Origin of the sequence: Aliivibrio fischeri ATCC 7744 = JCM 18803 = DSM 507 (assembly GCF_023983475.1) — a bacterium.
GTDB classification, from domain to species: Bacteria; Pseudomonadota; Gammaproteobacteria; order Enterobacterales; family Vibrionaceae; genus Aliivibrio; species Aliivibrio fischeri.
Genome location: NZ_CP092712.1, coordinates 573,970 through 689,312 on the forward strand (window position 1 = coordinate 573,970; position 115,343 = coordinate 689,312).

The 115,343-nt window shown below is 39.0% G+C and carries 101 protein-coding genes, 10 tRNA genes and 3 rRNA genes (2 of these 114 only partly in view); 84 read left to right on the forward strand and 30 right to left on the reverse strand.

Annotated features, from left to right (window positions below; genetic code table 11):
* Nucleotides 1–1,875, reverse strand: partial view of a DNA mismatch repair protein MutS gene (gene mutS, locus AVFI_RS02695; RefSeq protein ID WP_188863938.1) — the 5' portion only. The gene continues 690 nt to the left of window position 1, outside the view; 1,875 of the gene's 2,565 nt are visible here — the first part of the coding sequence; it begins with the start codon at nucleotides 1,873–1,875; its stop codon lies beyond the left edge, outside the window.
* 107 nt (nucleotides 1,876–1,982) lie between these two features.
* Here mutS and AVFI_RS02700 point away from each other — a divergent pair, with 107 nt between their 5' ends.
* The 21 genes from AVFI_RS02700 to luxS all read left to right on the forward strand — a co-directional run bounded on the left by AVFI_RS02700 (nucleotide 1,983) and on the right by luxS (nucleotide 19,070).
* Nucleotides 1,983–2,480: a CinA family protein gene (locus tag AVFI_RS02700; protein ID WP_012533441.1), complete on the forward strand. Its 498-nt coding sequence runs from the start codon at nucleotides 1,983–1,985 to the stop codon at nucleotides 2,478–2,480.
* A 140-nt stretch (nucleotides 2,481–2,620) separates the two neighbouring features.
* Nucleotides 2,621–3,667, forward strand: coding sequence for a recombinase RecA (gene recA / locus AVFI_RS02705; RefSeq protein WP_005417772.1), 1,047 nt, complete (start codon nucleotides 2,621–2,623; stop codon nucleotides 3,665–3,667).
* A gap of 242 nt (nucleotides 3,668–3,909) precedes the next feature.
* Nucleotides 3,910–6,489 carry an alanine--tRNA ligase gene (gene alaS / locus AVFI_RS02710; RefSeq protein ID WP_188863937.1) on the forward strand — a complete coding sequence of 860 codons (2,580 nt, stop codon included), beginning with the start codon at nucleotides 3,910–3,912 and terminating at the stop codon, nucleotides 6,487–6,489.
* 12 nt (nucleotides 6,490–6,501) lie between these two features.
* Nucleotides 6,502–7,671: an aspartate kinase gene (locus AVFI_RS02715; protein ID WP_012533914.1), complete on the forward strand. Its 1,170-nt coding sequence runs from the start codon at nucleotides 6,502–6,504 to the stop codon at nucleotides 7,669–7,671.
* An 81-nt stretch (nucleotides 7,672–7,752) separates the two neighbouring features.
* Nucleotides 7,753–7,950, forward strand: a complete 198-nt coding sequence (gene csrA, locus AVFI_RS02720; RefSeq protein ID WP_005417777.1) for a carbon storage regulator CsrA — start codon at nucleotides 7,753–7,755, stop codon at nucleotides 7,948–7,950.
* 215 nt (nucleotides 7,951–8,165) lie between these two features.
* Nucleotides 8,166–8,257: transfer RNA gene (locus AVFI_RS02725), tRNA-Ser, on the forward strand.
* Nucleotides 8,258–8,310: 53 nt separating this feature from the next.
* Nucleotides 8,311–8,387 (forward strand) — tRNA-Arg (locus AVFI_RS02730).
* Between the two features lie 39 nt (nucleotides 8,388–8,426).
* Nucleotides 8,427–8,518: transfer RNA gene (locus AVFI_RS02735), tRNA-Ser, on the forward strand.
* A gap of 50 nt (nucleotides 8,519–8,568) precedes the next feature.
* Nucleotides 8,569–8,645: transfer RNA gene (locus AVFI_RS02740), tRNA-Arg, on the forward strand.
* Between the two features lie 67 nt (nucleotides 8,646–8,712).
* Nucleotides 8,713–8,789: transfer RNA gene (locus AVFI_RS02745), tRNA-Arg, on the forward strand.
* 67 nt (nucleotides 8,790–8,856) lie between these two features.
* Nucleotides 8,857–8,933: transfer RNA gene (locus AVFI_RS02750), tRNA-Arg, on the forward strand.
* Between the two features lie 67 nt (nucleotides 8,934–9,000).
* Nucleotides 9,001–9,077 (forward strand) — tRNA-Arg (locus tag AVFI_RS02755).
* Between the two features lie 67 nt (nucleotides 9,078–9,144).
* Nucleotides 9,145–9,221 (forward strand) — tRNA-Arg (locus AVFI_RS02760).
* 324 nt (nucleotides 9,222–9,545) lie between these two features.
* Nucleotides 9,546–9,797 (forward strand): oxaloacetate decarboxylase subunit gamma, encoded by a 252-nt coding sequence (locus AVFI_RS02765; RefSeq protein ID WP_005417778.1) that lies wholly within the window; start codon nucleotides 9,546–9,548, stop codon nucleotides 9,795–9,797.
* A 36-nt stretch (nucleotides 9,798–9,833) separates the two neighbouring features.
* The gene (oadA, locus tag AVFI_RS02770; RefSeq protein WP_054776040.1) at nucleotides 9,834–11,621 is read left to right on the forward strand and encodes a sodium-extruding oxaloacetate decarboxylase subunit alpha; all 1,788 of its coding nucleotides are present in this window, start codon (nucleotides 9,834–9,836) and stop codon (nucleotides 11,619–11,621) included.
* Between the two features lie 15 nt (nucleotides 11,622–11,636).
* Nucleotides 11,637–12,767, forward strand: coding sequence for a sodium ion-translocating decarboxylase subunit beta (locus tag AVFI_RS02775; protein WP_005417780.1), 1,131 nt, complete (start codon nucleotides 11,637–11,639; stop codon nucleotides 12,765–12,767).
* A 96-nt stretch (nucleotides 12,768–12,863) separates the two neighbouring features.
* The gene (locus AVFI_RS02780; protein ID WP_063644898.1) at nucleotides 12,864–13,295 is read left to right on the forward strand and encodes a YqaA family protein; all 432 of its coding nucleotides are present in this window, start codon (nucleotides 12,864–12,866) and stop codon (nucleotides 13,293–13,295) included.
* A gap of 9 nt (nucleotides 13,296–13,304) precedes the next feature.
* Nucleotides 13,305–16,157, forward strand: a complete 2,853-nt coding sequence (locus tag AVFI_RS02785) for a M16 family metallopeptidase (RefSeq protein ID WP_188863827.1) — start codon at nucleotides 13,305–13,307, stop codon at nucleotides 16,155–16,157.
* Nucleotides 16,158–16,288: 131 nt separating this feature from the next.
* Nucleotides 16,289–17,854, forward strand: a complete 1,566-nt coding sequence (gene gshA / locus AVFI_RS02790; protein WP_054776041.1) for a glutamate--cysteine ligase — start codon at nucleotides 16,289–16,291, stop codon at nucleotides 17,852–17,854.
* A gap of 66 nt (nucleotides 17,855–17,920) precedes the next feature.
* Nucleotides 17,921–18,520, forward strand: coding sequence for a transglycosylase SLT domain-containing protein (locus AVFI_RS02795; RefSeq protein ID WP_005417790.1), 600 nt, complete (start codon nucleotides 17,921–17,923; stop codon nucleotides 18,518–18,520).
* A 31-nt stretch (nucleotides 18,521–18,551) separates the two neighbouring features.
* Entirely contained in the window at nucleotides 18,552–19,070 is a 519-nt protein-coding gene (gene luxS / locus AVFI_RS02800; RefSeq protein WP_011261308.1) for an S-ribosylhomocysteine lyase, read from the forward strand.
* A 92-nt stretch (nucleotides 19,071–19,162) separates the two neighbouring features.
* On the opposite strand, the gene AVFI_RS02805 is transcribed toward luxS, so the two are convergent.
* Entirely contained in the window at nucleotides 19,163–20,437 is a 1,275-nt protein-coding gene (locus AVFI_RS02805; protein WP_188863826.1) for an HlyC/CorC family transporter, read from the reverse strand.
* Between the two features lie 133 nt (nucleotides 20,438–20,570).
* Nucleotides 20,571–21,365: a cytochrome C assembly family protein gene (locus tag AVFI_RS02810; RefSeq protein ID WP_012533107.1), complete on the reverse strand. Its 795-nt coding sequence runs from the start codon at nucleotides 21,363–21,365 to the stop codon at nucleotides 20,571–20,573.
* Between the two features lie 151 nt (nucleotides 21,366–21,516).
* Between AVFI_RS02810 and ffh the strand changes: the two genes are divergently transcribed.
* From ffh to tyrA, 7 genes are all read left to right on the forward strand, one after another.
* Nucleotides 21,517–22,890 carry a signal recognition particle protein gene (gene ffh, locus AVFI_RS02815; RefSeq protein WP_005417798.1) on the forward strand — a complete coding sequence of 458 codons (1,374 nt, stop codon included), beginning with the start codon at nucleotides 21,517–21,519 and terminating at the stop codon, nucleotides 22,888–22,890.
* A 258-nt stretch (nucleotides 22,891–23,148) separates the two neighbouring features.
* Entirely contained in the window at nucleotides 23,149–23,397 is a 249-nt protein-coding gene (gene rpsP / locus AVFI_RS02820) for a 30S ribosomal protein S16 (protein WP_005417799.1), read from the forward strand.
* Nucleotides 23,398–23,424: 27 nt separating this feature from the next.
* The gene (gene rimM / locus AVFI_RS02825) at nucleotides 23,425–23,952 is read left to right on the forward strand and encodes a ribosome maturation factor RimM (protein WP_011261312.1); all 528 of its coding nucleotides are present in this window, start codon (nucleotides 23,425–23,427) and stop codon (nucleotides 23,950–23,952) included.
* A 22-nt stretch (nucleotides 23,953–23,974) separates the two neighbouring features.
* A complete protein-coding gene (gene trmD / locus AVFI_RS02830; RefSeq protein WP_005417802.1) occupies nucleotides 23,975–24,724 on the forward strand; it encodes a tRNA (guanosine(37)-N1)-methyltransferase TrmD in 750 nt (249 codons plus the stop codon).
* A 41-nt stretch (nucleotides 24,725–24,765) separates the two neighbouring features.
* Complete coding sequence (gene rplS, locus AVFI_RS02835; RefSeq protein ID WP_005417803.1) at nucleotides 24,766–25,119, forward strand: 50S ribosomal protein L19; 354 nt, start codon at nucleotides 24,766–24,768, stop codon at nucleotides 25,117–25,119.
* Between the two features lie 215 nt (nucleotides 25,120–25,334).
* The gene (locus tag AVFI_RS02840; RefSeq protein ID WP_011261313.1) at nucleotides 25,335–26,408 is read left to right on the forward strand and encodes a 3-deoxy-7-phosphoheptulonate synthase; all 1,074 of its coding nucleotides are present in this window, start codon (nucleotides 25,335–25,337) and stop codon (nucleotides 26,406–26,408) included.
* A gap of 6 nt (nucleotides 26,409–26,414) precedes the next feature.
* On the forward strand, nucleotides 26,415–27,548 hold the full coding sequence (gene tyrA, locus AVFI_RS02845; protein ID WP_017020357.1) for a bifunctional chorismate mutase/prephenate dehydrogenase: 1,134 nt from the start codon (nucleotides 26,415–26,417) through the stop codon (nucleotides 27,546–27,548).
* 73 nt (nucleotides 27,549–27,621) lie between these two features.
* Here tyrA and AVFI_RS02850 read toward each other — a convergent pair whose 3' ends face one another.
* The 3 genes from AVFI_RS02850 to ettA form a co-directional block, all read right to left on the reverse strand.
* Nucleotides 27,622–28,635, reverse strand: a complete 1,014-nt coding sequence (locus AVFI_RS02850; RefSeq protein ID WP_188863825.1) for a M23 family metallopeptidase — start codon at nucleotides 28,633–28,635, stop codon at nucleotides 27,622–27,624.
* A gap of 24 nt (nucleotides 28,636–28,659) precedes the next feature.
* Nucleotides 28,660–29,022: a PilZ domain-containing protein gene (locus AVFI_RS02855; protein WP_054776042.1), complete on the reverse strand. Its 363-nt coding sequence runs from the start codon at nucleotides 29,020–29,022 to the stop codon at nucleotides 28,660–28,662.
* Nucleotides 29,023–29,136: 114 nt separating this feature from the next.
* Nucleotides 29,137–30,804, reverse strand: coding sequence for an energy-dependent translational throttle protein EttA (gene ettA, locus AVFI_RS02860; protein WP_005417813.1), 1,668 nt, complete (start codon nucleotides 30,802–30,804; stop codon nucleotides 29,137–29,139).
* A gap of 187 nt (nucleotides 30,805–30,991) precedes the next feature.
* Here ettA and AVFI_RS02865 point away from each other — a divergent pair, with 187 nt between their 5' ends.
* Nucleotides 30,992–32,926, forward strand: coding sequence for a transglycosylase SLT domain-containing protein (locus tag AVFI_RS02865; protein ID WP_155662217.1), 1,935 nt, complete (start codon nucleotides 30,992–30,994; stop codon nucleotides 32,924–32,926).
* A gap of 95 nt (nucleotides 32,927–33,021) precedes the next feature.
* A complete protein-coding gene (trpR, locus tag AVFI_RS02870; protein ID WP_012533782.1) occupies nucleotides 33,022–33,348 on the forward strand; it encodes a trp operon repressor in 327 nt (108 codons plus the stop codon).
* On the opposite strand, the gene yjjX is transcribed toward trpR, so the two are convergent.
* From yjjX to bamD, 4 genes are all read right to left on the reverse strand, one after another.
* Nucleotides 33,317–33,829 (reverse strand): inosine/xanthosine triphosphatase, encoded by a 513-nt coding sequence (gene yjjX, locus AVFI_RS02875; RefSeq protein WP_054776043.1) that lies wholly within the window; start codon nucleotides 33,827–33,829, stop codon nucleotides 33,317–33,319. The two genes, trpR and yjjX, sit on opposite strands and share 32 nt — an antisense overlap.
* Nucleotides 33,830–33,851: 22 nt before the next feature.
* Nucleotides 33,852–35,030, reverse strand: a complete 1,179-nt coding sequence (pheA, locus tag AVFI_RS02880; protein ID WP_012534012.1) for a prephenate dehydratase — start codon at nucleotides 35,028–35,030, stop codon at nucleotides 33,852–33,854.
* Nucleotides 35,031–35,145: 115 nt separating this feature from the next.
* Nucleotides 35,146–35,499, reverse strand: coding sequence for a ribosome hibernation-promoting factor, HPF/YfiA family (gene hpf, locus AVFI_RS02885; RefSeq protein ID WP_005417819.1), 354 nt, complete (start codon nucleotides 35,497–35,499; stop codon nucleotides 35,146–35,148).
* 440 nt (nucleotides 35,500–35,939) lie between these two features.
* Nucleotides 35,940–36,665: an outer membrane protein assembly factor BamD gene (gene bamD, locus AVFI_RS02890; RefSeq protein ID WP_005417820.1), complete on the reverse strand. Its 726-nt coding sequence runs from the start codon at nucleotides 36,663–36,665 to the stop codon at nucleotides 35,940–35,942.
* A gap of 161 nt (nucleotides 36,666–36,826) precedes the next feature.
* Between bamD and rluD the strand changes: the two genes are divergently transcribed.
* The 8 genes from rluD to AVFI_RS02930 all read left to right on the forward strand — a co-directional run bounded on the left by rluD (nucleotide 36,827) and on the right by AVFI_RS02930 (nucleotide 46,977).
* On the forward strand, nucleotides 36,827–37,801 hold the full coding sequence (gene rluD, locus AVFI_RS02895) for a 23S rRNA pseudouridine(1911/1915/1917) synthase RluD (RefSeq protein WP_005417821.1): 975 nt from the start codon (nucleotides 36,827–36,829) through the stop codon (nucleotides 37,799–37,801).
* A gap of 2 nt (nucleotides 37,802–37,803) precedes the next feature.
* Nucleotides 37,804–38,538, forward strand: coding sequence for a peptidoglycan editing factor PgeF (pgeF, locus tag AVFI_RS02900; RefSeq protein ID WP_188863824.1), 735 nt, complete (start codon nucleotides 37,804–37,806; stop codon nucleotides 38,536–38,538).
* Nucleotides 38,539–38,643: 105 nt separating this feature from the next.
* Nucleotides 38,644–41,229, forward strand: coding sequence for an ATP-dependent chaperone ClpB (clpB, locus tag AVFI_RS02905; protein WP_011261322.1), 2,586 nt, complete (start codon nucleotides 38,644–38,646; stop codon nucleotides 41,227–41,229).
* A 422-nt stretch (nucleotides 41,230–41,651) separates the two neighbouring features.
* A 16S ribosomal RNA gene (locus tag AVFI_RS02910) occupies nucleotides 41,652–43,204 on the forward strand.
* Nucleotides 43,205–43,606: 402 nt separating this feature from the next.
* Nucleotides 43,607–46,497, forward strand: a 23S ribosomal RNA gene (locus AVFI_RS02915).
* 94 nt (nucleotides 46,498–46,591) lie between these two features.
* Nucleotides 46,592–46,707, forward strand: a 5S ribosomal RNA gene (gene rrf, locus AVFI_RS02920).
* The 16S, 23S and 5S rRNA genes sit together here with 2 tRNA genes alongside, the layout of an rRNA operon.
* An 80-nt stretch (nucleotides 46,708–46,787) precedes the next feature.
* A tRNA-Asp gene (locus tag AVFI_RS02925) sits at nucleotides 46,788–46,864 on the forward strand.
* 36 nt (nucleotides 46,865–46,900) lie between these two features.
* Nucleotides 46,901–46,977 (forward strand) — tRNA-Trp (locus tag AVFI_RS02930).
* A gap of 813 nt (nucleotides 46,978–47,790) precedes the next feature.
* Here AVFI_RS02930 and AVFI_RS20445 read toward each other — a convergent pair.
* The gene (locus tag AVFI_RS20445) at nucleotides 47,791–48,264 is read right to left on the reverse strand and encodes a type IV pilin protein (protein WP_012534278.1); all 474 of its coding nucleotides are present in this window, start codon (nucleotides 48,262–48,264) and stop codon (nucleotides 47,791–47,793) included.
* Nucleotides 48,265–48,367: 103 nt separating this feature from the next.
* Between AVFI_RS20445 and AVFI_RS02945 the strand changes: the two genes are divergently transcribed.
* Genes AVFI_RS02945 through AVFI_RS02960 form a run of 4 tightly spaced genes read left to right on the forward strand, consistent with a single transcriptional unit; the run spans nucleotide 48,368 to nucleotide 51,128 of the window.
* Nucleotides 48,368–48,868, forward strand: coding sequence for a prepilin-type N-terminal cleavage/methylation domain-containing protein (locus tag AVFI_RS02945; RefSeq protein ID WP_188864004.1), 501 nt, complete (start codon nucleotides 48,368–48,370; stop codon nucleotides 48,866–48,868).
* Nucleotides 48,849–49,448 (forward strand): PilW family protein, encoded by a 600-nt coding sequence (locus tag AVFI_RS02950; RefSeq protein WP_188864003.1) that lies wholly within the window; start codon nucleotides 48,849–48,851, stop codon nucleotides 49,446–49,448. The genes AVFI_RS02945 and AVFI_RS02950 overlap by 20 nt, the downstream gene beginning before the upstream one ends.
* Entirely contained in the window at nucleotides 49,445–50,710 is a 1,266-nt protein-coding gene (locus AVFI_RS02955; RefSeq protein ID WP_199414903.1) for a hypothetical protein, read from the forward strand. Before AVFI_RS02950 ends, AVFI_RS02955 begins: the two co-directional genes overlap by 4 nt.
* A complete protein-coding gene (locus AVFI_RS02960; RefSeq protein ID WP_065622256.1) occupies nucleotides 50,700–51,128 on the forward strand; it encodes a type IV pilus modification PilV family protein in 429 nt (142 codons plus the stop codon). Before AVFI_RS02955 ends, AVFI_RS02960 begins: the two co-directional genes overlap by 11 nt.
* 35 nt (nucleotides 51,129–51,163) lie before the next feature.
* Here AVFI_RS02960 and AVFI_RS02965 read toward each other — a convergent pair whose 3' ends face one another.
* Both AVFI_RS02965 and chrA read right to left on the reverse strand, forming a co-directional pair.
* The gene (locus AVFI_RS02965) at nucleotides 51,164–52,033 is read right to left on the reverse strand and encodes an IS982 family transposase (protein ID WP_188863985.1); all 870 of its coding nucleotides are present in this window, start codon (nucleotides 52,031–52,033) and stop codon (nucleotides 51,164–51,166) included.
* A gap of 137 nt (nucleotides 52,034–52,170) precedes the next feature.
* Nucleotides 52,171–53,322 carry a chromate efflux transporter gene (gene chrA, locus AVFI_RS02970; RefSeq protein ID WP_188863984.1) on the reverse strand — a complete coding sequence of 384 codons (1,152 nt, stop codon included), beginning with the start codon at nucleotides 53,320–53,322 and terminating at the stop codon, nucleotides 52,171–52,173.
* A 49-nt stretch (nucleotides 53,323–53,371) separates the two neighbouring features.
* On the opposite strand from chrA, the gene AVFI_RS02975 reads away from it, so the two are divergent.
* Complete coding sequence (locus AVFI_RS02975) at nucleotides 53,372–54,364, forward strand: LysR family transcriptional regulator (protein WP_041941307.1); 993 nt, start codon at nucleotides 53,372–53,374, stop codon at nucleotides 54,362–54,364.
* A gap of 18 nt (nucleotides 54,365–54,382) precedes the next feature.
* Here the strand turns inward: AVFI_RS02975 and AVFI_RS02980 are convergent, their stop codons facing one another.
* From AVFI_RS02980 to AVFI_RS02990, 3 genes are all read right to left on the reverse strand, one after another.
* The gene (locus AVFI_RS02980) at nucleotides 54,383–54,571 is read right to left on the reverse strand and encodes a YqaE/Pmp3 family membrane protein (protein WP_005417846.1); all 189 of its coding nucleotides are present in this window, start codon (nucleotides 54,569–54,571) and stop codon (nucleotides 54,383–54,385) included.
* A 116-nt stretch (nucleotides 54,572–54,687) separates the two neighbouring features.
* Nucleotides 54,688–55,719 (reverse strand): 2,3,4,5-tetrahydropyridine-2,6-dicarboxylate N-succinyltransferase, encoded by a 1,032-nt coding sequence (dapD, locus tag AVFI_RS02985; protein ID WP_011261330.1) that lies wholly within the window; start codon nucleotides 55,717–55,719, stop codon nucleotides 54,688–54,690.
* Between the two features lie 217 nt (nucleotides 55,720–55,936).
* Complete coding sequence (locus AVFI_RS02990) at nucleotides 55,937–56,227, reverse strand: YebG family protein (protein WP_005417850.1); 291 nt, start codon at nucleotides 56,225–56,227, stop codon at nucleotides 55,937–55,939.
* Nucleotides 56,228–56,418: 191 nt separating this feature from the next.
* Here AVFI_RS02990 and AVFI_RS02995 point away from each other — a divergent pair, with 191 nt between their 5' ends.
* Nucleotides 56,419–57,054 (forward strand): alternative oxidase, encoded by a 636-nt coding sequence (locus AVFI_RS02995; protein WP_012533333.1) that lies wholly within the window; start codon nucleotides 56,419–56,421, stop codon nucleotides 57,052–57,054.
* Between the two features lie 31 nt (nucleotides 57,055–57,085).
* Here the strand turns inward: AVFI_RS02995 and AVFI_RS03000 are convergent, their stop codons facing one another.
* A complete protein-coding gene (locus tag AVFI_RS03000) occupies nucleotides 57,086–57,961 on the reverse strand; it encodes a LysR substrate-binding domain-containing protein (RefSeq protein ID WP_063669603.1) in 876 nt (291 codons plus the stop codon).
* A gap of 135 nt (nucleotides 57,962–58,096) precedes the next feature.
* On the opposite strand from AVFI_RS03000, the gene AVFI_RS03005 reads away from it, so the two are divergent.
* The 5 genes from AVFI_RS03005 (at nucleotide 58,097) to AVFI_RS03025 (ending at nucleotide 69,088) form a co-directional block, all read left to right on the forward strand.
* Complete coding sequence (locus AVFI_RS03005) at nucleotides 58,097–59,086, forward strand: TDT family transporter (RefSeq protein WP_188863766.1); 990 nt, start codon at nucleotides 58,097–58,099, stop codon at nucleotides 59,084–59,086.
* 81 nt (nucleotides 59,087–59,167) lie between these two features.
* Nucleotides 59,168–62,587 carry an exodeoxyribonuclease V subunit gamma gene (gene recC / locus AVFI_RS03010; protein WP_188863765.1) on the forward strand — a complete coding sequence of 1,140 codons (3,420 nt, stop codon included), beginning with the start codon at nucleotides 59,168–59,170 and terminating at the stop codon, nucleotides 62,585–62,587.
* Between the two features lie 299 nt (nucleotides 62,588–62,886).
* On the forward strand, nucleotides 62,887–66,513 hold the full coding sequence (gene recB, locus AVFI_RS03015) for an exodeoxyribonuclease V subunit beta (RefSeq protein WP_188863764.1): 3,627 nt from the start codon (nucleotides 62,887–62,889) through the stop codon (nucleotides 66,511–66,513).
* Complete coding sequence (gene recD, locus AVFI_RS03020; protein ID WP_054775845.1) at nucleotides 66,506–68,524, forward strand: exodeoxyribonuclease V subunit alpha; 2,019 nt, start codon at nucleotides 66,506–66,508, stop codon at nucleotides 68,522–68,524. Before recB ends, recD begins: the two co-directional genes overlap by 8 nt.
* Before the next feature lie 231 nt (nucleotides 68,525–68,755).
* Nucleotides 68,756–69,088, forward strand: a complete 333-nt coding sequence (locus AVFI_RS03025; protein WP_063644006.1) for a DMT family transporter — start codon at nucleotides 68,756–68,758, stop codon at nucleotides 69,086–69,088.
* Nucleotides 69,089–69,170: 82 nt separating this feature from the next.
* On the opposite strand, the gene argA is transcribed toward AVFI_RS03025, so the two are convergent.
* The gene (gene argA / locus AVFI_RS03030; RefSeq protein WP_012533582.1) at nucleotides 69,171–70,511 is read right to left on the reverse strand and encodes an amino-acid N-acetyltransferase; all 1,341 of its coding nucleotides are present in this window, start codon (nucleotides 70,509–70,511) and stop codon (nucleotides 69,171–69,173) included.
* Between the two features lie 152 nt (nucleotides 70,512–70,663).
* Between argA and AVFI_RS03035 the strand changes: the two genes are divergently transcribed.
* The 3 genes from AVFI_RS03035 to tcdA all read left to right on the forward strand — a co-directional run bounded on the left by AVFI_RS03035 (nucleotide 70,664) and on the right by tcdA (nucleotide 73,231).
* The gene (locus AVFI_RS03035; RefSeq protein WP_155663104.1) at nucleotides 70,664–71,047 is read left to right on the forward strand and encodes a DUF2850 domain-containing protein; all 384 of its coding nucleotides are present in this window, start codon (nucleotides 70,664–70,666) and stop codon (nucleotides 71,045–71,047) included.
* Between the two features lie 190 nt (nucleotides 71,048–71,237).
* The gene (gene mltA, locus AVFI_RS03040) at nucleotides 71,238–72,338 is read left to right on the forward strand and encodes a murein transglycosylase A (RefSeq protein ID WP_017019837.1); all 1,101 of its coding nucleotides are present in this window, start codon (nucleotides 71,238–71,240) and stop codon (nucleotides 72,336–72,338) included.
* An 83-nt stretch (nucleotides 72,339–72,421) separates the two neighbouring features.
* The gene (tcdA, locus tag AVFI_RS03045) at nucleotides 72,422–73,231 is read left to right on the forward strand and encodes a tRNA cyclic N6-threonylcarbamoyladenosine(37) synthase TcdA (RefSeq protein ID WP_005417869.1); all 810 of its coding nucleotides are present in this window, start codon (nucleotides 72,422–72,424) and stop codon (nucleotides 73,229–73,231) included.
* An 81-nt stretch (nucleotides 73,232–73,312) separates the two neighbouring features.
* Here the strand turns inward: tcdA and csdE are convergent, their stop codons facing one another.
* Both csdE and csdA read right to left on the reverse strand, forming a co-directional pair.
* Complete coding sequence (gene csdE, locus AVFI_RS03050) at nucleotides 73,313–73,738, reverse strand: cysteine desulfurase sulfur acceptor subunit CsdE (RefSeq protein ID WP_188863763.1); 426 nt, start codon at nucleotides 73,736–73,738, stop codon at nucleotides 73,313–73,315.
* A 203-nt stretch (nucleotides 73,739–73,941) separates the two neighbouring features.
* Nucleotides 73,942–75,159, reverse strand: coding sequence for a cysteine desulfurase CsdA (gene csdA / locus AVFI_RS03055; RefSeq protein ID WP_188863762.1), 1,218 nt, complete (start codon nucleotides 75,157–75,159; stop codon nucleotides 73,942–73,944).
* 369 nt (nucleotides 75,160–75,528) lie between these two features.
* On the opposite strand from csdA, the gene AVFI_RS03060 reads away from it, so the two are divergent.
* The 3 genes from AVFI_RS03060 to rlmM are packed head-to-tail and all read left to right on the forward strand — an operon-like array spanning nucleotide 75,529 to nucleotide 77,904.
* Nucleotides 75,529–76,437, forward strand: a complete 909-nt coding sequence (locus AVFI_RS03060; protein ID WP_005417875.1) for a transcriptional regulator GcvA — start codon at nucleotides 75,529–75,531, stop codon at nucleotides 76,435–76,437.
* A complete protein-coding gene (locus tag AVFI_RS03065) occupies nucleotides 76,430–76,816 on the forward strand; it encodes a DUF423 domain-containing protein (protein ID WP_012534127.1) in 387 nt (128 codons plus the stop codon). The genes AVFI_RS03060 and AVFI_RS03065 overlap by 8 nt, the downstream gene beginning before the upstream one ends.
* Entirely contained in the window at nucleotides 76,813–77,904 is a 1,092-nt protein-coding gene (gene rlmM / locus AVFI_RS03070; protein WP_054775844.1) for a 23S rRNA (cytidine(2498)-2'-O)-methyltransferase RlmM, read from the forward strand. The genes AVFI_RS03065 and rlmM overlap by 4 nt, the downstream gene beginning before the upstream one ends.
* Nucleotides 77,905–78,328: 424 nt before the next feature.
* Here rlmM and xni read toward each other — a convergent pair whose 3' ends face one another.
* From xni to queF, 5 genes are all read right to left on the reverse strand, one after another.
* The gene (xni, locus tag AVFI_RS03075) at nucleotides 78,329–79,108 is read right to left on the reverse strand and encodes a flap endonuclease Xni (RefSeq protein WP_005417881.1); all 780 of its coding nucleotides are present in this window, start codon (nucleotides 79,106–79,108) and stop codon (nucleotides 78,329–78,331) included.
* Nucleotides 79,109–79,201: 93 nt separating this feature from the next.
* Complete coding sequence (ppnN, locus tag AVFI_RS03080) at nucleotides 79,202–80,560, reverse strand: nucleotide 5'-monophosphate nucleosidase PpnN (RefSeq protein WP_012534000.1); 1,359 nt, start codon at nucleotides 80,558–80,560, stop codon at nucleotides 79,202–79,204.
* Nucleotides 80,561–80,711: 151 nt separating this feature from the next.
* Entirely contained in the window at nucleotides 80,712–82,274 is a 1,563-nt protein-coding gene (locus AVFI_RS03085) for a GGDEF domain-containing protein (protein ID WP_155663101.1), read from the reverse strand.
* 175 nt (nucleotides 82,275–82,449) lie between these two features.
* Nucleotides 82,450–84,669 carry a tetratricopeptide repeat protein gene (locus AVFI_RS03090; RefSeq protein ID WP_188863761.1) on the reverse strand — a complete coding sequence of 740 codons (2,220 nt, stop codon included), beginning with the start codon at nucleotides 84,667–84,669 and terminating at the stop codon, nucleotides 82,450–82,452.
* A gap of 98 nt (nucleotides 84,670–84,767) precedes the next feature.
* Complete coding sequence (queF, locus tag AVFI_RS03095; protein ID WP_155663099.1) at nucleotides 84,768–85,613, reverse strand: NADPH-dependent 7-cyano-7-deazaguanine reductase QueF; 846 nt, start codon at nucleotides 85,611–85,613, stop codon at nucleotides 84,768–84,770.
* A 104-nt stretch (nucleotides 85,614–85,717) separates the two neighbouring features.
* Between queF and syd the strand changes: the two genes are divergently transcribed.
* A complete protein-coding gene (syd, locus tag AVFI_RS03100; protein WP_005417891.1) occupies nucleotides 85,718–86,269 on the forward strand; it encodes a SecY-interacting protein in 552 nt (183 codons plus the stop codon).
* Between the two features lie 81 nt (nucleotides 86,270–86,350).
* Entirely contained in the window at nucleotides 86,351–87,124 is a 774-nt protein-coding gene (locus AVFI_RS03105) for a Zn-ribbon-containing protein (protein WP_005417893.1), read from the forward strand.
* 41 nt (nucleotides 87,125–87,165) lie between these two features.
* On the opposite strand, the gene AVFI_RS03110 is transcribed toward AVFI_RS03105, so the two are convergent.
* Nucleotides 87,166–87,615 carry a YaiI/YqxD family protein gene (locus AVFI_RS03110; protein WP_054775843.1) on the reverse strand — a complete coding sequence of 150 codons (450 nt, stop codon included), beginning with the start codon at nucleotides 87,613–87,615 and terminating at the stop codon, nucleotides 87,166–87,168.
* Entirely contained in the window at nucleotides 87,615–87,884 is a 270-nt protein-coding gene (locus AVFI_RS03115; RefSeq protein WP_155663097.1) for a hypothetical protein, read from the reverse strand. Before AVFI_RS03115 ends, AVFI_RS03110 begins: the two co-directional genes overlap by 1 nt.
* 963 nt (nucleotides 87,885–88,847) lie before the next feature.
* Here AVFI_RS03115 and AVFI_RS03120 point away from each other — a divergent pair.
* The 7 genes from AVFI_RS03120 (at nucleotide 88,848) to AVFI_RS03150 (ending at nucleotide 95,898) form a co-directional block, all read left to right on the forward strand.
* Nucleotides 88,848–90,203 (forward strand): PTS sugar transporter subunit IIC, encoded by a 1,356-nt coding sequence (locus tag AVFI_RS03120; protein ID WP_012533885.1) that lies wholly within the window; start codon nucleotides 88,848–88,850, stop codon nucleotides 90,201–90,203.
* 32 nt (nucleotides 90,204–90,235) lie between these two features.
* Complete coding sequence (locus AVFI_RS03125) at nucleotides 90,236–90,541, forward strand: PTS sugar transporter subunit IIB (protein WP_005417897.1); 306 nt, start codon at nucleotides 90,236–90,238, stop codon at nucleotides 90,539–90,541.
* 39 nt (nucleotides 90,542–90,580) lie between these two features.
* Entirely contained in the window at nucleotides 90,581–91,990 is a 1,410-nt protein-coding gene (locus AVFI_RS03130) for a glycoside hydrolase family 1 protein (RefSeq protein ID WP_012534166.1), read from the forward strand.
* A 26-nt stretch (nucleotides 91,991–92,016) separates the two neighbouring features.
* Nucleotides 92,017–92,952, forward strand: coding sequence for an ROK family protein (locus AVFI_RS03135; protein ID WP_188863760.1), 936 nt, complete (start codon nucleotides 92,017–92,019; stop codon nucleotides 92,950–92,952).
* An 11-nt stretch (nucleotides 92,953–92,963) separates the two neighbouring features.
* Nucleotides 92,964–93,287, forward strand: a complete 324-nt coding sequence (locus tag AVFI_RS03140; RefSeq protein ID WP_011261351.1) for a PTS lactose/cellobiose transporter subunit IIA — start codon at nucleotides 92,964–92,966, stop codon at nucleotides 93,285–93,287.
* A gap of 69 nt (nucleotides 93,288–93,356) precedes the next feature.
* Nucleotides 93,357–94,361, forward strand: coding sequence for a LacI family DNA-binding transcriptional regulator (locus tag AVFI_RS03145; protein WP_012533731.1), 1,005 nt, complete (start codon nucleotides 93,357–93,359; stop codon nucleotides 94,359–94,361).
* Nucleotides 94,362–94,620: 259 nt separating this feature from the next.
* Complete coding sequence (locus tag AVFI_RS03150) at nucleotides 94,621–95,898, forward strand: carbohydrate porin (protein ID WP_188863759.1); 1,278 nt, start codon at nucleotides 94,621–94,623, stop codon at nucleotides 95,896–95,898.
* A 66-nt stretch (nucleotides 95,899–95,964) separates the two neighbouring features.
* On the opposite strand, the gene AVFI_RS03155 is transcribed toward AVFI_RS03150, so the two are convergent.
* Nucleotides 95,965–96,273, reverse strand: coding sequence for a DUF3301 domain-containing protein (locus tag AVFI_RS03155; protein WP_011261354.1), 309 nt, complete (start codon nucleotides 96,271–96,273; stop codon nucleotides 95,965–95,967).
* 3 nt (nucleotides 96,274–96,276) lie between these two features.
* Entirely contained in the window at nucleotides 96,277–97,314 is a 1,038-nt protein-coding gene (locus AVFI_RS03160) for a DUF3549 family protein (protein ID WP_054775840.1), read from the reverse strand.
* A 102-nt stretch (nucleotides 97,315–97,416) separates the two neighbouring features.
* Here AVFI_RS03160 and AVFI_RS03165 point away from each other — a divergent pair, with 102 nt between their 5' ends.
* The 3 genes from AVFI_RS03165 to AVFI_RS03175 all read left to right on the forward strand — a co-directional run bounded on the left by AVFI_RS03165 (nucleotide 97,417) and on the right by AVFI_RS03175 (nucleotide 99,838).
* Nucleotides 97,417–97,731 (forward strand): YqcC family protein, encoded by a 315-nt coding sequence (locus AVFI_RS03165; RefSeq protein WP_054775847.1) that lies wholly within the window; start codon nucleotides 97,417–97,419, stop codon nucleotides 97,729–97,731.
* Between the two features lies 1 nt (nucleotide 97,732).
* Complete coding sequence (gene truC / locus AVFI_RS03170) at nucleotides 97,733–98,512, forward strand: tRNA pseudouridine(65) synthase TruC (protein ID WP_188863758.1); 780 nt, start codon at nucleotides 97,733–97,735, stop codon at nucleotides 98,510–98,512.
* 103 nt (nucleotides 98,513–98,615) lie between these two features.
* A protein-coding gene (locus AVFI_RS03175; protein ID WP_408580438.1) for an IS3 family transposase occupies nucleotides 98,616–99,838 on the forward strand; the annotation gives its coding sequence in 2 pieces (ribosomal slippage) (nucleotides 98,616–98,967 and nucleotides 98,967–99,838; 1,224 coding nt in all).
* A 52-nt stretch (nucleotides 99,839–99,890) separates the two neighbouring features.
* On the opposite strand, the gene suhB is transcribed toward AVFI_RS03175, so the two are convergent.
* The gene (gene suhB, locus AVFI_RS03180; protein ID WP_017018643.1) at nucleotides 99,891–100,694 is read right to left on the reverse strand and encodes an inositol-1-monophosphatase; all 804 of its coding nucleotides are present in this window, start codon (nucleotides 100,692–100,694) and stop codon (nucleotides 99,891–99,893) included.
* A 207-nt stretch (nucleotides 100,695–100,901) separates the two neighbouring features.
* Between suhB and trmJ the strand changes: the two genes are divergently transcribed.
* The 17 genes from trmJ to AVFI_RS03265 form a co-directional block, all read left to right on the forward strand.
* Complete coding sequence (gene trmJ, locus AVFI_RS03185) at nucleotides 100,902–101,627, forward strand: tRNA (cytosine(32)/uridine(32)-2'-O)-methyltransferase TrmJ (protein ID WP_005417908.1); 726 nt, start codon at nucleotides 100,902–100,904, stop codon at nucleotides 101,625–101,627.
* A gap of 107 nt (nucleotides 101,628–101,734) precedes the next feature.
* Nucleotides 101,735–102,241 carry a Fe-S cluster assembly transcriptional regulator IscR gene (iscR, locus tag AVFI_RS03190; RefSeq protein ID WP_054776010.1) on the forward strand — a complete coding sequence of 169 codons (507 nt, stop codon included), beginning with the start codon at nucleotides 101,735–101,737 and terminating at the stop codon, nucleotides 102,239–102,241.
* A 31-nt stretch (nucleotides 102,242–102,272) separates the two neighbouring features.
* On the forward strand, nucleotides 102,273–103,487 hold the full coding sequence (locus AVFI_RS03195; RefSeq protein ID WP_026029255.1) for an IscS subfamily cysteine desulfurase: 1,215 nt from the start codon (nucleotides 102,273–102,275) through the stop codon (nucleotides 103,485–103,487).
* A 34-nt stretch (nucleotides 103,488–103,521) separates the two neighbouring features.
* Entirely contained in the window at nucleotides 103,522–103,905 is a 384-nt protein-coding gene (gene iscU, locus AVFI_RS03200) for a Fe-S cluster assembly scaffold IscU (RefSeq protein ID WP_005417914.1), read from the forward strand.
* A 124-nt stretch (nucleotides 103,906–104,029) separates the two neighbouring features.
* The gene (gene iscA / locus AVFI_RS03205) at nucleotides 104,030–104,353 is read left to right on the forward strand and encodes an iron-sulfur cluster assembly protein IscA (protein ID WP_005417916.1); all 324 of its coding nucleotides are present in this window, start codon (nucleotides 104,030–104,032) and stop codon (nucleotides 104,351–104,353) included.
* Between the two features lie 15 nt (nucleotides 104,354–104,368).
* Nucleotides 104,369–104,884: a co-chaperone HscB gene (gene hscB / locus AVFI_RS03210; RefSeq protein WP_011261361.1), complete on the forward strand. Its 516-nt coding sequence runs from the start codon at nucleotides 104,369–104,371 to the stop codon at nucleotides 104,882–104,884.
* Between the two features lie 38 nt (nucleotides 104,885–104,922).
* A complete protein-coding gene (hscA, locus tag AVFI_RS03215) occupies nucleotides 104,923–106,773 on the forward strand; it encodes a Fe-S protein assembly chaperone HscA (protein WP_054776009.1) in 1,851 nt (616 codons plus the stop codon).
* Nucleotides 106,774–106,775: 2 nt separating this feature from the next.
* A complete protein-coding gene (fdx, locus tag AVFI_RS03220) occupies nucleotides 106,776–107,114 on the forward strand; it encodes an ISC system 2Fe-2S type ferredoxin (RefSeq protein WP_005417920.1) in 339 nt (112 codons plus the stop codon).
* 123 nt (nucleotides 107,115–107,237) lie between these two features.
* Complete coding sequence (gene iscX / locus AVFI_RS03225) at nucleotides 107,238–107,438, forward strand: Fe-S cluster assembly protein IscX (protein WP_005417922.1); 201 nt, start codon at nucleotides 107,238–107,240, stop codon at nucleotides 107,436–107,438.
* A gap of 230 nt (nucleotides 107,439–107,668) precedes the next feature.
* On the forward strand, nucleotides 107,669–108,955 hold the full coding sequence (gene pepB / locus AVFI_RS03230) for an aminopeptidase PepB (RefSeq protein WP_054776008.1): 1,287 nt from the start codon (nucleotides 107,669–107,671) through the stop codon (nucleotides 108,953–108,955).
* Nucleotides 108,956–109,238: 283 nt separating this feature from the next.
* Entirely contained in the window at nucleotides 109,239–109,673 is a 435-nt protein-coding gene (gene ndk / locus AVFI_RS03235; RefSeq protein WP_012534215.1) for a nucleoside-diphosphate kinase, read from the forward strand.
* A 218-nt stretch (nucleotides 109,674–109,891) separates the two neighbouring features.
* Nucleotides 109,892–111,010, forward strand: a complete 1,119-nt coding sequence (locus AVFI_RS03240) for a bifunctional tRNA (adenosine(37)-C2)-methyltransferase TrmG/ribosomal RNA large subunit methyltransferase RlmN (RefSeq protein ID WP_054776007.1) — start codon at nucleotides 109,892–109,894, stop codon at nucleotides 111,008–111,010.
* 30 nt (nucleotides 111,011–111,040) lie between these two features.
* Complete coding sequence (pilW, locus tag AVFI_RS03245; protein ID WP_188863804.1) at nucleotides 111,041–111,811, forward strand: type IV pilus biogenesis/stability protein PilW; 771 nt, start codon at nucleotides 111,041–111,043, stop codon at nucleotides 111,809–111,811.
* A complete protein-coding gene (locus AVFI_RS03250) occupies nucleotides 111,792–112,706 on the forward strand; it encodes a RodZ domain-containing protein (RefSeq protein WP_017018639.1) in 915 nt (304 codons plus the stop codon). The genes pilW and AVFI_RS03250 overlap by 20 nt, the downstream gene beginning before the upstream one ends.
* A 12-nt stretch (nucleotides 112,707–112,718) precedes the next feature.
* Nucleotides 112,719–113,837, forward strand: a complete 1,119-nt coding sequence (gene ispG / locus AVFI_RS03255; protein WP_005417930.1) for a flavodoxin-dependent (E)-4-hydroxy-3-methylbut-2-enyl-diphosphate synthase — start codon at nucleotides 112,719–112,721, stop codon at nucleotides 113,835–113,837.
* A 38-nt stretch (nucleotides 113,838–113,875) separates the two neighbouring features.
* Nucleotides 113,876–115,144: a histidine--tRNA ligase gene (gene hisS / locus AVFI_RS03260; RefSeq protein WP_188863805.1), complete on the forward strand. Its 1,269-nt coding sequence runs from the start codon at nucleotides 113,876–113,878 to the stop codon at nucleotides 115,142–115,144.
* 11 nt (nucleotides 115,145–115,155) lie between these two features.
* On the forward strand, nucleotides 115,156–115,343 hold the beginning of the coding sequence (locus AVFI_RS03265; protein ID WP_054776006.1) for a YfgM family protein. 424 nt of this gene lie beyond the right edge of the window; 188 of the gene's 612 nt are visible here — the first part of the coding sequence; it begins with the start codon at nucleotides 115,156–115,158; the stop codon falls past the right edge of the window.

Genomic DNA, 115,343 nt, shown 5'->3' on the forward strand with positions numbered 1-115,343 from the left:
CATATAAGTGGATTTACCACCCATATTTGGACCGGTAATGATCAACATCTTACGATCTGGATTCAGCTTTATTGGGTTAGCGATGAATGGGTCACTCATTACTTGTTCAACAACTGGATGACGACCGCCTTCAATATTAATGCCAGTTTCTTTAGTTAGTACTGGACGGCAGTAGTTTAAGGTATCGGCTCGCTCTGCAAGATTACTTAATACATCAAGCTCTGAAATTGCATTCGCCATTGATTGCAATTGTTCTAGGTGAGGAAGCAGTTGATCAAACAATTCTTCCCATAATCTCTTCTCAATTGCGAGTGCTTTTGATTTTGAGTTAAGTACTTTATCTTCATGCTCTTTTAGCTCAGGAATAATATAACGCTCTGCATTTTTAAGTGTTTGGCGGCGTACATAGTGAGCTGGTGCTTTGTGGCTTTGACCTTTACTGATTTGAATATAAAAACCGTGTACGTTGTTATAACCTACCTTTAAGGTATCAATGTCATGGCGCTCACGTTCTTCTTGTTCTAGTTTCTCTAAGTATTGCGTAGCACCATTAGCCAGATCACGCCATTGATCTAACTCTTCGTTATAACCATCAGCTAAAACCCCACCATCACGAATAACAACCGGTGGATTTTCTTTTATTGCTCGTTCTAATAGCTCACAAATAGAGTCAATAGGTTGAGCTGATGCAGCAAGTGTTAATAGGTGATTTTGTTGAAATTCTTGAGTGGTTTGAGATAGTTCTGGCAATTGTTGTAATGCATTACGCAGACGAGCAAGATCTCGCGGTCTTGCTGAGCGTAAAGCAAGACGGGCAAGAATACGTTCAACATCGCCAATGTTTTTAAGTTGAGGTGCTATGTCTGCAAATAGGCCACTCTCTTTTAACTCACCAATCGCATCAAGACGCTGGTTTAATACATCGTGGGTTCTTACTGGTTGATGTAGCCAGCGTTTAAGTAAGCGGCTGCCCATAGCCGTTGAAGTATGATCTAAGATCTCGGCTAAGGTATGGTTAAAACCACCTGCAAGGTTTTGAGTGATTTCTAGATTACGACGAGTCGCGGCATCTAAAATTACAGAGTCATCTTGATGATCCATAATAATAGAACGAATGTGCGGAAGGGTGGTTCTTTGCGTGTCTTTTACGTATTGAATCAAACAACCAGCAGCACAAAGACCAAACTCAGCTTTCTCTACACCAAAGCCAACTAAATCACGAGTACCAAATTGATTATTTAGCTGTTGTTTTGCAGTATCAAGTTCAAATTCCCATACTGGACGACGGCGATTGCCATTGCGTTTTTCAAGCAGATGAACAGGTTCAAAGTCTTCACTAAACAATAGTTCTGTCGGTGCAGTGCGTTGTAATTCAGCAAGCATTGCTTCTTCAGTATTTGGTTCAGATACCTTGAATCGGCCTGATGTGATATCTAGCGTAGCATAACCAAACTGCCCTTTATGATGATAAATAGCAGCGATAAGGTTATCAAATCTTTCTGGCAATAGAGCTTCATCTGTTACGGTGCCCGGAGTAACAATACGTACAACTTTACGTTCAACGGGACCTTTACTTGTCGCTGGATCTCCGATTTGCTCACAAATAGCAACGGATTCGCCTTGTTGAACCAATTTGGCTAAATAGCCTTCAACCGCATGATAAGGAATACCTGCCATTGGTATTGGTTCACCAGCAGAAGAACCGCGTTTGGTTAAGGATATTTCAAGAAGCTGTGAAGCACGCTTGGCATCATCATAGAAAAGTTCATAGAAATCGCCCATACGATAGAACAGTAAGATATCAGGGTTTTCAGATTTTAAACGCAAATACTGTTGCATCATTGGGGTATGTTTTTCAGTTGATTTTGTTGCCACAACGAGACCTAATAAGTGAAGAATATATTTGCAGCTAAGAATACGTGAATCGAGACGGCAATCAAAGATAGAATAGAGAAATTTCGAACTAAGATAGGAAGAATCTAATGGATATGACGCAAAATATACAGTTAGCACAAAAAGTGGGTGAATTATTAGTAGACCAAGGCAAAATGATGTCATGTTCAGAATCATGCACAGGTGGTGGCGTTGCGTTTTGTGCAACTGAAAACGCAGGAAGTTCAGCTTGGTTTGAACGTGGTTTTGTTACTTATAGCAATGAGGCAAAACAAGATTCATTAGGGGTAAAGGCAGATACCTTAATACGTTATGGAGCGGTTAGTGAAGAAGTCGTAAGAGAGATGGCAGACGGTGCATTATTAAACAGTAAGTCAGATATTACGGTATCAATTAGTGGTATTGCTGGTCCTGGTGGAGCGACGAAAGATAAACCGGTAGGTACGGTATGTTTTGGTTTTGCAGATAAAAGTGAGTGGACCAAAGAAACTACTGTATATTTTACTGGTGATCGCAGTGAAGTTAGAATGAAAGCGATAGAATTTGCATTTCTTACAATCAAGAATCGCCTAGAAGAGCTTAATTAATTCAAATAGTTAGTTTGTTGTGTCGTGATATTGCTCAGAAAAAATCAGAAAAAAAATAGTAAAGCTATAGACACTGTACAAATAGACAGTATACTACTGGTCATTAACTGATTTAGTGATCTAGAAATCTGGAGAATCAAATGGACGATAACAAGAAAAAAGCACTGGCCGCCGCATTAGGTCAAATTGAAAAACAATTTGGTAAAGGTTCAATCATGAAATTGGGCGACAACCGCACAATGGATGTTGAAACTGTGTCTACTGGTTCTTTATCTCTTGATATTGCTCTAGGCGCTGGTGGTTTACCAATGGGTCGTATCGTTGAGATTTTTGGCCCTGAGAGTTCGGGTAAAACAACACTGACTCTAGAATTGATTGCAGCTGCGCAACGTGAAGGTAAAACATGTGCCTTTATTGATGCTGAGCATGCTCTAGATCCTGTATACGCTAAAAAACTTGGCGTTAATATTGATGAATTATTAGTTTCTCAGCCTGATACGGGTGAGCAAGCTTTAGAAATCTGTGATGCGTTAGCACGTTCTGGCGCTGTTGATGTAATGGTAATTGACTCCGTTGCAGCACTAACACCAAAAGCTGAAATTGAAGGTGAAATGGGCGATAGCCACATGGGTCTTCAAGCTCGTATGCTTTCTCAAGCAATGCGTAAATTAACGGGTAACCTAAAGCAGTCAAACTGTATGGCAATCTTCATTAACCAAATTCGTATGAAGATTGGTGTAATGTTTGGTAACCCAGAAACAACAACTGGTGGTAATGCACTTAAGTTCTATGCATCAGTTCGCCTTGATATTCGCCGTACAGGCGCAGTAAAAGATGGTGATGAAGTTGTTGGTAATGAAACTCGTATTAAAGTGGTTAAAAACAAAATTGCAGCACCATTTAAACAAGCTGAAACTCAAATCATGTATGGCCAAGGTTTTAACCGTGAAGGCGAATTAATTGACTTAGGTGTTAAGCATAAGTTGGTTGATAAAGCTGGCGCATGGTACAGCTACAATGGTGATAAGATTGGTCAAGGTAAAGCAAACGCATCAAAATTCATGCGTGAGAATACTGAAGTAGCAGCAGAGCTAGATAAGAAATTACGTGAAATGCTACTGACTCCAGCAGAAGAAAAGCCAGAGACTGATGCCGCTCCAGAAATTGAAGAAAACGAAGAGTTTTAAGCTATAGTTTTCCAATAATATTTTTTAAAAGCCAAACCTTAGTGTTTGGCTTTTTTATATCTAGCTATTTGTATTCTTAAGACGTTTCTTTAAATCCTTCCTTATTCCTCATTTGATCGCTGTACTTATCTATATTTCACTCTCATTTGCGTATACAATGTGCGAAATTCTGTCTAAAAAACACTGCTTGTCCTAATGAGTACAAGAGTGAGTTAAACTACGATTCAATCAGGAATATCCACATGTATATGAGCACTGACGAGATCCGCCGTGCGTTCCTTGCTTTTTTTGAAAGCAAAGGACACCAAATTGTTGAGAGTTCTTCTCTAGTTCCAGCAAATGATCCAACTCTTCTGTTTACTAACGCCGGTATGAACCAATTTAAAGATTGTTTCTTAGGTTCAGAGAAGCGTAACTATACTCGTGCAACAACAGCTCAACGTTGTGTTCGTGCTGGTGGTAAGCACAACGATTTAGAAAATGTTGGTTTCACTGCTCGTCACCATACATTCTTTGAAATGTTAGGTAACTTCAGCTTTGGTGATTACTTTAAGCAAGATGCTATTAAATACGCATGGGAATTCTTAACAGAACGTCTAGAGCTACCTGCTGATCGTCTATTAGTTACTGTGTATGAAACTGATGATGAAGCATTTGAAATCTGGAATAAAGAAATGGGTATTCCAGCTGATCGCATCGTACGAATTGGTGACAATAAAGGCGCACCATATGCTTCAGATAACTTCTGGCAGATGGGTGATACAGGTCCTTGTGGTCCTTGTACAGAAATTTTTTACGATCACGGTGAGCACATTTGGGGTGGCCGTCCAGGTACACCTGAAGAAGATGGTGACCGTTTTATCGAGATCTGGAACAACGTATTTATGCAGTTTAACCGTCATGCTGATGGCACGATGGAACCTTTACCAAAACCTTCTGTTGATACTGGTATGGGTATTGAGCGTATTGCTGCAATTATGCAAGGTGTTCACTCAAACTACGAAATCGATATTTTCCAAACACTAATTAAAGAAGCGGCAAAAGTAATTGGTTACGATGATTTATCAAACCAATCTTTACGTGTAGTAGCTGACCATATTCGTTCTTGTTCATACCTAATCGTTGACGGCGTTATGCCATCGAATGAAGGTCGTGGTTATGTGCTACGTCGTATTATTCGTCGTGCAGTACGTCATGGTAACAAGTTAGGCGCGAAAGGTTCTTACTTCTATAAACTGGTTGGCCCATTAGCTGAAATTATGGGTACAGCAGGTGAAGAACTGAAAAAACAACAAGCGCTTGTTGAAAAAGTACTTAAGATTGAAGAAGAAAACTTTGGTCGTACTCTTGAGCGTGGTATGGCACTTCTAAATGAAGCATTAGATAACCTTGAAGGTACTGTGCTTGATGGTGAAACTGTATTTAAACTGTATGACACATACGGATTCCCAGCTGACTTAACCAACGATGTGGCACGTGAGCGTGATTTAACTATCGATGAAGATGGTTTTGAAAAGGCGATGGAAGAGCAACGTCAACGTGCTCGTGAAGCTGGCCAATTCGGTACTGATTACAATGCGGTAATTAAAGTAGAATCTGAAACCGTATTCCATGGTTATGACTCTACAGAAGCAAAAGCATCAGTTATTGCATTATTCCGTGAAGGCGAAGAAGTTGATGCCTTATCAGCAGGCGATGAAGCGATTCTTATCTTAGATCAAACGCCTTTCTATGCTGAGTCAGGTGGTCAATGTGGTGATGCTGGTATTATCACAGTTGAAACGGGTAAGTTTGTTGTTACAGATACACATAAGATCGGTAATGCAATCGGTCACCATGGTAAATTGGTTGAAGGTGTTCTATCTAAAGCAGATCATGCGATGGCTCAAGTTGATGAGACTCGTCGTGCTGCAATTATCTTGAACCACTCAGCAACGCACTTATTACACGCAGCACTTCGTCAAGTACTAGGCGAGCACGTAACGCAAAAAGGGTCGTTAGTTAAAGCTGAAAACCTACGTTTTGACTTTTCACACCTTGAAGCGGTTAAAGCTGAAGAATTGCGTCAGGTTGAACGTATTGTTAACCAACAAATTCGTTTAAACCACACCATTGAAACCGACCTAATGGATATCGATGCGGCGAAAGAAAAAGGCGCAATGGCTCTATTTGGTGAAAAATACGATGATGAAGTTCGTGTTCTTTCTATGGGAGAGTTCTCAACTGAATTATGTGGTGGTATTCACGCATCAAGCACTGGTGATATTGGTCTATTTAAGATCACATCAGAAGGTGGTATTGCTGCAGGTATCCGTCGTATTGAAGCGGTTACAGGTGAGGCTGCACTAGATGCAATCGAAGCTCAACAAAAAGCGGCAGATAAAAAGCTGAACGAAGCAGCATCAAAAGCAAAACAACTTGAAAAAGAAATTCAACAACTTAAAGATAAATTAGCGTCTCAAGAGAGTGCTAGTCTTATCAATAAAGTACAAGAAATTGCAGGAACAAAAGTGCTTGTTGCTCAATTAGATGATGCTGACAATAAAGCACTTCGTGGTATGGTTGATGAACTTAAGAACCAAATTGGTAGCGGTATTATCATGTTAGGTAATGTTAGCGAAGGTAAAGTTGGTTTAATTGCTGGTGTAACAAAAGATCTTATTGGCCAAGTTAAAGCGGGTGAATTAGTGAATATGGTTGCACAGCAAGTTGGTGGTAAAGGCGGCGGTCGTCCAGATATGGCTCAAGCTGGCGGTACTGATGCTGAAGCATTACCAAATGCACTTGCTTCTGTTGAAGCTTGGCTAACTGAGCGTCTGTAATAGGTCGTATCAGTGGCATTAATCGTACAAAAGTATGGTGGTACATCAGTTGGATCCGTTGAACGGATCCAATCTGTTTCCGAACGTATCATATCAACACTGCAACAAGGGCATGATGTCGTTGTTGCGGTTTCTGCCATGGCTGGAGAAACAAATCGACTACTGCATTTAGCAAATCAAATAAGTGAGGTACCTGAGCCTCGTGAATTGGATATGTTACTTTCAGCTGGTGAGCAAGTTTCTATTGCATTATTGGCAATGTCTTTAAATCAAAAGGGCATAAAAGCAATATCATTAACCGCCGACCAAGCAGGAATTCATACTAATAATTCATTCAATGATGCGACAATTAAGCATATTGAGACGAACCTTATCACTCAATGGGTTGATAAGGGGTATGTTGTTATTGTTGCGGGTTTCCAAGGTCGAGATGATCAAGGTAATATCACTACATTAGGTCGAGGTGGTTCTGATACCACAGCAGTAGCACTTGCCGCTGCACTAGATGCAGATGAGTGTCAGATTTTTACTGATGTTGATGGGGTATATACCTCAGATCCTCGTTTTGTATCTAATACGCGTCGTTTAGAAGAAGTCTCTTTTTCTGATATGCACGCATTAGCGAAATCTGGTGCCAAAGTTCTTCAAGAACATTCAGTAGCTCATGCTTGGAATTCATCGGTGGCATTGAGAGTATTGTCCTCGTTTGAGGATGGCGAAGGGACGCTAATTTGTGAGAATCCAAAACAGCCTTTAGCTGTAACTGGATTAGCACTAAAACAAGATTTATCTTTGGTTGAATGTGAGAATATTTCAACCGAAGAGCAAGCAGAACTCTATAAACAGTATAGGGTGTTAAATGAAAGATGTGATTGTTTTCAAATTGTTGTACCTAAAGCGACTTTTTTACAATTGAAGCTGGCATTTAATACTAAAATACGCAATATTAGTAGCTTATCAATTCTGACGTTAGTCGGAGATAATGTTGAAGGGATGGCAGAGTCTGCTTGCAATCAACTATTGGCAAATGATATTGATGTTCATCAATATGATATTGAGCCAAAAAGTGTGTCGGTTATCGTAAATCAAGCTGATTTACACCGAGCGGCCGAAATTTTACATAAAACGTTTGTTATTACAGAGCAATCACAAGATAATGATCTTTTGGTCGCTGTTTCTTGAGCAAAGACGTTTATGAAAATAAGCGATAACGGACGATACATACATTTATTATAATACTGAGATAACTCAAGGAGCATTCGAATGCTAATTTTGACTCGCCGTGTAGGTGAAACTCTGATGATTGGTGACGAAGTAACAGTTACTGTACTAGGCGTTAAAGGCAACCAAGTACGTATTGGTGTAAATGCACCTAAAGAAGTATCTGTTCACCGTGAAGAGATTTATATGCGCATTCAAGCGGAAAAAGGTACACCTGCGGCTTCGCAAGGCAACTTTTAATTTCGTATGAATATAGGCTGGCATTGTCAGCCTTGTTTGTTTTTGTCTTTTACTTATTGATAAAAATGAACAAAATAAGAGACACAAGTTCGGTATAACGTTTTATTTTTATCCATTTTGGTCGTTTCATAGACGGTTAAACGAAAAAGCGTTATTTTTTACTAAGAAGTGATTGACATATTTTTGGTAAACCGTAATATGTGCCTCCTCAAGACGGTGAGGTGGCCGAGAGGCTGAAGGCGCTCCCCTGCTAAGGGAGTATACGGTTTATCCCGTATCGAGGGTTCGAATCCCTCCTTCACCGCCATTATTTGTTTATGTTGATATTTATTATCAGCAAAAACACAAAAGAATTATTGTGCGCTAGTAGCTCAGCTGGATAGAGTACCTGGCTACGAACCAGGCGGTCAGAGGTTCGAATCCTCTCTGGCGCACCATTAATTTAATTGATAGAATTTCTATCAGAAAAACAAGACGGTGAGGTGGCCGAGAGGCTGAAGGCGCTCCCCTGCTAAGGGAGTATACGGTTTATCCCGTATCGAGGGTTCGAATCCCTCCTTCACCGCCATTATTTATTGTTGTTGATATTAATCAGCAGCGATACAAAAGATTTAGTGTGCGCTAGTAGCTCAGCTGGATAGAGTACCTGGCTACGAACCAGGCGGTCAGAGGTTCGAATCCTCTCTGGCGCACCATTATTTCTTTTTGTAGTCATTTTTTGGTGACAATAAAAGATTACAAAGACAATCAGAATTAAAGTGTGCGCTAGTAGCTCAGCTGGATAGAGTACCTGGCTACGAACCAGGCGGTCAGAGGTTCGAATCCTCTCTGGCGCACCATTATTTCTTTTTGTAGTCATTTATTGGCGACAATAAAAGATTACAAAGACAATCAGAATTAAAGTGTGCGCTAGTAGCTCAGCTGGATAGAGTACCTGGCTACGAACCAGGCGGTCAGAGGTTCGAATCCTCTCTGGCGCACCATTATTTCTTTTTGTAGTCATTTATTGGTGACAATAAAAGATTACAAAGACAATCAGAATTAAAGTGTGCGCTAGTAGCTCAGCTGGATAGAGTACCTGGCTACGAACCAGGCGGTCAGAGGTTCGAATCCTCTCTGGCGCACCATTATTTCTTTTTGTAGTCATTTGTTGGTGACAATAAAAGATTACAAAGACAATCAGAATTAAAGTGTGCGCTAGTAGCTCAGCTGGATAGAGTACCTGGCTACGAACCAGGCGGTCAGAGGTTCGAATCCTCTCTGGCGCACCATTCTTTAAAAGAACCCGATCATTTGATCGGGTTTTTTTATGTCTGAAAGATAAGTAGTTAATCAAATTGGTTGTTTTTAAATCGATTGATTTATTCGTTATTGTTAGGTAACTTGATTGTAATCAGGTTATTTTAAAGAGAAAAGTGGCAGTGTATGGATATAACTCGCCATGATCTTCTTTTTTAAAAAGATTTCGTTGATTCATATTTGACAAATATATTCATGACGAGATAATTGATCCTTCTTTTTAGAATAAAAGAACCATTTTTGTATAAATTTCATACTAAATTTTACATTGTCACTATCATCAAAAGGGAAGCAAGATGACAGACATTGGAAGTCTATTATGGGAAGCAGCTACGCTCATGCTTACAGGTATGTGCGTTGTGTTTGCGTTCCTAACCATCCTAGTTTATCTAGTTCAACTCATGTCAAAACTATTGCCTGTGGAGCTACCTCCAAAGCAAGCATTAGCTGTTCAAAAAGTTCAGAATCCCGATCAAACAACAGTGCAGCCTCAGATAATTGCTGCAATTTCTGCTGCGGTTAAATTACACCGCGAAAAGAATAAATAACTGTTTTAGGAAAATTATTACAAGGAGTTTGTAAGCATGTCTAAACCACTTTCTATCACTGATGTGGTACTTCGTGACGCCCATCAATCACTATTTGCAACACGTATGCGTGTTGAAGATATGTTACCGATTGCAGAACAGTTGGATAAAATTGGTTATTGGTCTCTAGAAACTTGGGGAGGCGCAACATTTGATTCTTGTATTCGTTATCTAGGAGAAGATCCGTGGGAGCGTTTACGACTATTAAAAAAAGCCATGCCAAATACACCAATGCAAATGCTTCTACGTGGTCAAAACTTATTAGGTTATCGTCACTATGCCGATGATGTGGTTGAGAAGTTTGTTGAACGAGCACATGCAAATGGAATGGATGTATTCCGTATTTTTGATGCAATGAACGATGTAAGAAACTTTCAAAAAGCGGTAAAAGCGACAATCGACGTGGGGGCTCATGCACAAGGTACGCTTTCATACACAACAAGCCCTGTTCATAATACTGATACTTGGGTCGATTTAGCCAAACGTCTAGAAGATTTAGGTTGTCACTCTCTATGTATAAAAGACATGTCAGGTTTGCTTAAGCCTTATGAGGCTGAAGAGTTAATCACTCGAATTAAGGCGTCTTGTGATGTCCCTCTAGCTCTGCATAGTCATGCAACAACTGGGCTTTCTACCGCAACAGCAATTAAAGCTGTAGAAGCTGGCATTGATATTCTTGATACGGCTATTTCTTCGATGAGTCAAACTTATGGGCATACACCAACAGAAACCGTTGTTGCTATGTTAGAAGAAACCGGACGTGATACTAATCTGAAATTAGATCAATTAGCACCTATTGCTAGTTATTTCCGAGAAGTTCGTAAGAAATATGCAAAATTTGAAGGTCAACTAAAAGGGGTTGATTCACGAATTCTTATTGCTCAAGTTCCGGGTGGCATGCTGACTAATATGGAAAGCCAACTTAAAGAGCAAGGTGCTGCTGATAAGATGGATGAAGTTTTAGCAGAAATCCCTAAAGTGCGTAAAGATCTTGGTTATATTCCACTAGTAACGCCAACTTCTCAAATTGTGGGAACACAAGCGGTGATTAATGTTCTTACCGGAGAGCGTTATAAGAGCATAACAAAAGAAACTGCTGGTGTACTGAAAGGGGAATACGGTGCAGCTCCTGCTGAGGTTAATGCTGAGTTACAAGCTCGAGTTCTTGATGGTAAAGAAGCGGTAACTTGTCGTCCTGCTGATCTTTTAAAAGCGGAACTTCATACATTAACTGATGAGTTACTGGAAAAAGCGAAAGAAGAGAATATTGAACTTGCTGAGCAACAGGTTGATGATGTTTTAACTTATGCATTATTCCCTCAAGTTGGATTGAAATTTCTTAAAAACCGTAATAACCCAGATGCATTTGAACCTGCTCCAGGTACTGAAAAAGAAGCAGAGAAGGAAGAGGTCAAAGTCTCTGCAGCTAAAGGCAGTGTTGAAGCCTATAGCGTAAAAGTGGACGGGCAAGTATATAACGTTGAAGTTGGCCCTCAAGGAGTTATCTCTTCTGTTGAACAAATTTCAGCGCAAGCTGCTCCAGTTCAATCACCTCAACTTTCTGCAATGGATGCTGAGTCTGTTGATGCACCATTGGCTGGTAATATCTTTAAGGTATTAGTGCAAGCAGGTGCAGAAGTTGTTGAAGGTGATGTATTACTTATTCTTGAAGCAATGAAAATGGAAACAGAAATCAAAGCTTCACGTAGTGGTACAGTGCAAGATATTTTAACTAAAGAGGGTGATGCAGTGACTGTTGGTACGCCATTACTTTCTTTAGCGTAGATGTAGGTATAAAACATGGATGGTTTATTAACATTATGGAATGAAACAGCCATTGCCAATTTTAAGTTTGAGCAACTTATTATGATGGCTGTTGGTTGTGGTCTACTCTTTTTAGCGATTAAAAAAGGGTTTGAGCCACTATTATTATTGCCTATTGGTTTTGGTGCAATTTTAGCAAATATCCCTAATGCCGGATTTACAGACCCAGGTGGATTGCTTTATTACGTTTATTACGTAGGGATTGAAACAGGAATATTCCCGTTACTTATCTTTATGGGCGTAGGAGCGATGACGGATTTTGGAGCTCTAATTGCTAACCCTAAAACACTATGGCTAGGTGCTGCTGCTCAAGTAGGTATTTTTGCTACGTTGTTTGGTGCAATTTTACTTAACTATGTGCCGGGAATGGAGTTTACGTTAGCGGATGCTTCTTCTATTGCTATTATCGGTGGTGCTGATGGTCCTACGGCAATCTTTTTGTCGAGTCAGTTATCACCAGACCTATTAGGTGCGATAGCGGTTGCTGCATATAGTTACATGGCATTAGTTCCTATTATTCAGCCACCAATTATGAAAGCACTCACTACGCCAGAAGAGCGCCAAATTAAAATGGCTCAACTGCGTCATGTTGGTAAAGCAGAGAAGATATTATTCCCATTAGCCGTATTACTAATGACTATTTTATTTTTGCCATCGGCGACGCCACTTGTCGGTATGTTTTGCTTAGGCAATTTAATGAAAGAGTCTGGTGTGGTTGATCGTTTATCAAGTACAGCTCAAAATGAATTAATTAATATTGTTACGATCTTCTTAGGGTTAGGTGTTGGATCTAAGCTAAAAGCGGATACCTTCTTAAATGTAGAAACATTAGGTATTTTAGCTCTTGGTGCTGTTGCTTTTAGTATTGGTACAGCAGGTGGTGTCATTATGGCTAAGGTTCTTAATAAGTTCTCGAAAGAAGATATTAACCCATTAATTGGTGCGGCAGGCGTATCAGCCGTTCCAATGGCCGCTCGTGTGGTTAATAAAGTTGGCCTTGAGGCTAATCCTCAAAACTTCTTGTTAATGCATGCTATGGGGCCAAACGTAGCTGGTGTGCTTGGTTCTGCTGTTGCCGCAGGTATACTTCTTGCGCTAGTTGGTTAATTTTGAACAAAACTTAACAATAAAAGGGTGCTGATGCGCCCTTTTTTATTTTATGCTTGCTGTTATCTTAGTATTTATAATGGAATAAATTCAATCATGTTTGATTGGTTTAATGCAGATTCTGCATTATGGGTATTATTTAGCTCTGGCTTTTTAAGTGCGACTTTATTACCAGGCGCTTCTGAAGCGAGTCTAATCGCAACATTGCAATTAAATAGCTTTTCTACATGGCTTGTTGTTTTTGTTGCAACGCTAGGCAATACATTAGGTGGAATAACAAACTATTGGCTTGGTTTATTACTTCCAGATAAAACTTCTTCGCAGAAACACGGTCATAAAGCCATTCAATGGATTAAAAAATATGGCTATTGGACATTATTATTTAGTTGGTTACCAATCATTGGCGATCCCCTTTGTTTAGCTGCCGGGTGGTTAAGGATGCGTTTTTGGCCATGTATTGTTTTAATTGGGATTGGTAAAGCGGTGCGATATGCCTTGCTATCGCTTGCAGTAAACGGGATTTTATAGGATATAAGAATGAAAAAAATATTAAGCCTTTCAATTGTTTTGGCGCTTGCAGGTTGCAGTAAATCTGAATTTGAAGCTCCGAAAACGACTGATTTACCAAAAGGGGTGACCCTTGTTGAGCAAGTTTTACCTAAAGAAGGCTCAACGGTTATCCCTTATCAAAAATACACGCTAGATAACGGTTTGACTGTCATTCTTAGTCCAGACCACTCTGATCCGCTTGTTCATGTTGATGTGACTTATCATGTTGGTTCTGCTCGAGAAGAAATCGGTAAATCAGGTTTTGCCCACTTCTTTGAACATATGATGTTCCAAGGTTCAGAGAATGTGGGTGATCAACAACACTTTAAAATTATTACTGAAGCGGGTGGTACATTAAACGGTACAACTAATCGTGATCGCACCAATTACTTTGAAACCGTGCCTGCAAATCAACTTGAAAAAATGTTGTGGCTAGAATCTGATCGTATGGGGTTCTTGATTGATGCTGTATCTCAAAAGAAATTTGAAATTCAGCGCAGTACGGTGAAAAACGAACGTGGACAAAATTACGATAATCGTCCATATGGCTTAATTTATGAAAAAATGGGCGAAGCATTATTCCCACAAGGTCATCCGTATTCATGGCAAACCATAGGTTATGTAGAGGACTTAGATCGCGTTGATGTTAATGACCTAAAAGCTTTTTTCTTACGTTGGTATGGTCCTAATAATGCCGTCATTACCATTGGTGGTGATTTAGATAGTAAGCAAACACTTGAATGGGTGAATAAATACTTTGGTTCGATCCCACGAGGACCAGAAGTTGAGAATGCACCTAAGCAACCAGTGACATTAAAAGAAAACCGTTACATCACATTAGAAGATCGTATTCAGCAACCAATGGTAATGATTGGTTGGCCAACAACGTATCGTGGTGAAGAAACCGAAGCTAGCCTTGATATGCTGGCAACATTACTAGGTGATGGTAAAACGAGTCTCTTATACCAAGAGTTAGTAAAAACAGGCAAAGTAGTAGATGCTGGCGCTTTCCATGATTGTGCCGAGTTATCTTGTACTATGTATGTGTACGCCATGACCGATTCTGGTAAAAATAATGACCTATCTACCGCATATAAAGAGGTCATGGATGTACTTGAAAAATTTGATAAAGAAGGGGTATCCAAGGCAGACCTAGAAGAAGTTCAAGGTAGTGCTGAAGCTGGAGCCATCTTTGGCTTACAATCGGTTTCAGGAAAAGTATCTCAACTTGCTTCTAATGAAACCTTTTATGGCAACCCAAATCAGTTAGAAAAACAATTAGCTGAATTAAAAGCGGTTACACCAGAGAAAGTATCCCAAGCATTTGACACTTATATGGCTAACAAATATAAGGTTACTTTAAGTGTTGTACCTAAAGGAAAAACACAGCTAGAAGTTCAAAAGCCAAATTTTGTAACGCCAAAGCGAGATCTTCCTGAATACAAAAAAATTGATGAAAATAGTTTAGATGTTCGTAGAGCAGTTGATGATTTTGATCGCTCAATTATGCCTCAACCATCAAAAGGCGTAACCGCTAAAGCTCCTGATATTTACCGTGCTAATTTAAGCAATGGTATTGAAGTTCTGGGAACTGAAGCGATTGAAACACCTACAATTCAATTACAAATAGCAATTCCAGCAGGTAATCGCTACGTACCGAAAGGGAAAGAAGGGTTAGCGTCGTTAACCGCTGCAATGATGGAAGAAGGTACAATGAAATCTTCCTCTGAAGAGTTACAAAAGAAATTGGATAAATTAGGTAGTTCTGTATCGTTTAATTCGGGTAGCTACACAACGACGATCTCAGTGGCGTCGTTAACAAAAAATATCGATCAGACCTTAGCGATCGTAAATGAAATGTTGTTTGACCCCGCGTTTGAGCAAGCTGATTTTGACCGTTTACAAAAGCAAGCTGTTGAAGGGCTTGTATATGAACATCAAAGACCATCTTGGTTAGCATCACAAGCGACTCGTGAAATTTTGTTCAAAGGGACGATTTTTGATCGCTCGCCAGATGGTTCATTAGCATCAGTTCAAGCTCTGACGTTAGATGATGTTAAAGCTTTCTATAAGCAAACCTACACGCCGATTGGTACTCAAATTGTGTCAGTTGGTGATATTAATAAATCAGATTTGATAAACAAATTAGCGTTTTTATCTGATTGGAAAGGAGCAACACCTGAAATTTTAGCACCGCAACGCTTACCAACATTAAACGAGCAAAAAATTTATTTGGTCAATAAACCAAATGCACCTCAAAGCGTGGTTCGTTTTGTTCGACAAGGTATACCGTTTGATGCAACAGGTGAACTGTATCAAACACAGCTAGCTAATTTTAATTTAGGTGGAAACTTTAATAGCCGAATTAATCAGAACCTACGTGAAGATAAAGGCTACACTTATGGAGCTGGTAGCTACTTAATGGGCAATAAAGAGATCGGAATGTCGATTTTTTATGCGCAAGTAAGAGCCGATGTGACTGTTGAATCAATTAAAGAATTTATTTCTGAAATGGATAAATTCAAAAAAGATGGAATGACAGTTGATGAACTGAATTTTATGCGCTTAGCCGTAGGGCAACAAGATGCATTAAAGTATGAAACTCCGGGCCAGAAAGCACGCTTACTTGGCAAAATACTGACGTATTCATTGGATGATGATTTCATTGATGAACAGAATGAACTTATTGAGACGCTAGGTCGAGATAAGTTGAACTCATTAGCGGCTAAATGGTTCGATCCTGCACAGTATCAAATTGTTGTGGTTGGTGATGAAAAAGAATTATTACCTAAATTGAAATCACTAGGTATTCCTGTTGAAGTGATGACAGTGAAAAAGTAATAACACTTAGAAAGACGGCAATAAGTAGTATTTATTGCCGTTTTTTCGTATCCAACTATCGATAAAATTTGTTAGTATCCATGACATAAATCAACATAATAATGTTGTTACCTCAATAGCGAGATTGTATTTTGACCGAATTTATCAACCGATTACAGAAAGTCGCTTCCAATCCTAACGCCTTTAAAAAAACAGGCCGAGGAATTGAAAGAGAAACGCTTCGATTCACTCCAGGAGCGTCACTTTCAACTAAGCCACACCCAGAAGGCGTAGGTTCAGCATTAACACATAAATACATCACAACAGATTTTGCAGAATCATTATTAGAGTTTATTACTCCAGTATCAAATGATGTTGATACCGTATTAAAGCAACTAGAAGATGTACACCACTATACGGTTTCTCACATGGGAGACGAAAAACTATGGCCACTTTCAATGCCATGTTTTGTTACTCATGATGACGATATTACGTTAGCTCAGTACGGTGAATCGAACGTAGGTAAACTGAAAACAACTTATCGTGAAGGCCTAAAGCGTCGTTACGGTAGCGTGATGCAAGTGATTTCTGGCGTACATTTTAATTTTTCATTTTCAACAGAGTTTTGGGATGAATTATTTGGTGAACAATCAGAAGACCAAAGAAAAGAATCAGTATCAGATGCTTATTTTGCATTAATTCGAAACTACTACCGTTTTGGTTGGTTAATTCCTTATTTCTTTGGTGCTTCACCGGCATTATGTAGCTCATTTATTCAAGGTCGTGAAACCTCTATGGACTTTGAATCCTTAGGTAAGACTTATTACTTACCTTATGCTACATCATTACGTCTGAGTGATTTGGGCTATACCAATGATGCTCAAAGTAATCTAAAAATTAGCCTGAACAGCGTTAATGAATATGTTGATGGTTTAAATAAAGCCATTCGAACACCATCAGAAGAGTTCGCTAAAATAGGTTTAAAAGAAGGTGATAAACATATTCAGTTGAACTCAAATGTTCTTCAAATTGAAAATGAACTTTATGCTCCAATTCGCCCAAAACGAGTGACAAAAAGTGGCGAAAGACCTTCTGAAGCACTAGAAAGAGACGGGGTTGAGTACATTGAAGTTCGTTCTTTAGATGTAAACCCGTACAGTCCAATTGGTGTTAATGAAGATCAAGTTCGCTTCTTAGATATGTTCTTAACTTGGACTGTTCTGAGTGACTCTGCACCAATGAATGACAGTGAAATGGCTTGTTGGAAAGACAACTGGAATAAGATCATTGAAAAAGGTCGTAAACCGGGGTTAGAACTAAAAATTGGTTGCCAAGGTGAACGATTAACTCAAAAAGCATGGGCTGAAAGAGTATTTGAAGATTTGCTGGTTATCGCAAAAGAAATGGATCGCGTTAACGGTGATGACGCTTATCAACAGACTCATAAACGCCTAAGTGCAATGATTGATGATCCTGAGTTAACGATTTCAGGTCAATTATTAGCAGAAACAAAAGCTGCTGGCGGTATCGGTGTGATTGGTTGTAAATTGGCGGTAGAGCATCGTGAAACACACTTAGCTCATCAATATCGCTTTTATACTAAGCAAGAGTTAGATGCTGAAGTTGAACGTTCAGTTCAGGCACAAAAAGAAATTGAAGCGAATGATAAGCTTTCTTTTTCTGAATATTTAGAAGAATACTTCAGTTATTTGAAGTGATACTTACGAAGAAATATCTAGCACTGTTATTCTATGGGTAGCAGTGCTTTTTTTTGAGAAAAATTGATGAAATATAAACTTCCACTTACCGCTATAGCATTATTAGGATTATCTGGGTGTGCGACGGCACCACCAACCAAACAGGATAATCTATGTGATATTTTCCGTGAAAAAAGCGGATGGTATGACGATGCTAAAGATATGACTGAAGAGTATGGTACGCCGATAAATGTAGCTATGGCTATTATGAAACAAGAAAGTAGCTTCAGAGCAACGGTGCGTCCACCTAGAACCAAACTACTTGGTTTTATACCATGGAGTCGACCAAGTTCAGCTTATGGTTACGCACAAGCTCAGGACCCTGTATGGGGAGAATATGAAGATGAAACGGGTGGTGGTTCTCGTAGTAGCTTTGATGATGCAATCATGTTCATCGGTTGGTACACTGACGGTTCCCAAAAGCAGTTAGGGATCTCTAAGTGGGATCCATATAACCAATATTTGGCGTACCATGAAGGTCGCGGTGGTTTTAAACGCAAAAGCTACAAAAATAAACCACAATTGATTAAGATAGCTCGTAAGGTTGAATCTCAAGCCAAAACTTATGGTTGGCAATTAAAGCAATGTAAGGCTGAGCTAGAGAGACAAAGCAGTTGGTGGTGGTAAGCCATCATTTATAACTTTAAAGGATTAAAATATGCCATTGTTAGATAGTTTTACTGTAGATCATACTCGTATGGAAGCACCGGCGGTTCGTGTTGCGAAAACAATGCAAACACCTAAAGGCGATACAATTACTGTATTTGATTTACGCTTTACGGCACCAAATAAAGATATTCTGTCAGAGAAAGGCATTCATACATTAGAGCACTTATACGCAGGTTTTATGCGTAACCACCTTAATGGCAGCGGTGTTGAAATTATTGATATCTCGCCAATGGGGTGTCGTACTGGCTTCTATATGAGTTTGATCGGTACACCAGCTGAGCAAGCAGTTGCAGATGCATGGGTGTCATCAATGGAAGATGTGCTGAAAGTAGAAGCTCAAAATAAAATTCCTGAACTGAATGAGTATCAATGTGGTACTTATGAAATGCATTCACTTGATGAAGCAAAAGCAATCGCAAGCACAGTGCTTGCATCAGGTATCAGCGTAAATAAAAATGATGAACTTGCACTATCTGATTCAATGCTAAAAGAATTATCTAATCATTAATTGACGTTTTAATTTGAAAAAAAAGCCCGCATTTAGCGGGCTTTTTTTTAGCTGAATATCAGTTTTAACCATTGATAGTATTGGCATACAAATTATTTATCATCTTCAGTACTTGGGAATACTTTTACAAGGTTAATTTTGTTTTCTTCTACAGCGACAATTTCCATATTATGCTGTTCAATTTCGAGGCTAATTTCCGTTTCAGGGATCTCTTCTAAATGCTCAAGGATTAAGCCATTAAGTGTTCTTGGTCCATCTGTTGGTAAGTCCCATTTTAAGCCTTTATTAATGTCTCGAATATTGGCACTACCTTCAATCATAAAGCTGCCATCAGGCTGAGGTGTAATTTCTTCAGCTAAACTTGGAGCCATTGAGGTAGTGAATTCACCAACAATTTCTTCCAAAATATCTTCTAATGTTATTAAACCCTGGATATCACCGTATTCATCAACAACTAAGCCAATGCGTTCTTTATTACGCTGAAACTTTAATAGCTGTGAATTAAGTGGGGTCGCTTCAGGTATGAAATAAATTTCATCCGCGGCTCTTAATAGTGTTTCTTTGGTAAATTCATTTTTTTCAAGCATCAAGCGGTAAGATTCACGTAAACGAAGCATCCCAACTACTTCATCTATTTGATCTCGATATAAAACAATACGTCCGTGAGGGGAGTGAGTTAATTGACGTGAAATCGATTTCCAATCATCGTTAATATCAATCCCTGTAATTTCACTGCGAGGCACCATAATATCGTTAACGGTAACGTGCTCTAAATCCAGTATTGAAATCAGCATATCTTGGTGACGACGAGGAATTAATCCTCCGGCTTCATGAACAACGGTTCTTAACTCTTCCGAGCTTAATTTATCTTTATCGTTATGCCCTGAACCAAGGCCGAGTATTTTTAAGAAACCGTTAGTGATTAGGTTAACTAAAATAACCAGTGGAGAAAGCACCTTCATTAATACATTAAGGACTAAACTACTGCTATAAGAAACACGTTCAGGATACATTGCCGCGAGGGTTTTAGGGGTTACTTCTGCAAAGACAAGAATCACAAGGGTTAATACACCGGTAGCGATGGCTACGCCTAGATCACCATAAAGTCGCATACCAAGGATGGTGGCTATTGCAGAAGCTAGAATGTTAACAAGATTATTGCCGATAAGGATAAGGCCAATGAGGCGATCTGGGCGACTGAGTAGTTTTTCAACACGTTTTGCACCTTTATGCCCCTGATTTGACAGGTGCTTTAGGCGGTAGCGGTTTAACGACATCATGCCCGTTTCTGAGCTTGAGAAGTAACCGGAGATAACAATGAGTATAGCTAATAACGTAAATAGGGCACCGGTTGATATATCGTCCAAGTGTCTTGTTCCTCATTTTAAAGGGAGAATATCAATCTAAGCGCTTACTTAGATTGATATAATGAAAAGGTATTTATCTAATCTGATAATCCGTCTGTCAAGTTTGAATACAAAAAATGAGCGATTGTCGCAATTAAGTTAACACAATCTCTTGAACAAAACGGCTACCAAAGTAAGCAAGGGTAAGTAAGAAAGCGCCTGATAAACTGAACCATAATGCTTTTTGACCGCGCCACCCACGTTGATAATGGCCCCAAGTTAATGTCGCGTAGATAATCCAAGCAATGAAGGAAAGTATTGCTTTGTGAGCTTTACCTTGGGCAAACATATCTTGAAGAAATGTGAAGCCAGTCATTAATGTAAGAGTCAATAATAATAAACCAACAAGAATGATCTTGAAAAGTTGGCGTTCGACCATCATTAATGGAGGAAGGTTTGGATTTAACATTAATGATTTTTTGCTTTTGAGTTTATGGTCAAGCCAAGCGAGTTGAAGAGCATAAAGTGTCGCGATCATTAATGTTGAATAAGCAAACAAAGCTAAAGATATATGAATTAATAAGCTAGGATGAGTCTCAAGGTGGGTGATAAACGCCCCTGATAAGAACGTCGCGGCTAATAAGTTAATTGCAGAAAAACTATAAACTACGGGTAAAATAAACCATACTCGAAACTTAAGCATAGAAGCACTCATTACTAGCGATATAATAAAGCTAATAAGAGAGGCTACATTAAGAATACTCAGGTTTTGTCCCGCAGTATTTAAAATAAGCTCTTTAAGCTGCCATGCATGCAATAGCAGTGCAAGGGATGCAAAAATGAACACCACCTTGGTCTGAATTTTATTTTTACTTGCTAAGCCAGGAATAACAAAGCCTAATGCAAAAAAGTAAGATAGAGCAGCACCGATTGCTGTAATGGTATCCATAATTTACTGATCACCTAGTTTATCAACATCTTGATTATACCCTCTACAGGACAATCTCGGTAGGTGTGATTCAGTTTGGTTAAAAAATTTTCATTATTACGCCCAAGATTTAGGTATAATCGTTTAATGGTCGCAAAGTAGGCGCAGGAATATGTTTGATAATTTAACGGATAGACTATCCAGAACACTGAAAAATATCAGTGGTAAAGGTCGATTAACAGAAGACAACATTAAAGAAACGCTACGTGAAGTTCGTATGGCGTTACTGGAAGCTGACGTAGCTTTACCAGTGGTTCGTGATTTTGTAAAACGCGTAAAAGAAGGTGCGGTTGGTGTTGAAGTATCAAAAAGCTTAACGCCAGGCCAAGAGTTCATAAAAATTGTTCAAGCTGAACTAGAAGCGGTTATGGGGGATTCTAACGAAGCCCTAAACTTAGCTTGTCAGCCACCTGCTGTTATTTTAATGGCTGGTTTACAAGGTGCAGGTAAAACGACCAGTACGGGTAAATTAGCTAAATTATTAAAAGAGCGCGATAAGAAAAAAGTATTAGTTGTTTCTGCCGATGTTTATCGTCCTGCGGCGATCAAACAATTAGAAACCTTAGCTACAGATGTGGATGTTGATTTCTTCCCATCTAGTGCAGATCAAAAGCCTATTGATATTGTTGATGCGGCGATTAGCCACGCAAAACTGAAGTTCTTTGATGTTGTTATTGTCGATACAGCAGGCCGTTTGGCTGTTGATACCGAAATGATGGATGAGATCAAACAGCTTCATGCGCATGTAAATCCGATTGAGACTCTGTTTGTTGTTGATGCAATGACAGGTCAAGATGCAGCAAATACAGCAAAAGCGTTTGGTGATGCTTTACCTCTAACCGGTGTTATCTTAACAAAGGTTGATGGTGATGCTCGTGGTGGTGCTGCATTATCAGTTCGTCATATTACAGGTAAACCAGTTAAATTTTTAGGTGTTGGTGAAAAAACTGACGCACTAGAACCGTTCCACCCAGAACGTATTGCTTCTCGAATTTTAGGTATGGGTGATGTTCTTTCTTTAATTGAAGATCTTGAAAAGAACGTAGATAAAGAAAAAGCAGAGAAACTGGCGAAAAAATTCAAAGAGAAAAAAGGCTTTGATTTAGAAGATTTCCGTGAGCAGCTTGGTCAGATGAAAAACATGGGCGGCATGATGGGCATGATGGATAAGCTTCCAGGAATGTCTCAGCTACCAAGTGATGTGAAAGATAAAGTTGATGATAAAATGTTCAATCAAATGGAAGCGATTATTAATTCCATGACAATGAAAGAGCGTCAACGTCCTGAAATCATCAAAGGCTCACGTAAAAAACGTATTGCTGCTGGTTCTGGTGTACAAGTTCAAGATGTAAACCGTATGCTAAAACAATTCACCCAAATGCAGAAGATGATGAAGAAAATGCAGAAGGGTGGCATGAAAGGCATGATGCGTAATATGCAAGGTATGATGGGTGGTATGGGCGGAATGGGTGGCTTCGGTCGCTAAAAATCCAATACAATCAGTAGTATCTAAAAAGATATATAATTAAGGGCGGCAAGTTAATTTGTTGAAAAACTTAACCTGGCGCACTTTTTTAAACCAATTTTTTCATCAATTACAAAAATAATTGGTGAAAAAGTAACTAAATCCCTTGCATTGAAACTCTATAAGAGTAAAATTCCGGGGCTTTATTTTGGCACGAGGGCTCAAAAAATAATTTTTTTTGGGCCAATTTAATTTTTATACAAAGCAAAAGAGGACGATATGGTTACCATTCGTTTGGCACGTCACGGCGCTAAGAAGCGTCCATTCTATCAAATCGTTGTAGCGGACAGCCGTTTCAAAGCAACTGGTCGTTACATTGAGAAAGTAGGTTTCTTTAACCCTACAGCACAAGGTCAAGAAGAAGGTCTTCGTTTAGATCTAGACCGTGTTGGCCACTGGGTTGAGCAAGGCGCTGGTCTTTCTGATCGTGTAGCTAAGCTAGTTAAAGACGCTAAAAAAGCGGCTTAATATTAGTTGGTTAAAGGTAAAGAATTTATGAGTAAGCAAGACGAAGTTATTGTTGTAGGTAAGTTTGGTGCTTCCTATGGTATTCGTGGATGGTTGAAAGTAGTTTCTTTTACAGATCAACCTGAAAGTATTTTCGATTACAAACCTTGGCTTATCCAAGTTAAAGGTGAATGGGTCGAGTTTTCAGTTGAAAGCTGGAAACGTCATAAAGGTTTGGTGTGCAAACTGAAAGGGTTAGATGTTCGAGAAGAAGCTCAAACATATACTAACCTAGAAATTGCAGTTAAAGCAGACGCACTACCTGAGCTGTCAGAAGATGAATTCTACTGGCGTGAATTGTTTGGTATGGAAGTGGTTACAACTAAAGGCTATGCGCTTGGCGTTGTTGACGACATTTTTGAAACCGGATCAAACGATGTTCTTGTAGTCAAAGCCAACCTGAAAGATGCTTTTGGTAAAAAGGAACGATTGATTCCTTTTATTGATGAGCAAGTGATCAAATTAATTGATCGTGAAGCTCAACGGATCGAAGTTGACTGGGATCCTGGGTTTTAACCCCTAGGTAAAGCGAGGGCACATGTGGGTTGGCGTTATTAGCCTATTTCCTGAAATGTTCCGTTCGGTTACCGATTTTGGGGTAACTAGCCAAGCAATAAAAAAAGGTCTTTTATCTATTGAGACATGGAATCCTAGAGATTTCACTCATGATAAGCATCGCACTGTTGATGACCGACCTTATGGTGGTGGTCCTGGAATGTTAATGATGGTACAGCCTTTGCGCGATGCCATTACTGCAGCCAGAGAAGCGTCACCCGGCAAAACGAAAGTGATTTACCTTTCACCTCAAGGCAGAACGCTGAATCAAGCTGGTGTTGAGGAATTAGCGACAAACGAGAATTTAATTCTAATTTGTGGCCGATACGAAGGTGTAGATGAGCGCATAATACAATCTGAAGTTGACGAAGAATGGTCAATTGGGGATTTTGTGCTTACAGGTGGGGAACTCCCTGCTATGACGTTGATTGATTCTGTATCTCGGTTTGTTCCGGGTGTATTAGGTGATTTCGCGTCCGCTGAAGAAGATTCTTTTGCAGACGGTTTGTTAGATTGTCCGCACTATACAAGACCTGAGGTTTTGGATGGTAAGGAAGTACCTAGTGTACTGAAATCTGGAAACCATAAAGATATCGCTCGTTGGCGAATGAAACAATCGTTAGGCCGTACTTGGCTAAGAAGACCAGAGCTCCTGGGAAATCTAGCTCTGACTGACGAACAGGAATTATTACTGGCTGAGTTTGTTCGTGAAGAACGCCAGAACAGTAAGTAATTAAGTAAATTTAGTATCAGTTTATTCTAGGATATACAGAAATGAGCAACATCATTAAAGCTCTTGAAGATGAGCAACTAAAACAAGACCTACCTAAATTCGCTCCAGGTGACACTGTAGTAGTTCAGGTTAAAGTTAAAGAAGGTGACCGTGAGCGTCTACAGGCATTCGAAGGCGTTGTAATCGCTATTCGTAACCGTGGTCTACACTCTGCGTTCACTGTACGTAAGATTTCTAACGGTGAAGGTGTTGAGCGTACGTTCCAAACACACTCTCCAGTTGTAAACAGCATCGAAGTTAAACGTCGCGGTGCAGTACGTCGTGCCAAGTTGTACTACCTACGTGAGCGTTCTGGTAAATCAGCTCGTATCAAAGAGAAGCTGGCTAAAAAGTAACGCACACGAGAACGTTCTCAAATGTGCTATGAAGGTGCGCTGTTATCAGCGCACCTTTTTTTATACCTAGACTATTTATGTAAACATAAGTTTACAATGTAAAATAAATTGTATTATATTAATTACAACGGTTGATTTATATGCTGTACCTGTTAAATTATTTGTATTCGTCTTAATTGACAGTTTATGGAAATAAAAGTTTACAGGTGTAGGATATGAGAAAAAGTGAATTAAGTAATATCAATATTATCGATGAGCAGGTGCTGATCACCCCACAAGAACTTAAAAATAAGATCCCTTTAAGTGAAAATGCTCGTCAGTTTATCCAACAATCCCGTCAAACTATTTCTAATATCATTCATAAAAAAGATCACCGTCTATTGATTGTTTGTGGTCCATGTTCAATTCATGATATTGATGCAGCAAAAGAATACGCAAAACGGTTAAAAGTGATCGCAGAAGATCTAAAAGATCAACTGTACATTGTTATGCGTGTTTACTTTGAAAAACCACGAACTACGGTAGGTTGGAAAGGATTAATTAATGATCCACACCTTGATGGTTCATTTGATATTGAACAAGGTCTACATTCTGCACGACAACTATTAGTTGATTTAGCTGAGATGGAAATCCCTTTAGCAACAGAAGCTCTAGATCCAATTAGTCCGCAATACATTGGTGATACATTTAGTTGGGCTGCGATTGGGGCTCGAACAACTGAATCTCAAACTCACCGTGAAATGGCAAGTGGTTTATCTGTTCCTGTAGGCTTTAAAAACGGCACTGATGGCAGTTTATCGACATCGATTAATGCAATGCAGGCGGCGGCTTCTGGACACCGTTTCATGGGGATTAATAGTGAAGGCCAGGTTGCTTTACTTACAACCCAAGGTAATCCTAATGGTCATGTTATCTTACGTGGTGGTAAACAAACTAATTATGATTCAGTTTCAGTAACAGAATGCGAAGAAGAATTAGCAAACTCGAATTTAGATGCGGCTTTAATGATTGATTGTAGCCACGCAAATTCACGTAAAGATTATCGTCGTCAGCCTTTAGTTGCTGAAGATGTTATCCACCAAATTCGTGAAGGTAATAAATCGATTATTGGATTGATGATTGAGAGCCATTTAAATGAAGGGAATCAACCATCAGATATACCATTGTCTGAGATGAAATATGGCGTATCTATTACAGATGCCTGTATCAATTGGGAATCAACTGAGGCACTATTACGTCATACTCACAAAGAATTAACTCCGATATTGGAAGAGCGTTTAAAAGGATAGATTGAGATGGCGGTAGAACTAAGTCATTTGCGCGATCAAATTGATGCGGTAGATAAACAGATGTTGGATCTTCTAGCTCAACGTTTGCATTTAGTTGAGCAGGTTGGTGAAGTAAAAAGTGCACATGGATTGCCTATTTATGATCCAAGCCGAGAAGCGGCAATGTTAGCATCAAGACGTTCTGAGGCTGAAAAGAAAGGCGTACCGCCCTCATTAATTGAAGATATTCTTCGCAGAACAATGCGTGAATCTTATAGCAGCGAAAATGATTCTGGTTTTAAGTGTTTAAAGCCAGAGTTAAGGCCTATCGTTGTTGTTGGTGGTAATGGGCAACTTGGTGGTTTATTCGCAAAAATGTTTAAATTATCTGGTTATCAAGTTCGAATTCTCGGTAGTAAAGATTGGGGTAATTCTGATGAGATCCTAGATAATGCCGGTATGGTTGTTGTTACGGTTCCTATCAACTTAACTATTGATGTCATTAATAAACTCTCCAATTTACCTGAAGATTGCATTCTTTGTGATTTAACCTCAATCAAGCAAAAACCTCTTGCAGCAATGATGGCAGCTCATAAAGGCCCCGTTGTAGGATTACACCCAATGTTTGGTCCTGATGTACCTAGCCTTGCAAAGCAAGTTATAGTGATGTGTGATGGTCGAGGTAAAGAGCACTATAGTTGGCTGAAAAACCAATTTGAGATTTGGGGAGCAATCGTACGTGATATTTCTGCGAATGAGCATGATCATGGTATGACTCTAATTCAAGCATTACGTCACTTTACCTCGTTTGCTTATGGACAGCATTTAGCAAAAGAGAATCCTGATATTGAACAGTTGCTTAACTTAAGCTCTCCAATTTATCGTTTGGAGTTATTGATGGTTGGTCGATTGTTTGCTCAAGACCCAAATTTATACGCAGATATTATTCTTTCTTCGGATGAGAATATTGAAATGATAAAGCGATTCCATCAACGTTTTGGTGATGCCATATCATTGCTAGAAGAACATAACCGTTCAGGATTTATTAAAAACTTTAAAGAAGTAGAATCTTGGTTTGGTGATTATGCTGAGCAGTTTTTAGTTGAAAGTAAAAGTTTACTTAGACAAGCAAATGATTCGATTCACCGTGAACGTAATTAGTGTAGGTAAGAAGGCATAGAATGTAAAAAGAGTGAGCCATGAGCTCACCCTTTTTGTATTGATTAAACGGTGTTTATTGTGTCAATTGTTGGCTATTTTCGTTTTCAGCTTTCGCTGTGTTAATCGCCTCAACTTGTTCAACCGTTGGTTTTTGTGTCAATTTTAATTGCAGTTTTACTACATTATTAATAACGTCCACCAAAGGTGTCCATTTTACGCTTCGCTCTTTTTCAAAGAGACTATCAAATTTTTCAGGAGTCCAATCCATAAACGACCTTGGATTTAAAACTCGCCCTAAGAAACGTACTTCATAATGTAAGTGTGGCCCTGTTGAATTACCAGAGTTACCACAAGTAGCGATAAGTTCGCCTTTTTTAACGAACTGTCCTGAGCGAACTTTAAATTTCTGTAGGTGTGCATACATGGTCATAAAACCGAATGAATGCTGAACTTTTAATAGATTACCGTAACCTTTATTACTGGCTCTTGCTAGCTCAACAACTCCATCAGCTGGAGCATAAATTTCGGTTCCACGCTTACAGGTTAAATCAACTCCTAAGTGGCGTTGGCGTTTACCTGAAATAGGATTGGTTCGGCGACCAAAACTGGATGATTCTCTCGTGTAATGTAGTGGCGTATCATTTGGAATTAAGCGAAACATAGTTGCTCTAACTGCCGAATCAATGGCTGCAACATCAAGTCGTTGCTCTAGTGTTTTTTCAGCTAATGATGAATCTTCTTCTGATATTTCTTGTAAGCCAAGTACAGATTCAACATCATCTACACGTTGGCTAATAACAAGCAATTCATTTTCTTTTGCTTCTAGTTGTTGAGTAAGTTCATGATTACTATTGTTATTATCAACAATCAATTGGTTTAGTTCATTATTTTTATTTTGCAGTTCAGCGATAGCAATTTTGGCAACTTCTTGCTGCTGGTAGAAATAATGTAGACCAAAGCCACTTAATGCAAATGAGCTAACCCCAAGTACTAAAGATAAAATGACCAGCTTTTTTCGTCTTTGGGAGATCGCGAAAAGACGCGTTCCTTTGTTGTGGGAGACGGAAATTCGAATTTTATCAGGCATAAGGGTAACAACTATTTATAAAGGTTAATGTGTTTCGGTGAGTTCTGATAACTGACGTAATAATAGTTCGCTATTACCAACGTTAAGTTCAACTAAGCGTTTAAGGTGGCTAATACTATCAATATCTATATGGCGAATACAGAGCCTCAGCATATTATTTGTATTATTCACAATTTCACATTCAGCAATAATATTGATATCACTGTCGTTTAGAGCAAAATGTACAATTAATTTACCCGCTGAGTTAAGAGCATTATCATCATTAAGTTTTATTAATAAGCCATGTAAAGACAAATCAATCAATGAGCCGCTGTATTGCTGAGCGCCTTGGATTAGTGCTACATCTGCTTGATAAATTACACGAGAAAACTTGCGTCTTTCAATCATAAGGCTACTCCTTCTTCTTAAGAGGAATTGAGTATGGTGTTTTGTTTGTTCTATGTCCAATAAAAAGGCCGCTTGAGTGCGGCCCTTATGATAAACATCAAATAAAGTAAATTATTACTTAGTCATACGCTTGTACTTGATGCGATGAGGTTCAGCAGCTTGTGCACCTAGGGTCTTCTTCAACCATTCACTGTATTCAGTGTAGTTACCTTCAAAGAAGTTTACTTGGCCTTCATCACGGTAGTCTAGAATGTGTGTAGCGATACGGTCTAGGAACCAACGGTCGTGCGAGATAACCATTGCACAACCAGGGAACTCAAGTAATGCTTCTTCTAGTGCACGTAATGTTTCAACATCAAGGTCATTGGTAGGTTCATCGAGTAACAGTACGTTACCGCCAGTTTTTAGCAGTTTAGCTAAGTGAACACGGTTACGCTCACCACCAGATAACTCACCAATAATTTTTTGTTGGTCGTTGCCTTTGAAGTTAAAGCGAGAACAGTAAGCACGAGCTGGGATTTCGAAATTGTTGATCTTAATGATATCAGCGCCTTCAGAGATCTCTTGGAAAACTGTTTTTGTGTCATCCATTGAATCACGGAATTGATCAACAGAAGCAAGTTTTACAGTTTCACCTAATTCAATCGTACCTGAATCCGGTGTTTCAGCACCACTTAGCATCTTAAATAGGGTAGACTTACCCGCACCATTGGCACCGATAATACCCACGATAGCACCTTTTGGCATGCTGAATGATAGGTCATCAATCAGTACACGATCACCAAATGATTTAGTTAGGTTGTTCACTTCAAGAACTTTGTCACCTAGACGTTCACCTGGCGGAATGAACAGTTCGTTTGTTTCATTACGTTTTTGGTGATCAGAGCTTTGTAGTTCTTCAAAACGAGCCATACGAGCTTTAGATTTAGCTTGGCGGCCTTTAGGGTTTTGACGAACCCACTCAAGTTCTTTTTCAATCGTTTTCTGACGAGCATTTTCTTTTGCCGCTTCTTGTTTTAAACGGTCATCTTTTTGCTCAAGCCAAGAGGTATAGTTACCTTCCCATGGAATACCTTCACCACGGTCAAGCTCTAGAATCCAACCCGCAGCGTTATCAAGGAAATAACGGTCGTGGGTAATTGCCACAACAGTACCTGAATAATCAACAAGGAAGTGCTCAAGCCATGCAACTGATTCAGCATCAAGGTGGTTGGTTGGTTCATCAAGTAGCAGCATATCTGGTTTTTCTAGAAGAAGACGACAGATAGCAACACGGCGACGTTCACCACCAGATAAGTGTTCAATTTTAGCATCCCACTCAGGTAGACGTAGTGCGTCAGCTGCGCGCTCTAAAGCGTTATCTAGATTATGACCATCTTTTGCTTGAATTAATGCTTCAAGTTCACCTTGCTCTTTAGCTAGAGCATCGAAATCAGCACCTTCTTCAGCGTAAGCTGCATAAACCGCATCAAGGCGAGTTAGTGCACCTGCTACATCAGAAACAGCCTCTTCAACAATTTCACGAACTGTTTTTGATTCATCAAGTACAGGTTCTTGTGGAAGATAGCCAACATTTAATCCCGCTTGTGGACGAGCTTCACCATCAATATCAGTATCAAGACCTGCCATAATGCGAAGTAGTGTTGATTTACCTGAGCCATTTAGACCCAAAACACCAATTTTTGCACCAGGGAAGAAGCTAAGAGAAATGTCTTTCAGGATTTGTCTTTTAGGAGGAACAATTTTGCTCACTCGTGACATTGTATATACGTATTCAGCCATAATCACTTATTAGAGTTGGTTAACGAAAATATTAATTTACTATTTATGATACATAGTTTAACACTCATTTTTGTAGTTACTAGGGTAATATAAGTAAACTAAGGTAAGAATTCGGTAGATGTATAAGTGAGTCTCAGATCACTACGCCGCAGTCAAAGGTTGGAAAGTTTAGGTGTTAAAGAAATCAATGAAATATACACAATATAAGTTAGGGATGATGACGGCATTGTGCATAGGTATGAATGTACAAGTTGTTGATGCGTCACCTGTTGATACATGGCGAGCACAATACCAAGAAGCAAAAACGCTACTTAATGAAAAAAAATACGATGAATATAAAAAAGTAAGGGCAGAACTTGATGGTTATTCATTAGCGCCTTATTTGGATTACCGTGAATTACGAATGGATTTAAGCTCTAAAACGCCAGATGATATTCGTTTATTTAAACATAATCATAAGTCATTACCTATTGGTAACTCTCTTTCATACCAATACTTAGTCATTCTTGGTTTAAACGAGCGTTGGGCTGAGTTTATTGATTATTTCCCCAACGAACCAAGTAGCAAAAATCTACAGTGTTATTACTATCAAGCAAAAAATAAACTGGGTGATAAGGTCACCGCTTGGAAAGGTGCGGAGCAGTTATGGTTAACTGGTAGCTCTGTTACTTATGAATGTGATGATTTATTTCAAGATTGGGCTGAAGCTGAGAAACTCAGTGATGATTTAATTATTGAGCGTATGCTTTTAGTTTATAAAGCTCGTAATAATAATTTGTTTTCTTATTTAGAAAAAATGTTGAAAACAGATACCGCAAAAGAAAAAGCACAGCATATTGTCACTTTGTTTAATGATCCTGATTTGTTAGAAAGTTTTTCAAAGAGTAATAAAAAAACAGAGTTTTCTAAGCAATTAACGCTTATCTCAATGGAAAGAGAAGCTCGTAAAAACCCTAAAAAAGCGATAGAAATATTGCCTGAAATTGCTAAAAAGCAGCAGTTTACTCAAGAAGAGTTGGTTCAGGTTAAGCGACGTATTGTTAGTAGCATTATGTCAACAGAGTCAGCAGAACTTGCACAATGGAGAGATAAAGAGCTAGCTACTAACCCTGAAGATTCATTTATTGAGCGCCGAATTCGTGTTGCTATTCGTGCAGCTGATTGGGATGACGTAAGCAACTGGATTGGGTATTTAACACCAACAGCTAAAAATTCATTACGTTGGCAGTTCTGGATTGCTCAGATCGAAAGTAAGGAAGGTGAGCAAGATAAAGCTGATGCTCGTTTAAAAAGATTACTTGGTCAGCGTAATTTTTATAGTGTTGCTGCGGCAAATATTTTAGGTGAGCCTATTCAATATCCAATGAATACCGCTCCTAGAAATATTAAGCCGATTAAAGATAAATACAGTGTAGAGCTTGCACGTATTAAAGAATTAATTGCGATTGATGAGATCTCTACAGCCAAAAGTGAGTGGGAATATTTGCTAAATCGAGCATCAAAAACTGAAGTGAAAGAATTAGCAAGTTATGCTGCTCAGCATCGTTGGCATCACTTTACTGTTCTGGCGACCATCAAAGGAAGAATGTGGGGATATTTGAGCTTACGTTTTCCTATAGCACATCAGTGGTGGTTTAATCATTACAGCAAGGAACTTGGTTTAGATAAAGTGACGTTAATGTCGTTATCTCGACAAGAAAGTGCACTGTATGCAGAAGCTCAATCACCGGTAGGTGCTCGTGGTTTGATGCAAATTATGCCAGCAACAGCGAAATATACCGCGAAGAAGATTGATTACGATAAATACGAAGGTGTTGATAGTTTGAATGATGTTGATGTGAATATTCACATTGGTTCAAATTACCTTAAGGGTTTATTAGATGATTATGATGGTAACCGTATTTTTGCTCTTGCAGGTTATAATGCAGGCCCTCATCGTGTTAAGCGTTGGAGAGCGGTTTCTGATGAAAAACTAGATGCTTATGCTTTCATTGAAGCCATTCCATTCAAGGAAACTCGAGGGTATGTACAAAATATTTTAATGTTTGAAACTTACTATCGTAGCTTATTGGGTGAAAAAGGTGCTTTTTTATCCGAGAAAGAGCTGAATTTAAAGTATTGATAAGTTTAAATTCTAATAGCAATTGGTATTAAGCTTAAATAAATATAAAGTAGGGGACTTAATTGTCCCCTTTTTTACAATTGTATGAGGATACTATGTCAGGTTCAGCAAAATATTCCGACTGGTCTCAAGTGATGACACTAATTGCAAATGCAGCAGAACAAGGAAATCATCAACCATTATTAACGATGTTGATGACGCCTGATGAACGTGAAGCATTGGTTGCTCGCGTAAATATTTTTCATGAGCTGTTACAGGGTGAATTGAGCCAGAGACAAATTAGTCAGCTATTAGGGGTGGGCGTTGCCACTATCACTAGAGGTTCAAATGAATTAAAAAGCCATACTGACGAAGAGAAAGTATGGCTTATGGATTTATTAGAAAAGAGTACTAAAAACGAGTTGGATGTAGAAAAGGAATAAGAGCAAGAATAAGTGCTTGTTGATATACCGATGTTCTTGTTAGTAGGTTATTGGTTAGTAAGCCAATAGCCCCTCCTTTCTGTTTAATGTTGTCGGTGTTAAATTGTTCATCCATGACATCGCCTAGCTCTTTACCTTTCTTCACCTCATCAATAACTTGTGGTGGGAGAGGTAAACTCGAAGAGCGTGACTCTCCTACCGTTAAACCATTATCAATAATCATCCAAGCAAAAGTAGAATTACCTTCAATTCCAGCTTCTAACCCAACATAATAATCACAGTTAGGTAGCTTGATCTTTGCGTTATTAACACGGTTCATTGCTCCTTGTTTTGTTTCTTCACAACTCATTGGTTGATCTGGAACACCGCTCTTTACTGATACCCCTTCAAATGAAAAAGTATCATTAGGAAACGCAAGATTAAATGCTGATTCAACAGCGGCAATTTTCGCTGGGTTTTGAGAAGTAATGATAACTTTCATGTTTACCTTTCATTCGATGTAATCAATTTGATAATGGAATAGCTGTTGGTTCTACATTTTCAATTGGATAGCAACCAAGTACTTTTAGATAGCGAGTAATAGCCGTTAATTCTTCGATAGCAGAAGTCATAGCATCGGATTTTAGATGCGCTTCTAGATCAACATAGAACATTTCTTCCCAAGGATTTCCCATAATAGGGCGAGATTCTAGCTTGCTCATATTGATGCCGTATTTTTGTAATACCAATAGAGATTCAACCAATGAACCAGCATCTTGAGCTGTGGACATTATTAATGTTGTTTTAGCAGGGATTTGCTCTGATACATCCACAGGCTTTCTTGCAACAACGATAAAACGTGTTTGGTTCTCTGTTTGATTCGAAATATTAGTGATTAGAGATTGCAGTCCATATAGCTTTCCACTATCTGAGTTACCAATTGCTGCAACTTCAGGTGAGTTTAACTCTTTTACCGTGATCATCGCATCAGCAGTGCTTGCACAAGAAATTAGTTCAACATTATTGAGTCGATTTAAAAATTCGCTACATTGTTCATGTGGCTGTGGGTGTGAATACAAGGTTTTAATGGACTCAAGAGAGGTTTCAGTCGTTGTTAATAAACAATGATCAATTTTTTGAGTTAATTCCCCAACAATGTATAGGCTAGTGTGTTGGAGTAAATCATAAACTTGGTTAATCGAACCTGAGCTTGTATTTTCAATTGGCAATACGCCGTAATCAGCATGACCAGCCTCAACGGTTTTAATTACTTCTTTAAAGTTTTCACAGCCTAACTCAGCTAATTCAATATTCTTTTTACTGAAATAACGACGGCTTGCTAGGTTTGAATATGATCCTTTTGAGCCAAGGTAAGCCACTCTTGCTACGGGTTTTCTACTTAAGTCAGGGTTTGCTAGATTTTGGAAGTATTCTTGCTGAAGTAAAACTGAATCTTCAATAATGGTATGAAATAACTGTGTAATGTAATAAGCATCAAGATTGAAGTCTTTACCATTCTCAATGAGTTTAACAAGTAATTGTTGTTCTCGTTTAGGATCTCGAACAGGTTTCGCGGTTTTTACTTTACTTTTAGCAACATCAAGACTGAGTTTACGACGTTCTGAAAAGAGCTTTAATAATTCATTATCAAGTTCATTAAGGCGTAAACGAATATCATCAAGGGAGTAGTGAGTGTCAGTCATGAAATGCAAACCTAGTAAATTAAGAGTTAATTCACAATAAGGAATTGGTCAGTTTGCGTCAAGAAAAAACAGCGCTCAAATGAGCGCTGTTCTTAAGAATCTTTAGAGTTGAATATTATTCCTCTTCAAGTTCAACTTCTGGTTCTTCAACTCCAGGAGCTTGAGCATGAGTCGCTCGACGTGCTTCTCCTTTATGTTGTAGTTTGTCTAGTTGGCGTTCTAGTTTTTGATACATCTCTCTAATTGCACCAAATAGATCTTCTTGTTCTGCAGAGGCTACGACTTTGCCACCTGCGATAGTTGCGTACGCTTCTACCTTGTGTTTACCATTTGCGCGTTTTGTAACGCTAGCGTGACGTCCAATAATGTCTAGGTTTCTTTTTGCTTCTAGTTTTTTAAACTTCCCTTCAATACGTTCACGGATGCCTGGAGTGATGTCGATGTTGTTGCCAGTGATTTCTACTTTCATATGATTTTCCTCTCGCTTGCCCCGTTTGGCATGTACTCAGATTACGTATCCAGAGTTAAAAATAAAGTGATCAAGATCACTTTTTTGATGTGTTGTAGCGAGAAGGTGAATGAATGTGATCTTAGGCAAGGCCTTAAGTATTTTATTTAAAAAATACTTGATGAATTGTACAAAGTAGGTAGATTGAAAGGGTTGGTTACTAGAAATTATTGTTTTTAGGGATATCGTTCAACCTGTTGTTTTGGTTGATTAATTTTTAAACTTATCAATAGTGTGACCTATATACGAATTATAACTAACATTTCCAGACATAAAAAAAGCAGTGCTCGATTCTCGGCACTGCTTTTTTGTTTTTATAATGAATATTATGTCAATTGTAGTAAATAACGGCTCATCCTAGCTTGTTTAAATGCTTGCTCACTTATTTACTGTGATTGATATTATTGTGGATTCAACGCAATAAGTTCTTCGGTTCGCTTAATTGCATCTTCCAGTTTTAATTCTTTGTAAGCTGAAAGCATAATTGTTAGTGATTTTCTTGCAGCTTCTGTATCTGGATAAGTACGTTGTAATTCTTGACAACGATTAATGGCAGAGATCCAAGCTTCTCGTCGTAAATAAAAGTCAGCTGTTGCTAATTCATAATCCGCTAAGCGATTTTTAAGTGCGTACATACGAGTTTGTGCATCTTCAGCGTAAAGACTATTAGGGTATCTTTCTAATAATCGTTTAAAATCTTTAAAAGCTGAGCGAGCTGGTTCTGGATCTCGATCTGAACGATCAACTCTAAATAAATCATGCATGAAACTTCTATCTTGAGCCATATGCGTTAATCCACGCATGTAAAGGACCCAGTCAGCTTTTGGATGGGTTGGGTTTAAACGAGTGAATCTCTCGATAGTTGCAAGACCTAATGCAAGATCATCATTTTTATAATAAACATAAATAAGGTCTAACTGAACTTGTTCAGAATAAGCGCCAAAAGGGTATCGAGAATCTAAGGCTTCAAGACGCTCAATTGCGCTCGTCCAATTACCTGCTTGTAAAGATACTTGAGCTTGAGCGTATAATTCTGATGGTGGAATATCTGGAATTACATCATCACTACTTGAGCAACCAACCAGTAAAGATACAGCTAATAATGAAGAAATGGTTAAGCGTTTCATGCTTGAAAATGATCCTTGACTAAAAAAACTGAAGTTATCCATTACGAAATGCGCCGTTAACAGATACAATGGTACATAGTTTATTTCACTTACAGTGTTGATGATACCAAATATGACCTATTAGTTTGGTATTAGTACCACTATTTTAAAAAAAGTTCGATATGGCACAACAAATAGAGTTAACAAGTACAGTAAAAGAAAGTCAACTAGGGCAGCGTTTAGATCAAGCTGCTGCTGAGTTGTTTTCTGATTTTTCTCGTTCACGCATCAAAGAGTGGTTGCTTGCTGGCAACATGACAGTCAATGGTGAAGTGGTTACAAAAGCACGCCTTAAAGTTATGGGTGGTGAAGAGATCACGGTTAAAGCTGAATTAGAAGATGAAGAGCGTTGGTTAGCTCAAGATATTCCTCTTGATATTGTTTATGAAGATGATGATCTACTCGTTATCAATAAACCACGTGACTTCGTTGTTCACCCAGGAGCGGGTACACCTGATGGTACAGTGTTAAATGCATTGTTATTCCATTATCCAAATATTGCAGAAGTACCTCGTGCGGGTATCGTTCACCGTTTGGATAAAGACACTACTGGATTAATGGTTGTTGCGAAAACTGTACCGGCTCAAACACGTTTAGTTCGTGCGCTTCAAAAGCGTAAGATTACTCGTGAGTATGAAGCCGTTGTTGTCGGTCGTATGACTGCAGGTGGTATGATTGAGAAACCAATTGGTCGTCACCCAAACAAACGTACTCTAATGGCAGTTCATGAATTAGGTAAAGATGCTGTGACACATTATCGTGTTGCTGAACATTTCCGTATTCATACTCGTATCCGTTTACGTCTTGAAACCGGTCGTACTCACCAAATTCGTGTACATATGTCATATTTGCAGCATCCACTTGTGGGTGATACTGCTTATGGTGGTCGTGCTCGTATTCCAAAAGGCGCTTCTCAAGAGTTAATTGATATGATCCGCGGTTTTGATCGTCAGGCTCTGCATGCTGCGATGCTGCGTTTTGAACATCCAATCACAGGGGAAACAATGGAGTTCCATGCTCCAATTCCTGATGACATGATTGCTCTATCTCAGGCGCTACGTGATGATGAACGTCTAATGCATGAGGAAGAGTATTAATAATGTCATTGATTTCACCAAATTGGTCTGCACCTAAATCAGTTAAAGTATTCAGTACAACTCGTATTGGAGGAGTATCAAGTTCCCCATTTGATAGCTTTAATCTTGGAGACCATGTTGGTGATGATCACAAAGATGTTGTGCTCAATCGTGAAAAACTGATTACGTTGGGGCAGTTACCTACTGCACCAACGTGGTTAAACCAAATTCACTCAACAAGAGTTGTTCATTTACCGAGTCAAGAGTTTTTTGAAACACCACCAGCCGCTGATGCTGCATATACAAACCAAGTAAAACAAGTTTGTTGTGTTATGACTGCAGATTGCCTTCCGGTTGTAATATGCAATAAAGAAGGTACAGAGGTTGCTGCCGCACACGCAGGTTGGAGAGGTTTACTTGATGGAGTATTAGGAAATACTGTTGAGCAATTTGCCTCCGATGATCTTATTGCTTGGTGTGGACCTGCTATTGGTGAAGAAGCGTTTGAAGTAGGTAATGAAGTAAAAGAGCTATTTTGCGAAAAAGATCCGCAAGCAATTAATGCATTTATTCCGAGTTATAATGAAGGAAAATGGTTAGCTAATTTAGCCATGTTAGCCACACAACGTTTAAATAGTGTTGGTATAACTGATGTGCATTATTCAAACCTTTGCACTTATCAAAATACAGAAACGTTTTTCTCATACAGAAAAGAAGGAATTACAGGAAGACAAGCCACTCTTATTTGGTTTGAATAACTCATATTTCTCCCTCTTTATCCTTTCCTTAAGCATTGAACTTTCTGACCTTAGTCCCCATTTAGAAACTATATAGTTACTAGCTTTCTTCTTTTGGAGGGTGTTATGCGTTTAGATCGATTCACTAGTAAATTTCAAATGGCCATCTCTGATGCTCAATCATTAGCATTAGGTCAAGATCATCAATATATCGAACCAACCCATTTAATGGTTGCACTGTTAAATCAGGATGGAAGTACGATAAGGCCTTTACTTACTCTTCTAAATGTAGACGTAACACAATTACGTTCAAAACTAACTGAAATATTAGATAAGACACCAAAGGTAACGGGTATCGGTGGTGATGTTCAACTTTCATCTAATATGGGTGTTATTTTTAATCTTTGCGATAAAGTCGCTCAGAAACGCAAAGACGCTTATATCTCTTCTGAAATATTCATGCTTGCCGCAATCGAAGATAAAGGGCCTTTGGGTAATTTACTTCGAGAATTAGGATTAACTGAACCTAAAATATCTAAGTCAATCGATGAGATCCGTGGTGGCGAAAAAGTTAATGATCAAAATGCTGAAGAAAAACGTCAAGCATTAGAAAAGTTTACTGTTGATTTAACTGAGCGAGCAGAGCAAGGAAAACTAGATCCTGTTATTGGTCGTGATGATGAAATACGAAGAACAATTCAGGTATTGCAACGTCGAACTAAAAATAATCCAGTTATCATAGGTCAACCTGGTGTCGGCAAGACAGCTATTGTTGAAGGGTTAGCGCAACGTATTATAAATGGTGAAGTACCTGAAGGTTTAAAAAATAAACGAGTACTTTCTTTAGATATTGGTGCATTGGTAGCTGGTGCTAAATTCCGAGGTGAATTTGAAGAGCGTTTAAAAGCGGTTTTAAATGAGTTAGCGAAAGAAGAAGGTAGTGTCATCCTCTTTATTGATGAAGTACATACAATGGTAGGTGCTGGTAAAGGTGAAGGCTCTATGGATGCCGGCAACATGCTTAAACCTGCACTCGCACGTGGTGAACTACATTGTGTCGGAGCAACAACTCTTGATGAATATCGTCAGTATATTGAAAAAGATCCAGCATTAGAGCGTCGTTTTCAAAAAGTACTTGTTGACGAACCAACAGTTGAAGATACCGTTGCAATTTTGCGTGGTTTAAAAGAGCGCTATGAAATTCATCATCATGTTGAAATTACCGATCCTGCGATCGTAGCAGCAGCAAGCCTGTCACATCGTTATATTTCGGATCGTCAATTACCGGATAAAGCGATAGATTTAATTGATGAAGCAGCATCAAGCATTCGTATGGAAATTGATTCAAAACCAGAATCATTAGATAAGCTTGATCGTAAGATAATTCAATTAAAGATAGAACAGCAAGCACTAGTAAAAGAAAGCGATGATGCGAGCTTAAAGCGTCTTGACTCTTTAAATCTTGAATTAATGCAAAAAGAACGTGAATACGCAGAGCTTGAAGAAGTGTGGAAAGCTGAAAAAGCGGCTTTATCTGGCACTCAGCATATAAAAACAGAATTAGAAACAGCTCGAAGTAATATGGAAATTGCACGTCGTGCAGGTGATCTAAATAGAATGTCAGAGCTGCAATATGGACGTATTCCAGAATTAGAGAAACAACTAGATCTTGCCGCTCAAGCTGAAATGCAAGAAATGAGCTTATTAAAAAACAAAGTGACGGATGCAGAGATAGCAGAAGTGCTTTCACGTCAGACGGGCATTCCTGTAAATAAAATGCTTGAAGGTGAAAGAGATAAGCTATTAAAGATGGAAGAGGTATTACATCACCGAGTAATAGGCCAGGCTGAAGCTGTCGAAGCTGTCTCAAATGCAATTCGTCGTAGTCGTGCCGGTCTATCAGATCCAAATCGACCAATCGGTTCATTCTTGTTTTTAGGCCCAACAGGGGTTGGTAAAACGGAATTATGTAAATCACTCGCTAACTTTATGTTTGATAGTGAAGATGCGATGGTACGTATCGACATGTCAGAGTTTATGGAGAAACATTCCGTTGCTCGTTTAGTAGGTGCACCTCCTGGTTATGTTGGTTATGAAGAGGGGGGATACTTAACAGAAGCAGTAAGACGCAAACCTTATTCAGTTTTATTATTAGATGAAGTAGAGAAAGCACATCCAGATGTATTTAATATTCTACTTCAAGTTCTTGATGATGGCCGCTTAACTGATGGTCAGGGAAGAACGGTTGATTTTAAAAATACCGTTATCATTATGACATCGAACTTAGGTTCAGAAAAAATTCAGCAGCACTTTGGTGAGTTGAATTATGCTGGCATAAAAGAAGTCGTAATGGATGTTGTGAGTCAACATTTTAGACCAGAGTTTTTAAACCGTGTTGATGAAACCGTAGTATTCCATCCATTGGCACAAGAACACATTAAGAATATCGCTTCTATTCAATTACAACGCTTAGAAAAACGTTTGAATGAAAAAGATTACCAATTGCAAGTAACAGACGAAGCGTTAAACCTAATTGCTGAGGCAGGTTTTGACCCTGTTTATGGAGCAAGACCATTAAAACGAGCAATTCAGACATATATAGAGAACCCACTTGCTCAGGATATATTGAGTGGAAAGCTAAGGGTTGGAGAAGTAATTAAGTTGAAAGTTAAAAATGAACAGCTAATTGCGACTCAAAATGACGACTTTTGATGTAAAAATAAACGCTTTGAATTAAAAGTAAGCAAACAAACTCATTTTTCATATTTTTCTAGAAAAAGAGTTGCATAGATTCAAAGATTCTCTATAATGCCGCCTCACTGACACGGAGAACGAAGTTTATTAAAACTTAGCATCCAGTTGGTTTGGCGGTTAGAAATTTAGTTTCAAATAAGTGCTTGACACTGAAACTTAAATCGATAGAATAGCCGTCCTCTTCACTGAAAAGCAAAGCTTTGAAAGTAGAAGAAAAGCTCTTTAACAATTAGAAACCTATTAATCTGTGTGAGCACTTGTGAATTGATAATCAACAAATTATCAATGAACTGAGTGACTACACAAAATTACTTTTATGTAACAATCAGTATTAATCATTGAGTCGGTTTTGTTTCTGCTGAAACAAACCAAAAAAACTTTAATTGAAGAGTTTGATCATGGCTCAGATTGAACGCTGGCGGCAGGCCTAACACATGCAAGTCGAGCGGAAACGACTTAACTGAACCTTCGGGGAACGTTAAGGGCGTCGAGCGGCGGACGGGTGAGTAATGCCTGGGAATATGCCTTAGTGTGGGGGATAACTATTGGAAACGATAGCTAATACCGCATAATGTCTTCGGACCAAAGAGGGGGACCTTCGGGCCTCTCGCGCTAAGATTAGCCCAGGTGAGATTAGCTAGTTGGTGAGGTAAGAGCTCACCAAGGCGACGATCTCTAGCTGGTCTGAGAGGATGATCAGCCACACTGGAACTGAGACACGGTCCAGACTCCTACGGGAGGCAGCAGTGGGGAATATTGCACAATGGGCGAAAGCCTGATGCAGCCATGCCGCGTGTATGAAGAAGGCCTTCGGGTTGTAAAGTACTTTCAGTAGGGAGGAAGGTGTTGTAGTTAATAGCTGCAGCATTTGACGTTACCTACAGAAGAAGCACCGGCTAACTCCGTGCCAGCAGCCGCGGTAATACGGAGGGTGCGAGCGTTAATCGGAATTACTGGGCGTAAAGCGCATGCAGGTGGTTCATTAAGTCAGATGTGAAAGCCCGGGGCTCAACCTCGGAACCGCATTTGAAACTGGTGAACTAGAGTGCTGTAGAGGGGGGTAGAATTTCAGGTGTAGCGGTGAAATGCGTAGAGATCTGAAGGAATACCAGTGGCGAAGGCGGCCCCCTGGACAGACACTGACACTCAGATGCGAAAGCGTGGGGAGCAAACAGGATTAGATACCCTGGTAGTCCACGCCGTAAACGATGTCTACTTGGAGGTTGTTCCCTTGAGGAGTGGCTTTCGGAGCTAACGCGTTAAGTAGACCGCCTGGGGAGTACGGTCGCAAGATTAAAACTCAAATGAATTGACGGGGGCCCGCACAAGCGGTGGAGCATGTGGTTTAATTCGATGCAACGCGAAGAACCTTACCTACTCTTGACATCCAGAGAATTCGCTAGAGATAGCTTAGTGCCTTCGGGAACTCTGAGACAGGTGCTGCATGGCTGTCGTCAGCTCGTGTTGTGAAATGTTGGGTTAAGTCCCGCAACGAGCGCAACCCTTATCCTTGTTTGCCAGCACGTAATGGTGGGAACTCCAGGGAGACTGCCGGTGATAAACCGGAGGAAGGTGGGGACGACGTCAAGTCATCATGGCCCTTACGAGTAGGGCTACACACGTGCTACAATGGCGCATACAGAGGGCTGCAAGCTAGCGATAGTGAGCGAATCCCAAAAAGTGCGTCGTAGTCCGGATTGGAGTCTGCAACTCGACTCCATGAAGTCGGAATCGCTAGTAATCGTAGATCAGAATGCTACGGTGAATACGTTCCCGGGCCTTGTACACACCGCCCGTCACACCATGGGAGTGGGCTGCAAAAGAAGTGGGTAGTTTAACCTTCGGGAGGACGCTCACCACTTTGTGGTTCATGACTGGGGTGAAGTCGTAACAAGGTAGCCCTAGGGGAACCTGGGGCTGGATCACCTCCTTAAACGATAGATTGCGATTTATGAGTGTTCACACAGATTAATTAGGTTTTGAAAGTTGAAGTTGTAGAGCTTTAATTAATAATTCCGATTATTGATTAAAGCTTTTTGCTTTAAGCTCTTTAACAATTTGGAAAGCTGACTGATTTAGCTTAATTTGTTTTTACTTCTGAAAAAGTAAAACAAAACAGCTCAAGGCTGTAATTAAGTTAAATCAAAATTTAAAAGTTCTTAATATCCTTTGTTTTACTCTGTAAAACGAAGAACAACACATTCAAGTGTTCCTGTATTTTGAATCCGGCGAAAAACCAGAACTCGCAATGACGAGTTCAACCTTGGTTGCTGTTTTGTCTTCACTTTTAAAAAGTGAAAGCAAATGGTCCATACGAAACCTCTTGGGGTTGTATGGTTAAGTGACTAAGCGTACACGGTGGATGCCTTGGCAGTCAGAGGCGATGAAAGACGTATTAACTTGCGATAAGCCCAGATTAGGTAGTAAAAACCATTTGAGTCTGGGATTTCTGAATGGGGAAACCCACGTGCATAAGCACGTATCACTACATGAATACATAGTGTAGTGAGGCGAACCGGGAGAACTGAAACATCTAAGTACCCCGAGGAAGAGAAATCAACCGAGATCCCGAAAGTAGCGGCGAGCGAAATTGGGTTAGCCCTTAAGCTTTTAATGAGACAGGTGAAGGCTCTGGAAAGTGCCGCGATACAGGGTGATAGCCCCGTAACCGACATCTCATCATCAGTGAAAACGAGTAAGGCGGGACACGTGATATCCTGTCTGAATATGGGGGGACCATCCTCCAAGGCTAAATACTACTGACTGACCGATAGTGAACCAGTACCGTGAGGGAAAGGCGAAAAGAACCCCTGTGAGGGGAGTGAAATAGAACCTGAAACCGTGTACGTACAAGCAGTAGGAGCACCCTCGTGGTGTGACTGCGTACCTTTTGTATAATGGGTCAGCGACTTATATTCAGTGGCAAGGTTAACCGTTTAGGGGAGCCGTAGGGAAACCGAGTCTTAACTGGGCGTTCAGTCTCTGGATATAGACCCGAAACCAGGTGATCTAGCCATGGGCAGGTTGAAGATTGAGTAACATCAATTGGAGGACCGAACCGACTAATGTTGAAAAATTAGCGGATGACTTGTGGCTAGGGGTGAAAGGCCAATCAAACCTGGAGATAGCTGGTTCTCCCCGAAATCTATTTAGGTAGAGCCTCGGACGAATACTACTGGGGGTAGAGCACTGTTAAGGCTAGGGGGTCATCCCGACTTACCAACCCTTTGCAAACTCCGAATACCAGTAAGTACTATCCGGGAGACACACGGCGGGTGCTAACGTCCGTCGTGGAGAGGGAAACAACCCAGACCGCCAGCTAAGGTCCCAAAGTTATAGTTAAGTGGGAAACGATGTGGGAAGGCTCAGACAGCCAGGATGTTGGCTTAGAAGCAGCCATCATTTAAAGAAAGCGTAATAGCTCACTGGTCGAGTCGGCCTGCGCGGAAGATGTAACGGGGCTAAACTATACACCGAAGCTGCGGCAATACAGTTTACTGTATTGGGTAGGGGAGCGTTCTGTAAGCGGTTGAAGGTGCGTTGTAAAGCGTGCTGGACGTATCAGAAGTGCGAATGCTGACATGAGTAACGATAAAGCGGGTGAAAAACCCGCTCGCCGGAAGACCAAGGGTTCCTGTCCAACGTTAATCGGGGCAGGGTAAGTCGACCCCTAAGGCGAGGCCGAAAGGCGTAGTCGATGGGAAACGGGTTAATATTCCCGTACTTCTTACAATTGCGATGGGGGGACGGAGAAGGCTAGGTGGGCTTGGCGACGGTCGTCCAAGTTCAAGTATGTAGGCTGTATTCTTAGGCAAATCCGGGAATACACTAGGCTGAGATACGATGTCGAGCTACTACGGTAGTGAAGCCATTGATGCCATGCTTCCAGGAAAAGCCTCTAAGCTTCAGATTGTAAGGAATCGTACCCCAAACCGACACAGGTGGTCGAGTAGAGAATACTAAGGCGCTTGAGAGAACTCGGGTGAAGGAACTAGGCAAAATGGTACCGTAACTTCGGGAGAAGGTACGCTCCTAGCGGTGATGAGACTTGCTCTCTAAGCTGCCGGGAGTCGCAGATACCAGGTGGCTGCAACTGTTTATTAAAAACATAGCACTGTGCTAAATCGTAAGATGACGTATACGGTGTGACGCCTGCCCGGTGCTTGAAGGTTAATTGATGGGGTTAGACTTCGGTCGAAGCTCTTGATCGAAGCCCAAGTAAACGGCGGCCGTAACTATAACGGTCCTAAGGTAGCGAAATTCCTTGTCGGGTAAGTTCCGACCTGCACGAATGGCGTAATGATGGCCACGCTGTCTCCACCCGAGACTCAGTGAAATTGAAATCGCTGTGAAGATGCAGTGTACCCGCGGCTAGACGGAAAGACCCCGTGAACCTTTACTACAGCTTGGCACTGAACATTGACCCTACATGTGTAGGATAGGTGGGAGCCTTTGAAGCAAGTACGCCAGTATTTGTGGAGGCAATCTTGAAATACCACCCTTGTATGCTTGATGTTCTAACGTTGGCCCCTTATCGGGGTTGCGGACAGTGCCTGGTGGGTAGTTTGACTGGGGCGGTCTCCTCCCAAAGAGTAACGGAGGAGCACGAAGGTGGGCTAATCACGGTTGGACATCGTGAGGTTAGTGCAATGGCATAAGCCCGCTTGACTGCGAGAATGACAATTCGAGCAGGTGCGAAAGCAGGTCATAGTGATCCGGTGGTTCTGAATGGAAGGGCCATCGCTCAACGGATAAAAGGTACTCCGGGGATAACAGGCTGATACCGCCCAAGAGTTCATATCGACGGCGGTGTTTGGCACCTCGATGTCGGCTCATCACATCCTGGGGCTGAAGTCGGTCCCAAGGGTATGGCTGTTCGCCATTTAAAGTGGTACGCGAGCTGGGTTTAGAACGTCGTGAGACAGTTCGGTCCCTATCTGCCGTGGGCGTTGGATGATTGAAGGGGGCTGCTCCTAGTACGAGAGGACCGGAGTGGACGAACCTCTGGTGTTCGGGTTGTCACGCCAGTGGCATTGCCCGGTAGCTAAGTTCGGAATCGATAAACGCTGAAAGCATCTAAGCGTGAAGCGAGCCCTGAGATGAGTCATCCCTGATACTTTAAGTATCCTAAAGGGTTGTTGGAGACTACGACGTAGATAGGTCAGGTGTGTAAGTGCTGCGAGGCATTGAGCTAACTGATACTAATTGCCCGTGAGGCTTAACCATACAACACCCAAGGGGTTTTGAACGGATTTGAAGTTGCAAGAAACGAATTGAATGTGATTAAGAACACAATAAGTTTTCCGAATTAAAGAATTTGCTTGGCGACCATAGCATTATGGACCCACCTGATCCCATGCCGAACTCAGAAGTGAAACGTAATAGCGCCGATGGTAGTGTGGGGTTTCCCCATGTGAGAGTAGGACATCGCCAGGCTTCAAATTTATTTTCATTTTTTAAAAAGTGAAGAAAAAAGTGTTATGAACACTTGTCAGCGACGACAAGTAGTCCACTGCGGAGTGGTAGTTCAGTTGGTTAGAATACCGGCCTGTCACGCCGGGGGTCGCGGGTTCGAGTCCCGTCCACTCCGCCACTTATTTAGACAGAGTTAAGTCTTTAAAATAACTACAGGGGTGTAGCTCCAATTGGCAGAGCAGCGGATTCCAAATCCGCGTGTTGGGAGTTCGAATCTCTCCACCCCTGCCATACTTAAGAAGGCTCATATCGAAAGATATGAGCCTTTTTGCTATTTGCAGATTGAGAAAAGAGCAGCGGATTCCCCCACCATAAGAACGCGCGTGTTGGGAGTTCGAATCTCTCCACCCCTGCCATATTAAAGAAGGCTCATATCGAAAGATATGAGCCTTTTTGCTATTTGCAGTTTAGGAAAGAGCAGCGGATTCTCCCACTATAAGAACACGCGTGTTGGGAGTTCGAATCTCTCCACCCCTGCCATACTTAAGAAGGCTCATATCGAAAGATATGAGCCTTTTTGTTATTTGCGGTTTAGGAAAGAGCAGCGGATTCTCCCACCATAAGAACACGCGTGTAGGGAGTTCGAATCTCTCCACCCCTGCCATACTTAAGAAGGCTCATATCGAGAGATATGAGCCTTTTTGCTATTTGCAGTTTAGGAAAGAGCAGCGGATTCCCCAGCCATAAGAACACGCGTGTAGGGAGTTCGAATCTCTCCACCCCTGCCATACTTAAGAAGGTTCATATCGAAAGGTATGAGCCTTTTTGCTACTTGCAGTTTAGGAAATAACAGCGGATTCCCCCACCATAAGAACACGCGTGTAGGGAGTTCGAACCTCTCAACCTCTGTCATACTTAAGAAGGCTCATATCGAAAGATATGAGCCTTTTTGCTATTTGCAGTTTAGGAAAGAGCAGCGGATTCCCCGCCATAAGAACACGCGTGTAGGGAGTTCGAACCTCTCCATCCCTGCCATATTAAAGAAGGCTCATATCGGAAGATATGAGCTTTTTTGCTATTTGCGATTTAGAAAAGAGTTATGGATTACCAACAGGTTGGAAGTGCCCCTGTGCCGACACCTCCTGCATTTAAAGTTAAAGTACCGCAACTATCGCTATCTTGGCCTAAATCGCTTTGTGGGATTGCTGAAAGCTTATAAATATTCATTCCTGAGTTAGTCAAACTGTAAGATATTGAATATCGTTTATCATTAATTTTACACACACTATCATCTAAACAAGCTCCAGTATTTTTATCAATTGTAAGTTCTAAGAGTGCTTGATATTTTTCTTTTGCCGTGCTTTCCGTTCTTTCTGGATACTCACTCTCTATATGAAGTTGTATTTTTGTTAGTACTTCTAAGGCTTCAGCTCTGTGACTTTTTAAAACATATGATGTATAGCTTGGATAACTTATTGCACTTAGAATTGCAATGATTGCAAGAACGATTAGCAATTCGACTAATGTCACGCCTTTTTGAAATACACATGTGTTCTTACTATTAATTATTCGAATCATTTCGATAACTCATTGAAATTGAATATACCTACTTTTAATCGGTGTTACTCTCTCAAGCAAGATGAAATATCCATAATGAAAATGTTGCAAAGGAAATTGCGAAATGCCTCGCGGGTTTACTCTGTTCGAACTAGTTATCAGTATTGCTGTACTGTCTATTTTATTAATGGCGGCAGGGCCTAGTTTTACTCGTTTATTGGAAGATCAAAGTGTAAAACGATTTGCGGGAGAGATTGAAGGTTTTTTTATTCAAGCTAAATCTGAATCTGTTTTACAAAATAAAAAGTTAAATTTATTTTATATAGATGACTCAGTAAGTTGGATTATCTCTTTAAATCCTGAAGGTTCTTCTGTTGCAACTATTGCTGAAGCAAAAAATACATCATTAGCATTTATAAAATCACTTAATCACCCCAATATAACAATGTCATCTAGTATATCAGTTCTAACTTTTGATCCTGTTAGAGCAACGCCTAATCTATCGAGAAGTTTTTATTTTTATAAAGATAACAATAAAAAGTTAAAATTATCTGTTCATAATATTACAGGTCGAATTAAGTTATGTGGACTTGAGGGGGCTTTTTATGGTTATAAAAAATGTTAATCGTAAACAATATGGAGCGTCATTGATAGAACTTCTAATTGCCTCTTCTATTGGTTTGGTAGCTTTAATGTTGGTTGGGAATATTTACATTAAAGGACAGAAGATCTATGCAGAAAGAAGTCAAAATCTATTATTAGTTCAAGAGTTAAATGATGCTTTACGGTTTATAAAAGAAGAAAGTCAACGAGCAGGGTATCAAGGTGGTAGTTCTGACCTCGCAATATTATCGGGCGCAAATGATATTATTCATGTTTCAGGAGCTCAATTAAGTTTTATTTATCAGTTGGAGCCTGCAGCATCATCTGCGTGGCGTTTTGCTTCTTTTAAGTATGATTCAAATACAATAAAAATCTGCTCTAGAAAAAATATGAATCATATTCCTGATATTAACTATTTACCACAATGCTTATCATTAATTGATAATAACATCATAAATGTGTCGAGTTTCACTCTTAATTATACACACCTAGGTAATTCTGTGAGCTCGGGCTATTTAACTATTTCAACAACAGCCGAACTAAAAAATACAAATCATCAGTACTCTTCTGAAATCAAAATACAACAAAGGAACTGGAAATGAATAAAAAGCAAAGGGGGGCAATAACCTTACTCGTTTCTAGCTGTATTTTAATGGCTTCTTTAATTTTATCTTTAGGAAGCTATAAACATATTTTTTATCAAGTAAAACGAGCTCAAAATGAGGTCGAGGCAAGAAAAGGGTACTGGGCTGCTGAAGGTGGTGTTGAGTGCGTATTTTCAAAAGTATTTATATTAGGAACAGTTCCTAGTGGAGTGATCAGTGAGTGTGCTCCTTTAAATTTAGATTCTTTATCAATAGCATCGACTGCTCATTATCTTATTAATGCTCAAAAATCCTCTCAGATTGTAAAAAAAGAATTCATGCTAGGTGGAGATGGTGGTGATGGTGCAATTAAATCTGCTTCTAATTTATATTTTTATACAAGTGTGACTTTTACATCTCCTGATCCTGTAAAGCTAGGAGCAGATGGATGGGAATGTGTAGCGGTAAGATATAAGGATAAGATTGGTGCTTTTGGTGCAGTTAAAAATGCAGGAGTAAATCATAGCGTTAAACCTAGTAGTGATTTTGATAACCAAGGTAAAGATTGTAGTCCTGACCATAAAACAGATTCAGCTGCTGGTAGTTCTAATTTCAAGTCGGATTTTCTAAGAGATGGTAAGATTTCACCGTTTAAGGATTTATTTGGTATAGAACCAAGTGACCATAACGTGATTCGAGATAATGGAAAGTTTGATATTTTATATGGTTCAGGAAGTGGAAATGATAAACGTTTATCTGAATGTGGAACTAAATTAAAAGATAGGATTAATGCAGGTAAAGCATATATTTGGGTTGAGGGTAGTTGTGAGATTACTTCGGCTCAATATGAAGGTTTCTCAGAAGCTATGAATAAGAGTAAAAATGGTGCCTTTATTGTTATTCATGATGGCTCTTTGTCAATAATGGGAGCACCTTCAGGTACCACAGCCAAAGATATGAAAGGAGTTATTTTTCATTTTAATCATGATTATGCAGTTCCTACAGATGGAAGTAATTGGAATGGAACAGATGCATATAGTAAATTATACCCTCACGGAGGAAAGCCTAACTCATTATTCCCACCAGAATTTTTATCTACGGCCTCTTTTTATCAACATGGTGCATTTACACTGTTAGGTGGACAATTTTTTGATACAAAAAATCAATCGGCTATTTTTTATACGAGTTCAAATTTTAAATATAACAGTGATATTGTGAATGAATTAGTTTCTGGTCTTGCACAACCTCGATGGGTAAAAGGATCTTGGCATGATTTCTAAACAAAAAGGGTTTAGTTTACTTGAGGTTTTGATTTCATTTGTTTTATTAATTGTTGGTGTTTTAGGCTTAATAAAACTACAAGTCTTTGTAGATAAAAAATCAGAATATGCAGCGAATAGTATACAAGCGTTATATGCGGCAGAGTCTAAACTTGAATACTTTAGAACTCGCTCTATGGACGGTAGTGCTGATGGGACCATTGCATTTGATACCATCGTAACTCAGGCGACACCAGAGTTAATTAATGGATATAAAGTAAGTTGGGAAGTAAAAGATAGCATGCCCACAGTGATTTCTGGTGCAAATGTAGCGACGTTAAAAGAAGTGAGTATTAAAGCCGAGTGGCTTGACCGTTGGAATGAGACCAAAAATGTTACACTGCAAACCATGATATCCAGATATAGTGAATTTAATTAACCTGAATTCTGGATAAAAAATGCTTTAAGCGAGGATTAGTTCAAATTCACATTCTGATAGTTTAATGCGTGGCTTTTGTTTTTTAAACAATAAGCCACAACGCCTGAAATTACATTTAGCATGAAACCAGTCACGCTACGATGACGGCTATGTTCAATTTGAGAGATATTCTTCAATTGGTCATTTATCGTTTCGATAATGTATCTCTTTGATAACATAGCCTTATCAAAAGCACTTATCTCTTTTGCTTTCATGTTTTTTCGCGAGGTAGTCACTAAATCGACATCAGAGTTCTTTAAGCTCTCACTCAACTTTTTACCTATGTACCCTTTATCAGCGTACAATTTTCCCGAGAGTTCTTTGCATAAATCAGGTACAGGAGTCCTATCATTTACATTGCCAGCTGTGATTTTCAGCGAAATAATTTCTCCAAGATGGTTAATCAATAAATGAAGTTTGAAGCCGAAAAACCATCCCATGGTACCTTTTCCTCTTTTCGCAACACCATCAAAGACTTTATGGCGAGGAATTCGAATGTTATGGCATACTTTAAGACTCGTGGAGTCAACAAAAGCAATGCCAGTCGGCTTACCTTTGATAGATTGAAAATAGGCACACATTGGGGCGATTAGGCTAGGCATTTTGCTCACAAATCGAGTGTAGCTAAGTAAATTTGGAAAGTATCCTTTCCAATATTGATGAACTAACCCGATATAGAAGTTCTTGAAATCTCTATGATTTGATTGATGAAAAGCGATGACAATAGTCATACATTCACTAGTAGACATTACTGACTGACGCTTTCTTTTTCTCTCACTAGCCTCAACAAGGTATTTTTCCCATTGAGATAAGAATTGATAACAAAAATCATCGACATCACAAAATATATCAACTAATTTATTCATCTTGCCCACCTTTTAAAATACGTTCAAATAATTCTTGGTCGAAAGATCTGATCGTTAGGTGGGCAATTAGTTCAGCCTTATCCAGAATTCAGGTTAATTAGGTTCAAACATTATGCTTGAACCTAATTTTTCATCAATCACCCAACAAAAGGCAACACACCACCTGCAATAATAAAGAAGCTAACTAATCCAACGATTGGAAGTTTAGCCACTTTTAATAGCGCAAAGCCGATAAGCACTAACGCCATATCTAAGCCAGAATTAACAGCGCTTGTGAATACTGGATCATACAACGCAGAAATTAGTAATCCCACAACTGCTGCATTAATACCAATAATCGCTCCAGAAAGTGCTGGCTTTTTAGCAAGTACTTGCCAGTGGTTAAATACACCAAGAACCAATAAGAAACCCGGTAAGAAAATAGCAACTGTGGCAATGATAGCGCCAAGTACTGGTTGCTCACTCCATAGCTCGTAACCTAAGAAAGTTGCAAAAGTAAACATTGGTCCAGGTACAGCCTGTGCAGCTGCGTAGCCAGTTAAGAAGCTATCTGTGCTAACTTGGTCGCCAACAATATTTTGTAGTAACGGTAGAACAACGTGACCGCCACCAAACACCAAACTACCAGCTTGGAAAAAGTCTGAAAATAAACCAAGTAGCGGTGAGTAACTTACAACTGTAGGTAATACAAAAAAGCATAAAGCAAAGATAATTAAAGGAAGCCAATTGATGCCTTTTGAGTCTTGTTCAATTTGCTCTTTATCATCTGATTTTAAGTAAAAACGTCCAATCAGTGTCGCAATAAATAATGCGAGCAATTGAGTTGTGATAGACGGTAAAATCAGTAACAACGTTGCTGTCATTATACAAAGGAAGACGGTGAGCTTATCTTTACAGAAACTTTTATACATTCCCATAATAGCATCAGCAACGACGACGACAGCGAGTAATTTTAAGCCGTGAATAACACCTTCAAAAACGTCATTACCAAAAAATGAGTGACTGATATTCGCAAGTAATACCATGATAAGAATAGACGGTAATGTAAAGCTAATTGAAGCTAATAAAGCCCCCAGAAGGCCTTTGCGGTGGTAACCTAATGCAAAACCTACTTGGCTTGAGCCTGGTCCTGGTAAAAATTGGCTTAATGCGATTAATTGAGCATATTCTTCTTCACTAATCCATCCACGCTTTTGAACAAATTCATTTCTAAAGTAACCAATGTGGGCAGCTGGCCCACCAAAGCTTACCCAGCCTAACAAAAAAAATCGTTTAAATATTTCAAACATAATCTACTCAGCTTTTGATGTGTGATCCAATTTTGGATATTCAATTTTGATGAGTTCAAGATTACGAGTTACTATAAAATTATTCAAATCGATTGTATTGTTATTAACTATGAATGAAATTAATTGGAAGGCGGTAGACTTAAATTTATTAGTCGCTTTTAGCACTTTAATGGAAACCAAAAGCGTTTCACTCGCTGCAAATAAATTGTTTGTGGGTCAATCAGCGATGAGTCATAGCCTTTCTCGTCTGCGTGAGTTACTACATGATCCTTTGTTTGAAAGACAAGGGCATCAAATGATCCCTACAGCAAAAGCAATTCAATTATATCCTTTAGTTAATAAAGTATTACAAACGATCTCTGGTGATATTTTAAAGGTGGATACGTTTGAAGCGAGTGAGTTTACCGGTACTTTTAAAATAGGGATGACGGATTACGCAGAACTTCTTTTTGCTGCAGATATTTTTGATGCCATTCATCGATTAGCGCCCAATGCGCAACTTTGTTTTACTACGGTAGATAAAGCTAACTATCAAGATCGTTTTGATTCCGAACCATTAGATCTTGTTATTGGAAGCATGAAACCAGAATTAAAAGAATTTCAATATCAAACGTTATACACAGAAAAGCACGTATGTATGTGGGATGGACAGCGACATTCGTTTAGTTCGCCAATCACTCTTGATGATTATATTTCTTTGCCCCACGCATTAGTCAGCCCTGATGGTGCATTAAAAACAGGGGTAGATAAAGAGTTAAAAGCATTAGGAGTGAGTCGTTCTGTTAGTGTGGCCTCTAAGCATTTTTTAACCATAAGACATTTAATGAAAAAAAGAGATTTAATTTGTGTGGTTCCTGAGTTGATGGCTCAGTTAGATCTTTTTTCTGAAAAATTGGTGCATTCAGAGCCACCAATTAATGTTGGGGAATTTGATATTCAATTGATTTGGCAGACGAGAAATAAAGAAAATAAACGCTATCAATGGCTTAAAGAGTTACTTATTCAAACCATTGAGAAAAGCGTTGCCGTTTATAGGGCGTAGTATGAGTTTTTCTAATTTCTATCGCCCAAAAGCGTCTTTAATTTTTTCATCTGTTTTATATTGGCTTAGAGCATAAACAGACCAAATAGCAGCAGGGATCCAACCAATTAATGTGATTTGTAAGATAAGACAAATAATTCCGCTAAATGGACGTCCTATCGTAAAAAACTGTAACCAAGGCAGTAATAAAGCAAGTAGTAGTCTCATTTCGTTTCCTATATCAATAAAAAATGGCCAGTAACAATTACGCTACTGGCCATAAGATTACCTTGGTCTTTATGAATAGAGTGTGAATACCTTATTCATATAATCCAGTTAAAAAATTAGTTATTGCTGTGCAATTCGCTATTTAGTTCAACTGCAGATTTGTTCGTTAAACACTCGATTTGACCAGTGATAGAGTTACGACGGAATAGAAGATCGGTTTTACCAGCAAGATCACGAGCTTTTGCAATTTCAACTTCTTTGCCTTGATTATCTAGCATGCTTACTTTTGTACCAGCAGTAACATATAGGCCTGATTCAATCGTACAACGATCGCCCATTGGGAAACCAAGACCTGCATTAGCACCAAGTAGACAGTTCTCACCAATAGAGATAACCATTTTACCGCCGCCAGAAAGTGTACCCATGATAGAAGCACCACCGCCGATATCTGAACCATTGCCAACAACAACACCAGCAGAAATACGGCCTTCAACCATGCTAACACCCGTAGTACCAGCGTTAAAGTTGATGAAACCTTCGTGCATAACTGTTGTGCCTTCACCTACATGAGCACCTAGACGAACACGTGAAGTATCAGCAATACGAACACCAGTAGGAACCACGTAATCCACCATTTTAGGGAATTTATCAACGCAATCTACCGTTAGTGTTTCGCCAGCTAAACGAGCTTCGATTTGACGATCAGCAAGTTCAGGTAAATCGATTGGACCTTGGTTAGTCCAAGCAATGTTATGTAGAAGACCAAAGATACCATCTAGAACAGTACCGTGTGGTTTAACTAAACGGTTAGAGATAAGTTGAAGCTTTAAGAAACCTTCAGCAACAGATTGAGGTTGCTCATCAGTAGCTAAAACAACAAGAACTAATGGCTGTTTAGATTGAACTGCTTTTTCTGCAAATGCCGCGTTAGCAACATCACCGCTTGCTGCAAATGCGTTAGCAAGTTCAGTACAAACTTCAGAAGAAATTTCGATCGCTTGGTTGCCTTCAGCGTAACCACTTGCTTGTGCAATAGCTGAAACTAGTGCATCAGAAGGGTTAAGTACTGGGTGAGGGAAGAAAGCTTCAATAATTTTATTGTCGCGGTTTTTTGTCGCTGTACCAAAGGCAAGAGCAAAATGAGCCATGTAATGATTCTCCATTTCCATATAAATATTAGTATTTAAAAATAAATCTTACTTCACATCATAAAGAGAGTTGCTGTGATATAGAAGAGCGAAACCATAAAACTTTGGTTAAAAATAGAAAAAGTTAAAAAAGCAGAAAGTGAAGAGCGAGTAGATGTATAGAGTTTAAATAAAAATAGCAGCGATTAGGCTGCTATTTTGAAAGTATTTTTAGCAATTAAGCTGCGTCAGATTCTTCATCTTGAACGGCTTTTATCTTTGCTTTTTTTGGTGCAGGTTTACGTTTAGCACCTAGAGCAATTAATAGATCTTCTTTATGCTTAGCTAGGTATAAAGACATCTCTTCTTGCTTAGCTTCATCTTCAATTAGTTCACTTTCACCTAGAAAAGTAAAAAGCTCATCTGCGATATCAAGCATTTTGTCATAAGCATCGGCTTCCGATTTAGAGGTAAAAGTCATCTTCTCTTCTCCGTTGCGCTCAACTACATATTTGACGATAACAGCCATGGTCGTCTCTCCTATTTAATTAACTGGTGTTTTATACAGTAAGCGAGCTTATGTGTCCACTTGGAGAAACGAAAGTTAGATAAAGTTAACGTCTAACAGATAAGACAAATTTTTATTTGAAGAAAAAAGAGTTGAGCAAGAATAATTAAAGGTGTATTTTAAATGCAACTTTAATTAAAAAGGTGAACAGCATGTCAGATTTTGAATTGAAACATAAAGCAACGAATAAAATTTCAGAGAAGATCGCATATAAAATTACTCAATGTTTGAAGTTCCTTTTGAATATTTTTTATGGTTCAAAGTATGCTAAACGAGCTGTAATTTTAGAAACGATTGCAGCAGTGCCTGGAATGGTGGCTGGCATGTTCAATCATTTGAAAGCATTACGTAGAATGAAAGACGATCAAGGATGGATTCAAGAATTACTAAGCGAAGCTGAAAATGAAAGAATGCATTTAATGATATTTCTAGACATAGCCAAGCCTCGTTGGATTGAACGTCTTTTAGTTTTGCTAGGTCAAGCTGTCTTTATTGTTGTGTATAGCTTTATTTATTTACTCTCTTCGAAAATAGCTCATCGTGTGGTTGGGTATTTTGAAGAGGAAGCGTGTAAGAGTTATACGGAATATTTAGCTAAGATTGATGAGGGTGCTGTTGAAAATGAAGCCGCACCGCAAATAGCGATAGATTATTATCAATTGCCAAGTGATGCGATGTTACGTGATGTTATTCTTAAAATTCGAAACGATGAAGCAAAACATCGAGATCGTAACCATTCATTTGCTGATGCGTATGAAACTCACGATCTTCCTGCTCACCAGCGTTAGATATTTATTGAAATGAGGCTAAACAGCCTCATTATTGTTGAATAAAGTTCATAAAATATTGCAGTAATGGCGTTTGGTATTTTTCTTTATGTACTAATAACCAATATTGTCTTGCCAATGTTTTGTTGTAAGCCAATTTAACTAAGCGACCGTCATTTATTGCGTTTTGTGCTGCGAGTTGAGATAAACATGCTAATCCCATATTTTCAGCACAACAATTAATGATAGCCTCAGTGGTATGAAGTTGTAATGATTCATGCCAGTCATTTAAGTTGGCGGCGATATGATTAATAAAATATTCGCGACTGCCTGAACCTTCTTCACGTAGTAACCAAGTTGAATGCTCCAAATCATCTAATGTCACTTGAGCTTTAGTCGCTAAAGGATGGGAAGGCGAGCAGACTAAATACATGTCGTCTCGTCGCCATTCAATCATATTTAATTTTGGATGATGTGCTTTACCTTCAACTAATCCAATATCAAGCTGAAATTCTAATAATCTATTGATGATTTGTGCTGTGTTTGAAATAAATAACTGCTGAATATCACATGGGTATTGTTGTTGGAATTTACTCAATAATACTGGCGCAATATGATTACCAATCGTATCACTAGCTCCAATGTTTAATGAGCCTGTCAGCTGACTATCCGCTGCAAACTGGTGTTCAATCACTTCAGCTCGTTCTAATAACTCATCTGCTAGAGGAAGTAATTGACGACCTTCGCTATTTAATACTAAGCGGTTATTTACACGATCAAAGACTTTATAACCGAGATTTTTTTCTAATTCAGAGAGAGATAAACTGACGGCTGGTTTAGTTATATACAGTCGCTCAGCCGCTTTTGTCATGGTTTTTTCTTGTGCTATTACAGTAAAAACATTAAGTTGCTTGAGTGAAATTCTCATGACAGGAAGTCCTAAATTAATTAAAAGTCAAGTCGTTAATTTTATTTTAACGCTAGTTTTAATTTATACAAATTTTATTAATGGATTGTTCCGATTAAAATAGCTCTATCGTTAAATAGTACAGAGATTATTGTCATGCTTAATTATACAAAACAAAAAATAGCAGGAGCTCCGACTCCAATGGCGGGATTAGCTCTTGGCATCGCAAGTTTAGGTTGGTGTTGGGAAAACGCATTACCGTTAAATGGTTATGCACAGTGGCTCTCAGCGGCAATTGCGTCTGTTTTATTACTTGTATTAGCGGTTAAGTTTTTATTACATCCAGCTATTTTATGGAATGAGCTAGCACATCCTGTTGTTGGTAGTGTCGCTCCAACGTTTGCAATGGGTACTATGGTGGTATCAGCCTCTATCGGGCATTTTTATCGTGCTGCGGGAGATGTTTTATGGCTTGCTGCGGTAGCGGTTCATATTATTTTCTTAATCTCTTTTATTTATCATCGAGCAAAAGATTTTGAATTGCATCATATGGTGCCAAGTTGGTTTGTTCCACCGGTAGGCTTAATTGTTGCTGATGTTTCTTTCTCTGGTAGCGCATCATTAGCATCAGTAGCTCATTGGGTATTAATGTTTGGTTTAGTTAGCTACGCAATCATGCTACCAATCATGATCTACCGTTTGATTTTTAGTCATGAAGTACCAGATGCCGCAAAACCAACCATCGCAATCATGGCAGCGCCAGCAAGCTTATCATTAGCGGGTTATTTAACAGTGACATCTTCACCATCGCCTGTAATTATTGCGCTTCTATTTGGTATTGCAGTGTTAATGACGAGTGTTATCTACATGGCTTTCTTTAAATTAATGAGACTACCATTTAGTCCTGGTTATGCAGCGTTTACCTTCCCTATGGTCATTGGTGCAACCGCATTATTTAAAACAGCGAACTGGATGTTATCTCAAGGTGTAGCGGCAAATTATGTTTACCAAGTAAGAACGCTCGCTGTTGTTGAATTAGTGATAGCAACTTGTGTGGTGAGCTATGTTGCGATTCATTATTTAGCTCATTACCGTCCAATTACTCGAATGACAAATCGTTTGGCAAATATGAGTCATGCACATTAATTTATAAGCTTTTTTTCTCTTCAAACACATCCAGTTACGTTAAGCTATAGGAACTTTCATTTTCTTATAAGCGAGCTGGGTGTGTTTACTGTTTATCATTCAAATCAACTTGATGTTCTTAAATCACTTGTCGTTGAGTTAATTCGCCTTAACCCCCTTGATAACCCGTTCGAGCAAGAGCAAATACTTGTTCAAAGTCCCGGTATGTCGCAATGGCTCAAAATCGAACTCGCAAAAGAGTTAGGGATTGCCGCCAATCTTACTTTTCCACTTCCTGCTACTTTTATTTGGGATTTGTTTACTCAGGTGCTTGATGATGTGCCAAAGCGTAGTGCTTTTCACAAAGAAGCCATGACATGGAAGATCGTGACATTATTACCAGAGCTGTTAAAACAAGAGGAGTTTGCACCTCAGCAGCGCTATTTAGAAAATGATGAAAACCAACTTAAGTGTTATCAACTGGCTGCAAAAATTGCCGATATCTTTGACCAATATTTAGTATTTCGCCCAGAGTGGATTCAACTGTGGGAAGCCGGAGAAGAGGTTGTCGAATTAGAAGGAGAGCATCCTTGGCAACCTATTTTATGGCGAGCACTCTATGATCAAACACTTGCACTTGGTCATTCGCCTTATCATCGTGCCAATATGTTTGAGCACTTTATCGAAACGCTAGATAATTATTTGCAAACGGGCACTTTACCAAAAGGGATGCCTAAGCGTTTGTTTGTGGTGGGCATCACTTCACTGCCTCCTCGTTATTTGGATGCGCTTGCGGCGTTAGGTCAGCATATTGATGTGCACCTAATGTTTACTAATCCGTGTCGCTATTATTGGGGTGAAATTCGAGACAGAAAATACCTTGCTCGTTTAGAAGCCCGTAACCGTCTGCAAGTTAAATGGCTAGATGATCATAGTGAGCATATTGGTGATACAGAACAGCTAAAAGGCTCAATTGAGGCTAATTTTGAAGATGAATTACATACTTCTGAAGTGGGGAATTCCTTGCTTGCCTCATGGGGGAAATTAGGCCGAGATAATTTGTGCTTACTCTCTGAGATGGAAGCACAAGAGATTGATGCGTTTGTTGATGTTGGTAACGATAATCTACTGCATTCTATTCAGTCTGATATTTTAAATCTTGAAGAGCGCAGCCGTGATGATGTGCTTGATAATAGTCAGCATAAACAGTCAATCAGTTCTAATGATCGTTCCATTCTTTTGCATTCGTGCCATAGCCCAATGCGAGAGGTTGAGGTTTTACACGATCAGTTATTGGATATGTTTGCTAGTGACCCAGACTTAAAGCCACGCGACATTATCGTGATGGTGGCAGACATTAATGTTTACAGTGCAGCGATTCAAGCCGTCTTTGGTAATGCGGCTTTTGATCGTTATATTCCTTTTGCGATTTCCGATCAAAGTGCTGAGCAAGAAACCCCAGTGTTATTGGCTTTCATGACTTTGATGGCGCTGCCTGAGAATCGTTGTGGTCTTTCTGAATTGCTCACATTATTGGAAGTGCCTGCCGTAATGTCTCGTTTTAAATTCAATGCTGAGCAATTTGAAATTGTGAAACGCTGGGCTGAAGAAACCGGTATTCGCTGGGGATTAGATAACAGCACATCTGCACAGTTTGATCTTCCTGAACACAATCAAAACTCTTGGTTATTTGGTATTCAACGCATGTTGCTTGGTTATGCGATGGAGCAAGGTGCTGGGCTATTCGAAGGCATGGCGAGTTACGAACAAGTGCAGGGCATGAATGCGGAAATTGCCGGTAACTTAGCGCAGTTTATTGATCAGCTTTTGACTTATCAGATCATCCTAGGCCAACCGCATACCATTACGACATGGCGAACCACCATCAACCAATTAATGGATGATTTTTTAGATGTTGAATTAGAAGGTGAATTGGTCGTTAAAAGTATTCGAGATCAACTGCAAAAGCTAGAAGAGAACTTAGAAGATGCGGGTTTTGATGCACCAATTTCAGCGCCAATTATTAATAATTATCTGAAAAATAATTTATCTGGCGGTAAAGCGAGTCAACGATTCTTAGCCGGACAAGTTAACTTTTGTACTTTAATGCCAATGCGTTCTATTCCATTTGATGTGGTGTGTTTGCTTGGGATGACGGATGGGGCTTACCCGCGAACTATGCCTGTTGAAGGTTTCGATTTAATGCAAAAACGCATGAAACCGGGTGACCGTTCACGTCGAGATGATGATAGATATCTGTTCTTAGAAGCACTGCAATCGGCAAATAAAGCGTTTTATTTAAGTTATATTGGGCGTTCAATTCGCGATAACACAGAAAAAGCACCGTCAGTATTAATCAGTGAGTTACTTGAATATTGCCAGCAAGGTTATTGCCTAGAGGGTGATAGTGAGTTAAATCCTGAAGCATCCGCAAAACGCTTGGTTAAGCAATTAACCATAGAACACCCTCTGGTTCCTTATAGCCAACAAAGTTTTATTGGTGATAACACAAGCTATGCAAGTGAGTGGTTACCAACGGCTAAATTAGAAGGGGCAGCGGCACCTGAATTTCAGACTGCGCCATTAGTGTATACACCAGAAACAAAAGAATTGGAGCTTACTGAACTGCAACGTTTTTGGCGATTACCTGTTGCTTATTTCTTTAATCGTGGCTTAAAAGTCTTTTTTGAAACAGTAGAGAGTAGAGTTGAAGATGATGAGCCATTTACCATCGATGGTCGTACTGGCTATGGTATGAAATCGGATCTATTAGAGGACTTATTGGCCTATGATGATCCTAACCATATATCTCAAATCTCTCGTGATTTTTATCAGCAGCAAAAAGCCCAAGGTAAATTACCGATTGGTAGCTTTGGTGAAATAGCAGCAGATAAAGAAGTAAACACGATAAAAGATTTGGTTGCTCATATTCAACCATTAACGACATTACCATTAGACGATCAAGAAGTGCGTTTACGCTTTACCTTCCCTCATGGTGAAATGGAACTGCAAGGTTGGTTAAAACAGCGTTATCAGGCAGGAATGCTGCGTTATCGTGGCGGTAAAATTCGCTCACATGAAATTTTAGCAACCTGGATTGATCACCTGTGTCTATGTGCAATGGGCCAGCAGCAATTTACTCACCTATTTGGTACAGATGCGATTTATCACTTTGAAACCATCGAGAAAGAAAAAGCATACCAAGAACTAGAGACTATATTAAGCCTTTATATTTCGGGTAATTGCGCACCATTAGCTTATTTACCAAAAGCGGCATTAGCAGGGCTAGAAGCACACGTTGATAAAAAAGGTGTGTGGAATGATGACGAAGAAACACATCAAAAAGCCCTGAAAAAAATGGCAGATGAATACAATGGAACCCGCTTTGCTGGTGAAAATAGCAATGATTATGTGATACGCATGTGGCCAGAATGGAATGATGATTTTGGTCAGGCTATTTTTGATAATGCTCAAAAGGTATTACGTAATGCATTACTACATAGCGAGAAAGAAAAGTTATAAAGAGTAAAGGTGAGTCATCAGTAGAAAGTAGGGTGGCCGTCAGTAAATCATTTTTAGTGTAGGGCGTTCGCTGTACGGCCACAGGTCAGAGGTTGACCGAATCCTGATTACAAGTGCACATTTAATGAGCGCTTTGTAAGTGGCGCTGAGTGTAACAAAGCTCAAAAAGTGAACCGTGAGAAAGATCTCACATTGATAGCTTTATTATTTTTATTATCTTAGTTTCTGATGAACTACGATATGGATCACATAAATATCTTGTAAAAACAGGATGTTGATGTTTAAAACGGTGATGTTTGATGACGACAATCGCAGCTCCAAATCAATTGAATGCAATGACGTTTCCTCTGCACGGAACTCGTCTGATTGAAGCTTCTGCAGGTACAGGTAAAACCTTTACCATTGCTAGTTTGTATTTACGTTTATTACTTGGTCATGGTGATGAAGGCACTCGACATCAAGAAGAGTTAAGCGTAGATAGAATATTGGTAGTGACGTTTACAGAAGCGGCAACTGCCGAGTTAAGAGAGCGTATTCGAGCAAAAATACATGATGCTCGTTTAGCGTTTGCTCGTGCTGTTCATAATCATGATTATAAGAGTGGTGATCCGGTTATTGATCCACTGTTGGCATCCATTGGTGATCATAAGTCAGCGGCACAGATCCTGTTGAATGCCGAACGCAGCATGGATGAAGCCTCAATTTTTACCATTCATGGTTTTTGTCAACGTATGTTAACTCAAAATGCCTTTGAATCTGGTGCGCAATTTGAGAGTGAGTTTGTTACCGACCAAGCGAAATTAATGCATCAAGTGGCTGCGGATTTTTGGCGTCGCAGTTTTTATCATCTACCAAAAATGGTGGCTGAAAGTGTTTATGATTGTTGGTCAAGCCCATCGGCATTATTAGGTGATATGGGCAATAGCCTTACTGGTGTCCCAAAGCATTTAACCGTAGAGCCGTTAGAAAATTCATTAGAAGCGTTTTGTCAGCAAGGCATTGCTCGTATTGATGAATTAAAAAAACAGTGGTCAGAACATTGCTCCGATTTTGAGGCGTTAATTGCAGGCTCTGGTGTTGATAAACGCAGCTACACCAAAAAGAATTTACCGAATTGGTTAGAGCAAGTGTCATCGTGGGCCAATAACCCAACCACCTCATTGCAAGTGCACGATAAGCTAGAAAAGTTTTCTCAAGAATTATTGATTGAAAAAACCAAAAAAGGTGAAGCCCCAGAACACGCTGTATTTAAACTCATTGATGATTTTTTGGCTCAACCATTAGAGATCAAACAGCCACTACTCTCATTGGCGATTCATCAATGTCGTAAAACCTTACAGCAAGCGAAAGAGCAAAAAAATTGGTTATCGTTTGATGATTTGCTTACTCAATTATCTCAAGCGACAGAAAATCAAGATAACGCCTTATTGCTAGAAAAGATCCGTGAGCAATATCCTGTGGCGTTGATCGATGAATTCCAAGATACCGATCCGCTGCAATATTCGATTTTTAGCACGCTTTATCAAGATCAGCCACAGTGTGGTTTATTTATGATAGGCGATCCAAAACAAGCGATTTATGCTTTCCGTGGTGCGGATATTTTTACCTATATTCAAGCGCGTCGCCAAGTTGCGGATCATTACACCTTGGATACTAACTGGCGCTCAACGGCGGATATGGTGTCGTCAGTGAACCGTATTTTTGAACATGGCAAACAGCCTTTTTTGTACGATGATGATATTCCATTTTATCCGGTTAAATATAACCCTGTTAATGCTGAGCAAAAATCATGGGCGTTAGATAATCAAACTCAGCCAGCCATGACATTCTGGTTGCTAGAGAGTAAAGATGGCAATCCAGTAAATAAAACCAGTTATCAGCGTGTGATGGCAGAATCAACTGCCGCACAAATTCAAACTATTTTGACTGGGGCGCAACAAGGCTCGGCGTATTTACAAAACGGTGATAAAAAACAAGCCATCAAAGCGGGTGATATTGCAGTTCTAGTTCGTACTGGTAAAGAAGGTAAATTAGTTCGTGAAGCCTTATCAAAACAAGGCATCGCCAGTGTCTATTTATCTAACCGTGATAGCGTATTTTCTTCTCCATTAGCGAAAGATGTATTGCGTTTATTACAAGCGGCAATGACACCGACGGATGCGCGAGCGGTTCGTTCAGCATTGGCATCGTCATTATTTGCTTATACCGCGGATCAATTGCACCAGTTTAATGTCGATGAAATGCAGTGGGAGCAAGCAGTTAATGAGTTTCGTGCCTATCGTAAGCATTGGCAACAGCGTGGCATTATGCCTATGTTGCATCAAATCATTACCCAACAAGGTATTTCAGAGCGTTTATTAGCTGAAAATGGCGGTGAACGTCAACTGACTGATTTATTGCATATCGGCGAATTACTGCAACAAACCAGTCAAACGCTAGACAGTGATTATGGATTATTACGTTGGTTGTCTGACTCTATTTCTGAGCCTAATGGGGATTCAGAAGAGCAGACGGTACGTTTAGAATCAGAGCGTAACCTGGTGCAAATCGTTACTATTCATAAGTCCAAAGGCTTGGAATATGACTTAGTCTTTTTGCCTTTTGTTTGCTCATATCGTGCGATAGACAAAAAAGGTGAAGTCAGTTTTTATGATGAAGATAATCGTTACTCGGTGTTGGATTTATTAAAAGAAGACGATTCCGTTGAGAAGGCAGAGAAAGAGCGTTTAGCCGAAGATTTACGTTTGATTTATGTAGCGCTGACTCGTGCGGTTTATGCTTGTTATATCGGCATGGCTCCTATCACTAAAGGTATCTCTAAAAAACCACCAACGGGTGTGCATTTATCGGGGTTAGGTTATCTCATTCAACAGGCAGACGAATGTAATGTTGAAGAGCTGAAAGCGTGTCTTGAAAAGCTGATTGCAGGCAATTCGCCTATGGTGATCCAATCACCTCAAACCACGACCGATGAGCTGTATCAAGAGGTTCAAGATGAGCATATTGAACTGCACGCTAATAAGTTAATTGAACCTGTGAAAAGTAATTGGTGGATGACCAGTTATTCTGGATTGGTAAAGCAAGGCAATCACCATAATGATGCTTCATTAGAGCTTATTAATTTAGATATCGATTCAGCAGAAGATAAAGACGATAAAGAGTTGGATTTAGAGCCAGAGCGAACCATCTTTACCTTCCCGCGTGGAGCGAGAGCGGGTACTTTTTTACACTCATTGTTTGAAGAAGTGGAATTTACTCAGCCCATCACCAGTGAAGAAAATACGCAAATCATCATTAAGTTGCTAGAGAAAGAAAATTACGATGCAGAATGGTTAGAGGTCGTTCAAACCATGATGCAACGAGTGTTAGATTGTCCACTCGATGGTGAGAACTTACGTTTGGCAAGTAAAGGTCCAACTCAACGTTTGGTTGAAATGGAATTTTTACTTCCTATTGAATTACTGAACTCAAGTTTAGTGAATAAAACCATAGCAAAACATGATGAAGTATCAGCAAGAGCCGGGGAATTAGGTTTCTCTACCGTTAGCGGTATGCTCAAAGGGTTTATCGATTTAGTGTTTGAGCATGAAGGCAAATATTACGTTCTCGATTGGAAATCAAATCACCTGGGAGATTCTCCAGGATATTATGGTGGGGATGCCTTAGTTGAGGCGATGCGAGATCATCGTTACGATTTTCAGTACCAACTTTATGCATTGGCACTTCATCGATTTTTGAAGAGTCGTATTGCTGATTATGATTACGATACCCATTTTGGTGGTGCGTATTATATTTTCTTACGTGGTGTTGAAGAGACACATGAAGGGCATGATGCAAACTCTAACGGTGTATTTTATTCAAAACCGAGTAAAGCTTTGTTAGAAGAGTTAGAGAAATTGGTAGATGGAGAAACAGTCGATGCTTAAGCAATTACAACACTTAATGGATCATGGCGTGCTACGCTCTTTGGATCTTCAATTTGCCAAGTTTATCGCTCAGCAAGAAAAAAACAGTGATAGTAATTTACTTATGCTGCTATCAGCCATTACGAGTCATGAGCTAGGTCGTGGTCATGTATGTATTGATATTGAGCAGATAGAGCAAGGGGAGCTCTTTACTCTTCCCGCAAAATATCGTGATGCGTTATTAGAGTTAGTCCCAGAAAGAAGCGCTTGGGCAGAACAATTAATTAATGCATCAACCGTCTCAAATGGCACAGAGGCAACTCCTTTAGCTTTTGATGGTACTCGCTTGTATTTACAACGTTACTGGGCATTTGAGCAACGTGTGTCTAACCGTATTACTAAAGCTGCTCAAAGTGTTGCAGTAAACCCTCTGCTATCGAATACATTGAATGAGTTGTTTTCTCGTCAGTATCATTTTTTATTTTCAGCATTGAAAAAGTTGGAGAATAACAATCAAGTTTCTCGCCAACAATTAGTGTGCGATATGCTTGATGTTGTTCAATCAGATGATCTTGATTGGCAGGCGATTGATACGGTTTTATTAGCCGCGACCAAATCTTCAGAATTAGAAACGTTAGATCAATTAATTCCAAATAACCACTGTGTTAATTGGCAAAAAGTCGCGGCAGCTGTGGCGTTAACTCGTCGATTCTCCGTAATTTCTGGTGGTCCAGGTACGGGTAAAACAACCACAGTAACCAAGCTTTTGGCTTCCTTAGTGACACAAGCTCAGCAGGATAATAAAAACATAGCGATTAAACTGGTTGCGCCAACTGGTAAAGCCGCGGCGCGTTTGACTGAATCCATTGGTCAGGCGGTACAATCCATTGGTTTAGCACCTGAAGTGAAAGAAGCGATCCCAACGGATGCCAGTACGCTACATCGCTTACTTGGTTATATTCCCAATCAAGTGGATTTTCGCCATAACAAATCCAATCCGTTACACCTTGATGTGTTGGTGGTGGATGAAGCGTCTATGGTCGATTTGCCTATGATGGCTCGATTACTCGATGCGGTACCTGAACACGCTCGTGTTATTTTATTGGGCGATAAAGACCAACTCGCTTCGGTTGAAGCGGGAGCGGTGTTAGGTGATATTTGTCAGTTTACTAAAATGGGTTATAGCCAGAACCAAGCTCAGCAATTATCTCAACTAACTGGCTTTAATCTACCGGCACAATCACATAATAATGCGGTTGCAGATAGCTTATGTATGCTGCAAAAGAGTTACCGTTTTGATGCGCGCTCAGGCATAGGCCAGCTTGCCAAAGCCATTAATGAAGGCAGTAAATTTAAAGTAGAAGCCGTGTGGGATAAAGGGTTTTCAGATATTCGTTTTCATGATTTAAGTAATGATAGCTATAACGCAATGATTACTATGATGGTCAATGGTTATCGTAGTTATTTAGGTCATATTCACGCAGGCGATAAACCTGAAATCGTACTGAAAGCATTTAGCCAAATTCAATTATTATGTGCGATGCGTGAAGGGGATTTTGGTGTGGTTGGATTAAATCAACGTATTGAAAAAGCGTTGAAAAAGTCTGATTTAATCCCTCATGGTGATGAAATTTGGTATTCAGGTCGCCCTGTTATGGTGACGCAAAATGATTATGGTGTGGGTTTGTATAATGGTGATATTGGTATTGCTATGCCAGATCCTATTGATCAGCGTTTGCGTGTCTATTTTGATATGCCAGATGGCTCTATTCGTGGTGTGCTACCAAGTCAATTACCAGAGCATGAAACGGTTTATGCAATGACAATTCATAAGTCTCAGGGCTCTGAGTTTGAGCATACAGTATTGGCATTGCCTGCAGAGTTTAGCCCAATTTTAACCCGTGAGCTGATTTATACGGGGGTCACACGAGCGAAGAAAAAACTCGATTTATTTGCGACAGAAAAAGTGGTGGCTAGAGGGATTATGATTAAAACTCAGAGAAACAGTGGGTTAGTATCATTAATGAGTTAAATAATATGAGAGTGATTAACTTTTAGAAGTCGGTCACTCTATTATTTCATCTTTGTAATAGTTATTTACTGTTTTTGAGTCTAGCCAAAGAGTCAAAAATGCCTATAATTGCGGCTCTAAAATTCGGAAGGAATGTCGGATATTCTATTTTTACCAACCATGTTAATTAGATGATTAGTGGTTGGTTCTGATCTAGAGTTTTACTGTTATATGTTTAAATTACTTGTTTCAATGCCGCCTGCGATGGCTCTTATTATTGCGATTATTTCAGAAGTGATTGCAACCTCATTCATTCCTAAAACCGAGCAATTTACTAAATTAACACCAAGTTTAATTGTGGCTGTTGGCTATGGTATTGCTTTCTTTTTGCTGTCTGTAACCGTAAAAAGTATGCCTGTTGGCATTGTTTACGCAATCTGGAGTGGTGCCGGTATCGTCCTTGTTGCTGCTATTGGATATTTTGCTTACGGACAGAAGTTAGATCTTGCAGGGATCATTGGGATTGGCTTAATTTTGTCTGGTGTTCTTGTGGTTAATTTATTATCAAAAACTGCTGGTCATTAGTCGTTAACCTCAAGCTTGGATAGTTTTAAGTTATTCAGTAAGAACAAATAGGCCGCAAAGGGATTTCCTTCTGCGGCCTTTTTTATAACCCTTTTAAAACAAGAATTTTTGATTTTCTCTGAAAGTTATACAGTTTCTGTTTTTTCATCGGTAAGTGTGAAACATCTACCTCAATAAAACCTTGCTCTCTAAACCAATGAAGACTGCGAGTGGTGAGAACAAACAGCTGGGATAATTTGTATTGTTTTGCTTTTGCGCGTAAACGATTTAATAAAATAACACCGCGATCGCCATCTCGATAATCAGGATGAACAGCAACACAGCCCATTTCTGCCATGCCTTCTTCAGGGAAAGGGTATAAAGCGGCGCATGCTATGACCAACCCATCTTTTTCAATAATCGTAAATTGTGCAATTTCTTGTTCTAACTGTTCACGAGAGCGGCGAACTAAAATGCCTTCCTCTTCTAGTGGGCGGATTAAATCTAATATGCCACCAATGTCATCAATTTCAGCATCACGAACTTGTTCAGAGCTCGCCATTACTACTTGAGTACCAATACCATCAAAAGAAAATAACTCTTGAATTAATGCGCCATCTTCTTTGTAGCTAATTAAATGACTTCGAGGAACCCCTGCTTTACATGCAGATATCGCTCCTTTTAAAAAGCGCATTGTGCCCGTGAGTTTTCCGTTTTCTGGTGTTAATTCTTTTTCAAGACGTTGGAGGATCTCTTCAGCTTCACTTGGAAATAACTCCGCTAAAATCTGTCCTTTTTCATTAAGGACACCTTGCTCTGAACAGAAACCAATGAGCTTGTCGGCATTTAAGCGGATAGCTAACTGAGTGGCAACATCTTCTGATAAAAGATTAAAACATTCGCCAGTAACAGAACTCGCAACAGGACCAAGTAGAACAATAGATTGTTGATCTAACATTCGGTTGATCCCTTGGGTATCGATTCGACGAACACGTCCACTGTGGCAATAATCAATACCATCATCAACACCTAGAGGTTGAGCAATAACAAAATTGCCACTGATAACGTTAATTTGCGCTCCCGCCATTGGGGTATTATTTAAGCTCATTGAGAGGCGAGCGGTAATGTCGAGTTGTAACTGTCCCGCTATTTGCTTTACTAGCTCTAGTGTTTGCTCATCAGTAATGCGTATGCCTTTATGGAAAGGGGCGTGGTGTTCTGTCTGTTTTAGTAATGAACGCATCTGAGGGCGAGTGCCATATACAATGACAATTCGTAATCCTAATGAGTTGAGAAGGGCGATATCATTAACTATATTAGCGAAGTTAGGATCGGCAATCGCTTCTCCACCAAGCATGATGACAACGGTTTTATCTCTATGAGCGTTAACGTAAGGTGCAGATTGACGAAATCCCTTAACTAAAGCAGTACTACGAAACTTCACGATATATCTTCCATAATAAATATTTATTCACTTATCATGACTATTTATTTTAATTTGCGCAAGTCTTTAGTAGAAGGTCACATAACTTTTTCTTAATATTTTAAAAAAATGCCGATAAGCTTATATATCAATGGTTTTTATTAGGCGTAGTGATGAGTCAAGCCCAAGAAAAAGAGTTACAAAAAAGAAAAGTTCGATTATTGGTGTTAATTGGATTTGTTGCGGTTGGCCTTGTTGCTGGGACAATTGCAGCAATGTATCGAGCGGGCATGTTTGCGAAAATGCCATCAACTCAACTATATGGGAATTGGGTTGAGTTGGGTGTACCAAGCTATGCACAGGATAGTTTTACTATCAGTTCTGCTGGTATTTATACGCATGGCCGTTTAATTAATACACAATATGAGTTTGACGGCACAATACTGCGTTATATGCACGGTGATACTGAATACGTGTATCAAGTTGAAGATGAAGATGGCGAACAGCTTTTACGCATCAAGCCTGCTCATTATAAATCCAGTTTTCGTAAACAGTAATTATCTGCTGAAGTATTAATTTATCTGCTTATTTTCTATTCGAGATAGCCCTTTATCTCGAATAGCCTTTCTTTGTAATGTCAAAGTTTGTCAAAATTATCCTTTTCTTACATTTATTGCACTCTAAATAATTGCCCTCTCTGAATTTGTTTGTCATCCTTGCCGCATTATTTCTCAATAAGGCTTTATTGTGTTTCGTAAATTATCTTTTGTGTGTGTTCTTCTTGGATTAGCTGGGTGTGCTGATCAACCAACAGATCGTGCTCAGCAGTATCTGGATGGTGGGTTTAGTAGTAACTTGAATAAAGTTGGCGAAATTAATTCAGATAAGCCTTCAGATTTTAGTGCTTTCAAAAAACAGAGTGCAGAAGTTTTAGAGCGTTCTGAATCAATGTCATTACGTTATGAAGAACTCTATGTTCAATTACAAAAATGGATTGATGAAAGCTCAAACCCTGCAGAGTTGTCGAACTACGGTATTCAATTTGCTCAGATGGGTGGTGGTGATAAAAAAGGTAACGTGATGTTTACCGGTTACTTCTCTCCTGTCATTGAGATGCGTCATACGCCGAACGAAACCTTTAAATACCCAGTATATGATAAGCCTGATTGTGGTTCAGATTGTCCAACTCGTGCAGAAATTAATGCGGGAGCATTAGCTGGATTAGGTCTTGAATTAGGTTATTCCGACAACATGATTGATCCGTTTATTATGGAAGTGCAAGGCAGTGGTTTTGTTCATTTTGGGGATGATGACAAGCTTGAGTATTTTGCCTATGGTGGGAAAAATAATCATCCTTACGTAAGTATTGGCCGCATTCTGATAGAGCGTGGTGAAGTTGAGCGTAAAGATATGTCTTTAAAAGCAATCAAAGAATGGGTTGCAAAAAATGATGAAGCAACCGTTCGTGAATTGTTAGAGACAAACCCTTCGTATGTCTTTTTCTCACCAAAAGACGCACATCATGTTTTAGGTACAGCTGGTATACCATTGCATGCTGGTGCGGCTGTAGCAGCTGATCGCACTTTATTGCCTATGGGAACCCCAATCCTTGCTGAAGTCCCTCAATTAGATAAAGACGGTAAGTGGACGGGGAAACACGTACTTAAAGTGTTGCTTGCTTTAGATACTGGTGGTGCAGTGAAAGAAAACCATTTAGATCAATATTATGGAATGGGAACAGAAGCGGGTATTGCTGCGGGTCACTTTAAGCATTTTGGTCGAGTGTGGAAATTAGGTTTGCAAGATACTGAAACTGAAAATCCTTGGGAAATGCCTAAATCAAAATAATGTGTTATCGCTTAACACTTGATCTTCTAAAAAAGAGTGCGTATAAATCGTGCTCTTTTTTTGTTTTTGAGTAAGGTAACCCCATGCGCGAATTAACCACTCCTGCTTCTGAAAGTTATGACCAACGTTTTGGTGGCACTCGCCGTTTGTATGGTAATAGTGAAGTAGAAATTATGCGTGCAGCTCATGTATGTGTAGTTGGTATTGGTGGTGTGGGTTCTTGGGCTGTAGAGGCGCTAGTACGTACTGGATTAGGTGAAATTACGTTAATCGATATGGATGACGTATGTGTGACGAATATTAACCGTCAAATTCATGCGATGACAGGTACTATTGGTCAAAGCAAAATTGAAGTCATGGCTGAGCGCATTAAATTAATTAACCCTGAGTGTAAGATTAATTTAATCGATGATTTCATTACCCCTGAAAATCTATCTGAATACATTTCTAAAGAGTTTGATTACGTACTTGATGCTATCGATAGCATGAAACCTAAAGCGGCATTACTGGCTTATTGTAAGAGCAATAAGATTAAAGTCATTACAACTGGTGGTGCTGGTGGTCAAACGGATCCGACTCAAATTCAAATCACAGATTTAACTAAGACGATTCAAGATCCATTAGCTAAGAAGCTACGTGATACGCTGCGTCGTCACCATAATTTTACTAAGAATCCTAAACGTAAGTTTGGTATTGATTGTGTGTACTCAACTGAGCATTTGAAATACCCACAAGCAGATGGCTCGGTATGTGCGACTAAAGCAACTGCTGAAGGACCTAAGCGTATGGATTGTGCTAGTGGTTTTGGTGCTGCGACGGTGGTAACGGCGACGTTTGGATTTGTTGCTGTGTCGAGAATTGTAGAGAAGTTGATTGAGAAACACAGTAAGTAGGGACTAGGGATTAGAATTAAGGTACGAGTAAAAGCCTTTCACGTACCTAGCCCCTTGAAGGGAAGTATTCTCGTTCCTGCTTTAAATTAAGCCGTTGATCGTTTCAATGATCGCCTTAAGCCCATTACCACGTGATGGGCTTAAATGTTCAATTAACCCCAATTGAGCAAAATACTCATCCATATCGAAAGCCTTAATCTCTTCTGCGGTTTTATTATTAACTGCCGCCATGACTAATGCGATAAGCCCACGAACAATTCTTGCATCAGAGTCTGCGCAGAAAAAATAAACACCATCAACGATTTCATGTTGTAGCCATACTTTACTTTCACAACCTGAGATCGTCACGTTCTCCTGTTGTAGCTCTTCAGGCATGCTAGGTAGTTTTTTACCTAATTGAATTACGTTACGGTAGCGGTCTTCCCAACCTTTAGCGTTACTCATTAAATCAAGTACTGTCGAGTGAGTAATGTCAAAACCAAAAGGCGATGATGGGAAAGTGGACATAAATGAATACCTTAAATTAGAGCTTATACCAATCCGGATAAGTAGTTGATCAGATAATTGCGTAGGAAAAATTGATTAAAGCAAGGCATAAATTGCAGTAACTAGTAGCTCTAATTACACCTGATTTTTGCAATAAAAAAGTATAACGCAGCTATAATCGATTTTAACAAGCAAGAATGATCAAATATTTATGTGGATTGGTATTATAGCATATCTGCGGCTTTGTTTAGCGCGTCGATAAAACGTTGAACATCTTGTTTTGTATTATACAAGGCAAATGAAACACGTACAGTACCTGTAAGCCCTAGAGCATCTAGCATAGGGTGAGCACAGTGATTACCTGAGCGTACAGCGATGCCTTGTTGATCTAATAGCGTAGCGATATCTTGGTGATGGACGCCATCAATAACAAAAGAGAATAGGCTGGCGTTATCTTGTAATCCAATAAAGCGTAAGTCCTCAATATCTTTGATTCCATCAATAGCCATTTGACGAAGTTCATTAATATGAGCATTTAGATCATCATGGGCAAATTGCTTAACCCAGTTAATGGCTGTGGCAAAAGCAATCGCTCCGGCAACATTAGGTGTGCCTGCTTCAAATTTTCCTGGAAGTTCTGCAAATGTGGTTTTTTCAAACGACACTTTCTCAACCATTTTACCGCCCCCGTGCCATACAGGCATGGACTCAAGTAAGTGTTGTTTTCCATATAGAGCACCGATCCCTGCAGGTGCAAATAATTTATGACCAGAGCAAACATAGAAGTCGGCATTCATTGCTTGAACATCAATCGCATGATGAACAATCCCTTGAGCGCCATCAACAACAACAATCGCCCCAACGCTGTGTGCAATTTTAATGATCTCTTCAACAGGGTTTAGGGTTCCTGTCACGTTGGTTACTTGAGCAACGGCAACAATTTTGGTGTTTTTGGTTACCAATGACTCAAATGCCTCCATATCTAATGTGCAATTTGACTTCATTGGGATTTTAATGATTTTTGCTCCGGTTTGTTCTGCAACAATTTGCCAAGGAACAATATTCGCGTGGTGTTCTAATTCACTCACTAAAATTTCATCATTAACTTGTAATGTATTACGAGCATAAGTTTGAGCGATTAAATTAATGGCTTCTGTTGCACCACGAGTCCAAATAATCTCTTTACTGCTTTTCGCATTAATGAAGTGTTGGACCGTTTCTCTTGCTTGTTCAAATTGAAGCGTAGCAGAGGCAGTTAGGCTATGACTGCCGCGATGCACATTAGCGTTACTTTTTTGATAATAATCTTGAATTGCATTTAATACAGCTAATGGTTTTTGTGTGGTTGCCGCACTATCAAAATACGCAATAGGTTGCTCATTTACTTCTTGTAATAGAGCTGGGAATTGAGAACGAACAAGTTCAACATTAAATGCAGTCATAAGAATTTTCTTCATTGGGTTAGCAAACAGGAGAATGATGCGGATTTATGGTGCGTAAGTCAAAATTACAGGCAAAAAAAAGCACCGTATTAAACGGTGCTAACTAATCTTTTTTAACCATAGGTCAAAAACACAGGAAATATTGAGCATTGGTATCAATAAGTTGATATCAATGATCGGGCTCTAACAGTCGAGCCAATATGCAAACACAACATTGCAGTTTAGAGAGAGGGGAAAAATATTCAGGGAGGAATATATGTCTTACCTCTAAACTACGGGGCTAATATTAGGTTTTATCTGGTAGTTCGACAATGGACAAATTATAATACTTGGCATTAAAAAAACTAATGGTTCAAAATGTGAGTTCTTATGTCTCGAAGATTACCACCTTTAAATTCTTTACGTGTGTTTGAAGCGGCAGCCAGGCACTTAAGCTTCACGCGTGCAGCAGAAGAATTATTTGTTACACAAGCGGCAGTTAGCCACCAAATCAAAGCATTAGAAGAGTTTCTTGGTCTTAAACTTTTTCGACGCCGAAATCGCTCTTTGTTATTAACAGAAGAGGGACAGAGCTACTTTTTAGACATTAAAGAAATCTTCTCTTCTTTATCTGAAGCAACAGATAAAGTATTGGAAAGAAGTGCCAAAGGGGCACTAACTATTAGTTTACCGCCAAGTTTTGCTATTCAATGGTTGGTACCAAGATTATCGGATTTTAATAACCAAGAACCAGATATTGATGTTCGTATTAAAGCCGTTGATATGGATGAAGGTTCATTAACCGAAGATGTGGATGTTGCTATCTATTATGGTCGAGGTAATTGGCCAGGTCTTCGAGTTGAACTGTTATATCAAGAGCAGTTATTGCCATTATGCTCACCTCAAGTGCTACTGAATGAAAAGCCATTAGCGACCATTGATGATTTACGTTTCCATACGTTATTGCATGATACTTCTCGTAAAGACTGGAAGCAGTTTGTTAAGCATTACGAATTAGCAGGCATGAATGTAAACCAAGGGCCTATTTTTAGTCACTCGACTATGGTACTGCAAGCTGCTGCTCACGGACAAGGCATTGCGTTAGGTAATAACGTATTAGCTCAACCTGAATTAGATGCGGGTCGTTTGGTTGCCCCATTTGAAGAAGTATTAGTGAGTAAGAATGCTTTCTACCTTGTATGTAATGAAAAACAAGCTGATACAGGTCGTATTGCTACGTTTAGAGAGTGGATTTTAAGTAAAGCTCGTAGCGAACAAGAGATTGTGGATGATGAATAGTCGCTTATGTTTATTGATTGCGAGTATGAGTGGAGCATTAACTGTTGGACTAGGGGCATTTGGTGCTCATGGTTTAAAAGCGGTTTTATCTCCTTATCTACTTGATGTATATGAAACTGCAGTTCAATATCAAATGTGGCATACCCTTGCTTTATTTGGATGTGGAATTTTGTTGAGAAATTCATTTTCAAAAGGGGTATCATACGCGGCTTTGCTATTTACCATTGGGATGCTTTTCTTTAGTGGTAGTTTATATGCGTTAGTATTCACTGGTGTTAAATGGTTTGGACCAATAACGCCATTAGGTGGATTCTGTTTTATTATTGGCTGGTTAATACTGGCTATTTCAACTTATCGTTTGACTGAGGTTTCAAAGTGAAACAAGTAATGTTCTATTGTCGCTCTGGTTTTGAAAAAGAGTGTGCAGGTGAGATCCAAGATAAAGCCACTCAACTAGAAGTGTTTGGTTTCCCTCGCCTAAAAAATAATACGGGTTATGTGTTATTTGAATGCTATCAGGAAGGCGATGCAGACCGATTAATTCGTGAAATTAAATTTAATGAGCTAATTTTTGCTCGTCAAATGTTTGCGGTTGCAGTTGAAGTTAGTGATTTACCAAAAGATGATCGTATTTCTCCAATTTTAGATGCGCTATCTGAAGTTGAAGATGTGCCTTGTTGTGGTGATATTCGTATTGAAACGCCAGATACTAACGAAGCAAAAGAATTATTAAAATTCTGTCGTAAATTTACTGTACCAATGCGTCAGGCTTTACGTGGAAAGAAAATGCTAACAGAAAGAGATTCAAATCGAATCCCTGTTTTGCATATTTGCTTTATTGCTCCGGGTCACTGTTACGTAGGTTACTCTTACACAAATAATAACTCTCAGTTCTTTATGGGTATTCCTCGTTTGAAATTCCCTGCTGATGCGCCAAGTCGTTCAACATTGAAATTGGAAGAAGCGTTTCACGTATTTATTCCAAAAGAAGAGTGGGATACGCGTTTAGCATCAGGCATGTGGGGTGTTGATTTAGGTGCATGTCCTGGTGGTTGGACTTACCAATTGGTTAAGCGTTCTATGTTTGTTCATGCGATTGATAATGGCATGATGGCTCAAAGTTTAATGGATACAGGCCAAGTGAAACACCACATGGTTGATGGTTTTAAATTTGAACCACCAAGAAAGAACGTAACATGGTTAATTTGTGACATGGTTGAGAAACCTGCTCGTGTTGCACACCTTATGGGGGAATGGTTAATTAAAGGTTGGGCAAAAGAAGCGCTATTTAACCTTAAATTACCAATGAAAGGTCGTTATGATGAGGTTCTTCAAGATATTGAAAACCTAAAAGATTTCTTGAAGAAAAACGGTTTCCAATACAAGCTTCAAGCTAAGCATTTGTATCATGACCGCGAAGAAATCACTGTTCATATCCAAGCGATTTCAAACATTTCTCCACATTAATATTTTGTTATACAAATATTGATGTAATCCAAACTAGTGAGAAATAAAAAACGCCCGCTGATGTTAATAATCAGCGGGCGTTTTTATTTATCTTCAACAATGGTTATTCGGTGTTGAGGTTATACCAATCTACATAAGTATTTGATCATTCTTGCTTGTTAAAATTGATTATATCTGCGTTATAAATTTTGTAATTAGATCCACTAGTTACTGTAATTTATGCCTTGCTCTAATCAATTTTTCCTACGCAATTATCTGAACAACTACTTATCCAGAATGGTATTATTTAGATTCGATGTTGAATATGGTGTGCTTTGGCGCAAAAAAAACTGTTTGTCATCGTTTTGGTAACCACATCAAATATAGCCATCTTTCTTTTGCAGAAAAGCACACTATATTCATTATACTTGGTAGTCCCTAGTCCCTAGTCCCTAGTCCCTTTCTCATATCGTATATCTTGCAAATTAAACCCAAGCTCAATATCCGTTCTTAACCCCGCAACTTGACGACATAAAATAGCGGTTTCGTAATGTTCATCAAACTTCTTACGGTATTTTTTAGGAAGATCTTCAGACTCGTTCGCGGCCTCAATCGTTGGGAATTGAGTTAGAATTTCTAAGGCTGCTTTTGGACCGACTCCCGGAATCCCCGTAATTTTGCTTGAACTGATCCCAGCTAATCCCCAGTAATCAGCCAATTGTTCAGGCTTTAACCCAAACTCTTTTTCTACAAAAGGAGCATCTAACCAGCGATGTTGGAAATAATCTCGAATACGTAAAGTAGGAGAGAGCAACTGACAGTAGCCTTTATCGGTAGAAATAATCGTAACTTGTTCATTATGCACCGCTACTTTATTAGCTAGGGTTGCAACTAAGTCATCCGCTTCATCACCATCAGAAAGCAGTGAATCAATGCCTAGTTTCCACCATGCTTCTTGGATATCATCCATGCCTTTCTGTAATGCTTCAGGCATGGGTTTTCTGTCCTCTTTATACTGAGGAAGAATTTCTGCACGCCATCCTCGATCTTGAAGATGATGATCAAATACCGCAATGATATGAGTTGGCTCTGTTTCTTTTAATATTTTATTAATAGTACGAGTGGTGGTAGTGATAACCGCTTGGATATCATCTTGGTTAGGTTGAGCTGAGTGAACGCGACGAATAAGATTAAGAGCGTCAATAATAACCAGATGAATTGCCATAACGTATTCATACCTATCAATAAAAAAAGAAAAAGCCCATGCAATTCGCATAGGCTTATTATTGTACGTTAGTGAAGGTGAAAAATTCCAGCCTTAATCCATAACGATTTTATAGCAAGGTTCATATTTAGAACCGGGTAACTTCATTCGACCCTGTTTTACAAAGTCTTGAAGTAAACGATCCATCTTTTTCATCAAGTCAGGATCACCATGCAGTTTAAATACACCATGCTTTTCGATCTCAGCAATGCCTTCGGCTTTTACATTACCAGAGACAATTCCCGAGAATGCTTGACGTAAGTTGGCTGCTAATGTTTCTTTTGGTTGATTTAAATGTAAATCCAAAGAGGACATCGCTTCATGGGTTGGTTCAAATGGTAACTGAAATTCAGGTTCAATTTTCAGAGCCCAGTTAAAGCTATAAGAGTCATCCGTCGCTTTACGATATTCTTTTACTTTCTTAATACCATGATTAATGAAAACCGCCGCTTTAGCAGGGTCACCAATAACAATATCATAATAGTGGGTAGCTTCTTCACCTAAGGTATCGCGAATAAAGGTATCAATAGAGCGGAAATAAGCCTCACTCTCTTTTGGACCAGTAAGAACGATAGGCATAGGTTGCTGTCTATTGGCAGGGTTCATCATGATCCCTAAGATATAAAGCAACTCTTCTGCCGTTCCTGGGCCACCAGGAAAAATAACAATACCATGAGCCATACGTACAAACGCTTCTAGACGTTTTTCAATATCAGGCATAATGATAAGTTCATTGACGATAGGGTTTGGTGGCTCTGCCGCAATGATTGATGGCTCGGTTAGGCCAACAAATCGACTATCGTTATAGCGTTGTTTCGCATGACCAATAGCAGCTCCTTTCATTGGGCCTTCCATTGCTCCGGGACCACAGCCAGTACAAATATTTAATTCACGTAAACCAAGCTCATGACCGACTTCACGAGTGTATTGATATTCGACAGGATTAATTGAATGCCCGCCCCAACAGACGACTAAGTTAGGCTCAATACCCGTATGCAAGGCTTTTGCATTACGTAAGATACTAAATACCAAATTGGTTAGGTGAGTGGCTTTGGTGAGGTTTAGTCGATTGTGATCCGCGATTTGCATGTTCACGTAAACCATGTCACGTAAAACAGAAAATAGATGCTCTTGAATACCTTTGATGATAGTCCCATCAACGAATGCGTGCTCTGGTGGGTTATTTAATTCAAGTTTAATTCCGCGATCTCGGCGCGTAACAGCAACATCAAATGATTGATATTTATCTAATAATTCTTTTGAACTATCAGTATGACTTCCTGAATTTAATACCGCTAGTGTGCAGTTTCGATACATGCGATAAACTTCACTTGAAGCGGTTTTCTTTAACTGATCAACTTCTAATTGTGATAGCAAATCCATGCTACCTGCAGGGCTTATATGAGTAATCATATTGTGCCTCCCTTGCGTATTTTTATTATTGTTTGAATAATAAACTTACACAGCAAAAGAGACTTTTGCTAGGAAAATTGTAAAAAACTGAGAGGGTTATAATGCTATTTTGCATTTAATTATCAGTAAAAAAATGAAACTTTAATGATAACTACGCAGTAATGAGTTGCTCAATGCCTTTTGTTTTTTGCTTGTATAACGCTTGTATTGAACGTTCAATAACTTTCTCAGGTATATCACTGTTTGTGAACTCTGAGCTACAAATTGAAACCGTGATTTTTACATGATTATCTTTGAATTTAAATGGCAGTTTTGCAATCGCAGATTGAATATTGGTTAATACTTTATTTCTTTCATCTTCTGTGGTTTCAGTAAATAGAATTAAAAATTCTTCACCACTGAAGCGAGCAACAAAATCAGTATCTGACACTTGGTTTTCAATGGTTTTTGCAATAATACTAAGAGCCTTATCTCCAGCTAAATGACCGTAGTTTTTATTAATGCGTTTAAACTGATCGATGTCGATGATACTAAGCACTAAAGAGTGTTGATGGCGTACCCAGCGTTTATATTCTAAATCGAGACGTTCGTGCATTGCTGCTCGATTATAAACTTTGGTTAGTGGATCTTTGAAAATTCGTTGTTGCTGGTTATTTAGCTGACGGCGATACTCTAGAGTTTCTTCATAAAGCGTATTGAGCTTTTTGGTTGCGTATTCGTGTCGCTCAATTAATGCTGCTTCACGCTCTTGCATTGCTTTATTACGTTCAGATAAATCACTCATTTCACTGAGTAGCAGAGCCATTTGAGCTTTATGCTCTTGCATGCTTACTTTACTATTTAATAAGTTCTCAGCTTGCTTTACTAGCAGGGAGTATTCTTCATTTAATAGGGATCTTTGTTCTAAATAAGCTTGGCTTTTTTCTTGGTTTTGTTCACTTGTTTTGATTATTTGAGCAACTTGCGTATTCATTTCACCAACAAACGCTTGTGATGCTTTACGTTCATTGTTTGTGCCTTCTAATACCAACTTCAGAGTTTGAAGTGCAAGATCAATTAAAGATACAGCATCTACACCTGTCAGTAGTTTATTGCGGATCTCAAGTAAGTCTTTTCCTGACGTACTGTCAAAATCTAATTCAGAAATTAAATGTTGTAGTTCATTACTCAACTGCTCTTGGGTATCGACATCAATAATTTCATTGGAATTGATTTCAGATGATAACTGGCCTACTGAAATGAATTTGATCGCTCGTTCATAGAGCTCAATAAGTCGAACAATACGTTGAATGTGTTTACTGCCATCGTGAGAAGGGTGTTGTAATAAGTTACGAAGATCTCTTTTAAGTCCGGCAGGCAAGCCAATGACTCGTTGCAACGTTTCACCACAATAAGAAATATGATCTTCCATCATTGAATGCTCTTTTTGAACATTCTGCCTATATCTATTAATTAAACGCTCAAAAGTAGCAATACGGACAGTTAAATCTGATGTGTTTTCTACTTGCTCTATACTGGTAGCAAGTTCAACAATCTCTTTATCTAGTTCACTATCATGATGTTTACACGCAGCACAAAAACGCAAAATAATACGCTTTAATAGCATTATTTCACGACGTGATTTTAACGTAGTGTCTCGGTGTGATAGGCGTGTTTGATCTAGCTGTTGCTTAAGTTGGTTTAATTCAGAGGCAACAATGGATACTTCAATCATAATAACTTAGGTAAAAACTCACATTGGTAGATAGCGATAACCTATAAATAGGTCAATATTTTCATAGTAACAAAGATATTAGTAACTGACTAAAATAAAGTATCAAATTTGTTTAATTGATAATCATTACTATACCGTTAATGTTAATTTTGTGATGCATTATTCATTTTTGTTACTAATTCCTTGATGTTATTACCTTTATTAAACCTTGGCTAATTGCTTGTTCACAAGCTAAGCGTATATTATTACTTGCGAAACTTGCGGCTGGTGCATTATCTATCGCTCGATAATTTACCCATTGGCTGCTTGATAACTCTTCACTCAAATGTTGAGCAGCATTAGTCGCCATTAATAGAATATCAATTAATTCTCTATCATTAATTGCAGTGTAGGCCCGTGGTAAAAATGGGTATTCAACCATTCCTATATTAACAGTTTTATCAATTAAGATGTTTGAATCGAAATTATTAATCCAACGTTGAACGGTTTCAGCCATTTCTTGAACGCTACAGGTTGAGTCCGATTTATGCTCGATATAGAGAAAGCTTGCATCTGAAAAATGATAAATACGACTTGGAGAAGTCACAACAGAAGATAAGTAATCCCCAAAGGCTTTCTCAATTGATAAACCTTCCTGGTAGCCATGAGTTAGATATAGCTCTTGTAACATAGGAATATGGAATAGAGTGAACCGCAATCTATCACTTAGTGGTTCATTGATTAATTCACCTAAATGCCATTGCTCAATATTAGAACTACTTTGTTGTAGTGATGACGGTAACCTCTCTGTTAGCAAACGTAAGTTACGTAATCCACTGCGAGGATGGGTGTAATATTTATTTAGTAACAGATGGAGACGTTTTTTCAAGAAACGATTCACTTGTTGTTTTCTGAATGCATAAATGGAAATGATAGTTAGTAATGCAACTAAGAATCCTGCAATCTTTTGAATTTTAAGCGTTTGTAAATGATTTTCTTTTAATTGAGCTTCTAATCCTTGGTAATGCAGAGATTGTTCAATAATACTTTTTTGTTGTCTAAATACTTCTTCATTGATTTCGTTTTGAACCGCTTGAATAGACGAGTTCAATGTTTCGTATTCACGTTGAGCTTTTAATGCGGCTTCAAATAATCCCATTTTTTCATAGGTTTCAGAAAGCAATTTCTGAGATTGTAATTTTAGCGGTTTATCATTGTCTTTTTTGCTATACACAATCGCAGTCTGAATATCATTAATAGCCAGATCCGGTTTATTGTTTATTAGATTCAATTTTGCTTGTAGAAGAGCCGCTCTTGCCTTCTGCTTTGGCAGTTTTACGTATTCATTAAGGTTGTTGGCTTGTTTTAAGTAATGCTCACTTAATGCGTAGTTGTAGAGTAAGAAATAAGTATTTGCGATATCTAATCGTAATGAGATTAATTTATTAACGTTATTTTTTTCTTTCTCTTGATCCAGAGCGTTAAAGTACTGTACTAACGCCAAGTTGAATCGACCTTGTTTAAGGTGTATCTGAGCGATTAAGGTTAAAACGTTAGAAAGTTGCTCGCTGTTATTGTAACGGCCGTAAAATTCAGCCGATTGCGAGGCGTGCTCAAGCGCTTTATCCAGTACTTTTCTCTGGAAAAAAAGTTCACCTAATAAGAAGTTAGCCCGAGCTAGTTGACCACTTTGATCCGCTTCAATTGATTGCCAGTAAGCACTTAATAACTCTGTTAATGCCTGATCAAATTGTTTGTTCTGTAAAAAGTGTCGACCATAAGAAATATGATAGAAAATGAGGCTGCTTGGATCTTTTAGTTTTGCCCCATGAGTCATTGCTTGTTTGTAATATTGTTGTGCTTTGCTGTTGTTTCCTTGTTCGGATTCAACTTCAGCATGAATTAACGCAAAACCAAAATACAGTTTGTCGTGAATGCCAATGGTATTGCCTGATTCAAGTAACTCTTGCTCAATAGTCGCTAAAATACTATTTGTTTCATCTACGTCTTTGGTTAAGTTCCACCATAAATAAGCATAGATTAATTTAGATTCTAAATAGCCTGACTTTAATTGAAAGTCTTTAGCTAGGGATATCGCTTCTTTGATTGCTTCAATCGCTTCTCTATTTTTATTTAATCTTTTATTAGCGAGAGCTTTAATTTGAAACGCTTCAACAGTACTTATTGGTGTTCTAATGGTGCGTTCAGAATCATTGTTAATTGGAATTTGATTCGGATTTTGACCCGGCGAGATTTGTCTTTGTTCAAGATATTGATTAACGATTCTAAGTGATTGCGCAGGTTTGGTATCTAAAAGTTGGTAAGCATCATTCAGAATTGGAGCTGAGAAAAATTTAGCCCATGCAGAAAGTGGGAAAAACACAAAAATAAAAAGAAGACACTGACGGAAAGACATGTAAAGGATCCACAAAAAAACAACCATTACATACTATCGTTGTGAGGGGATTTGTCTACAAAGAAACGTTCTTTGTAGACAAAATTAATCAAAATGTCTTACTGGCGAGCTAAACGTAAATTGTCTTTAGGTGCCAATAGATGCGAGCTACGGAATGGATTGATATCAAGACCACCGCGTCGTGTGTAACGAGCAAATACGGTTAATGATTCTGGTGCGCAATATTTCATAATATCAGTGTAAATGCGTTCTACACATTGCTCATGAAACTCATTATGTTGACGGAAAGAGATTAAATAGCGTAGTAACTTCTCACGATCAATTTTTTTGCCTTTGTATTGAATCTCAACACTGCCCCAATCGGGTTGGTTTGTAATTAAGCAGTTAGATTTTAATAAATGACTGTGCAGTGTTTCTTCAATTTCTGCATCAGATGTACTCGATTCTAAATAAGCGGCATTGAACTCGTAATCATCAATAATAATATCTTGATCATCAATGCATTCGCCTTGCATATCAACAATAGGTTGTTGTGAATATCGTTGTACAGGGAATACATCTACTTTTATGGTTTCACCTGCACATGCACTTAAATCTTTTACCAATGTTTCTTTTACTTCATCCCAGGAGGTGAATTTTGTTTGGTTAAAACTGTTTAGATAAAGTTTAAACGATTTTGATTCAACAAGGTTTGGGCTCGTTGCAGGTAGTGCGACTTCACCAACAGCTACTTGTGGTAAACCATTTTGATTTAGCCACGACAGTTCATATAGCGTCCATACATCACAACCTACAAAAGGAAGTTCATCACCTAGTGCAAGATCATCACGATTAAGACTTCGAGGAACCGCTTGTAGTAATTCAGGCTCGTAAGTGTGTTTGTATTCTGTTTTTTGTCCAAGGGTCAGTGATTTTAGCTCATCTGCATTGGTGTATTTAGTCATATTGAAAATACCAAAAGTAGATTAGAATAAGGCGTACTAAGTAGACAGCCTTTCGTTTAATATTGGATAGTTTACTTGAAATTTTATCTTATGAGGAGAATCGAATGCCACTTTCGGTAGAGCAAGCGCTTGCTAACTTTAGCCAACGTTATGTAGAAGCATGGAAAGCACAACATGATTGCTTGCCAATTAATGAAGAGTTAGTGGGATTAGCTTCTCCTTGTATTGAAGAAACGCGAGATTTAGAAATATCTTGGCAACCTATTGTTAGAGATGAAGCGATTCGTTTGCATAATATCGAGCAAGGAATTGAATTGGATCTTCATGACGACTTCCATGCATTTTATGGCACTCAATATAGTGCGGATATGACAGCCAAGTTTGAAGATATGAATATTGAACTTCTTCAAGTGTGGAGCGATGAGGATCTGGAGCGTTTGCAAGGCAATATGCTAGGTCATTTAGTCATGCAGCGTCGTCTGAAACTAGTACCGACTTTATTTGTTGCTGTTACAGATGATGAAATGGAAGTCGTTTCTATTTGTAATCAATCTGGTGAAGTGATTTTAGATCGCGTTGGTACTAAAAATAGAACAGTATTAGCGGCGAATATGGCTGAGTTTTTAAATAAACTAGAGCCGGTTATTGCTGCATAGTTAATTGGTAAATGATTAAATCAATTCCGGTGTAATTACGTCGGAATTTTTATTTTTAAAGTGGTTAGGAAAAGAGCGTTAATGTTTGTTACTGAGTTAGATTTTGAAGTGTATTGTGATACTTCGATGGCAGCGGTAGAAAAGGCAATAAATTATTGTTTAGATTGCCTACGTTACAATGGACAAGTTATTGGCCGTGAATTACCTGTTGTGATGAAAGGAACGAACTTTGTTGCTCGTGTTGTTTGTCCTGAAGTAGATTCATTACATCCGGATAATCACAGCCCTCAGGTAAAGCTAGCTTTCAAACAACTGAGTGAGTTTGGATTATTACAACCTAAAGTTAAAGTGGTTGGCCAAGACATGAACTCAGATCCTAGTGATGAGAGTGAAACCGTTAGTTGGCAAATTCTTTATACTAGCCATTTACATACGTGTTCGCCGATTCGACATGGTGAGACATTCCAACCTATTCCATTATACCGTTTACCTGCGGTAGCCAATGGTGATCAAAAACAGCTTATTAAATGGCAAGAAGATTGGAGTGCATGTGATCAATTACAGATGAATGGCTCTGTTGTTGAGCATCCTTCATTACATGAGATCAGTTCAAGCAAAAGTCACCTATTTAAACGTGGTTGGGATTTGTGTCGTCGTATGGCGGTAGTAAGTGGCATTCCAACGTATTTATACATTTATCGTGTGGCTGGCGAGAGTAAAGAGAAAGAGCAAGCACGTCGTTGTCCTGTGTGTGATGGGGATTGGGCTTTAAAAGAGCCGCTTCATGAAGTATTTGATTTCAAATGTGATGAATGCTTATTAGTAAGTAATTTATCTTGGGACTTTAAAGACTAAGTTTGGTTGAATAAAAATGGGAGCCTAGATGCTCCCATTTTTTATATTTTGGTTTTGGCTAAAATGCGATCCAATTGATTCGCAAATTCTCGACGTTCTGTTTGAGAAAGTGGAGCTGGGCCACCAGTTTGAATGCCACTGGCACGCATTGTATCCATAAAATCACGAATATTTAATCGAGCTTTAATGGTTGCTTCGGTGTATAACTCACCACGAGGGTTTAATACTTGTACTTTCTTCTCAATGAGCTCTGCGGCTAATGGAATATCTGCACTGATCACCAAATCGCCCGCTTCAGAGCGCTTTACAATTTCATCATCAGCAACATCAAATCCAGATTCGACTTGCATTGAGCGAATATTGGCGGCACTTGGCACTGGAATATAATGGTTAGCGACTAAAGTTAGTTGAATTCCAGTTCGAGTTGCAGCGCGAAATAGCACTTCTTTTACTACTTTTGGACATGCGTCAGCATCAACCCAAATTTGCATTATTTATTCTCCAGAGCCATCAAGCGGTTGGTTAGCTCTTTGACTTGTTGTTCAAGTTGAGCAATACGCTCATCTGCGGTTAATGAGGTTTCTCGAACTTCTATTTTTGGTACATGAGAAGTCGATTTAAATGATTTTACCGCAGCAATAATAGCAGGCATAGGGACTGGAGTCGTTAAGCGAGCTCGTACCAATGCCGTGGTTGGTTTTTTGCCTTCACCGGTTAAATCTTGCAGAATTTTTTGCAGTTCATCCGTTACATTTTTCATTGTGACTTCCTATATTTCAGCTTTGTTTATAATAACGAATTCTCTATACCAATCCTAGAAGAATAAAAGTGTGATGAAAATCACGTGAAATAATGGGTATTAAATAGATGAAAATGGAAAAAAGAGAACATGCTTGTGCGATATCTCTCACGTGCAAGGTGAGAAATATCGTTTATTTTATCGTAAATTAGAATAAGAGTCTTATTAAGTTGTTGTTATTAATGGTGTTTTATTTTTTGATATGATTGTGGATGCAAAGAAAGATAAAAAATATGTCGCTAGACCATTGTTCAAAAAAGTCAAAAGCGTAATCTTATTGGTGTCGGAAGGATACTGACACGGAACAGGAACTAGCCAAGGATTTGGTAAGCTTCAGGATGAAGCATTCGGTTATTTAGGATGAATAATCGGCAAGGAAAGCAAAGGACATTGAACGGACGCAATAGTAACTTGGATGGTTGCTACTAAGGAAGACAATGGATACCTCTAGGATAGAGGAAGGACTGAACATCAGGATGATGTAAGGGACACCGCTCACGGAACAAGTGAAGAGAGTTAACGACGGACTGTTGACGGATCAGGATGAGATCAAGGACACCGCTAGGACGGCGACGAACGGAATAAGCTGAAGGAGTCAGCATACTATCATGGATTTGATGCATGGAGCACCACTTAGTAGCCGGACTGCTGCGAGTAGAGTTATAACCCCATTAAGCGAGAGCTTGATGGGGTTTTTCTTTTTTACGCAATCATTAGCACTTATACCCCCACCGAATACGCCCATTTCCTAGTTTAAAAAAACATCAATTTATCTAGATCACATTTTTAATCTGTAAATTATTAATATTCGTGAGTTGAATCATATTTGCTCAATTATGTTATGTAACCGGTTACTGAAACCGGTTACATTTCTCACCAGTGAATAAAAGTTAATAAATTTATAATTCTAATTAGGGGTGAACAATGAGTACTCAAGCGGTAAATTTGCAAAGTACTATCATGGAAAAGGTGAATAAATTCCTACCTAAAGTTTTAAAGGTTGTGAATTCAAAACCGATCGTAGCGATTAAAGAAGGCTTCATGTTAACAATGCCATTGACCATTATAGGTTCAGTGTTTTTGTTATTGGCGTTTGTACCTATTGATGGTTACAGCGAGTTTATGGCTGGAATTTTTGGAGCAGAGTGGTCAACACCATTGTTCCAAGTTGTAGGGGCAACATTTGATATTTTGGCACTAATTGGTGCTTTTGGTATTGCGTATACTTACGTTAAATATGAAGGACATAATGGTGTAAATGCGGGGGTATTAGCCATTGTTTCTCTTCTTATTGTAATGAATGCCTTTGTTGTCGCACCTGATGGTGTAACTCAAATTGGTGGCGTAATACCGAAAGCCTTTCTTGGTGGTAAAGGTATGATTGCAGCCATCGTGATTGGTTTAGTTGTTGGTATTATTTATTCAATGGCCTTTAATCGTAATTGGGTTATCAAACTGCCTGATAGTGTGCCTGAAGGGGTATCCAATGCTTTTAAATCGCTTATTCCTGGTTTTCTTATTATCACTCTTGCTTTCTTAACTTACATCTTCTTTGAAGTTGTATTTGAAAGAACCTTTATTGAAACCATCTATCATATTATTCAAACGCCACTACAAAGCATGTCTGATTCATTCTTTGGAGCGGTTGGTATTGCTTTACTTATCTCTCTACTTTGGTGGTGTGGTGTTCACGGTCCAGTTATTGTTATGGGCATTATGGGACCAATCGTGACAGCGAACGCACTTCATAATCAATCTATCGTGAATGCAGGCGAAGCATTGATTGCTGGCGAAAATGGCAAAGTAGTAACTAACCAGTTTGTTGACCAATTCATTACTGTTGGTGGGTCAGGTTTAACGTTTGGTTTAGTGTGCTGCATGGTGTTATTTGCCCGCTCTATTCAGTTCAAACAGCTTGGTCGCCTTTCTTTTATCCCAGGTATTTTCAATATCAATGAACCTGTGATTTTTGCAACTCCAATTATCTTTAACCCAATCATGTTTATTCCATTTGTAACAGCACCTGTGCTATCAGCAATTATGGTTTATACGTCAATTAATATGGGATTTGTTGGTCCATTTACCGCAGTTCAAGTGCCTTGGACAACGCCTATGGTGCTTAGCGGATTCATCGTTGGTGGTTGGAGTGCAGCATTACTACAAATAGCCGTGTTCTGTATGACAGTGTGCGTTTATTTCCCATTCTTTAAATATCAAGACAAGTTAGCTGCTCAAGATGAAGCAAAGGCAGCAGCGCCAACATCACAAGCAACAGCTTAATTAAAACAGATTAGATGAGTATCGAGGTTATTATGAAAAAGATTTTATTACTATGTGCAGCAGGTATGTCTACGTCAATGGTTGTAAAAAAAATGCGTGAATCAGCAGAACAAAAAGGATTAGATATTCATATCGAAGCCCACGGCGTTGAAACGATTCAAGACTATTTATCTGAATATGATTTATTCCTATTAGGGCCACAAATTCGCTTTAAAAAAGACGAACTTCAGAAATTGGCAGATGAAGTAAATAAGAAAGTCGAAGTCATCGACATGATGGATTACGGCATGATGAAAGGCGAGAAGATCCTAAATGATGCATTGGCTCTTTTAGACTAACCATATTCAGTTGGCTACAGTAATAGACAGGAATTTGAAATGAAATTTGCACATGATTTTTTATTTGGCGCAGCAACCGCTTCTTATCAAGTGGAAGGCGCGTGGGATCAAGATGGTAAAGGTCCAACAAACTGGGATGAGTTTACCAAAATACCAGGAAAAACGTTTGAAGGAACTAACGGTGATGTCGCTGTTGATCATTACAATCGTTATAAAGAAGACATCGCTTTAATGGCGGAAATGGGATTAGAGTCATACCGTTTCTCAATTTCTTGGGCTCGTATTTTCCCAAATGGAACGGGGGAAATTAATCAAAAAGGCATCGATTTTTATAATAATCTGATCGATGAATGTTTGAAATATGGCATTGTTCCTTTTGTTACTCTATATCACTGGGATCTGCCATTAGCACTAGAAAAAGAAGGTGCATGGTTAAATAAAGCAACGGGCGATGCGTATGTCGAGTTTGCTAAATTATGTTTCAACGAATTCGGTGACCGTGTTAAGCATTTTATAACGTTTAATGAAACGGTTGTGTTCTGTGCTCTAGGATACATGGCAGGCGCACACCCACCAGGCATTCAAAATGACCCGAAAAAATACTTCCAAGCAACACATAACGTATTTTACGCTCATGCTAAAGCGGTGATTGAATATAAAAAATTAAATCAATTTGGTGAGATTGGTTTGAGTCATGTATTTAGCCCTGCATTTGGGGTTGATGATTCTGAAGAGAGTCACTTTGCTGCAATGCATGCGAATCAATTTAGTATGAACTGGTTCTATGATCCTATTTTGCTTGGTAAATATCCAGAGTATGTAGTTAAGCAATTACAAGAAGAAGGTAACCTTCCTGATTGGACGGATGAAGAGCTACAAACTATTTTTGAAGCCGCACCTTTGAATGACTTTATGGGATTGAATTATTACCAGCCTCAGCGTGTAGAGAAAATTCAAGGGGATGTTGAAGCTCGTACGATTACACGAGAAAACTCAACGGGCTCACCTGGTAACCCTAGTTACGATAATGTGTACCGTACTGTGAAAATGGCAGATAAAAAGTACACGAAATGGGATTGGGAAATTTCACCCGAAGGGTTTGTTGGCGGATTAGAAATGCTGAAAGAGCACTATGGTCAAATTAAACTCTACATCACGGAAAATGGTTTAGGTGATGAAGATCCTATCATTGATGGTGAAGTGTGCGATATTCCACGTATTAATTTTATTAAAGAGCACTTAGGTGCGGTAAAAGAAGCGGTTCGTCGCGGTGTTCATATTAAAGGGTATTACGCTTGGTCTGCCATTGACTTATTAAGTTGGTTAAATGGTTATAAAAAGCAATATGGTTTTATTTATGTTGATCATCAAAATGGATTGGCTCGTAAGAAAAAAGCATCATTCCATTGGTTTAAAGATGTCATTGCCACTCGTGGTGAAGATATTTAACTGAAATAAAGGGAGAAGTTTGCATTATGGCAACGTACATTTCGTTTGATATTGGTGGTACAGACATAAAGTTTGGCGTGTTAAATGAACAAGGAAAAGTTCTTGAGCAAGGGAAAGTGAAAACTGAAACTTGCGGAGAAAAAATCATTGCCACTCTTGTGGATATAAAAGAGCAGTGGTCAAAAAAGTATACGTTCGATGGTGCAGCTTTCTCTCTTCCTGGATTTGTAGATGTAAACACAGGGTATTTAAAAACAGGTGGAGCAATTGATGATTTCTACGGTTTTCAATTTAAAGATGAATTAACTAAGAGATTATCGTTACCTGTTGAATTAGAGAATGATGTTAACTGTGTAGCGCTTGCTGAAAAATGGCGCGGTAAAGCACAACATGTTGAGAATTTTATCTGTATTACGATAGGCACAGGAATTGGTGGTGCTATCTATATTAATAATCAAATGGTTCGAGGTCATGGTTTTATGGCTGGCGAGTTTGGTTATATGTTTACAAAAAATGTATTTGATATTGAAGATAAAGCAACAGCAAGTATGAGTTTTACTGCATCAGTCAGAGAAGGGCTAAGACGTCGATATTCAAAATTAAAAAATATTAATAGTATTGATAATATATCAGGAAAAGATATTTTTGAACTCGCATCAACAGGTGATGAAGTAGCAATAAAAGTAATAGATGACTTTTATAATAATATTGCTATCGGATTATATAACCTTACGTTTATTTTAAATCCAGAAAAAATAATTATTGGTGGAGCGATAAGTAGTCGAGAAGATTTGATTTTTAATATTGAAGAGAAGTTTAATCAGATTATTAAAAGCCAAAGTTCAATTAATGAATTTAATGTTAAAGAGTTAGTTTCCATTGAGAAAAGTACATTTAATAATGACAGTGGATTAATTGGAGCGGTATATCACTTTTTAACAATGAAAAACAAATTTAAATAGGAATAAATAATATGCTAGTCGGTGAAGAGTTAGAAACTACAGTAATGGAACTTATTATTAATGCAGGTGAATCTAAATCATGTGCAATGGAAGCATTACGAGCAGCAAAATCTGGCGAGTGGGATAAAGTTGATGATCTTTTAAAGCAATCAGCTGAAGCTTCGAAAAGAGCGCATGATGTGCAAACACAGCTTATTGGCATGGATGAGGGAGAAGGAAAAGTGCCAGTAAATTTAATTATGGTGCACGCCCAAGATCATATTATGACTTCTATGCTTGCAAAAGAGATGATTCAAGAGCTAATTGAGATTCATCGCGCGTTGCAGAATAAATAATAAAGTGTATTTAGCGTAATAACTTAGCTATTATTACGCTAATTTCATCTACATATTTTTGAGGGCTCAATGGCAACAATCAATGACGTATGTAAGCTTGCAGGTGTTTCTAAGGCGACCGTTTCTCGAGTAATGAATGGAAAAGGTCCAGTAAAAGAAGAAACAAAAAAACTGATTTTTGATGCAATGGAAACATTAGACTATAAACCGAGCCTTGTCGCTCAAGCATTGGCAACAAATAGTTCTAATAGTATTGGCCTTATTGTGTCGTTCTTTGACGGTTATTATTTTGGTATTTTACTCAAAGAAGCGACAAGAATTGCAGAAGAATCAGGAAAGCAATTAATCGTCACTGACGGTCATAATCAAGTTGAAACTGAAATCGAAGCCATTAATTCACTAGTGGCAAGAAAGTGTGATGCTATTTTAATTTATAGCCGTACGATGACGGCTGATGATTATTGTGAAATTCAGAAAAAACTGCCAATCCCACTTGTGGTAATTAATCGAACCTTACCAGATGGGTTAGGGCACGCAGTTGCTTTTGATCAATATAATGCAAGTCAAATGGCTATTGAGCATCTTGTTGAATTAGGGCATAAAAACATTGCAATTATCACCCTTAATATGACATCAAGTACTGGCCAAATTCGTTTGAAAGGAGCGAAAGAAACGCTTGAAAAACATGGTATTACTTATGATGATAACTTAACTATAATAAAGAATGGTAAGTTAGAAGATGGGTATCAAGCATGTAAGGAATTGCTGAAGCGTTCACAAGATATTTCCGCTATTTTTTGTTTTAATGATCATTTAGCACTCGGTGCAATTAAAGCCTTAAAAGAGATGAATATTCGTGTTCCTGAAGATATTTCCATCGTTGGGATAGATAATGATGAGATCTCTGCATTTTTATCTCCAGCATTAACAACGATTAATATTCCTATTCAAAAAGTAACTCAGTTGGCAATGGATAAAGCATTAAGATTGATTTCTGATAAAGAAGTAAAAGCAACAACTGAAATATTAAAAGGTAATATAATTGTTCGTGAATCAACAAAGGATATTAATTAAACTATTTTATTTTCAATAAGCATCGATTAATTGGTGCTTTTTTGTTTTTATTGAATGGATATCTATTAAAAAGCTAAAAATAAAACATATATAAATATAAAACGTGCGTGATCAGGTTAATATTTAAAAATTATGATTGTTGAATATTAATAATATAACAGTAAATAATTTAATTAGTTCATGAATGAGTCGTAAATATAATTCGATAATGTTCATGATGATTTTAAATTGCTGTTTTAATATTTATTAAGGAATTATAATGAAATTATTACCTGTTGCTCTGGCTGTTACTGCGACCCTTTCTTCATTTTCTACTTTTGCTGAAACAGATCCATTAGATAATATTCAATTAGATGATCAACAACCTTTAGTTATTTCTCCTGAAACCAAAATCCCTGATGGGATCGTTTTTTCTGGTTATGCTCGTTATGGATTTCATTTTTCTGATGATACACAAAAATACGTCTCAGCTGATGGCCAATTAATTGGTAATGCTACTGGTCGTTTAGGTAATGAAGGCAATGGCGGTGAGTTTCAGTTTGCAAAAGGATTTGTTTCTGATAATGGCACCATTTGGGATGTAGTTGTCATGCTAGAGCATTGGGGGGATGAGGTTGGCTTGAAGAAATTCTATGCGGGGGCGACGAATGTCTTTGAATCTCAACCTAATGCTTATATTTGGGCTGGTCGAGATTTCCATAACCGACCACAGACAGGATTAAACGATTACTTCTGGATGATGAATGATTCTCAAGGTGCTGGTATTAAAAACCTTGAGTTTGGTAACGTGAAATTCGATATGGCTGCAGTTGCACAAGTTGTTGATGGTGGTGGTACTGGTGACAGTGGTAATTACGCAATTACATCTAAATTACATGGAATTAATTTAACGGACGCCTTAGATCTTTCTTTCTATGCGAACTATGGTTTTTCCTCTAAAAATACTGAGACTGACAAGGACACGCAAACTTGTACGGGAACCGGTGCAGATAAGCAGTGTTATGTCGATGATATTGACTCGTACCAATTGGCGCTTGAGTTAAATCATAGTGTTGGAATGCTGAGTAATAAGTTTGTGACTCGCTATGGTAATAACGTTGATAACAATATTTTTAATAAGACAGAAGATTTATCAACGTTGTTGATGCAGCTAGAAGGTAAGTTAGTGATGAGTAATCAAACTAATATTGAATATTTAGTTGGTTATCAATCATTAGAAGATAAAAATGCGAGTCAAGATGACCGAGCTAACTACAGTGCCATTGTGCGTCCCACTTATGCATGGAATAACATTCACTCTACATGGCTAGAAGCGGGTTATTCAGTGGTTGATTTTGATAATCAAAGCGGACAAAACGATGCTTGGAAAGTCACCTTATCTCAAAATATTAGCTTTGATATGGATTCAGGTGCAAGACCAATGTTGAGATTTTACGCAACCGTTGGTGACTCAAATACAGAAGTGGATTTAACTCGTGGAGAAACGGGTAAACAAGATACTTTTGCTGTTGGTGCTATGTGGGAAGCATGGTGGTAACCAAAAGGATATAAAATAAGGGGGGAATTGGGCTAGCAGCAATACTATGTGCTAGCCCAGTTTTCATTAGTATTCTTCAGCCATGCGATACGGAGGTAAATTAAACTTTGCTGCTTTAAAGCCTATCATGATCAATTTACCTGTGTAGTGGTCATCTCCCACGGAAGAAAACTCGAATTCATAAATAGTATGTAGGCGCTTTTTACCGTCAGGTAATTGAATACCGTAAGAACCTCTTGCGACACTAAGTAGCTGTAATTCCATTTTTTTACAATAATGTTGAATAGCTTGGTGAGCATATTCCGATTGTCTTCTTTGTTGCCAAAAAAGAAAGCAGAATAGGGTTAGTGCTAATATCGCAAGTAGATTATCCATATCTTAACTCTTGGTGGTTTGCTGCAATTTTAATAAAGCGTTAGCCAGTTTAGGATCTGCTTCTCCATGAAGGATCTGAAGCATGCACATACGAAGTTTCGGTTGCATTACTAAATCAGCAAACAACTGATTAAATAGCTGTTGATCACCCGTTTGAGCCAATCGTAATAAGAAAAGATTAGCAACAGACAGATCCTCTAATCCACTCCAGCAACGACCAGCAATAGCGACAAGAACTTCAGGGTGGCTTAGACGCTCACTCGATAAAATTAAAGTCAGTGCTTTAATTAAAGTATTCTTATCTGTCCCAGAAAGTGCACGAATATGTGCAGATAATAGAAACAGATCAGATTCTTTGTCGTTGCATAGCTCTTGGATTGTTTCTAATTGCTTTTGTGCTAATTTTTCAGGCAAATTGATGTGTTCTAAGCAGCCTAATGTGGCGTATAAAACCGTTGTCGGTAAATGAGACAGCGATTTGCGAAGTGCAGTACTGTTGTTGTCTTTATCTAGATTTGCACATACATCTGCTAACCCTTGCATTCCCACAAATTGCCAGTTATCCCAACCGTTTATACCCGAAAGATAAGTTTTCGCATGATCATAGTATTGACTCATAGGCTGTGCTAATTCCGCACGCAAGAAACTATGAAACATTGCCATCTTGTCATCTTTAGGCTTAAAGGTATAAGGGTTATTTGACAACTTTTGTTGTTGCTCTTCGCTTAAATCGCCGCTTAATGACACCCCAATCGCTTCGATAACGTACTTAATAAAATTACCTATATCAGCTTGTTGCAGTAGACTTCGTTCATCTAAAGGCAGTTTTAAAAACCAAATCCAAGGTTGTTTTGTATCATTCCAATAAGCGATAGCTAAATGAGCATGACGTTGTAATGGGTAAGGATAAGGTTGCTGTCCAGCTTCAATAGATTCAAATTGTTTATTTGAGATAGGTTGAACACGGCGACCTAAGTCATAAATCGTGTATTCACAATCTGATTGCTGTATCAGTTGGGTAAGCGTATAAATCTGATCCATGATATGTCTTATTTTATGGGTAATGTCGTGATTATACCCAAGCCTTGATAAGATGGTATCCTTTGTCATCAAAAGTATCAGAGAGTGCGAGTTTTATCGGATATGACGACATCGTTAGAATTATCAACATTATTAGAGCAGTTAGCTCAGCAATTAGAACATCATGGGCACTGGCAACGTATGTCACCATCGATAGCCGATTTATCAAGTACAGAGCCGTTTGCCATTGATACTCTATCTGCATCTGAGTGGTTGCAGTGGATTTTTATCCCTAAGATGAATTATCTAATTGAGAATAATAAACCGACGCCAAAAGGGTTCTCAATTGCTCCCTATATTGAAGAAGCATTAAAGGATATTGAAGGGTATAACGAGATTGTACGCTTATGTCATGCCATTGATGTATTAGGTAAATGAAGTGAATACAGAAGAAATTACAGCTGTGAATGATGAGTTATTAGAAGAACAAGTTGAGCCAATAGAGCTTGAGATTGTTTATCGTGATGAACATTTAATTGCGATTAATAAACCTGCAGGAATGTTAGTACACCGCTCATGGCTTGATAAGCACGAAACGGTATTTGCGATGCAAACGTTACGTGATCAAATTGGTCAGCATGTGTTTCCATTACATCGTTTAGACAGACCAACATCAGGAATCTTATTCTTTGCTTTATCAAGCGAGATTGCTGCACAAGTATCTCCACTTTTCGCAAGCAGAGAAATAAAGAAAACCTATCATGCGATTGTTCGTGGATGGATTGAAGAGGCGGACACGCTTGATTATCCATTAAAAAAAGAACTCGATAAAATTGCAGATAAAAAGGCATCACAAGAAGTCGAAGCTAAAGAAGCGATCACAGAGTACAAACCGTTAGCTAAAGTGGAGTTACCTTATTCAACTGGTAAGTTTCCAACCACGCGATATTGTTTGATGGAGTTAAAACCACATACAGGTAGAAAGCATCAACTTCGTCGTCATATGGCACATTTACGTCACCCAATTGTTGGTGATACAAGCCACGGCGATGGAAAGCATAATCGTTTATTTAAAGAAAAATTGGATAGCCACCGTTTGTTACTTCACGCATCTGAATTGAATTTTACTCATCCAATAACGGGGGAGGATATCGTGATTAAAGCGGATTTTGATGATACGTGGAAAAAACTATTTACTGAGTTTGGTTGGAATTTTTGATTTTTATAATAAAAAAGGGAAGACAGATAACCTGTCTTCCCTTTTTTTAAATCAATGTCTCGTCCTGAAATGTGTTTACACATTTAGGACTTTTATATGACAAATCAAGAAAAAAACAAAGAATAAGCGAACTCAACGCGATTATTCATTAGGCTTTAAATTGCAGCTTGTTGCCGCTATAGAAAAAGGCGATATGACCTATAAGCAAGCTCAAAACATTTATGGCATTCAAGGTCGATCTACCGTACTTACTTGGTTAAGAAAACACGGTAAGATGGACTGGTCTCAATCACCTAAGATTATTATGCCTAAATCCCCGAAAGCGAAAGAATCGCCTGCACAAAAAATTAAACGTTTAGAGCGAGAGCTTGATGATGAAAGAATGCGTAATTTATTACTTAATGAAGTAGTGAATATCATGGACGCAGAACATGGTGCAGGCCTTAGAAAAAAGTATATTGCCAAGGAGCAAGAAGTCTTCAAAAGCAGAAAATGATCAGCTTAGAGCGAGCTAGTCAGCTACTTGGCATTACAAGACAATGTATATACCAACAAGAACGTAGAGCTCTGAAACGTGCCGTTGAACTTTCACCGGTTAAAAATATGGTGCAAGAAATTCGTCGATATATGCCTCGTATTGGAGGTAAAAAATTATATTTTTTACTTAAGCCCAAATTCATCACTCATGGCATAAAGTTAGGCAGAGATAACTTTTTTTCCTATTTAAGAAATGAGTGCTTATTAGTAAAACCTAAACGAAGTTATACAAAAACTACCTATAGTAAGCATTGGATGAAAAAACATCCTAATTTACTTAAAGAAGTAACACCTCAAGCATCTGAAGAGGTTTTTGTTAGTGATATCACTTACGTTCAATCACAAAAAGGTATTCATTATTTATCTTTAGTAACAGATGCTTATAGTCGAAAGATAATGGGATATGAATTAAGTGATGAAATGAAAGCTACTGATGTAGTCAAAGCTCTTGATATGGCGATAGATAGCCGTCAATATCAAAGGAGTACGATTCATCATTCAGACCGAGGATTACAGTATTGTTCAAAGGTTTATCAGGAAAAATTGAATAAAAATGATATTAAGCCATCAATGACGGATGGTTATGATTGCTATCAAAATGCATTAGCAGAGCGAATAAATGGGATACTTAAACAAGAGTTTCTTTTGTATGACTGTAAAGATTTAGAGGAGTTAAGGCATTTAGTTGAAGAATCTATTTTTATTTATAATGAAATGCGGCCACATTTAAGCTTGGGAATGAGTACACCAAATCAAGTACACAAAAAAGCCAAGTGCGTACGCACTTAGCTTTCAATTAAAAATCGTCAACGTATTTTAGGACGAGACACAATAAATGAAATTACTTCATCATTGCTTCGTTGCCGTTTTCACGAACTTTTTTAAGCATCGCTTTAACAACACGTGGGCTACCAGCAACTAGGTTACCAGATTTAAGGTAATCAGTACCGCCAACGAAGTCAGTACAGATAACACCAGCTTCACGAGCAATTAAGTCAGCAGCAGACATTTCCCAAGGCTTAAGACCTAGTTCAACAAAACCATCCATACGAGCTGATGCTAAGTAACATAAGTCTAGAGATGCACAACCAGTACGGCGAACGTCAGAACCTTCGATGAATAGTGCACTAACCACTTTCATGAAGCTTTCAGAGTGTTGTTTGTGACGGTATGGGAAACCTGTAGAGATGATAGCTTCGCTAAGATCTTTTAACTCTTTAACGCGCATACGTTGGTTGTTGCGTTGAGCACCAGCACCACGTTGAGCAGTAAATAGTTCATTGCGAATTGGATCGTATACACAAGCGACTTCTGTACGGCCTTTGATGCGAACAGCAATAGAAACAGAGAAGTGTGGGATACCTTTAACGAAGTTAGTCGTGCCATCTAATGGGTCAATGATCCATTGAATGTCAGTGTCTTTACCTTCAATTAGGCCGGACTCTTCAGAAATGATGCTGTGATCAGGGTAAGATTTCTTGATCATGTCAACAAGAATGTATTGAGCATCGGCTTCGATGTTCGTAATAAATTCGTTGTTGCCTTTCTTTGTTGTTTCAATTTTGTCAGTTTGCTCAAAAGATTTAGCAACAAAGTCACCAGCTTTACGTGCAGCACGTACAGCAATGTTTAGCATTGGATGCATAGTAATATCCCAAAAGATGTTAAAGAACAGAAATCGGCGGCGAGTATACACAGACTTATTATAAAAAGGAAGTGTTTATTTTTTGTTCATTCATTCTCTTTATTAAAAAAAAAGCGATCCAAGGTTAAAATCTCAGCGAGATAAAGGAGAAAGCCGTATTGCTTTATGTTAGTATCCGGCGGCTCTTTTCATTAGATGGGAAATAACATGTTAGATAAAATTCGTATTGTTCTTGTAGGAACTAGCCATTCAGGAAATATTGGTTCAGCTGCTCGCGCGATGAAAGTGATGGGGTTAACTAATATGGTGCTTGTTGCACCTGAATGTGAAGTAGATGGTCAAGCCATTGCACTAGCTGCTGGAGCAAGTGATATTGCGAATAATGCACGTGTTGTTGATACATTAGATGAAGCCATTTCTGATTGTGGTTTAGTTATTGGTTCAAGTGCACGTTCAAGAACACTTGAATGGCCAATGCTAGAGCCACGAGAAGCTGGTATTAAAGCTATTGAAGAAGCGCCAACGCATCCAATTGCTTTTGTATTTGGTCGTGAAAGAGTCGGTTTGACAAATGAAGAGTTACAAAAGTGTCATTTCCATGTATGTATTCCTGCTAACCCTGAATACAGCTCTTTAAATTTAGCAATGGCAGTGCAAACTATTAGTTACGAAGCACGCGTTGCATGGTTAGACAGTCAAGCATATAAAGGCGAATCAAAAGAAGCGGATTACCCTTTAAACCATGAACTGGAATTATTCTACGAGCACCTTGAAAAAGTGATGACGAACACCGACTTTATAAATAAAGCACATCCAGGTCAGGTTATGAATAAAATGCGTCGTATGTTTAATCGTACACGTCCTGAAACTCAAGAATTACGCATTTTACGCGGTGTATTAACCGCCGTAGAACGCAGTATGAAAGACAAGTAATATCAAATAGTAAGTACTTGACTAAAATAGTAGGATAAATACTTGACCAAAATAGTCAGGTATGGGAAACTTCATTCCATACGAATAGTGTGGATATGAGGTAACTTATGAAATTAACTTCAAAGGGAAGGTATGCAGTAACAGCAATGTTAGACGTTGCACTTCATGCCCAAGAAGGACCAGTGCCGCTTGCTGATATATCAGAGCGCCAAGGGATTTCATTATCTTATCTTGAACAATTATTCTCTAGATTACGCAAAGCAGGTTTGGTTGCAAGCGTTCGAGGTCCTGGTGGTGGTTATCGCTTAGGATTAAGAGCTGAGCAAATTGCAGTTGGAATGGTTATTTCAGCTGTTGATGAATCAGTTGATGCAACCAAATGTCACGGAAAAGAAGGCTGCCAAGGTGGCACGCGTTGTTTAACGCACACATTGTGGCGTGATCTAAGTTCTCGAATCAGTACTTTCTTAGACGGTATTACGCTTGGTGAACTGATGCAAGATAATGAAGTTCAGCAAATATCTGATCGACAAAATGTTGATCTTGCCATAACAAATGGCTTAACTACGAATTCAAAATTAACAAATTCTGTGGGTGTTAATGTCCGTTCTTAACGGTCAAACGTCTGTATTTTTGGAGATGAAAATGAAACTGCCAATTTACTTTGATTATTCGGCTACGTGTCCTGTTGATAAACGTGTAGCGGATAAAATGGTTCAATACATGACAATGGATGGTTACTTTGGTAACCCTGCATCACGCTCACACCGTTACGGCTGGCAGGCTGAAGAAGCGGTTGATACTGCACGTGAAAATATTGCCGATCTATTGAATGCTGATCCTCGTGAAATCGTATTCACATCAGGCGCTACTGAGTCTGACAACTTAGCAATTAAAGGTGCTGCGCATTTCTATAATAAGAAAGGTAAGCACATCATTACTTGTAAAACAGAACATAAAGCGGTTCTTGACCCATGTCGTCAACTTGAGCGTGAAGGTTATGAGGTAACTTACCTTGAGCCTGAATCAAATGGTCTTATCGACCTAGCTAAGCTTGAAGCAGCGATGCGTGATGATACTGTTCTTGTTTCAATTATGCATGTAAATAACGAAATTGGTGTAATTCAAGACATTACTGCAATTGGCGAATTATGTCGTTCTCGTAAAATTATTTTCCATGTTGATGCGGCACAATCTGCGGGTAAAATCCCTCTAGATGTACAAGCAGTTAAAGTTGATTTAATTTCACTATCAGCACATAAGATTTATGGCCCTAAAGGCATCGGCGCATTATATGTTCGTCGTAAACCTCGCATTCGTTTAGAAGCACAAATGCACGGTGGTGGTCATGAGCGTGGTTTCCGTTCTGGTACTTTAGCAACACACCAAATCGTTGGTATGGGTGAAGCTTGCCGTATTGCAAAAGAAGAAATGCAAAAAGATTACGATCACTGCTTAGCAATGCGTGACCGTTTATTGGATGGCATTAAAGATATGGAAGCAGTACACATTAATGGTGATTTAGACCAACGTGTACCAAGCAATTTGAACATCAGTTTTGAATTTGTTGAAGGTGAGTCTCTATTAATGGCTCTTAAAGACCTTGCAGTATCTTCTGGTTCTGCATGTACTTCAGCAAGTCTTGAACCTTCATATGTACTACGTGCATTAGGTTTAAATGATGAGCTAGCACACAGTTCGATTCGTTTCTCTTTTGGTCGTTACACAACAGCAGAAGAGATCGACCACGCGGTTTCACAAATTAGCCAAGCAGTAAACAAACTGCGTGATATGTCACCACTGTGGGACATGTACAAAGAAGGCATCGACTTAAACACGGTTGAGTGGGCACACCACTAAAACACGGACGTTACAGAATTTAGAGGTATATATCATGGCTTATAGCGAAAAAGTAATCGACCATTACGAAAACCCTCGTAATGTTGGTTCATTTGAAAAAGACGACCCATCAGTGGGTAGCGGCATGGTTGGTGCTCCGGCTTGTGGTGATGTTATGAAACTACAAATCAAAGTATCTCCAGAAGGTGTTATCGAAGATGCAAAATTCAAAACATACGGTTGTGGTTCTGCAATTGCATCAAGCTCACTAGTTACTGAGTGGGTAAAAGGTAAAACACTAGACGAAGCTGCAGCACTTAAAAATGCTGAAATTGCAGAAGAGCTTGAGTTACCACCAGTGAAAGTTCACTGCTCAATTCTTGCAGAAGATGCAATCAAAGCAGCGGTATCTGATTACCGTAATAAACACCAAGATTAATTATTTTTGGTTAGATAAAGCACCTTTATTATTTGTTTTATTAATAAAAGGTGCTTTATTATTGAGTAATGTCGTTAATAATTAATGACTCCCATGACCACAAACAAAAAGTAAAGGTTGCAGTATGGCCATTTCAGTCACCGAAGCAGCGGCAAGCCGTGTACAAAAATTTCTTGAAAACCGAGGAAAAGGCGTTGGTTTACGTTTAGGCGTAAGAACCTCTGGTTGTTCGGGTATGGCTTATATTCTTGAATTTGTTGATGAGCTAAACGAAGAAGACCAAGTTTTCGAACAGTTTGGTGTGAAAATCATTATCGATCCAAAAAGCTTAGCTTATATGGATGGCACTGAATTAGACTTTGCAAAAGAAGGTCTAAATGAAGGCTTTAAATTCAACAACCCGAACGTAAAAAGTGAATGTGGGTGTGGTGAAAGCTTCAACGTATAGAGCAAAACATTACTTATGAATCATTTTGAATTATTTGGGCTACCGAACCAGTTTGAACTGGATGGTGGCCTTCTTTCTCTTCAATTTAGAGAGTTGCAAAAACGCTTTCATCCAGATAATTTTGCAACGTCTTCAGAGCGTGACCGTTTACTTTCCATTCAAAAAGCTGCGCAAATTAATGATGCGTATCAAACATTAAAAAATCCAGTATCACGAGCTGAATACATACTTTCAGAGCAAGGTCATGATATTCGTGGTGAACAAACCACAATGCAAGATCCTATGTTTTTAATGCAACAAATGGAACTGCGTGAAGAGTTAGAGTCATTACCATCAAGCTCAGATCCTGAAAGTGCTTTGTTTGATTTTGCTGAGAATGTAACAGCAATGCGTAAATCACAGTTAGTTCAACTGCAAGAACTATTGAAAAACGAAGCATGGATTGAAGCCGCTCAGAGCGTTCGAAAGCTCAAATTTATTGAAAAACTGAATCAAGAAGTTGAGCAGTTAGAAGAGAAATTATTAGGTTAACTCTTTTGGGGTTAATGAGATAAACGAAGGATACTTTCATGTTATTACAGATTGCTGAACCAGGACAAAGTGCTGTACCGCACCAACATAAACTGGCGGTAGGTATTGATTTAGGAACAACAAACTCTTTGGTTGCTTCAGTTCGAAGCGGTGAAGCTAAAACATTACCAGACATGAAAGGTAATGTTATTTTGCCATCTGTTGTTCAGTATCAAGAAGATAAAATTTGTGTAGGCATGAATGCATACCAATCTGCAGCAATGGATCCACAAAATACGATTATTTCTGTAAAACGTTTAATGGGACGTTCACTTAAAGATATCCAAGCTCGTTATCCTGAGCTTCCATATCAATTTTCAGAAAGTGAAAATGGATTACCAGTAATTCAAACCGCTCAAGGTGAAGTTAACCCTATTCAGGTATCATCTGAAATCTTAAAATCGTTATCACGTCGTGCTCAAGATACACTAGGTGGTGAGTTAGAAGGGGTAGTAATTACCGTTCCTGCTTATTTTGATGATGCGCAACGTGCAGGTACTAAGGATGCTGCGACATTAGCAGGCCTAAATGTTCTTCGTCTACTAAATGAACCGACTGCAGCGGCAATCGCATACGGCTTAGATTCCGGCCAAGAAGGTGTTATTGCCGTTTACGATTTAGGTGGTGGTACGTTTGATATTTCAATTTTACGCTTATCTAAAGGCGTATTTGAGGTACTTGCGACTGGCGGTGATTCTGCGTTAGGCGGTGATGATTTCGACCATGCTCTAGCTCAGTGGATTAAAGAACAAACAGGTATTACAAGTTCACTATCAAACCAAGAACAACGTGAATTATTGACATTAGCAACACAAACGAAAGTTGCATTGTCTGATAGTGATAACGTTAAGATCAGTTTTAAAGATTGGAGCGGTGAGATTAGCGTTGAGCTTTTCAATAGTCTAATTCAACCTTTGATTAAAAAGACCCTAATGGCATGTCGTCGTGCACTTAAAGATGCGGATATTACTTCAGAAGAAGTGATGGAAGTGGTTATGGTGGGTGGTTCAACACGAACGCCATTTGTACGTACTTCTGTTGGTGATTACTTTGGTCAAACGCCATTAACCAGCATCGACCCAGATCAAGTTGTTGCGATTGGTGCCGCGATTCAAGCGGATATCTTAGTGGGTAACAAACCTGATTCTGAAATGTTACTGCTTGATGTTATTCCACTTTCTCTCGGTATTGAAACCATGGGTGGACTTGTTGAAAAGATCATTCCACGCAATACCACGATCCCTGTAGCAAAAGCTCAAGAGTTCACCACATTTAAAGATGGGCAAACAGGTATGATGGTGCACGTTGTTCAAGGTGAACGAGAGATGGTTGAAGATGGTCGTTCTTTGGCTCGCTTCTCTTTAAAAGGGATCCCACCAATGGCGGCGGGTGCTGCACATATTCGTGTAACTTACCAAGTCGATGCTGATGGTTTACTTTCTGTTACTGCAATGGAAAAGAGCACTGGCGTTCAATCTCATATCCAAGTTAAACCGTCTTATGGTTTAAGTGATAATGAGGTAGCTAATATGCTTAAAGATTCAATGACGTATGCAAAAGAAGATATGCAAGCACGTGCATTAGCTGAACAGCAAGTAGAAGCGGATCGAGTTATTGAAGGATTAGTTGTTGCACTTAATAATGATGGTGATGCGTTACTGTCAAAAGAAGAGCAAGCAGAAATTTTACAAGCAATTGAAGCGTTAATCACATTACGTCAAGGTACTGATGCGCAGGCAATTGAAGATGGAATTAAAAAGGCTGATGAAGCAAGTCAAGAATTTGCAGCGCGTCGAATGGACGCCTCAATTCGAGCTGCATTGGCTGGTCAATCTATTGATGAGGTATAGAAATGCCAAAAATTATCGTTCTACCACATGAAGAATTATGTCCAGAAGGGGCGGTTCTTGAAGCAAACGAAGGCGACAGTGTTTTAGATGTTGCTTTAAAAAACGGCATTGGCATTGAGCATGCGTGTGAGAAATCATGTGCTTGTACAACATGTCACGTTATTATTCGTGAAGGCTTTGACTCACTAGAGGAAAGCGACGAATTAGAAGATGATATGTTAGATAAAGCATGGGGACTTGAACCTGAATCTCGCTTAGGTTGCCAAGCTTTAGTTGCACAAGAAGACCTTGTGGTAGAAATTCCAAAATATACTCTAAACTTAGCATCAGAAGATCATTAATCTTTCTTCTATTAAGTTAAAGTAGATAAGAGGGCAAGTATTGAGAAGTAAGTAATTACTCCCCTCAAGCTTGCCTTTTTTATTAGCTAACAAATAGCAAATCAAAATAATAAGGAGTTTATTATGAGTTTGAAATGGATTGATTCGAGAGATATTGCAATTGAATTACTAGATAAATACCCAGATACCGATCCAAAAACAGTGCGTTTTACTGATTTATACCAATGGGTATTAGAACTAGAAGATTTTGATGATGATCCTAAGCATTCTGGTGAAAAAGTGCTAGAAGCCATCGTATTATGTTGGATGGATGAATGGGATTAGTTTTTTACCATTTATGATTCGCTTTTAGAAAGTATAAAATCCCATCACCTGCTTGGATCTACCTCTTACATTTTAGTGAAATACCTTGTATCGCTAGTGTAAAGTAGGCAAATTGTATAAAAAGATGGATGTTTTATTCATTTATAACCGTTCGACATTCACGCAATATAAATAATCATATGCAATTAAATGATGTTATGGAGTTATTGCGTATTTAAAGGAGATACACCATGTCACAAAAGATGACTGTACAACTTTCATCAATCGCAGCCCCTGCTCATTGGGGAGACAAAGCAATATTGTCTTTTACTTCTGAAGCTGCCGTTATTCATTGTATTGAAAGTGACGTATACAGTCTTATCCAGCGAGCGGCTCGTAAATTAAATTCACAAGGCTTAACCGCTGTTGAACTTGAGGGTGCAGACTGGGATCTTGAATCTATTTGGTCATTTATTCAAGGTTTCCGTGACTCTAAAAATAGCGATGATGTGAGTTGGACTGCATTAAGTGAAAATGATGAAAAAGAGTTAAAGGCTCGAATTCTAACAACGAATTGGACTCGTCAAATCATTAATAAAACGGCTGAAGAAGTCGCTCCTCGTCAACTTGCCACTATGGCTGCAGAGTTTATTAAATCTGTTGCTCCAGAAGGCACAGTCACAACTAAGATTGTAAAAGATAAAGATCTTCTGACTCAAGGTTGGACGGGGATTTATGCCGTAGGTCGTGGCTCAGAACGTACCTCTGCAATGTTACAGTTAGACTATAACCCTACTGGAGACGAAAATGCGCCAGTATTTGCTTGTCTAGTAGGTAAAGGCATTACGTTTGATTCTGGTGGTTACAGTATTAAACCATCTGCAGGCATGGCATCGATGAAAGCGGATATGGGAGGCTCTGCATTAGTGACAGCTGGTCTTGCGATGTCAATTCTTCGTGGTTTAGATAAGCGTGTTAAGCTGATTCTATGTTGTGCTGAAAATATGATTTCAGGCCGAGCATTAAAGTTAGGCGATATCATCACTTATAAAAATGGTAAGACGGTAGAAATTCTAAATACGGATGCAGAAGGACGTTTAGTTCTGGCTGATGGTCTTCAGTTTGCATCAGAGCAAAAGCCTGAACTTATTATTGACTGTGCGACGCTAACGGGTGCAGCGAAAATGGCTGTAGGTAATGATTTCCATTCATTATTAAGCTTTGATGAAGCATTGAGCCAAAAAGCGTTAAATGCGGCTCAAGAAGAGAATGAAGGTCTATGGCGCTTACCATTGATGGAGTTTCACCGCGCTATGCTGCCATCAAACTTTGCTGATTTAGCGAATATTGGCTCAGGTCCATATTCACCAGGTGCAAGTACTGCCGCAGGCTTTTTATCTTACTTTGTTGAAGATTATCAGAAAGGATGGATTCATATGGACTGTTCAGCGACGTATCGCACAGCGCCATCTGATAAGTGGGCTGCCGGTGCGACCGGAGTGGGTGTAAGAACACTTGCTAATATCTTAACTAAATAATTAAAATGAAGATCGAGCTCGCTCGGTCTTCTTTTTTAACAGGTAATTCCTATCAGTATTTATAGTAGTTGTAGTAAATAACTGCTCATCCTAGCTTGTTAAAATGCTCGATAACGGCGTTGGTTTTTGATTTTAGAGTCACTACTTATCGAAAAATTCCGTCTTGTTCTCAAGCCTTTTTTCTTTGCTATTTCTGAGCATTGACTTACTGTGATTAGTATTAGATAAATAAGTACTGATTGAAATTAATATAAGAAGTAAAAGAAACCTAAAGGAAAGTAGAATGACAATAGAACGTACTTTTTCAATTGTAAAACCAGATGCCGTTAAGCGTAATTTAATTGGTGCTATTTACCGTCGTATTGAAAAAACAGGTATGCAAATCGTTGCTGCTAAAATGCTTCGTTTAACTAAAGAACAAGCAGAAGGCTTTTATGCCGAGCATGAAGGAAAAGAGTTTTTTGATGAATTAGTGGCATACATGATGTCAGGACCTGTAATGGTTCAAGTTCTTGAGGGTGAAAATGCGGTTGTACGCTACCGTGAGCTAATGGGTAAAACTAACCCAGAAGAAGCAGCATGTGGCTCACTACGAGCGGATTATGCAATTAGCATGCGTTACAATTCTGTTCACGGTGCTGATAGTCCAGAATCTGCTGCACGTGAGATTGCGTATTTCTTTGCTGAAGATGAAATCTGCCCACGTCCAGTGGAATAATAGGGACGAGAGCCTAGAACGCTCGCAAGCTCCCTAAAGAATAAAGGGGGCTTGTTTTGTTGAATGCTCTAGTATTGTAATTAATTTCAGAATCAGTTTTCTTTTTGTAGAGACTCTACATTCTCTCACTCGAACCTCGACCCCCTAGTAATATCCTCCCAAAGGCTGTACAATTCTGCGCCCATATTCGCGGTGATGTCATTTATCAGAGAGGCAACATGACTACAGCTAAAATCAATCTACTGGACTTTGATCGTAAAGGACTTCGAGTATTTTTTTCTGAGGAATTAGGAGAGAAAGCCTTCCGTGCAGATCAAGTAATGAAGTGGATGTATCACTTTGGTTGTGATGACTTCGATCAAATGAACAACATCAATAAAAAGCTTCGTGAAAAACTAAAGCACAAGTGTGAAATTCGCGCACCTTACGTATCAGAAGCACAACATTCATCTGATGGCACGATTAAGTGGGCGATGAAAGTTGGCGATCAAGACGTAGAAACGGTATACATCCCAGATGGTGACCGTGCAACGCTTTGTGTATCTTCACAGGTTGGTTGTGCATTAGAGTGTAAATTCTGTTCAACAGCTCAACAAGGCTTTAACCGTAACCTAAAAGTTTCTGAGATTGTGGGTCAAATCTGGCGTGCAGCTCGTGAAATTGGTCTAGAAAAAGAAACGGGTCGTCGTCCAATTACTAATGTAGTAATGATGGGGATGGGTGAGCCATTACTTAACATGAAAAACCTAATTCCTGCATTAGAAATTATGCTAGATGATTTAGGTTTTGCTCTATCTAAGCGTCGTGTAACGGTTTCTACATCAGGTGTTGTTTCTGGTCTTGACCAAATGACAGGCAAAATTGATGTTGCATTAGCGATTTCGCTGCATGCACCAACTGATGAACTTCGTAGCCAAATTATGCCTATCAATGATCGTTGGGATATTGATGCGTTTTTAGCTTCAGTTCGTCGTTACATTGCATCATCAAATGCAAACCGTGGTCGTGTAACGGTTGAGTATGTTCTTCTTGATCATGTTAATGACGATATGGATCATGCAAGACAACTCGCAGAATTGCTAAAAGATACGCCTGCGAAGATTAATTTGATTCCATTTAACCCTTATCCTGGGTCACCATATAAGAAACCAAGTAACTCACGTATTGATCGTTTCATGAAAACCTTAATGGAATACGACTATACCGTGACAATTCGTAAAACTCGTGGCGATGATATCGATGCTGCTTGTGGTCAATTAGTTGGTGATGTAATCGACAGAACTAAACGCACTAAAGTTAAACAGCAAGGTGAGGCAATCCCTGTAAAAACTGTTTAATCTTGGTGTATTACAGCAAGGGAAAGCAGGATGAGAAAATGGAGTGCAGCACTATTAACGATTGGATTGTTAACGAGTGCTGGTTGCGTCACTGTTGACAAAGCCGATGAAATGACCAAAGAAGAGGTAATTCGAGCTGCTGAAGCTCGAATTACACTTGGATTAAGCTACTTAAATGCGGGCGATATGATGAAAGCTCGCGAGAATTTGGAACTGGCTGTACAATACGCTCCCGACTATTACCGCTCTCAAACCTCCCTCGCTTATTATTATCAACAAGTAGAAGAAGACGATTTAGCTGAAAAGGCATACAAACGAGCATTACGTTATTCGTCAAAAAATGGTAATGTATTAAATAACTACGGCGTTTTTCTATGTAAAAAGGGCCGATATGAGGAAGCTCAAGAGAAGTTTACTCAAGCAATAGACCAACCTTACTACTATCTTGTCTCGGCAAGTTATGAAAATGCAGCGATGTGTGCATTAAGTAGTGGGGATAAAGTGACAGCAAAAACGTATTTTGAGCGCTCGTTAGCTCATGATCCGAATCGGATTCGTTCGACCCTTCAATTGGCTAAATTGAATATTGACGAAGGTAATTATTCCGAACCGAGAATTTCGCTGTTTAAATTTAATAAGAAGTACGGATACAAACCAGTTAGCCTAAGCTTACTCATAGAATTAGAAAAAAAAGCAGGCAATGCGCATTTAGTTAAAAAATACGCAAATATTCTGGGAAAAGAGTATCTGGACTCGCGAGAATATCAGAATTATATAAATCATGACGACAGAACATATTGAAGAAACAGTAGAAACATTTATCGCACCTGGCCTATTGCTTAAAGAGGCTCGAGAAGAATTAAATTTAACGCTTGAAGATATCTCTTCACGACTGCGTTTACGCGTAGAAGTGCTAGAGCAAATTGAAGCGGATCAGTTTGACATGGGTAAACTAGCCACGTTTACCCGTGGTTACTATCGTTCATATGCAAAAGTGGTTAATGTTCCTGAACAAAAAGTGCTTGATGCATTAGATCAACTTGGTAAAGCTCAAATAGAACAACATGATATGCAAAGTTTTTCTCGCAAAACGAAGAGAGAGAAACACGATAACCGTATTATGAAACTAACGTGGGTTATTTTTGCGTTGATTTTAGGTATGTCAGTATTGTGGTGGTGGCAAGAGCAAGCACAACTAGAGAGTGCCAATGATGCAGAATTAATTGCAGAAGTTGAAACCGCTAAATCAATGGAACAAGTTGAAGAAACTAAAGCTGATGCCCCTCAAACCGAAGAAACAGCTCCAGCATTAGATGAGGCTGAAATGCTTCAATTAGATACTAATATTTCAGAGCTAGAGACTGATTCGAAAACGCTTGAAAAAGAAACCATTAAAGCTCCTGAAGTTCCTGTAGAAGCTAAAAAAGAAGAACCAGTAGCTGAAAAAGCTGTTGTTACTGAAGATGTTGTTATTACATTTAGTAGTGATTGCTGGTTACAAGTACAAGACGCTTCAAATAATCGCCTGTACTCGGGTGTGAAAAAATCGAATCAAACACTAAAATTAACAGGTAAAGCACCTTATAAGTTAGTTATTGGCGCTCCAAATGTGGTAACACTTACTTACAAAGGCAAACCTGTTGATTTATCTGCATACCCTGCAGGTAAAGTTGCACGATTAACCCTACCTCAATAATGAGTTGATTCCATGCATATAGAGTCCCCAATTAAACGCCGTCAATCTACTCGCATTTATGTGGGTAATGTTCCTATTGGTGATGGTGCACCCATTGCCGTTCAATCAATGACGAATACACGCACTACTGATGTAGATGCAACTGTTGCTCAAATTAAATCACTTGAAAAAGTAGGCGCAGATATTGTTCGAGTTTCTGTACCGACAATGGACGCTGCTGAAGCATTCAAACTAATTAAACAACAGGTATCAGTGCCGCTGGTTGCCGATATTCATTTTGACTACCGTATTGCTCTCCAAGTTGCGGAGTATGGTGTTGATTGTTTACGTATTAACCCTGGTAATATTGGTAATGAACAGCGTATTCGCTCAGTAGTTGATTGTGCTCGTGATAAAAACATTCCAATTCGAATTGGTGTTAATGGCGGCTCATTAGAAAAAGACATTCAAGCAAAATACAAAGAACCAACAGCAGAAGCGTTATTAGAATCAGCAATGCGTCATGTTGATATTTTAGACCGTCTTAATTTTGATCAATTTAAAGTAAGTGTAAAAGCATCTGATGTTTTCCTTGCGGTTGATTCATACCGTTTATTAGCAAAACAAATTGCTCAACCATTACATTTAGGCATAACTGAAGCGGGTGGCGCTCGTGCTGGTTCGGTTAAATCAGCGGTTGGTTTGGGTATGCTGTTATCTGAAGGTATCGGTGACACATTACGAATTTCTTTAGCTGCGGATCCTGTTGAAGAGATCAAAGTAGGTTTTGATATCTTAAAATCATTGCGTATTCGTTCTCGTGGTATTAACTTCATTGCTTGTCCAACGTGCTCTCGTCAAGAGTTCGATGTAATAGCAACAGTGAATGAGCTTGAGCAACGTTTAGAAGATTTAATCACACCAATGGATGTCTCTCTTATTGGATGTGTAGTAAATGGCCCTGGTGAAGCTGAAGTTTCACATATGGGTATTGCGGGCAGTAACCGTAAGAGTGCTTTTTATGAAGACGGAGTACGTCAGAAAGAGCGCTTTGATAACGACAACATTGTTGATCAACTAGAAGCAAAGATCCGCGCAAAAGCGGCAACGTTATCAAAAGAAAACCAAATTGATATCAATCAGATCGACTGATTGGTAGTAGATATAAACAAACCCATTGGGAAGTAAACGTGGCTAAAACAATCCAAGCAATTCGAGGCATGAATGATTGCCTTCCAACACAGTCTCCATTGTGGCAAAAAGTTGAAGGTAGCGTAAAACGCGTTATCAGCGCATATGGTTATAACGAAGTTCGTATGCCAATTGTTGAGCAAACTCATCTATTTAAACGTGCTATCGGTGAAGTAACTGATGTTGTAGAAAAAGAGATGTATACGTTTGAAGACCGTAATGGCGATAGCTTGACTCTTCGTCCAGAAGGTACAGCGGGTTGTGTTCGTGCAGGAATTGAAAATGGTTTACTGTACAACCAAGAGCAACGTTTATGGTACATGGGTCCAATGTTCCGTCATGAACGCCCTCAAAAAGGTCGTTACCGTCAATTCCACCAAGTAGGTGTTGAAGTTTTTGGCTTAAACGGCCCTGATGTTGATGCTGAATTGATCATGATGACAGCTCGTTTATGGCGTGAACTGGGTATCGATCAACACGTCCGTCTAGAGTTGAACTCAATTGGTTCACTAGAAGCTCGTGCTAACTACCGTACAGCATTAGTTGCTTTCTTAGAGCAACATTTAGATGTATTAGATGAAGATTGTAAGCGTCGTATGCACACAAACCCAATGCGTGTATTAGATACTAAGAACCCTGATGTTCAAGCTATTTTAGGTGATGCACCTAAGCTATCAGAATACTTAGATGACGATTCTAAAACACATTTTTCTGGATTATGTGAACTACTTGACGCTGCTGGCATCCAATATCAAGTTAATGAACGTTTAGTTCGCGGTTTAGATTATTATAACCGTACTGTTTTTGAGTGGATTACTGAAAGTTTAGGTGCTCAAGGTACAGTATGTGGTGGTGGTCGTTACGATGGTCTAGTTGAGCAGCTTGGTGGTAAAACAACACCAGCAGTTGGCTTTGCTATGGGCTTAGAACGTCTTGTTCTTTTAATGGAAACATTAGAATTAACAGACGTTCGTCGCTCTGTTGACGTATACATGGTAACCGCTGGTGAAGGTACACTTATGGCTGGTATGAAACTGGCTGAATCACTACGTGAACAAGTTCCAGGCTTACGAGTTATGTGTCACTTCGGTGGTGGTAATTTTAAAAAGCAATTTAAACGTGCTGATAATGCAGGTGCAGCAGTAGCCCTAATCCTAGGTGAAACTGAAGTTGCAGAGCAAACAGTTAACGTTAAAGATTTACGTAATGGCGAGCAAGTGACTCTGCCACAATCAGACGTATTCACAAAATTAGCTGAATTGATTTAAGAGGATAGGACGTGGAAGCCTACGAAACTGAAGAACAACAAGTTGAAGCCATTAAAAGTTGGTGGAAAGAAAATGGCAAGGCTGTCGTTATTGGTGGTGTTGTTGGTATTGGTGCAATCTTGGGTTGGAAATATTACCAATCATCACAGATCACTGCGAAAGAAACAGCTTCTGCTGCCTATGAAAGAGCGCTAACTGC

Coding starts and splice junctions, on each gene's coding strand:
- AVFI_RS02700 (WP_012533441.1), top strand. CDS start 1,983: ATGGATATGACGCAAAATATACAGTTAGCACAAAAAGTGGGTGAATTA.
- recA (WP_005417772.1), top strand. CDS start 2,621: ATGGACGATAACAAGAAAAAAGCACTGGCCGCCGCATTAGGTCAAATT.
- alaS (WP_188863937.1), top strand. CDS start 3,910: ATGTATATGAGCACTGACGAGATCCGCCGTGCGTTCCTTGCTTTTTTT.
- csrA (WP_005417777.1), top strand. CDS start 7,753: ATGCTAATTTTGACTCGCCGTGTAGGTGAAACTCTGATGATTGGTGAC.
- AVFI_RS02765 (WP_005417778.1), top strand. CDS start 9,546: ATGACAGACATTGGAAGTCTATTATGGGAAGCAGCTACGCTCATGCTT.
- oadA (WP_054776040.1), top strand. CDS start 9,834: ATGTCTAAACCACTTTCTATCACTGATGTGGTACTTCGTGACGCCCAT.
- AVFI_RS02775 (WP_005417780.1), top strand. CDS start 11,637: ATGGATGGTTTATTAACATTATGGAATGAAACAGCCATTGCCAATTTT.
- AVFI_RS02780 (WP_063644898.1), top strand. CDS start 12,864: ATGTTTGATTGGTTTAATGCAGATTCTGCATTATGGGTATTATTTAGC.
- AVFI_RS02785 (WP_188863827.1), top strand. CDS start 13,305: ATGAAAAAAATATTAAGCCTTTCAATTGTTTTGGCGCTTGCAGGTTGC.
- AVFI_RS02795 (WP_005417790.1), top strand. CDS start 17,921: ATGAAATATAAACTTCCACTTACCGCTATAGCATTATTAGGATTATCT.
- luxS (WP_011261308.1), top strand. CDS start 18,552: ATGCCATTGTTAGATAGTTTTACTGTAGATCATACTCGTATGGAAGCA.
- AVFI_RS02810 (WP_012533107.1), bottom strand. CDS start 21,365: ATGGATACCATTACAGCAATCGGTGCTGCTCTATCTTACTTTTTTGCA.
- ffh (WP_005417798.1), top strand. CDS start 21,517: ATGTTTGATAATTTAACGGATAGACTATCCAGAACACTGAAAAATATC.
- rpsP (WP_005417799.1), top strand. CDS start 23,149: ATGGTTACCATTCGTTTGGCACGTCACGGCGCTAAGAAGCGTCCATTC.
- rimM (WP_011261312.1), top strand. CDS start 23,425: ATGAGTAAGCAAGACGAAGTTATTGTTGTAGGTAAGTTTGGTGCTTCC.
- trmD (WP_005417802.1), top strand. CDS start 23,975: ATGTGGGTTGGCGTTATTAGCCTATTTCCTGAAATGTTCCGTTCGGTT.
- rplS (WP_005417803.1), top strand. CDS start 24,766: ATGAGCAACATCATTAAAGCTCTTGAAGATGAGCAACTAAAACAAGAC.
- AVFI_RS02840 (WP_011261313.1), top strand. CDS start 25,335: ATGAGAAAAAGTGAATTAAGTAATATCAATATTATCGATGAGCAGGTG.
- tyrA (WP_017020357.1), top strand. CDS start 26,415: ATGGCGGTAGAACTAAGTCATTTGCGCGATCAAATTGATGCGGTAGAT.
- AVFI_RS02850 (WP_188863825.1), bottom strand. CDS start 28,635: ATGCCTGATAAAATTCGAATTTCCGTCTCCCACAACAAAGGAACGCGT.
- AVFI_RS02855 (WP_054776042.1), bottom strand. CDS start 29,022: ATGATTGAAAGACGCAAGTTTTCTCGTGTAATTTATCAAGCAGATGTA.
- ettA (WP_005417813.1), bottom strand. CDS start 30,804: ATGGCTGAATACGTATATACAATGTCACGAGTGAGCAAAATTGTTCCT.
- AVFI_RS02865 (WP_155662217.1), top strand. CDS start 30,992: ATGAAATATACACAATATAAGTTAGGGATGATGACGGCATTGTGCATA.
- trpR (WP_012533782.1), top strand. CDS start 33,022: ATGTCAGGTTCAGCAAAATATTCCGACTGGTCTCAAGTGATGACACTA.
- yjjX (WP_054776043.1), bottom strand. CDS start 33,829: ATGAAAGTTATCATTACTTCTCAAAACCCAGCGAAAATTGCCGCTGTT.
- pheA (WP_012534012.1), bottom strand. CDS start 35,030: ATGACTGACACTCACTACTCCCTTGATGATATTCGTTTACGCCTTAAT.
- hpf (WP_005417819.1), bottom strand. CDS start 35,499: ATGAAAGTAGAAATCACTGGCAACAACATCGACATCACTCCAGGCATC.
- bamD (WP_005417820.1), bottom strand. CDS start 36,665: ATGAAACGCTTAACCATTTCTTCATTATTAGCTGTATCTTTACTGGTT.
- rluD (WP_005417821.1), top strand. CDS start 36,827: ATGGCACAACAAATAGAGTTAACAAGTACAGTAAAAGAAAGTCAACTA.
- pgeF (WP_188863824.1), top strand. CDS start 37,804: ATGTCATTGATTTCACCAAATTGGTCTGCACCTAAATCAGTTAAAGTA.
- clpB (WP_011261322.1), top strand. CDS start 38,644: ATGCGTTTAGATCGATTCACTAGTAAATTTCAAATGGCCATCTCTGAT.
- AVFI_RS20445 (WP_012534278.1), bottom strand. CDS start 48,264: ATGATTCGAATAATTAATAGTAAGAACACATGTGTATTTCAAAAAGGC.
- AVFI_RS02945 (WP_188864004.1), top strand. CDS start 48,368: ATGCCTCGCGGGTTTACTCTGTTCGAACTAGTTATCAGTATTGCTGTA.
- AVFI_RS02950 (WP_188864003.1), top strand. CDS start 48,849: ATGGTTATAAAAAATGTTAATCGTAAACAATATGGAGCGTCATTGATA.
- AVFI_RS02955 (WP_199414903.1), top strand. CDS start 49,445: ATGAATAAAAAGCAAAGGGGGGCAATAACCTTACTCGTTTCTAGCTGT.
- AVFI_RS02960 (WP_065622256.1), top strand. CDS start 50,700: ATGATTTCTAAACAAAAAGGGTTTAGTTTACTTGAGGTTTTGATTTCA.
- AVFI_RS02965 (WP_188863985.1), bottom strand. CDS start 52,033: ATGAATAAATTAGTTGATATATTTTGTGATGTCGATGATTTTTGTTAT.
- chrA (WP_188863984.1), bottom strand. CDS start 53,322: ATGTTTGAAATATTTAAACGATTTTTTTTGTTAGGCTGGGTAAGCTTT.
- AVFI_RS02975 (WP_041941307.1), top strand. CDS start 53,372: ATGAGTTCAAGATTACGAGTTACTATAAAATTATTCAAATCGATTGTA.
- AVFI_RS02980 (WP_005417846.1), bottom strand. CDS start 54,571: ATGAGACTACTACTTGCTTTATTACTGCCTTGGTTACAGTTTTTTACG.
- dapD (WP_011261330.1), bottom strand. CDS start 55,719: ATGGCTCATTTTGCTCTTGCCTTTGGTACAGCGACAAAAAACCGCGAC.
- AVFI_RS02990 (WP_005417850.1), bottom strand. CDS start 56,227: ATGGCTGTTATCGTCAAATATGTAGTTGAGCGCAACGGAGAAGAGAAG.
- AVFI_RS02995 (WP_012533333.1), top strand. CDS start 56,419: ATGTCAGATTTTGAATTGAAACATAAAGCAACGAATAAAATTTCAGAG.
- AVFI_RS03000 (WP_063669603.1), bottom strand. CDS start 57,961: ATGAGAATTTCACTCAAGCAACTTAATGTTTTTACTGTAATAGCACAA.
- AVFI_RS03005 (WP_188863766.1), top strand. CDS start 58,097: ATGCTTAATTATACAAAACAAAAAATAGCAGGAGCTCCGACTCCAATG.
- recB (WP_188863764.1), top strand. CDS start 62,887: ATGACGACAATCGCAGCTCCAAATCAATTGAATGCAATGACGTTTCCT.
- recD (WP_054775845.1), top strand. CDS start 66,506: ATGCTTAAGCAATTACAACACTTAATGGATCATGGCGTGCTACGCTCT.
- AVFI_RS03025 (WP_063644006.1), top strand. CDS start 68,756: ATGCCGCCTGCGATGGCTCTTATTATTGCGATTATTTCAGAAGTGATT.
- AVFI_RS03035 (WP_155663104.1), top strand. CDS start 70,664: ATGAGTCAAGCCCAAGAAAAAGAGTTACAAAAAAGAAAAGTTCGATTA.
- tcdA (WP_005417869.1), top strand. CDS start 72,422: ATGCGCGAATTAACCACTCCTGCTTCTGAAAGTTATGACCAACGTTTT.
- csdE (WP_188863763.1), bottom strand. CDS start 73,738: ATGTCCACTTTCCCATCATCGCCTTTTGGTTTTGACATTACTCACTCG.
- csdA (WP_188863762.1), bottom strand. CDS start 75,159: ATGACTGCATTTAATGTTGAACTTGTTCGTTCTCAATTCCCAGCTCTA.
- AVFI_RS03060 (WP_005417875.1), top strand. CDS start 75,529: ATGTCTCGAAGATTACCACCTTTAAATTCTTTACGTGTGTTTGAAGCG.
- AVFI_RS03065 (WP_012534127.1), top strand. CDS start 76,430: ATGAATAGTCGCTTATGTTTATTGATTGCGAGTATGAGTGGAGCATTA.
- xni (WP_005417881.1), bottom strand. CDS start 79,108: ATGGCAATTCATCTGGTTATTATTGACGCTCTTAATCTTATTCGTCGC.
- ppnN (WP_012534000.1), bottom strand. CDS start 80,560: ATGATTACTCATATAAGCCCTGCAGGTAGCATGGATTTGCTATCACAA.
- AVFI_RS03085 (WP_155663101.1), bottom strand. CDS start 82,274: ATGATTGAAGTATCCATTGTTGCCTCTGAATTAAACCAACTTAAGCAA.
- AVFI_RS03090 (WP_188863761.1), bottom strand. CDS start 84,669: ATGTCTTTCCGTCAGTGTCTTCTTTTTATTTTTGTGTTTTTCCCACTT.
- queF (WP_155663099.1), bottom strand. CDS start 85,613: ATGACTAAATACACCAATGCAGATGAGCTAAAATCACTGACCCTTGGA.
- syd (WP_005417891.1), top strand. CDS start 85,718: ATGCCACTTTCGGTAGAGCAAGCGCTTGCTAACTTTAGCCAACGTTAT.
- AVFI_RS03105 (WP_005417893.1), top strand. CDS start 86,351: ATGTTTGTTACTGAGTTAGATTTTGAAGTGTATTGTGATACTTCGATG.
- AVFI_RS03110 (WP_054775843.1), bottom strand. CDS start 87,615: ATGCAAATTTGGGTTGATGCTGACGCATGTCCAAAAGTAGTAAAAGAA.
- AVFI_RS03115 (WP_155663097.1), bottom strand. CDS start 87,884: ATGAAAAATGTAACGGATGAACTGCAAAAAATTCTGCAAGATTTAACC.
- AVFI_RS03120 (WP_012533885.1), top strand. CDS start 88,848: ATGAGTACTCAAGCGGTAAATTTGCAAAGTACTATCATGGAAAAGGTG.
- AVFI_RS03125 (WP_005417897.1), top strand. CDS start 90,236: ATGAAAAAGATTTTATTACTATGTGCAGCAGGTATGTCTACGTCAATG.
- AVFI_RS03130 (WP_012534166.1), top strand. CDS start 90,581: ATGAAATTTGCACATGATTTTTTATTTGGCGCAGCAACCGCTTCTTAT.
- AVFI_RS03135 (WP_188863760.1), top strand. CDS start 92,017: ATGGCAACGTACATTTCGTTTGATATTGGTGGTACAGACATAAAGTTT.
- AVFI_RS03140 (WP_011261351.1), top strand. CDS start 92,964: ATGCTAGTCGGTGAAGAGTTAGAAACTACAGTAATGGAACTTATTATT.
- AVFI_RS03145 (WP_012533731.1), top strand. CDS start 93,357: ATGGCAACAATCAATGACGTATGTAAGCTTGCAGGTGTTTCTAAGGCG.
- AVFI_RS03150 (WP_188863759.1), top strand. CDS start 94,621: ATGAAATTATTACCTGTTGCTCTGGCTGTTACTGCGACCCTTTCTTCA.
- AVFI_RS03155 (WP_011261354.1), bottom strand. CDS start 96,273: ATGGATAATCTACTTGCGATATTAGCACTAACCCTATTCTGCTTTCTT.
- AVFI_RS03160 (WP_054775840.1), bottom strand. CDS start 97,314: ATGGATCAGATTTATACGCTTACCCAACTGATACAGCAATCAGATTGT.
- AVFI_RS03165 (WP_054775847.1), top strand. CDS start 97,417: ATGACGACATCGTTAGAATTATCAACATTATTAGAGCAGTTAGCTCAG.
- suhB (WP_017018643.1), bottom strand. CDS start 100,694: ATGCATCCAATGCTAAACATTGCTGTACGTGCTGCACGTAAAGCTGGT.
- trmJ (WP_005417908.1), top strand. CDS start 100,902: ATGTTAGATAAAATTCGTATTGTTCTTGTAGGAACTAGCCATTCAGGA.
- iscR (WP_054776010.1), top strand. CDS start 101,735: ATGAAATTAACTTCAAAGGGAAGGTATGCAGTAACAGCAATGTTAGAC.
- AVFI_RS03195 (WP_026029255.1), top strand. CDS start 102,273: ATGAAACTGCCAATTTACTTTGATTATTCGGCTACGTGTCCTGTTGAT.
- iscU (WP_005417914.1), top strand. CDS start 103,522: ATGGCTTATAGCGAAAAAGTAATCGACCATTACGAAAACCCTCGTAAT.
- iscA (WP_005417916.1), top strand. CDS start 104,030: ATGGCCATTTCAGTCACCGAAGCAGCGGCAAGCCGTGTACAAAAATTT.
- hscB (WP_011261361.1), top strand. CDS start 104,369: ATGAATCATTTTGAATTATTTGGGCTACCGAACCAGTTTGAACTGGAT.
- hscA (WP_054776009.1), top strand. CDS start 104,923: ATGTTATTACAGATTGCTGAACCAGGACAAAGTGCTGTACCGCACCAA.
- fdx (WP_005417920.1), top strand. CDS start 106,776: ATGCCAAAAATTATCGTTCTACCACATGAAGAATTATGTCCAGAAGGG.
- iscX (WP_005417922.1), top strand. CDS start 107,238: ATGAGTTTGAAATGGATTGATTCGAGAGATATTGCAATTGAATTACTA.
- pepB (WP_054776008.1), top strand. CDS start 107,669: ATGTCACAAAAGATGACTGTACAACTTTCATCAATCGCAGCCCCTGCT.
- ndk (WP_012534215.1), top strand. CDS start 109,239: ATGACAATAGAACGTACTTTTTCAATTGTAAAACCAGATGCCGTTAAG.
- AVFI_RS03240 (WP_054776007.1), top strand. CDS start 109,892: ATGACTACAGCTAAAATCAATCTACTGGACTTTGATCGTAAAGGACTT.
- pilW (WP_188863804.1), top strand. CDS start 111,041: ATGAGAAAATGGAGTGCAGCACTATTAACGATTGGATTGTTAACGAGT.
- AVFI_RS03250 (WP_017018639.1), top strand. CDS start 111,792: ATGACGACAGAACATATTGAAGAAACAGTAGAAACATTTATCGCACCT.
- ispG (WP_005417930.1), top strand. CDS start 112,719: ATGCATATAGAGTCCCCAATTAAACGCCGTCAATCTACTCGCATTTAT.